Source organism: Sunxiuqinia rutila, from assembly GCF_050589705.1.
GTDB lineage: Bacteria > Bacteroidota > Bacteroidia > Bacteroidales > Prolixibacteraceae > Sunxiuqinia > Sunxiuqinia rutila.
Genome location: NZ_JBNGOT010000019.1, coordinates 1 through 95,924 on the forward strand (window position 1 = coordinate 1; position 95,924 = coordinate 95,924).

The 95,924-nt window shown below is 44.0% G+C and carries 82 protein-coding genes and 6 tRNA genes; 35 read left to right on the forward strand and 53 right to left on the reverse strand.

From position 1 onward, the window contains the following. Nucleotides 1-304: 304 nt before the first annotated feature. The 3 genes from ACRD6K_RS18015 (at nucleotide 305) to ACRD6K_RS18025 (ending at nucleotide 3,097) form a co-directional block, all read left to right on the forward strand. The gene (locus tag ACRD6K_RS18015) at nucleotides 305-1,774 is read left to right on the forward strand and encodes a sialate O-acetylesterase (protein ID WP_430974395.1); all 1,470 of its coding nucleotides are present in this window, start codon (nucleotides 305-307) and stop codon (nucleotides 1,772-1,774) included. A 193-nt stretch (nucleotides 1,775-1,967) separates the two neighbouring features. Next, nucleotides 1,968-2,579, forward strand: a complete 612-nt coding sequence (locus tag ACRD6K_RS18020) for a hypothetical protein (protein ID WP_430974396.1) — start codon at nucleotides 1,968-1,970, stop codon at nucleotides 2,577-2,579. A gap of 161 nt (nucleotides 2,580-2,740) precedes the next feature. Next, nucleotides 2,741-3,097: a hypothetical protein gene (locus ACRD6K_RS18025; RefSeq protein ID WP_430974397.1), complete on the forward strand. Its 357-nt coding sequence runs from the start codon at nucleotides 2,741-2,743 to the stop codon at nucleotides 3,095-3,097. A gap of 128 nt (nucleotides 3,098-3,225) precedes the next feature. Here ACRD6K_RS18025 and ACRD6K_RS18030 read toward each other — a convergent pair whose 3' ends face one another. The 10 genes from ACRD6K_RS18030 to ACRD6K_RS18075 form a co-directional block, all read right to left on the reverse strand. Beyond that, entirely contained in the window at nucleotides 3,226-3,801 is a 576-nt protein-coding gene (locus ACRD6K_RS18030) for a DUF3109 family protein (protein WP_430974398.1), read from the reverse strand. Nucleotides 3,802-3,865: 64 nt separating this feature from the next. Further along, nucleotides 3,866-5,398 carry a 2,3-bisphosphoglycerate-independent phosphoglycerate mutase gene (gene gpmI, locus ACRD6K_RS18035; RefSeq protein ID WP_299581145.1) on the reverse strand — a complete coding sequence of 511 codons (1,533 nt, stop codon included), beginning with the start codon at nucleotides 5,396-5,398 and terminating at the stop codon, nucleotides 3,866-3,868. Between the two features lie 348 nt (nucleotides 5,399-5,746). After that, entirely contained in the window at nucleotides 5,747-8,263 is a 2,517-nt protein-coding gene (locus ACRD6K_RS18040) for a prolyl oligopeptidase family serine peptidase (protein WP_430974399.1), read from the reverse strand. A 280-nt stretch (nucleotides 8,264-8,543) separates the two neighbouring features. Further along, a complete protein-coding gene (gene gdhA, locus ACRD6K_RS18045; protein ID WP_430974400.1) occupies nucleotides 8,544-9,896 on the reverse strand; it encodes an NADP-specific glutamate dehydrogenase in 1,353 nt (450 codons plus the stop codon). Nucleotides 9,897-10,091: 195 nt separating this feature from the next. Continuing rightward, on the reverse strand, nucleotides 10,092-10,742 hold the full coding sequence (locus ACRD6K_RS18050; RefSeq protein WP_430974401.1) for a response regulator transcription factor: 651 nt from the start codon (nucleotides 10,740-10,742) through the stop codon (nucleotides 10,092-10,094). Further along, nucleotides 10,739-15,358 (reverse strand): PEP/pyruvate-binding domain-containing protein, encoded by a 4,620-nt coding sequence (locus ACRD6K_RS18055; protein WP_430974402.1) that lies wholly within the window; start codon nucleotides 15,356-15,358, stop codon nucleotides 10,739-10,741. The genes ACRD6K_RS18050 and ACRD6K_RS18055 overlap by 4 nt, the downstream gene beginning before the upstream one ends. Nucleotides 15,359-15,674: 316 nt before the next feature. Then, complete coding sequence (locus ACRD6K_RS18060) at nucleotides 15,675-17,444, reverse strand: RagB/SusD family nutrient uptake outer membrane protein (protein WP_430974403.1); 1,770 nt, start codon at nucleotides 17,442-17,444, stop codon at nucleotides 15,675-15,677. A gap of 10 nt (nucleotides 17,445-17,454) precedes the next feature. Further along, nucleotides 17,455-20,901: a TonB-dependent receptor gene (locus ACRD6K_RS18065; RefSeq protein WP_430974404.1), complete on the reverse strand. Its 3,447-nt coding sequence runs from the start codon at nucleotides 20,899-20,901 to the stop codon at nucleotides 17,455-17,457. A gap of 191 nt (nucleotides 20,902-21,092) precedes the next feature. Further along, nucleotides 21,093-22,169, reverse strand: a complete 1,077-nt coding sequence (locus ACRD6K_RS18070) for a FecR family protein (protein ID WP_430974405.1) — start codon at nucleotides 22,167-22,169, stop codon at nucleotides 21,093-21,095. Between the two features lie 114 nt (nucleotides 22,170-22,283). Continuing rightward, a complete protein-coding gene (locus ACRD6K_RS18075) occupies nucleotides 22,284-22,901 on the reverse strand; it encodes an RNA polymerase sigma factor (protein ID WP_430974406.1) in 618 nt (205 codons plus the stop codon). Between the two features lie 420 nt (nucleotides 22,902-23,321). On the opposite strand from ACRD6K_RS18075, the gene ACRD6K_RS18080 reads away from it, so the two are divergent. Then, a complete protein-coding gene (locus ACRD6K_RS18080) occupies nucleotides 23,322-24,752 on the forward strand; it encodes a monomeric [FeFe] hydrogenase (RefSeq protein WP_430974407.1) in 1,431 nt (476 codons plus the stop codon). A 67-nt stretch (nucleotides 24,753-24,819) separates the two neighbouring features. Here ACRD6K_RS18080 and ACRD6K_RS18085 read toward each other — a convergent pair whose 3' ends face one another. Together ACRD6K_RS18085 and ACRD6K_RS18090 are read right to left on the reverse strand one after the other, a co-directional pair. Next, nucleotides 24,820-25,458 carry an O-methyltransferase gene (locus ACRD6K_RS18085; protein ID WP_430974408.1) on the reverse strand — a complete coding sequence of 213 codons (639 nt, stop codon included), beginning with the start codon at nucleotides 25,456-25,458 and terminating at the stop codon, nucleotides 24,820-24,822. After that, on the reverse strand, nucleotides 25,458-26,678 hold the full coding sequence (locus tag ACRD6K_RS18090; protein ID WP_430974409.1) for a M16 family metallopeptidase: 1,221 nt from the start codon (nucleotides 26,676-26,678) through the stop codon (nucleotides 25,458-25,460). Before ACRD6K_RS18090 ends, ACRD6K_RS18085 begins: the two co-directional genes overlap by 1 nt. Before the next feature lie 169 nt (nucleotides 26,679-26,847). Between ACRD6K_RS18090 and ACRD6K_RS18095 the strand changes: the two genes are divergently transcribed. Beyond that, nucleotides 26,848-26,923, forward strand: a tRNA-Phe gene (locus tag ACRD6K_RS18095). A gap of 262 nt (nucleotides 26,924-27,185) precedes the next feature. Continuing rightward, nucleotides 27,186-27,261, forward strand: a tRNA-Phe gene (locus ACRD6K_RS18100). 465 nt (nucleotides 27,262-27,726) lie between these two features. Here ACRD6K_RS18100 and ACRD6K_RS18105 read toward each other — a convergent pair. The 6 genes from ACRD6K_RS18105 to ACRD6K_RS18130 form a co-directional block, all read right to left on the reverse strand. Next, nucleotides 27,727-27,799, reverse strand: a tRNA-Gly gene (locus tag ACRD6K_RS18105). A gap of 25 nt (nucleotides 27,800-27,824) precedes the next feature. Next, nucleotides 27,825-27,909: transfer RNA gene (locus ACRD6K_RS18110), tRNA-Leu, on the reverse strand. A 47-nt stretch (nucleotides 27,910-27,956) separates the two neighbouring features. Beyond that, nucleotides 27,957-28,032, reverse strand: a tRNA-Gly gene (locus ACRD6K_RS18115). A 125-nt stretch (nucleotides 28,033-28,157) separates the two neighbouring features. Next, entirely contained in the window at nucleotides 28,158-30,740 is a 2,583-nt protein-coding gene (mutS, locus tag ACRD6K_RS18120; protein ID WP_430974410.1) for a DNA mismatch repair protein MutS, read from the reverse strand. 161 nt (nucleotides 30,741-30,901) lie between these two features. Continuing rightward, nucleotides 30,902-32,095 (reverse strand): Lnb N-terminal periplasmic domain-containing protein, encoded by a 1,194-nt coding sequence (locus ACRD6K_RS18125; protein WP_430974411.1) that lies wholly within the window; start codon nucleotides 32,093-32,095, stop codon nucleotides 30,902-30,904. Nucleotides 32,096-32,209: 114 nt separating this feature from the next. After that, nucleotides 32,210-32,629: a DUF1761 domain-containing protein gene (locus ACRD6K_RS18130; RefSeq protein ID WP_299581187.1), complete on the reverse strand. Its 420-nt coding sequence runs from the start codon at nucleotides 32,627-32,629 to the stop codon at nucleotides 32,210-32,212. A gap of 141 nt (nucleotides 32,630-32,770) precedes the next feature. Here ACRD6K_RS18130 and ACRD6K_RS18135 point away from each other — a divergent pair, with 141 nt between their 5' ends. Then, nucleotides 32,771-33,889 carry a PSP1 domain-containing protein gene (locus tag ACRD6K_RS18135; RefSeq protein ID WP_430974412.1) on the forward strand — a complete coding sequence of 373 codons (1,119 nt, stop codon included), beginning with the start codon at nucleotides 32,771-32,773 and terminating at the stop codon, nucleotides 33,887-33,889. Nucleotides 33,890-33,905: 16 nt separating this feature from the next. Here the strand turns inward: ACRD6K_RS18135 and ACRD6K_RS18140 are convergent, their stop codons facing one another. The 12 genes from ACRD6K_RS18140 to ACRD6K_RS18195 form a co-directional block, all read right to left on the reverse strand. Beyond that, nucleotides 33,906-34,817, reverse strand: coding sequence for a mevalonate kinase family protein (locus ACRD6K_RS18140; RefSeq protein ID WP_430974413.1), 912 nt, complete (start codon nucleotides 34,815-34,817; stop codon nucleotides 33,906-33,908). Beyond that, nucleotides 34,804-35,856: a diphosphomevalonate decarboxylase gene (mvaD, locus tag ACRD6K_RS18145; RefSeq protein WP_430974414.1), complete on the reverse strand. Its 1,053-nt coding sequence runs from the start codon at nucleotides 35,854-35,856 to the stop codon at nucleotides 34,804-34,806. Before mvaD ends, ACRD6K_RS18140 begins: the two co-directional genes overlap by 14 nt. A gap of 6 nt (nucleotides 35,857-35,862) precedes the next feature. Continuing rightward, nucleotides 35,863-36,786 (reverse strand): GYDIA family GHMP kinase, encoded by a 924-nt coding sequence (locus tag ACRD6K_RS18150; protein ID WP_430974416.1) that lies wholly within the window; start codon nucleotides 36,784-36,786, stop codon nucleotides 35,863-35,865. Continuing rightward, nucleotides 36,776-38,092 (reverse strand): hydroxymethylglutaryl-CoA reductase, encoded by a 1,317-nt coding sequence (locus tag ACRD6K_RS18155; protein WP_430974417.1) that lies wholly within the window; start codon nucleotides 38,090-38,092, stop codon nucleotides 36,776-36,778. Before ACRD6K_RS18155 ends, ACRD6K_RS18150 begins: the two co-directional genes overlap by 11 nt. Then, the gene (locus tag ACRD6K_RS18160; protein ID WP_299581205.1) at nucleotides 38,079-39,092 is read right to left on the reverse strand and encodes a beta/alpha barrel domain-containing protein; all 1,014 of its coding nucleotides are present in this window, start codon (nucleotides 39,090-39,092) and stop codon (nucleotides 38,079-38,081) included. The genes ACRD6K_RS18155 and ACRD6K_RS18160 overlap by 14 nt, the downstream gene beginning before the upstream one ends. Nucleotide 39,093: 1 nt before the next feature. Beyond that, the gene (locus tag ACRD6K_RS18165) at nucleotides 39,094-40,251 is read right to left on the reverse strand and encodes an acyl-CoA dehydrogenase family protein (protein WP_430974418.1); all 1,158 of its coding nucleotides are present in this window, start codon (nucleotides 40,249-40,251) and stop codon (nucleotides 39,094-39,096) included. A gap of 18 nt (nucleotides 40,252-40,269) precedes the next feature. Beyond that, nucleotides 40,270-42,243 (reverse strand): acetyl/propionyl/methylcrotonyl-CoA carboxylase subunit alpha, encoded by a 1,974-nt coding sequence (locus tag ACRD6K_RS18170; protein WP_430974419.1) that lies wholly within the window; start codon nucleotides 42,241-42,243, stop codon nucleotides 40,270-40,272. Next, complete coding sequence (locus ACRD6K_RS18175; protein ID WP_430974420.1) at nucleotides 42,243-43,049, reverse strand: enoyl-CoA hydratase-related protein; 807 nt, start codon at nucleotides 43,047-43,049, stop codon at nucleotides 42,243-42,245. Before ACRD6K_RS18175 ends, ACRD6K_RS18170 begins: the two co-directional genes overlap by 1 nt. A 12-nt stretch (nucleotides 43,050-43,061) precedes the next feature. Then, nucleotides 43,062-44,627, reverse strand: a complete 1,566-nt coding sequence (locus ACRD6K_RS18180; protein ID WP_430974421.1) for a carboxyl transferase domain-containing protein — start codon at nucleotides 44,625-44,627, stop codon at nucleotides 43,062-43,064. Nucleotides 44,628-44,869: 242 nt separating this feature from the next. Then, the gene (mtaB, locus tag ACRD6K_RS18185; RefSeq protein ID WP_299581220.1) at nucleotides 44,870-46,174 is read right to left on the reverse strand and encodes a tRNA (N(6)-L-threonylcarbamoyladenosine(37)-C(2))-methylthiotransferase MtaB; all 1,305 of its coding nucleotides are present in this window, start codon (nucleotides 46,172-46,174) and stop codon (nucleotides 44,870-44,872) included. Then, nucleotides 46,171-47,523, reverse strand: a complete 1,353-nt coding sequence (gene miaB, locus ACRD6K_RS18190) for a tRNA (N6-isopentenyl adenosine(37)-C2)-methylthiotransferase MiaB (protein ID WP_430974422.1) — start codon at nucleotides 47,521-47,523, stop codon at nucleotides 46,171-46,173. Before miaB ends, mtaB begins: the two co-directional genes overlap by 4 nt. A gap of 80 nt (nucleotides 47,524-47,603) precedes the next feature. Next, on the reverse strand, nucleotides 47,604-48,284 hold the full coding sequence (locus tag ACRD6K_RS18195) for a ferredoxin--NADP reductase (RefSeq protein ID WP_299581241.1): 681 nt from the start codon (nucleotides 48,282-48,284) through the stop codon (nucleotides 47,604-47,606). Nucleotides 48,285-48,439: 155 nt separating this feature from the next. Between ACRD6K_RS18195 and ACRD6K_RS18200 the strand changes: the two genes are divergently transcribed. Further along, nucleotides 48,440-48,943 carry a flavodoxin domain-containing protein gene (locus ACRD6K_RS18200; protein WP_299581243.1) on the forward strand — a complete coding sequence of 168 codons (504 nt, stop codon included), beginning with the start codon at nucleotides 48,440-48,442 and terminating at the stop codon, nucleotides 48,941-48,943. A 6-nt stretch (nucleotides 48,944-48,949) separates the two neighbouring features. Here ACRD6K_RS18200 and ACRD6K_RS18205 read toward each other — a convergent pair whose 3' ends face one another. Further along, a complete protein-coding gene (locus ACRD6K_RS18205) occupies nucleotides 48,950-49,660 on the reverse strand; it encodes a tRNA1(Val) (adenine(37)-N6)-methyltransferase (protein ID WP_430974424.1) in 711 nt (236 codons plus the stop codon). 189 nt (nucleotides 49,661-49,849) lie between these two features. Here ACRD6K_RS18205 and ACRD6K_RS18210 point away from each other — a divergent pair, with 189 nt between their 5' ends. From ACRD6K_RS18210 to ACRD6K_RS18230, 5 genes are all read left to right on the forward strand, one after another. Next, the gene (locus tag ACRD6K_RS18210; protein WP_430974425.1) at nucleotides 49,850-50,050 is read left to right on the forward strand and encodes a hypothetical protein; all 201 of its coding nucleotides are present in this window, start codon (nucleotides 49,850-49,852) and stop codon (nucleotides 50,048-50,050) included. 576 nt (nucleotides 50,051-50,626) lie between these two features. Beyond that, on the forward strand, nucleotides 50,627-52,963 hold the full coding sequence (locus tag ACRD6K_RS18215) for a PAS domain-containing hybrid sensor histidine kinase/response regulator (protein WP_430974426.1): 2,337 nt from the start codon (nucleotides 50,627-50,629) through the stop codon (nucleotides 52,961-52,963). Between the two features lie 65 nt (nucleotides 52,964-53,028). Continuing rightward, nucleotides 53,029-53,655, forward strand: a complete 627-nt coding sequence (gene recR, locus ACRD6K_RS18220) for a recombination mediator RecR (RefSeq protein ID WP_299581254.1) — start codon at nucleotides 53,029-53,031, stop codon at nucleotides 53,653-53,655. A 63-nt stretch (nucleotides 53,656-53,718) separates the two neighbouring features. Further along, complete coding sequence (locus tag ACRD6K_RS18225) at nucleotides 53,719-55,668, forward strand: glycosyltransferase family 2 protein (RefSeq protein ID WP_430974427.1); 1,950 nt, start codon at nucleotides 53,719-53,721, stop codon at nucleotides 55,666-55,668. After that, nucleotides 55,665-56,195, forward strand: a complete 531-nt coding sequence (locus ACRD6K_RS18230; protein WP_299581260.1) for a GNAT family N-acetyltransferase — start codon at nucleotides 55,665-55,667, stop codon at nucleotides 56,193-56,195. Before ACRD6K_RS18225 ends, ACRD6K_RS18230 begins: the two co-directional genes overlap by 4 nt. Nucleotides 56,196-56,203: 8 nt before the next feature. On the opposite strand, the gene ACRD6K_RS18235 is transcribed toward ACRD6K_RS18230, so the two are convergent. Next, nucleotides 56,204-56,656 (reverse strand): type I restriction enzyme HsdR N-terminal domain-containing protein, encoded by a 453-nt coding sequence (locus ACRD6K_RS18235; protein ID WP_430974428.1) that lies wholly within the window; start codon nucleotides 56,654-56,656, stop codon nucleotides 56,204-56,206. Nucleotides 56,657-56,756: 100 nt separating this feature from the next. On the opposite strand from ACRD6K_RS18235, the gene ACRD6K_RS18240 reads away from it, so the two are divergent. The 4 genes from ACRD6K_RS18240 (at nucleotide 56,757) to ACRD6K_RS18255 (ending at nucleotide 60,065) form a co-directional block, all read left to right on the forward strand. Further along, on the forward strand, nucleotides 56,757-57,527 hold the full coding sequence (locus ACRD6K_RS18240; protein ID WP_299581266.1) for an AMP nucleosidase: 771 nt from the start codon (nucleotides 56,757-56,759) through the stop codon (nucleotides 57,525-57,527). Between the two features lie 15 nt (nucleotides 57,528-57,542). Continuing rightward, nucleotides 57,543-58,541 (forward strand): DNA polymerase III subunit delta, encoded by a 999-nt coding sequence (gene holA / locus ACRD6K_RS18245; protein ID WP_299581302.1) that lies wholly within the window; start codon nucleotides 57,543-57,545, stop codon nucleotides 58,539-58,541. Between the two features lie 11 nt (nucleotides 58,542-58,552). After that, nucleotides 58,553-59,161: a rhomboid family intramembrane serine protease gene (locus ACRD6K_RS18250; RefSeq protein ID WP_430974429.1), complete on the forward strand. Its 609-nt coding sequence runs from the start codon at nucleotides 58,553-58,555 to the stop codon at nucleotides 59,159-59,161. Between the two features lie 79 nt (nucleotides 59,162-59,240). Continuing rightward, entirely contained in the window at nucleotides 59,241-60,065 is an 825-nt protein-coding gene (locus ACRD6K_RS18255; protein WP_430974430.1) for a hypothetical protein, read from the forward strand. Here the strand turns inward: ACRD6K_RS18255 and ACRD6K_RS18260 are convergent. From ACRD6K_RS18260 to pruA, 3 genes are all read right to left on the reverse strand, one after another. Next, complete coding sequence (locus tag ACRD6K_RS18260; RefSeq protein ID WP_299581332.1) at nucleotides 60,057-60,650, reverse strand: YqgE/AlgH family protein; 594 nt, start codon at nucleotides 60,648-60,650, stop codon at nucleotides 60,057-60,059. The genes ACRD6K_RS18255 and ACRD6K_RS18260 overlap by 9 nt on opposite strands. A gap of 152 nt (nucleotides 60,651-60,802) precedes the next feature. Continuing rightward, a complete protein-coding gene (locus ACRD6K_RS18265) occupies nucleotides 60,803-61,105 on the reverse strand; it encodes an FtsB family cell division protein (RefSeq protein WP_299581335.1) in 303 nt (100 codons plus the stop codon). Nucleotides 61,106-61,203: 98 nt separating this feature from the next. Further along, on the reverse strand, nucleotides 61,204-62,841 hold the full coding sequence (gene pruA, locus ACRD6K_RS18270) for an L-glutamate gamma-semialdehyde dehydrogenase (protein ID WP_430974431.1): 1,638 nt from the start codon (nucleotides 62,839-62,841) through the stop codon (nucleotides 61,204-61,206). 179 nt (nucleotides 62,842-63,020) lie between these two features. Here pruA and ACRD6K_RS18275 point away from each other — a divergent pair, with 179 nt between their 5' ends. Continuing rightward, a complete protein-coding gene (locus ACRD6K_RS18275; RefSeq protein WP_430974432.1) occupies nucleotides 63,021-65,111 on the forward strand; it encodes a PAS domain-containing sensor histidine kinase in 2,091 nt (696 codons plus the stop codon). On the opposite strand, the gene ACRD6K_RS18280 is transcribed toward ACRD6K_RS18275, so the two are convergent. Then, nucleotides 65,108-66,391, reverse strand: a complete 1,284-nt coding sequence (locus tag ACRD6K_RS18280) for a type IX secretion system plug protein (RefSeq protein WP_430974433.1) — start codon at nucleotides 66,389-66,391, stop codon at nucleotides 65,108-65,110. The genes ACRD6K_RS18275 and ACRD6K_RS18280 overlap by 4 nt on opposite strands. Nucleotides 66,392-66,587: 196 nt before the next feature. Between ACRD6K_RS18280 and ACRD6K_RS18285 the strand changes: the two genes are divergently transcribed. Genes ACRD6K_RS18285 through nqrF form a run of 6 tightly spaced genes read left to right on the forward strand, consistent with a single transcriptional unit; the run spans nucleotide 66,588 to nucleotide 72,425 of the window. Then, a complete protein-coding gene (locus ACRD6K_RS18285; protein ID WP_430974434.1) occupies nucleotides 66,588-67,940 on the forward strand; it encodes a Na(+)-translocating NADH-quinone reductase subunit A in 1,353 nt (450 codons plus the stop codon). Between the two features lie 35 nt (nucleotides 67,941-67,975). Beyond that, nucleotides 67,976-69,133: an NADH:ubiquinone reductase (Na(+)-transporting) subunit B gene (locus tag ACRD6K_RS18290; RefSeq protein ID WP_430974435.1), complete on the forward strand. Its 1,158-nt coding sequence runs from the start codon at nucleotides 67,976-67,978 to the stop codon at nucleotides 69,131-69,133. A gap of 19 nt (nucleotides 69,134-69,152) precedes the next feature. Next, nucleotides 69,153-69,845, forward strand: a complete 693-nt coding sequence (gene nqrC / locus ACRD6K_RS18295) for an NADH:ubiquinone reductase (Na(+)-transporting) subunit C (protein ID WP_299581353.1) — start codon at nucleotides 69,153-69,155, stop codon at nucleotides 69,843-69,845. A gap of 6 nt (nucleotides 69,846-69,851) precedes the next feature. Then, nucleotides 69,852-70,502, forward strand: a complete 651-nt coding sequence (locus ACRD6K_RS18300) for an NADH:ubiquinone reductase (Na(+)-transporting) subunit D (protein WP_430974436.1) — start codon at nucleotides 69,852-69,854, stop codon at nucleotides 70,500-70,502. 21 nt (nucleotides 70,503-70,523) lie between these two features. Further along, entirely contained in the window at nucleotides 70,524-71,141 is a 618-nt protein-coding gene (gene nqrE, locus ACRD6K_RS18305) for an NADH:ubiquinone reductase (Na(+)-transporting) subunit E (protein ID WP_299581371.1), read from the forward strand. A gap of 21 nt (nucleotides 71,142-71,162) precedes the next feature. After that, a complete protein-coding gene (gene nqrF, locus ACRD6K_RS18310; protein WP_299581378.1) occupies nucleotides 71,163-72,425 on the forward strand; it encodes an NADH:ubiquinone reductase (Na(+)-transporting) subunit F in 1,263 nt (420 codons plus the stop codon). A gap of 348 nt (nucleotides 72,426-72,773) precedes the next feature. Here the strand turns inward: nqrF and ACRD6K_RS18315 are convergent, their stop codons facing one another. Further along, nucleotides 72,774-73,241, reverse strand: a complete 468-nt coding sequence (locus ACRD6K_RS18315; protein ID WP_299581381.1) for a nucleoside deaminase — start codon at nucleotides 73,239-73,241, stop codon at nucleotides 72,774-72,776. Nucleotides 73,242-73,305: 64 nt separating this feature from the next. Here ACRD6K_RS18315 and aspS point away from each other — a divergent pair, with 64 nt between their 5' ends. After that, nucleotides 73,306-75,060 carry an aspartate--tRNA ligase gene (gene aspS / locus ACRD6K_RS18320; protein ID WP_430974437.1) on the forward strand — a complete coding sequence of 585 codons (1,755 nt, stop codon included), beginning with the start codon at nucleotides 73,306-73,308 and terminating at the stop codon, nucleotides 75,058-75,060. Between the two features lie 46 nt (nucleotides 75,061-75,106). Here the strand turns inward: aspS and ACRD6K_RS18325 are convergent, their stop codons facing one another. From ACRD6K_RS18325 to gdhA (ACRD6K_RS18365), 9 genes are all read right to left on the reverse strand, one after another. After that, the gene (locus ACRD6K_RS18325; protein WP_430974438.1) at nucleotides 75,107-75,445 is read right to left on the reverse strand and encodes a cupin domain-containing protein; all 339 of its coding nucleotides are present in this window, start codon (nucleotides 75,443-75,445) and stop codon (nucleotides 75,107-75,109) included. Nucleotides 75,446-75,644: 199 nt separating this feature from the next. Beyond that, nucleotides 75,645-76,112, reverse strand: coding sequence for an ExbD/TolR family protein (locus tag ACRD6K_RS18330; protein ID WP_299581390.1), 468 nt, complete (start codon nucleotides 76,110-76,112; stop codon nucleotides 75,645-75,647). A gap of 1 nt (nucleotide 76,113) precedes the next feature. Then, on the reverse strand, nucleotides 76,114-76,692 hold the full coding sequence (locus tag ACRD6K_RS18335; protein WP_299581393.1) for an ExbD/TolR family protein: 579 nt from the start codon (nucleotides 76,690-76,692) through the stop codon (nucleotides 76,114-76,116). Between the two features lie 40 nt (nucleotides 76,693-76,732). Next, nucleotides 76,733-77,188: a hypothetical protein gene (locus tag ACRD6K_RS18340; protein ID WP_299581396.1), complete on the reverse strand. Its 456-nt coding sequence runs from the start codon at nucleotides 77,186-77,188 to the stop codon at nucleotides 76,733-76,735. Nucleotides 77,189-77,196: 8 nt separating this feature from the next. Beyond that, nucleotides 77,197-78,015 (reverse strand): MotA/TolQ/ExbB proton channel family protein, encoded by an 819-nt coding sequence (locus ACRD6K_RS18345; RefSeq protein ID WP_299581399.1) that lies wholly within the window; start codon nucleotides 78,013-78,015, stop codon nucleotides 77,197-77,199. A gap of 151 nt (nucleotides 78,016-78,166) precedes the next feature. After that, nucleotides 78,167-78,254, reverse strand: a tRNA-Ser gene (locus ACRD6K_RS18350). Nucleotides 78,255-78,323: 69 nt separating this feature from the next. Then, nucleotides 78,324-79,352, reverse strand: a complete 1,029-nt coding sequence (locus ACRD6K_RS18355) for an asparaginase (RefSeq protein WP_299581401.1) — start codon at nucleotides 79,350-79,352, stop codon at nucleotides 78,324-78,326. Between the two features lie 39 nt (nucleotides 79,353-79,391). Continuing rightward, complete coding sequence (locus ACRD6K_RS18360) at nucleotides 79,392-80,156, reverse strand: TatD family hydrolase (protein ID WP_430974439.1); 765 nt, start codon at nucleotides 80,154-80,156, stop codon at nucleotides 79,392-79,394. A 133-nt stretch (nucleotides 80,157-80,289) separates the two neighbouring features. Beyond that, nucleotides 80,290-81,624, reverse strand: a complete 1,335-nt coding sequence (gdhA, locus tag ACRD6K_RS18365; RefSeq protein WP_299581407.1) for an NADP-specific glutamate dehydrogenase — start codon at nucleotides 81,622-81,624, stop codon at nucleotides 80,290-80,292. Nucleotides 81,625-82,262: 638 nt separating this feature from the next. On the opposite strand from gdhA (ACRD6K_RS18365), the gene ACRD6K_RS18370 reads away from it, so the two are divergent. Beyond that, the gene (locus ACRD6K_RS18370; RefSeq protein ID WP_430974440.1) at nucleotides 82,263-83,108 is read left to right on the forward strand and encodes a CPBP family intramembrane glutamic endopeptidase; all 846 of its coding nucleotides are present in this window, start codon (nucleotides 82,263-82,265) and stop codon (nucleotides 83,106-83,108) included. A 39-nt stretch (nucleotides 83,109-83,147) separates the two neighbouring features. Next, entirely contained in the window at nucleotides 83,148-83,585 is a 438-nt protein-coding gene (locus ACRD6K_RS18375; protein WP_299581426.1) for a peptidylprolyl isomerase, read from the forward strand. An 82-nt stretch (nucleotides 83,586-83,667) separates the two neighbouring features. Here ACRD6K_RS18375 and kdsB read toward each other — a convergent pair whose 3' ends face one another. Further along, nucleotides 83,668-84,423: a 3-deoxy-manno-octulosonate cytidylyltransferase gene (gene kdsB / locus ACRD6K_RS18380; RefSeq protein ID WP_430974441.1), complete on the reverse strand. Its 756-nt coding sequence runs from the start codon at nucleotides 84,421-84,423 to the stop codon at nucleotides 83,668-83,670. 173 nt (nucleotides 84,424-84,596) lie between these two features. On the opposite strand from kdsB, the gene ACRD6K_RS18385 reads away from it, so the two are divergent. From ACRD6K_RS18385 to groL, 6 genes are all read left to right on the forward strand, one after another. Continuing rightward, a complete protein-coding gene (locus ACRD6K_RS18385) occupies nucleotides 84,597-85,832 on the forward strand; it encodes a sigma-54 interaction domain-containing protein (RefSeq protein ID WP_430974446.1) in 1,236 nt (411 codons plus the stop codon). Continuing rightward, entirely contained in the window at nucleotides 85,819-86,349 is a 531-nt protein-coding gene (locus ACRD6K_RS18390; RefSeq protein ID WP_299581435.1) for an LptE family protein, read from the forward strand. The genes ACRD6K_RS18385 and ACRD6K_RS18390 overlap by 14 nt, the downstream gene beginning before the upstream one ends. Further along, complete coding sequence (locus ACRD6K_RS18395; protein ID WP_299581438.1) at nucleotides 86,349-86,954, forward strand: hypothetical protein; 606 nt, start codon at nucleotides 86,349-86,351, stop codon at nucleotides 86,952-86,954. The genes ACRD6K_RS18390 and ACRD6K_RS18395 overlap by 1 nt, the downstream gene beginning before the upstream one ends. 13 nt (nucleotides 86,955-86,967) lie before the next feature. Further along, nucleotides 86,968-87,321, forward strand: a complete 354-nt coding sequence (gene secG / locus ACRD6K_RS18400) for a preprotein translocase subunit SecG (RefSeq protein WP_299581441.1) — start codon at nucleotides 86,968-86,970, stop codon at nucleotides 87,319-87,321. 263 nt (nucleotides 87,322-87,584) lie between these two features. Then, nucleotides 87,585-87,863 carry a co-chaperone GroES gene (locus ACRD6K_RS18405; protein ID WP_299581444.1) on the forward strand — a complete coding sequence of 93 codons (279 nt, stop codon included), beginning with the start codon at nucleotides 87,585-87,587 and terminating at the stop codon, nucleotides 87,861-87,863. Between the two features lie 33 nt (nucleotides 87,864-87,896). Then, nucleotides 87,897-89,534, forward strand: a complete 1,638-nt coding sequence (groL, locus tag ACRD6K_RS18410; protein ID WP_299581447.1) for a chaperonin GroEL — start codon at nucleotides 87,897-87,899, stop codon at nucleotides 89,532-89,534. A 162-nt stretch (nucleotides 89,535-89,696) separates the two neighbouring features. Here groL and ACRD6K_RS18415 read toward each other — a convergent pair whose 3' ends face one another. From ACRD6K_RS18415 to ACRD6K_RS18425, 3 genes are all read right to left on the reverse strand, one after another. Further along, nucleotides 89,697-90,386 carry a DUF6048 family protein gene (locus ACRD6K_RS18415; RefSeq protein ID WP_299581450.1) on the reverse strand — a complete coding sequence of 230 codons (690 nt, stop codon included), beginning with the start codon at nucleotides 90,384-90,386 and terminating at the stop codon, nucleotides 89,697-89,699. Next, complete coding sequence (locus ACRD6K_RS18420) at nucleotides 90,337-90,795, reverse strand: DUF6452 family protein (RefSeq protein ID WP_430974442.1); 459 nt, start codon at nucleotides 90,793-90,795, stop codon at nucleotides 90,337-90,339. Before ACRD6K_RS18420 ends, ACRD6K_RS18415 begins: the two co-directional genes overlap by 50 nt. Nucleotides 90,796-90,901: 106 nt before the next feature. Continuing rightward, complete coding sequence (locus ACRD6K_RS18425; protein WP_299581456.1) at nucleotides 90,902-91,768, reverse strand: cation diffusion facilitator family transporter; 867 nt, start codon at nucleotides 91,766-91,768, stop codon at nucleotides 90,902-90,904. Nucleotides 91,769-92,233: 465 nt separating this feature from the next. Between ACRD6K_RS18425 and rfbC the strand changes: the two genes are divergently transcribed. Continuing rightward, nucleotides 92,234-92,797 (forward strand): dTDP-4-dehydrorhamnose 3,5-epimerase, encoded by a 564-nt coding sequence (gene rfbC / locus ACRD6K_RS18430; RefSeq protein ID WP_430974443.1) that lies wholly within the window; start codon nucleotides 92,234-92,236, stop codon nucleotides 92,795-92,797. Between the two features lie 476 nt (nucleotides 92,798-93,273). On the opposite strand, the gene ACRD6K_RS18435 is transcribed toward rfbC, so the two are convergent. Beyond that, a complete protein-coding gene (locus ACRD6K_RS18435; protein WP_299581477.1) occupies nucleotides 93,274-93,879 on the reverse strand; it encodes a MarC family protein in 606 nt (201 codons plus the stop codon). Nucleotides 93,880-94,082: 203 nt separating this feature from the next. Between ACRD6K_RS18435 and ACRD6K_RS18440 the strand changes: the two genes are divergently transcribed. Further along, nucleotides 94,083-94,343 carry a transporter suffix domain-containing protein gene (locus ACRD6K_RS18440; protein WP_430974444.1) on the forward strand — a complete coding sequence of 87 codons (261 nt, stop codon included), beginning with the start codon at nucleotides 94,083-94,085 and terminating at the stop codon, nucleotides 94,341-94,343. Nucleotides 94,344-94,371: 28 nt separating this feature from the next. On the opposite strand, the gene ACRD6K_RS18445 is transcribed toward ACRD6K_RS18440, so the two are convergent. Further along, the gene (locus ACRD6K_RS18445) at nucleotides 94,372-94,659 is read right to left on the reverse strand and encodes a hypothetical protein (protein WP_299581483.1); all 288 of its coding nucleotides are present in this window, start codon (nucleotides 94,657-94,659) and stop codon (nucleotides 94,372-94,374) included. Between the two features lie 118 nt (nucleotides 94,660-94,777). Continuing rightward, nucleotides 94,778-95,548, reverse strand: coding sequence for a hypothetical protein (locus ACRD6K_RS18450; protein ID WP_430974445.1), 771 nt, complete (start codon nucleotides 95,546-95,548; stop codon nucleotides 94,778-94,780). Between the last annotated feature and the right edge of the window lie 376 nt (nucleotides 95,549-95,924).

Here is a 95,924-nt window from a genome sequence, read left to right on the forward strand (position 1 = left end):
TATCAAATTTGGAGAACGATGCAAACTAAAACTCTAATAGCAAAAAATACAATTGACACAGTTTAATGAACATTACCTTCATTTATAAACTGCGTCAACGACCTAATAGGAGTCAGCAATAAACAGGAATCGGTCAGAATAGGAACAAAGGAATGAGCAAATCAACCAGACAAAGTTGGTCGGAATACGCAGTTCAAGAAGACTTGATCAAAAATAATCAATTTATTACCGTTAATATTTTGTCTCATTCCATTTTATATGTGAACTTAAGGCCTCAAATACAAACTCTAACAATCACTAAACAATGAAAAGAATAACCCAACTAACGCTAACAGTGCTGTTCGCTGTGCTGTTTTTTCATGGAGCAATGGCCAAGGTAAAACTTCCGGCTATTGTATCGTCGAACATGGTGTTGCAGCGCAATACAACCGTCGTTTTGTGGGGCTGGGCTGATGCCAGCCAACAGCTAAACATTGATGCAAGCTGGCTAGCTACGCCGCTGCAAGTAACAGCCGATAAGCAAGGCAACTGGCAGGTTGAAGTAAAAACGAACAACTCGACCGAGCCGCAAGTCATCCGAATAAGTAGTTCCGATACCAACATCACGCTCGACAATGTTGTTTTTGGCGAGGTTTGGCTCTGCTCAGGACAGTCGAACATGCAACAGTCTCTCAACGGTTATCCCGGTGAACCAACCTTTGAAGCAAACAAGGCCATTGCCCACGCAGCAAATCCCAACTTACGCATGTTTACAGCCACTCGTAAAGGCTCAAAAACGCCCCTCGCTGACCTTGAGGAATACACCGGATGGGAACAAGCCCATGCAGGCAATGTCCGCGAATTCAGCGCTATTGCTTATTTCTTCGGACAACAACTTCAGGAAATTTTGAATGTTCCGGTGGGCATGATCCATACCTCATGGGGAGGCAGCTCCGTTCAGGCCTGGATCAGCAAAGAAGCCATGAGCGACTACCAACAAGTTGACTTGGATGAGGTCGATATCAGCAAAACGACCAACCGTATTCCTACAGCTTTGTACAACGCGATGATTCATCCCTTGATTCCTTACACCATTAAAGGGGCTTTATGGTACCAAGGCGAATCCAACCGGGATGAACCAGATACTTACACCCAGCTATTCCCGGTTATGGTGAAAGACTGGCGTACCCGATGGGGAATTGGTGATTTCCCCTTCTACTACGTTCAAATTGCCCCGTATTGGTACAACGATCACGAGGTATTTAACACCCCTAAAAACACGGCCTTCTTGCGTGAATCTCAATTAAAATGTGCCGACTTGATTCCCAACTCGGGCATGGCTGTCACCCTTGATATTGGTATGGAGTACAGCATTCATCCTCCGAAAAAGAGAGAAGTGGCCGAGCGCTTGCTCTACTTCGCCTTAAACCAAACTTATGGGTTTGAAACGGTGGACTGTAACGGGCCGGTTTTCGACTCGAAGGAAGAAAAAGATGGTGGCCTGCTGCTTCACTTTAAGCATGCCGAAATGGGGCTGTTTACGCCCAACCACTTGCAGGGCTTTGAAATTGCCGGGCCTGATAAAGTGTTCTACCCAGCCCAGGCTAAAATTGTAAGCCGAAAAAACGTGCTCGTATCGAGCAACCAGGTTCCAAACCCGGTTGAAGTCCGTTACGGCTGGAGCAACTGGCTTGTTGGAACCCTGTTCGACACCAATATGCTCCCGGCCTCTTCGTTCCGTACCGATAACTGGAACGATGCCACCAGAGCCAAGGTGCAAGAATCATCGAACTAATTCGAGCAATTGAAGACCATTGGATGCTTTGAAAATAAGCGGCATCCAGTGGTCTTTAATCGTTCTCTTACATTTTCCCTGCAAAGGAAATCGCTCCGGCTTTCCGGGACTAAAAAAAACTTGTATTTTAATTGCACCTAATCATCTTCACCCCAGGTAGGGTGAATTGTGTTACCCGATAACTGAAAGCAACATGTTTTGGATCAAGCTGGGAATCTTGCTCATTGGATTTTTATTTGCCGGTATTCTGCCTGGCGCGGTTCGGAAAGCCATTCAACACATCAAAATAGATTTGAACACGCAAACCCTGAGTTTCCTGAGTAACAAAAGCCTGTACGGCAAGCAATATGCGAAAGGCTATAAACGCCTCCTGTTTGCGTCTTCCATTCTTTTGTACACCTTCTTCTGGCTTCTCTCCGAGTTTTATGACCTTGGAGAGCACGAAAAGCTGATGCAATACATCGATATTTGTGTGGCCTCATTAACCCTGCTGGCCTTTGTACCGCACAACCTAAAGCCCTACAGCCTCGACAATTTTACGCCGGCTTTGCAACGCTTCTTTCACAACCTGCTCGCCGTTATCGTTTTTTTATCGATCCCCGCTCTCATTGTCACCTACCAGCTTGCCATTCTCGAATACAAGCAGTTCCTGGGCTTATCGGGGTTGATTGTCATTGGCTTTGTCGTTTTGGCTACGGCCCTGTCTTTTCTGAAAAGTGGCATCAACGGAGCAACAGAGCTGCTTTTTATCAATGGCATTAGTATTTGGACCATCTTTGTCACCATCATGACCATTTTGAGTTAATTGTTCTGCAGGCGAAAGTCCCCTGCTCAGCTGATTGACTCCCCCCCCTAAAACCAGTCAAGCCAAATAATTTTATATCTTTAGCTACTCTTGGAAATCAGCAAGGGCAACTTGCAGGTAACCGTTAACCACATAAATAAACCAACTAAATTGACACCGATATGATGAAAAGCAGAAACTGGGTAATTGTAATCTTTGTCATTGCAATCCTTGGATTCGGAACTGGGTATTATTTTAAATACAGCTATAATTATTTAGGCCAGAATGTAGAGGTAGAAACCCCTGACAAAACAAAAAGTCAAGCGAGCTTATCCGAAGCTATTGCCTTTCTTGAAGAGATGAAGGAGCTTACGGAAAAGCACAATATCAATGACTCTTCTGTCTTCCAAAATGAACTTGCATTAAACCGACTTAAGGCTATTAACCTTATTTCAATAACAGGAATGATTTTAACATTGATTTTGGGGATCTGGTCAATTAGAAGATTATTGACATTCAAGTCTGCGAATGCCAATTGATAGCACTAAAACCAGGCTGGATTACAAATCCTATCCAGCTGGGAATTCTTCAGTCACCCAATAATAAAAAATGGGTTTTCTGACTAGCAGAAAACCCATGAAAGAATATCTTGTAAAAACGGGGAAGTTTATTTTTCCCACGGTTTTTGTTCGGCTGCAAAAGCCAATTGTTCATACCAGTCCTTGCCGTATTTTCGGATTAGTGGCTCTTTCAAAAATTGATAGAGTGGCAGCTTTTGGCCTGCGCCACACTCCCGGGCCGGCTTACAAATACGAAGTTCCTGGTAGTTTACAGCATCAAAGCGCTCGTATTCGGTAATGCGAACAGGAAACAGATGACAGGATACCGGTTTGCGGAAATCGACTTTTCCCTCCAGGAAGGCTTTTTCAATGGCGCATTTCACAATGCCATGCTCATCTTTAAACGTAAAAGCACATTCGCAGTTATTCACCAAAGGGGTAACCACATCGTCATCCGAGTCAACCACACTGGTTCCCTGACTCTCCACAACAGCCTTACCTTCCTCTGTCATATAAGGCTCCACAATTGGATAAATTTCATCCAGCTTAACGGCTTCCTCCTGGGTTAAGGGTGCGCCCGAATCGCCTTCGACACAACAAGCCCCTTTACATTTAAACAAATCGCAGAGGAAATGCTCCTCTACAACATCCAAACTCACAATGGTTTTACCAATTTCCAACATACCTAGAATAAATAAAAAGCCCTCCCAACAACAGCTTAGGAGGGCTCAAAGATATCTAAAAAAACTATCGCTTAATCAAAACTTTACCGGTCATTTCCTTTGGAATTTCCAAGCCCATTTCTGAAAGCAAGGTAGGCGCTACGTCGGCCAAAATACCATCGCTGATGGTCAGGTTTTTGTCATCGCTTACATAAATACAAGGCACTGGATTCAACGAGTGAGCCGTATTGGCTGATCCATCAGCATTCACCGCATTGTCCGCATTTCCGTGGTCGGCAATAATCAGCACATTGTACCCCTTTGAACGGGCAGCTTCAACCACTTCTTTCGCGCAGGCATCAACGGCAGTTACCGCTTTTGAAATGGCTTCGTAGTCGCCGGTATGTCCCACCATGTCGCCATTGGCAAAGTTCAAACATACAAAGTCCACTTCGCCTTTCAGCAATTCAGGAACAATCGCGTCTTTCACTTTAGGTGCCGACATTTCAGGCTGGTGGTCATAAGTAGGAACTTTAGGAGAAGGAATCAGAATCCGGCTTTCTCCTTCAAACTCATCTTCGCGGCCACCACTGAAAAAGAACGTTACGTGCGCGTACTTCTCCGTTTCAGCAATACGAATTTGCTTCAGTCCTGCATTCGAAACAATCTCGCCCATCGTGTTGGTTGGGTTTTCTTTTTCGAAGATCACATTGACGTCTTTGAAGTCTGCCTTGTAAGAAGTCATGGTATACCACTCTAAATTCATGGTGTGCATGCCAAACTCCGGAAGATCTTCCTGTGTGAACGCAATGGTTGTTTGACGCAGACGGTCAGTACGGAAGTTGTAGCAGATAACCACATCACCTTCTTCAATCACTCCAACCGGGCTGCCATCTTCTTTCACCATACAGATTGGCTTGATGAATTCATCGGTTACTCCGGCATCGTAAGAAGCTTTAATGGAAGCTAAAAGATCGGTTGATTTTTCACCTTTACCTTGCGTGTACAGGTCGTAAGCCAACTTCAAACGATCGTAGTTTTTATCACGGTCCATTCCGTAGTAACGGCCAATGATAGAAGCAAATTTACCGTTTGTTCCTTTCAAGGCTTCCAAATCAGTTTCTAAGAAACCATAGCCAGAACGAGGATCGGTATCACGACCATCAGTCAATCCGTGTACAAATACATCTTCCAGACCCATGTCGGTTGCCATTTGGCACAGGGCAACCATGTGTGAACTTAATGCGTGTACACCTCCAGGTCCAACCAAACCAATCAGGTGTACTTTTTTATTATTGTCTTTGGCGTAATTATAGGCTTTAACCAGCTGTGGGTTTTCCCACATCGATTTATCTTTAATTGCTTTGGTGATTTTCACCATGTCCTGGTACAAGACCCGTCCGGCACCAATATTCAAGTGACCAACTTCAGAGTTTCCCATTTGTCCATCGGGCAATCCTACATTTTCTCCGGAAGTCAGCAATTGTGAGTTTGGATACTCCTTCAACAAAGAATCCATGAAAGGAGTTGGAGCAGTTGCGATAATATCACTTTTAGAACCATCGCCGATTCCCCAGCCATCCAAAATCATTAACAAGGTTTTTTGTACGTCAGCCATAATTTATAATCGTTTTAAATAATTAACTATTTGCGGCACAAAAGTATTCTTTTTTAAGCGGGTTTGAAAATCAGTCAAGCTTCTATAAATCAAATTTAATGATTCCTTGATCTGGCGAATCAATTTACAATCAAGCCTCTAAAGAGCGGCTTGCGTTGCCCCGAATTTTCTCGTTTTATCACCTAACGCTTATCAAACTGGGAGCAGACTAGGCTTGTGCCCTCGTTAGTCGCTCTTAATCCTTTCTGAAAATAGAGCAACACCAGACTCTCAAAAACAGAAGGCGGTGAAAAACAATTGCTTTCAACTGTCTTTCACCGCCTTCAACGATTATTTTCAAGTCCTTGCTTACAAATTCTTTTCAGGGTACAGGTCGTTCCATTGCTGTGGCTGCTCTTTCAGTTTCATGTCGAACCAGGACATGATGGTCTGGTGCCACTTCAAGCGTTTTTGATAATCAATGATCCAGTGATCTTCGCCATCAACCAAAACCATTTCCACATCTTTTCCCAGTAGTTTAAGGGCCGCATAATACTGCAAGCTCTCGCCCACCGGCACATTGGTGTCGGCCGTTCCGTGAAGCAACAAAATGGAATTGTTGAACTTGTCGGCGTTGTAAAGCGGGCTATTTTCCACAAAAATATCTTTCCGACTCCATGGATAGCTGTTTTTGGCAGCTCCGGCATTGTAGGAATAGCCCCAATAACCTTCGCCCCAGTAGCTGGTGATGGAGCTGATTCCGGCATGCGAAATAGCCGTTTTAAACAACGAAGTGCGTGTTTGCAGCAACATCGTGGTAAACCCGCCATAGGAAGCACCAATACAGCCCACATTTTCGCTGTCAGCATCTGGGTGATCCGCCAGAAATTTTTCAGTTCCTTCAATAATGTCATCAATGGCATCGAAGCCCCAGCCATTCACATGCAAGGCTGAAAAGTCCTGCCCAAATCCGGTGGCACCACTAGGCTGCATCACATAAACCAGGTAGCCGGCTGCCGCCCAAATATTTTTCGGATAGCGTCCGCCAAAGGTTCGGCTGGTTGGCGAAGTTCCTCCGTAGAAGTTAACAATAACCGGATACTTTTTCCCCGCCTCGTAGTTAGGCGGATAGTAAACACGTCCGTAAATGGTTGTTCCATTTTTGTTGGTGAAGTTCCAATCGGTTGTTTTTCCAAACTGAACATTTGCCAACTGCTTTTCTTTAGGAAAACGAAGCAACTCGCTGGATGCCTTTTTCAAATTCAGTGCGTACAGCTGCTCAGGAGTAGTCTGGCTGCTTCCGGTAAACACCGCCACCGGCTTTTGATGCGCATAATCAATTGTTCCCAGCACATCTACCGGCAAGTCAATCTTCCGATAGGCTTTCTCCGACACGTCATAAGCGTACAAAAACTTGTAGCTTTTTTCCACGGCCGAGATATAAATCCGATCATTGCCCGCCCAATGGGCTCCGGCAACAGCCGGGTCAAACTCCCGGGTAATTGGATCGACCTCGCCGGACTGTAGGTTGTACAAAAACAGCTGCGAATCGTAACTGTTTGGAATCCGGCCAGCGCTTACATTTACGCCCAAATCGCCAAAGCATTCCGGACCACCCTGCACCAGCAGGTACTTGCCATCAGGCGAATACTGACACGAGCCACCGTACAATTTATCTTTCCAGATGGTATCCAGGGCCAGGCTTTCCAAATCCATTTCATACAAGTTTTGCTTGGAAAAGGGCACTTCAGAATAATCCATTTTTCGGGTTGAAAACAGGATTTTTGTTCCGTCCGGGTGAATATCCTGCAAGCTGGAAGTGAGGTTTCCGGCTGTCAGCGGAGCGATTATTCCGGTAGCAACATCAATCTTGTTCAGGCTTGAGCGGCTTCGGAAATAAGGCAAGCGATCGTCGTTTCCAAAAATTCGTTTGAGGTCGCCAGGCTTATCCGCTTTATGCGAGCGGCTAAAAATGACAAGCTCTTCCGTTTTAGCCCAACTGTACCCGGAAAAGTCTTCTATCTCGCGGGCAATGGATTGTTCTGTTCCATCAAGCAAATCGTAAACAAACAGCTCCGCCTTATCGTCAAAACGAAGAATATAACTGAGTCGATCAGACACGGGCAACCACTTAAGCTGGGAGATGCCAGCGTTGCGCATAACCAACACATTCTTCTGTTGATCCAGGTCGTACACCTCACTCCACGATTTCGATTTTCCACTGCCTTTAACTACTTCCGAGAAGTTGATTAAAACATATTTTCCAGAGGGAGAAACCGATGCCGATGAAACATCTTTTCCATCCAGCACATCGTGAATCGTCAGAAAGCGGTCAGCACTTAAACTCCAGTCCGATTGAGCCTCTGCAAATTCCTCATCTGCTGCAAACTCCGCGTTCAACTTCAGTGATTCTTCCGGAACAATTACTTTCAGCATCACCGGGTGCTTACCTGCTTCAAGCTTGAGGTCCATTTTATTGTCAGACAGTTTGGCTTCTTGCTGTGTTTTCTGAAGTTCACCATCCACATATATTTCAGCCACCGCATTCAGACTAATCGTTAATGCCCCTTTTGTCCAGCGATCAACCGACAAATAGCCCGAAAGCAACAGCAACTCACCAGCTGTAGCCGGCTGAATTAAGCTATCCTCGCTAACGGCAACTGTTTCCCATTGGTAATCGGTATGATCAAAAGATAGTTGAAGCTGCTTGAGCAAATTACTTTTTTCAAACTTATTGCCATCCACATTGGGGACATCGGCAAAAGCAGGCAAATGCGCTTGTTCAACACGTGTCAGTTCCCAGTTTTTCAATGCAAGCTTGTTCTGTCCGTACACCGAATGGACAAGCATCATTACAATCACTAAAAATCCAAATTGTTTCATCATTTGTTGGTTATTGGTATTGACCGGTTATTCCGGCAGTTGTTAACTCTGCTGCCAAAAATAGCGACTCCCATGCAGAAAAAGGCTGATTTTTATGCAAATTATGTTTTTCGCCCCGCCAATCCGCCTTTCCTGCTCACTTCCGATTTCTGCAAAAAAAGATAACCGCACAATCCAAGCCCTTGGTCTTAAACCAGTCAAGCTGAACTGCACGGTTATCTGAATTATTTTTCCGGCTCATAAAGCGCTGCTTCAGGCAAAGCTTTCCGGAAAAAGTAAGTTCTTAAACTACGCCTTGGGCAATCATCGCATCGGCTACTTTGATAAAGCCACCAATGTTTGCTCCCTTCGGATAGTTGATGTAGTTTTCATCTTCGCGACCATACTTCACACAAGTTGCGTGAATATCGATCATAATTTGCTGCAAACGCTCATCTACTTCTTCTCTTGACCATGGCAAACGCATGGAGTTCTGAGTCATTTCCAAACCAGATACGGCAACACCTCCGGCATTCGCTGCTTTTCCGGGAGCGTAAAGAATTTTAGCTTCCAGGAATACATCAATCGCTTCATTGGTTGAAGGCATGTTGGCTCCTTCAGCAACCAAAGTACAACCGTTTTTCACCAAAGTTTTGGCGTCATCTTCGTTCAATTCATTCTGAGTCGCACATGGCAAGGCCACATCACAAGTGATTCCCCAAGGTGTTTTACCTTCAAAGTATTCAGCATCAAATTTTTCAGCATATTCTTTAATCCGTCCGCGGCGGATGTTTTTCAGGTGCATCACGTAATCCAGTTTTTCGCGGTCAATTCCGTTTTTGTCGTAAATGAAACCGGATGAATCGGATAAAGTAACCACTTTAGCGCCTAATTCAATAGCTTTTTCTGTGGCAAACTGGGCCACGTTACCCGAACCAGAGATCACCACTGTTTTTCCGGCCAGGCTATCATTTTTGGTTTTAAGCATTTCCTGTGAGAAGTAAACCGTTCCGTAACCTGTAGCTTCCGGACGAATCAAACTTCCTGAATACTCAATTCCTTTTCCGGTTAAAACACCGGTAAATTCATTCCGAATACGCTTGTACTGACCAAACATGTAACCAATTTCTCTTCCGCCAACACCAATGTCACCGGCAGGAACGTCGGTATTTGGTCCGATATGACGTTGCAATTCAGTCATGAAGCTCTGACAAAAACGCATCACTTCGTTGTCTGATTTTCCTTTGGGGTCGAAGTCTGAACCACCTTTTCCACCACCCATCGGCAATGTTGTCAAGCTGTTTTTGAAAACTTGTTCGAAAGCCAAAAACTTCAGGATACCCAAATTAACGGTTGGGTGGAACCGAATTCCGCCTTTGTAAGGTCCAATCACACTGCTCATTTCAATGCGATATGCACGATTCACCTGAACATCACCTTTATCGTCAATCCAAGGTACTCTGAAAATGATTACACGCTCAGGCTCAACCATGCGCTCCAGCACTTTGTTTTTCAAGTACTTTGGGTTTTCGTTAATGAAAGGCATCAACGAAACAGCCACTTCCTGCACTGCCTGGTGAAACTCAGATTCATTGGGATTTTTGGCAATTACTTTTGCCATCAAGTCATCAACTTTTACGTTTAACAAATCAGCCATAATATTCTTTTTTTAAGTTTTCTTGCAATATCTCGAAGGCATTGCGCTTAGATTATTTGTAGCAGTTTGACAGCGTACAGCGAAATGCCTGCTACAAAAGTAACACAGGAAGGATTATTCAAAGAATTTTGAATTCAGATTAGGTATTTTACCTAAAGCCCTGTTCAAGCTCCTGTTTTTCAGCAAGAGTTTGGCTTAAATTTCGATGATGTTGTTCTTGATGGAGAATTTGACCAGCTCAACGGTGCTTTTAAGCTGTAGCTTTTGCATGATGTGGTTTTTGTGCGCATCAACCGTCCGCACGCTAATGCATAGTTCATCGGCAATCTCCTGGTTGGAGTAACTTCGCCCCCAAAGTTTCAGGACTTCAATTTGACGTTCACTCAGGCTGTTTAGGCCTTCGGTCTTCTCCTCGGGTGCCTCCAACTTGTCGATGTACTGATTGAGCACCATTTGATTGATGGAGCGGTTGAAATAATCAAAGCCATTGCGTAAAGTGCGAATGGCTTCAATAAGTTCCTTTTGCGAAGCATCACGTCCCAAAATGCCTTTGGCTTTCGATTTGACAATTTTCACAATCATATCCTCACTGTTGTCAAAAGCCAAAATCAGCAGCCTGGCTTTTGGGTTCAACAAGGACAGACGGACAATCAGGTTCATGGTACGAACGCTGGTATCGTGAATGGTTAACACCAAAATATTCAAACTTTTATTTTGCACCAGGTTCATCAATTGTTCCTTACCGTCGGCACAAAACAAAACATCAAAATCATCCACCTGATCCAATAGCAGCTTCAACCCCTGCCCCATCAGATGATGCTCATCGTAAATTCCTATGTTAATCATGTTTTAATAATCGCTGCTGTTTTTGTTTTTCCATTCATAATAACCCGCAACGGGCTGCTAAAACGTACATGTTTAAAATAAGTTGATTCTGCAATCAACTGTTGCTTTTGAAGCTCATCCCACCGAATAATGTCGGTAGATGAATTGTGAATGACCGAGAAGTACCCGATGTTCATCGAGGTGACATTGTGGAAGAAATGCGAGCCGAGCGAAGAGTCAAGCGGGAAGTTCTCAAGACTGGTTTCCACAATCACTTTGGCATTGGAAATTTGTGCCCAGTTAACCGGAATTCCCAGAAACTGATCGCGCGTGCCCCACCTTCCGGGACCAATCAGAATATACTTCCGTTTCTCCTTCACCATTTGGTTATTCAGAGCTTCAATTTCAGCAGCCATTTCCACTGTTTTCAGCTTGCTGAATTTTTCAGGCGACACAAAAATCACATCTGTAATTTTATTGATTTCGCCATTTCCTAGGCTCATGCCCGAACGCAAAAGCATTTTCTCCGGTTCAACAGCGTTGAAATCGAAGTTATGCGATTCGATACTGGCCAGCAACGGTTTAATTTGCAAGAGGTAAAAGGTTGGCCGTCCATGTTTTCCGGGAGTCAGATCAACGGCATATTCAATCTCAACCGGCGAACCAAAGGCTTCTTCCACCGCATGCAAAATAGCATCAATTGTTTTGGCCAGCGGAATGTACTCGTACTGCAGAATATTGGCAAAGTTGACCACACGCGGGCCATAAGTATCCAGCCCCGGCTCAACCGTATCGTTATCCGGATTGTAAACCGACACACAATGTTTCAAGGTGCCGTGTTTTTCAGCTTCTTCAATGTCAAGCAGGTCCAGCGCAGCCAATTCGCCTCTATTCAGCAAATCAAGATCCAGGTTCGAACAATTCAATGCATAAAACTTCACCTGCGTGCTATTCAGCAAATCTTTAATGCTGTAGACCGACACCTTGGGGTAAACCGGTGAAAAGCGGTACGATTTCCAGCCATTAACCACGTAAGTCCCCAGACCAATAGCCGCTACGGCAAAGCCTTCTTCAGGCTTCATGTCGGCCACCGGGTAATAGTTGAAAGACTGGGCTACACCACTGATATGAGGATAGTAGTGATCACCATGGAAATCGCCAACAACTTCCTGCAGCACAATAGCCATCTGCTCGTCTTCCACCCGGTGCTGAATGGCCTCAAAGTAAGTTCGGGCTCCATCCGAATAAATCGACGCATAAACCATTTTGATGGCGTTGGCCAAATGCTCGGCCACCTTGCGCTTATTTTGCTTGCTATTCGGAATAATATAAGTGTCGAATACTCCGGAGAAAGGATGAGTAATCGAATCTTCAGAGGTACTGCTGGAACGAACAGCTACCGGCTTATCAATTTGGTTGACATAGATTTTCAACTTACGCATCAGCGAGCTCGACAGGTTTGCCTCATAAAAGTGCTTTCGCAACTCTTCGTAGCTGATATCAGGGTCTGAAATGACTGACCTCAGGTTGTTCCGACTAATAAAATTCTGAAACTCGGTCGTTCCGATAATTACGGTAATGGGTGTTGAAATATTGATTTGCGAAGCCAAAGCAGAGAAATCGTAATTGTAAATCAACACATTGATGAAAGCCAGACCACGTCCTTTCCCTCCAAGTGACCCACTGCAAAACGAAACAATATTGCGTTCATCAAGCGTGGCCGTCTCATCAAATCCCATGATGCGGCCTTTCTTTTTCTCTTCCTTGTAGCGGGTAATGGTTTCCAGGAAAAACTTACGCGATTCATCGATGTGTTCCATGGAATTCACCGGAACCGGGTTCAGGGTTTTCGCTAGCTGAATTTCACCACGAGCCATCAGCCACAGCGAAAAGTTATTCTCCAGGGCATGTAAGTAGAAGGACTCATCCGGGATTTTCTGAAGCATGGTTTCAAACTCGCGCAGTGAGCGGGCAACAGCAATCTTTTCGTCTTTTGCATTGAGAAAAACAAAATTGCCAAACCCCAGGTAATTTTTCAAAAAGTGCTTCAAGTCCTGCAATAAGGTTTCGGAGTTTTTATCCAGGAAACTCACATCCAACTTTTTCGCATACCTTCGGTTACTCACTTCCGACGATTGTAAAATAACCGGAAGCTTGTGAATGTTGGACTTGGCATATTGAATGAAGTCAACTCCGGCTTTTTTATCAATTTTTCCGCCGCGTTCAAACTCCATGTCACTAATCACACACAGAATAAAGTCTTTGTACTTATTGAAAATCGCGGTGGCTTCTTCGTAATTCTTAGCCAACAAAACTTTTGGTCGCGAACGCATACGTCCGATTTTGTCCAGCTCATTTTTCTCCACTTCAGGCAGAATTTGCTGTACCTGATCAAAAATAATAGAGTATAAAAATTGTAAGTATTTCGAATAGTAAAGTGGTGAGTCTTCAATGACCAGGATCACGCGAACCAAGCCCACGCGGGTATCATTTTCCACATTCACCCGGTCCTCAATCGATTTAACAATGGCAAACAAGATGAGCGAATCGCCATTCCACACAAACAGCTGATCGACCGACCCAATAGTGGGAAGCAGCTTTTCAAAATAATTCAGATCACTTTTTTTATTCACCAACAGGTAAATCGGTATTGTTTTATGCTGTTCGCGAATCTGTTCGCTCAGTTCAATGGGTGCTTTCCGGTCAAGACCGGCCATCAGAATCACCAAATCGAAATTGGTGGTTTCCAGCAATTCAAGCGCTTCTTCGGCCGAAGAAACCCCAGTAATGCGGGGAAGCGAAAAAAGGCTGTACTGATAAATTTCGCCCAGGAACTTCTCAAAAAAGGAGTCCTCACTTTCCAGCATAAAGGCATCATACAAGGTAGACACAAACAGAATGTGCTTCACCTTGTACTTCATCATATCCAGATACACATACTTCTCGAGCGACTGTTGGTTGAAGTACAGCTGAAGCGGTTTCTTATTGCGCACCAACGATTTCCGGAATTCCTCGGACCGGTGCGGATTGGTAATCACCACGCCCTTACTGCTGATTATCTCAAATCCTTTGTAACTATTCAGGTAGCCATTTACCATCTGGCAAATGTTTCGAATCAGGTTTCGTTCTTCACGTAAAAAAGGGCCTTCATCAGCCTCAGGAAAGGCTTTCAGATAAAAAATTTCAATACTTCCCTTTTTGTTATCAACGGTTTGCAGTTGATCCATCTGTACCCAAGGAGTTTCTTCAAAGTTTGGGCTGATGTATTCGTCGCGCTCAAACCGGATCCGGCAAGCCGCGTATTTGGGATACTGCCACGACTGGGGTAAAATATTGCAAATGCGCTGCAGCGTTTCATAAACACTGTTGCTTTCTTCAAAAATCTTCGAGGTCTGGTTAATGGCATGAAGCTCTTTTAACCGTTCGGTATTTGTTTGCTGTAACCGGTTGAGCATATTTTTCACGGCTCTTCCCGCAATCAACTCTGCCAGGTTGTTCAGCAATTCGCGTTCTTCCTTTAAAAACGGGCCTTCATCCAAATCCGGAAACTTTTGGGTGTAAAAAACCTCAATGCTTCCCTTTTTACTCGTGTCGGTCTGAAAAAACTGCTTGATTTTCCAGGGAGTTTCCTTGAACCCCAGACTTTCATAGCTTTTCCCTCTGTATTCAATTCGAACTACAGTCGATTCAGGATACTGAAACGAAGCCGGCAGCAAGGCACAAATTTGAGACAAACTATCCTCCAGCTTGCGGTTTCGCTTCAAAATTTCAGCCGTTTTGTTGATGCCCTTCAATTCCTTCAACCGTTCCCGGTTTTCAACCAGCAGCGCAGCTAAGGCATATTTGCTAATCGCTCCCGACACCAGGGAACTTAAGCTTTTCAAGAAGCGTTCTTCTTCGGGAAGAAAGGGATTCCCTTCCGCCCCAGCCAGTTTTCGAACATAGAACAACTCAATGGTGCCTTGTTTGTTGTCAGCCGTTTCAAACGTCTGGCTGATGCGCCACTGGCTTGCTTTAAACCGGGGGCTCGTATACACCTGATCCGCATAAACAATTCGGGCCCGCGCATATTGGGGGTGCTGACACGCGCTGGGGAGATATTCGCAAAGCGCCAACAGCGCGGTGCCCAGCGAATTGCTATTGGCTAAAATCTCCGTAGCCTTATCAATCCCGCTCAGTTCCTTTTGTCGTTCGTTGTGAAGGCGATTCAGCTCCTCAAGCCGAATATTGGCAATGGCCCCTCCAATGATTGTGCGCCAGTAGGGCAATTGTTCCTTTACAGCCAGGTACGCATCAAAATTCTCCGATTGAATTAAGTCCGTATTGAAAAAAATCTCAATGATCCCCTCCGGCAGTTCCGAGGTTTCAATCAAACTGCGCAGCACCATGGTGGAATGCTTAAACCCCCGACTGAGGTATTCCTGATTGTCATAGGTGATGGAAACCGAAATTACCTCCGGCGACGCTCCTTTGACAATCTCATTGGCCATGCTTTTCAATAAGGAAGACAGCTTTGACTTTTGCTCAATCTGCTTCACAATAGCCTGACCAATTGCACTCAAACGCAACTTCTGTTCAAGACTTAATCGGGCATGCTGCTCATTCGTTTGCTTCTCGCCTTTGGATTCTCTATTCATAACTGGCCGGTATCTGGGTCAACTTTAAAGTTAAAATTAAACGCTTGACAATCGCTTTTTAATGCTTTTGCAAGAATACAAATATAAGTAACCATCGGCGATTGTCTACCCGAAACCGATTCTGTTTATGTTTTCTTGCCCGGTTTGAGCATAAAAAAAGAAATTGCACGACATAAGTAAAATCATCTTTCAGTTAAACCCAATAAAAAAAACCGATTGAAGAAAATTCTTCAATCGGTTTTAAACAATTTATGCCTTAATCAAATGAACCTGTAGCGGTTATTTTAGATCATTTGCTTTTCTGCATTCAAAATACTTAAAGCGTAGGATCAAATGTTCCACCCCAATCAACATTCTGTTCAATGTTGCTGTTTAAATCAATAACCTCCTGTTGAATTGGGAAAAAATAATACTTCTCAGGCAAAGAATTCACTTTTACTCCTGTAAAAGGAATCTGCAAGGTGCTGTATTTGAAGTTTTCCTCTGTAAGCTCATTGTTGGCTGCCTTTTCTTTTGCCGTTGCAATTGGCATTTCAGATCCGTCCGCATTAATTGCAATTGCTTCAACACCATGCTTAGTGGTTCCATCCAATACATCAAGCATTCTTAAGCGACGCAAGTTCCAGAAACGCATATCTTCAAAACAAAACTCAATGTTTCGTTCGGCAACTATTGCCTCCCGAATCTGTTCCCTTGTTGTTGCTGTAATACCGTAATTGCCATCATCACCAGCCTCAATGCCAGCTCTTTCACGGATTTCTTTCAAAATAGCAAGAGCAACATCCTGCTTGCCTGTCTCATTCGCTGTCTCTGCATAGTTCAGCATCACTTCTGCAAAACGCATAACGATAAAGTCAATGTCATACTGTTGAACCTCTGACTGCAGCAGCGACAAATCACTAGCTTTGCGCACAAAGAATCCGCTATAACGATCCAGATTGGTTGAATTGATATTTGCAACTGGGTTTACTCCGAAGTCATCCAAAACATCAGCAATTCCAAGTGCTGTATACTGACGGTTTCCTGATTTGTTTGAAACTTCATAAGCGGAACCATTCCAAACAATCGATTTATTAAATCGAGGATCACGATTCTCCCAGTAGCTTTGCAAAAATTCTTCATCAGTTTTATAATACTTTCCTGTTGGATCTTCATACAGTTTTCCATCTTTCATTGGAAACTCCTTGATAAACTCCCACGTTGGACAAGCCGAAGCCGGACCACGGCTTTCAGACCCCGGACGAACACCATAGTCCCAGTTGGCCGTTTTGTTTGGGTAAGTATTTATAACTGAAAAAACAACCTCAGGTCCTTTTTCTACCAAGAAGATATCTTCATATTGAGGAGTTAAAGCATAGCCTAAGCTTTTCAGTTTCGTATAAGCTGTTTCGTTTGCCGTGTGGGCCTCTTTCCAGTAGTTGTTATCCCATGGATTGGAGGGATTAAATTGAGGAGAAGCTTTGTAAAGCAATACTTTTGCTTTAAAAGCAATGGCAAAGCAACCATCTATTTTCCCGAATTCTGTTGACGATTTGGAAATTTGTTCCGGCAACAAACTAATTGCCTCATCCAGATCTTTGATAATAAAATCAAAGCATTCTGCGGTTGAATTTCTTTTAACATAGAGATCATCGGTATCTTTATCCTGGGGAACCGTAATATAAGGAACACCTCCGTGATACCTTACCATATTAAAATAAACGTATGCACGTAAAAACTTTGCCTGTCCAATTATGTAATCTTTTACTTCCTGATCCAAAGTTCCTGCATCTACATTTACGATAGCCTCGTTGATTAAACGAATGGTTTCATAATTCCATTCTTTATATTGGGTATTGGTGATCGTAACCCTGTCGAGGTAAAAATGGATACCTGACAGCTGTTGTGTTTTTTGATCCAATGTAGCTGACCAATTTCCCATGACCTCAGCATATACGTTTGCCATATATGCTTCCACCAACGATTCATCATCCCATACCAAGTCGGCATTGTAGTCGTATATGTTTTCAATATCCAGCGTGTCACAACTATAGAACATAAAAAACGCCAGGATGCTAAATAGTAAATATTTATTCTTTTTCATCATTGTGTCTGTTTTAAAACTTAATATCAATACCGAAAGTAAATGATTTCATCAATGGATAAGAGTCATAACAATCCTGTTCCGGATCGTGGAACTCTGTCATTGGAGAAAGAACAAACAAATTGGTACCATTAAAGAACACTTGTGCTGAGCTAATTCGCAAGCCAGTCAACCATTCCTGAGGAATTGCATAACCAACATTCAAGTTTTTCAATCGTAAATAAGCTCCGTTTCTGATCCAGAAAGACTGGTTGCCAGTTCCTGATTCGTACCAGTTTTTACCAACTACACGCGGATAATCTGTATCGGGGTTATCCGGAGTCCAAACATCATCAGCCCAAATTGGGTAATATGGTCTTACTGTACCTCCGTACTGACGAATACCACCATAGTTGGTTCCAAGGTTGCTGATCATCCGGTCGTACATTCCTACTCCCTGAAAGTGCATGTCCACAGTAAAACCTTTCCAGGTAACGCTGCCTCCAAATCCATAATTAATTCGCGGAGCCCCATTCTCTGAAAGTAGCTGAATGTCGTTACCATCAATTTTACCGTCAGGACCAGAGGTATAACCATCTCCTCTTACATCTTCAAAATACAATCCTCCCAGGTAAGGATCACGTCCCCACTGGGTAAAACCTTTAGCTAAAAGCTCATCCAATTGTTCTTGTGTGCGAATAATTCCAATTGTCTTATAACCAGTCAAACGATTAAGCGGACTGCCAATAGCAGAAAATTCTTCAAGATTGCCTCCTGGCGAATACAATGCCGTTTGATCCAAAACATCCCATTGGTCTTTTGAAAAACCAACATTTCCATAAACCGAATAATCTAATTTATCATCAAATGCTTTGTCTCTCCACATAGCATTGAACTCCAAGCCACGCCATGATCTTGCGGCATAGTTTTCAGGAGCCAGCTCTTGTCCATAAGTATCAGGAATTGTTACAATACGTGAGCCCAGAATATCTTCCTCTTCTTTGTAAAATCCTTCGATAGATCCTGACAATCTGTTATCAAACACCGTAATATCAACTCCCACATTATAAGTGGTAGAAGTTGCCCAAGTCAGAAATGGATTGGGAGTCGCCCCCGGTTCAATTCCCAGGTTTAGATTATCACCCCATACATAAGAGTTTCCTGACTGAAAAACAGGCATGTACGAAAACGGCAAAATTTCATTATTCGCTACATTCAAGTCATTACCTGTAGTTCCATAAGATGCCCGAATCTTCAGATTGTCTAACCATCCTGAATAATCTTGCATAAAGCCTTCCTCACTAATTCGCCATGCTGCTGATACTGAGGGAAAGAATCCCCACCTTTTCCCTTTTGGAAAGAGCGTATTACCATCATACCGGAATGAGAACTCACCAATATATTTCTGAGCATAAGTATAATTAAATCTTCCGATCCAAGAGAGACGACCACCTGTTACCTCACTCGCCGATCCCCATCTCCTTTCGGCATCGGTTGAATACACAAACATCTGGTCGTAATTCGTTAGCGGATCTTCTCCTTTTGCATACACATATTCGCCTCCGTTTGCGGCTTGCTCCCATACTACAGTAGCAGCAATGTCATGCTTTCCAAATGAATTATCGTAGTTCAAAAACCAGTTCAATTGCTCACTCCATAACGTACGAACATTGTAGCTCAAGAATTCCTGATTTTGAGAAAAAGTAAAGGTATTCATCTTGTTTGGATCTGGAACAGCAGGAACGAATCGGTTGTCGTCGGGATTGGCCGCAGCCCAAACATAGTTATGCTGATAAGTTAGGTACTTTTTCCGCATATAATCATTACTGATGTAGTTTCCAACAAACTTAGTGCTAAGTCCGGGAATAAAATTGCCTAAATCAATATCGAAAGACAAAATGGCATTTACCTCTCGTTTCCGGGTCTTGATGTATCGATCTCCGATTACCTGATCGATTACGTTCCAGGCCTGCCAGCTTCCCATAGGAGTTTGAACAGGGAAATTCGTTACTTCGTTTGCAGGTGTTCCATCCTCGTATAGGTAGAACGGATAGGTTTTGGGCCAGTTAAAAGTACAGCGATAAAGGTCACCGATGGTTTGTTCATCATCTCCGGAGAAAGGCCAATAAAACCGGTTTTGTTTTTGTAGGTTGGCAGACAAGTTTAGGTTCATTTTAATTCTATTCGTGATATGTGCAGTCACGTTTGAACGTAAATTGAACTTGTCATTCTCCAGGTTTTTATACGATCCTGTTTCTCCAATATAACTTCCCAATGCATAGTAAGTCACCTTTTCGCTTCCGCCTGACACACTCATAGAATGTTTTTGATTCCAGGGAGTTTGCCAGATATAATCATTTACATTGTAGTTCTTATCTTTAAAATATTCGAACTCTTTTTCTCCATTAGGAAGATCCAATCCCTGAAATTCTGCAACACGGTTTTGATAAATCAATTCATCAATCGCTGTTGTTTTATCTGCAAAGAGTTCTTGAGTCGGAGTCATAAAAGTATATGAACCTTGATAGTTGAACTCAGGTTCTTGCTTTGTTCCAGTTTTAGTCACCACCAGCACAACTCCATTACCAGCCTGAGAACCGTAAATAGAAGCAGTTGCTGCATCTTTCAAAAAGCTCAGTTGATCTATTTCATTCACTTCAAGGGCATCAAAAGCTTCTTTATCCCGAACAATTCCATCAATCACAAAAAGAGGCTCTCCAAACCCCCCACGAATCCGGATATCTGATGTAGCCCCCATTAAGCCTGAGTTTCCGGTAATATTTACTCCAGGAGCACGTCCGGCCAAGGTATTCGAAACATTGGTTGTAGAAATGTTACTTAGCTCATCCATTTTTACAGCTGTAATAGCTCCGGTTAAATTCACCTTCTTTTGCACGCCATACCCAACCGCTACAACTTCGTCAATTCCAATGGTTTCTTCTTCTAAAACAACATCGATTTGACTTTTCTGATTCACGGCCACTTCCTGGGCCCTCATCCCTACAAATGAAAAGACCAACGTTGCATTAGCAGGAACATCAGTCAAGGAGTATGCACCATCTATATCAGTTACTGTGCCCTGTGAGGTTCCTTTTACAATAATTGCCACCCCAGGGAGAAATTCACCATCAGGAGAAGTAACTTTTCCCTTTACCGTAATCGTTGGAGCCTGACCTTCGTACCCTGGACTTAACGCAATTTGATTGTCGATAATGCGATAGTCAACGCCAGTACCTTCAAAAATGGATTCTAATACTTCTTTAACATCTGCTTTTACAAAGCGGACATCCACTTTACGCCTTACATCAATCATGTCTTTATTGTACAAAAACACAAAACGACTCTGCTCCTCGATGCTTAGCAGGACATTCTCAATGGTTTCATTCTTTAGCTCAACCGTTAGACTAGTGGTTTGTGAATATCCTTTTTCGGCAAATACCTGAATAACACAAATCAAGGTTAAAAAAATGGTTAATTTCATAATTCTAAGGATCTTATGCATACCGGGTCCGAATGCCGGCTGTAGCATGTTCTTTTTTTTCATAAATTTGTACTGATTAGTAATTTATACAAGCTAATTAAACACTAAGAATCAGATGCGGAAGTGTTCGCAGCACTTTCGCATCCTTGTTTTTTTCATAGGCATTTTATTTTTTCGGTGACATCATTTGGCTATTTATTTTTCCAGAGTATAACTTCTGCTTTCGAAAAGCTACCATCTTCAAGTATCTTGGCTCTCTTGTATTTATAATCCAATGGAGCCGTAAATGTCAATAGTTCCAGAATTTGCTCCAAGGGTTCTCCACTTATCGTTGCATTGTATTTCGTGTGACTCAGTTCCTCTCCATCCCGAAGTTCAATCGACACATTATACCGTCGTTCCAAGGTTCGTAAAACGGAGCCTAGAGATGCATTTCGAAAAATGTATCTTCCTTCACGCCAACAGGTATAGGGGTAAATGTCGTCCTTTTGCTTATCCAGCTGTTCACTGGCGCGGTTAAATGTGACCACCTCTCCCGGAATCACTTCCAGCTGCTGACCGTTGCTGTTTAACGAGATTTTTCCTTCAGCCAAAGCAACGGTTACATTTTCTTCATTTTCGTAAGCATGGACATTGAATTCGGTTCCATGAACCTGAATGGTAGGTCCTAGGTTTTTCACAAAAAATGGTTCTTCCCCTTTAGCAACCTGAAAGTAAATCTCACCAGACATTTCCACTTCCCGTTTTTCCCGGGAAAAAACTGCCGGATAATTCAAGGTAGAACCCGAATTCAACCAGGCTTTGGAACCGTCCGGCAATTCGGCAACCAACTGGCCTCCAAGTGGCGCTTCAACCTGAACCTGGTGTTCCTGGTGATAATTCGCCACGCGCTTGAAATCAGCTTCTAATTGCAGTTGGTTGTAGAAAAACCAAAGGGCAGCGATGGTTATAGGCAAAATCAAAATGGCAGCAACTCGCTGATACCATCCCAAAACAACTGGAGTTATTAGCCTTTTTGTTTCAGTCTGCATTCTTTGTTCAGCCTGCTCCCATTGCCGATCAATTTCGACTGGAGAAGGATTTACCTTTGCAAAACGAAACATCCGCACGGTTTCACAAGCTTCTTTAAATACAGGCAAGTATTCCGGATGCTCTTCCTCCCATTGTTCCCAATAGCTGTTGTCCTCCTCACCCGTTTTCAATACCCAAGCAACAAATCGCTGATCAGCAATTAATTTCTCGTAAATATTTTGTTTATTTTGCTTCATCCTTTTTGAGCTTCTATTTAAAGGATGGCAAAATCAAAACTTTATACTCACCTAATTTTATTTTATTTCAAAAAAAGTTCACGAAAGGAAAAATCGAAAAGAAAGAAAGCACGTTCAAAAAACAGAGCAAGAAGAATGTCCAAATAAACTTAATAGAATCAATTCGATATTTCCAGGCTGATGAATATCCGATTCTCCCACCTCTTTTCGTATTTTCTCCAGAGTTCTAAACAGTAAATTCCGGACAGACTGAATATTCATCTCCATGATTTCAGCAATATTGGGAAAATCGAAATTGTGATAGAAACGCAAGTAAATAACCTCACGCTGGCGTGAAGTGAGTTGTTCCAAACAAGATACAACCTTTTGAGATAGTTCTGCTTCCTGTTCTCTTTCAACCATGAAATCCTCAACTGAAATTTCAAACCATCCAGCATCCATTATCTCTTCCAGCTTCTTCTTCGGTTGCTCCGCCTTCAAACTTTGCAATAGATCATGCTTCAAACTAATCAGCAAATACACCTTTACATTTCCTACCGGCCGGAGTTGAGTGCGCTTCTCCCAAAGTCGCACAAATAAATTCTGAATGTGGTCTTTTACCGAATCATCCGATGGAATAAACTTCATACCATAAGCAAGCAAATCCGAAAAATACAACCGGAAAAGTCTTCCTAAAGCATCTCGGTCTCCCTCAAGAAACGTCAACCAATTCTTCGAGCTATCAATGTCCATTTTATTTAGATGACAAACCATTAGCCAACAAGGAATAAGATATCAAAGAGAAAAAATCATCCTCCAACAAAATACAATTCTCAGAATTGCAGAAAAAATTGTTTTCTATCAATGACTTCTGATCGCATAAAAGTAGGTAAAAATAAAAAAAGTCAGGCCCCTGCTTACTGATCAATTTTTTCAGTCCCAAAAGCAGAGAAGAACTGTTTTGAATAGCCTCAAGAATATAAAACGCCAGCAAGTACAAGCGTCTAAAATTCTCAGGCAAACTCAGGGTCAAAACCTACCCGTGACAAACCAAAATCAAGCACTATATTGACACTGTGTTAATTTCGTTTTAAATGAGGATATATAATTGCTTTTCATGTTATTCAGCATAAAAAATACGTACATTTGCCGCCAGAAAAAACAAGGCAACAAATGGCATATCTAAACAATGTGATGATCATTCGGCACGAGCTGATAGCCAGACTGGTCAGACTATTTCAGGAAGGTAACCTAAGCACCCAAATTGACAGCTTGCCCGTTGAGCTGTATCCCAAAAACCGAGAAGCCCGTGGCCGTTGCTGCATTTACAAGGAACGAGCCATTACCCGTTACAAAATGCTTCCGCTACTGGGGTTTGAAGTTCCTGAGGCCGATATCGAACTGGTGCCCTTGCACAGCTATGCGGAAAAGGCCCTTCAACGCGACAGTTTATCCAACGCTATTTTAACCGTTGTTGACGAAGCCTGTACCTCTTGCGTGCAAGCCAACTATGTGGTGACCAACCTGTGTCGTGGCTGTGTTGCCAGCCCGTGCGTGATGAACTGCCCGAAAAATGCCATCCGCTTTACCCCTTCAGGGCAAACTGAGATTAAGGCGGAAGACTGCATTAACTGTGGATTATGCCAAAAGGCCTGTCCCTACCACGCCATTGTTTACATTCCCATTCCATGCGAGGAAGCCTGCCCCGTGGGCGCCATCAGCAAGAACGAGCAAGGAATTGAAAAGATCGATGAAGATAAATGCATCTACTGTGGGAAATGCATCACGGCCTGTCCTTTTGGAGCCATTTTCGAATTGTCGGCCATGGTAGATGTTCTCAAAAATATTGAACAAAAAAAGCAAGTCATTGCCATGATTGCCCCGGCCATTTTAGCCCAATACCAGGAAGCTCCCGGGAAAGTGCTGGCCGCCATCAAGGAAATTGGTTTTGCCGAAGTGGTTGAAGTCGCTCGTGGAGCTGAAAAAACAGCCCGCCACGAAGCCGAAGAACTGAAGGAAAAACTGGAGCAGAATGCACCGTTTATGACCACTTCCTGCTGCCCTTCGTATGTTGAAGCTGTACGCAAGCATGCCCCCGGGCTACAGCCCAATGTATCGCACACCCCATCGCCAATGGCCTACACCGCCGAAGAACTGCGCGAAAAATATCCCGATGCAGAACTTGTCTTTGTTGGGCCCTGTGTGGCCAAACGAAAAGAAGCTCGTGATTTGGGCTCAGTCGATTTTGTTTTGAGCTTTGAGGAACTGGATGCCATCATGGAAGGAATGGGCATTGAGCCTGAAAAAATGGAGGCTGTCCCTCTGGAGAAATATACCGTTGAGTCGCGCGGGTTTGCCCGAAGTGGAGGTGTGCTGAATGCTGTATTGGCGGAGAAAAAAGCAGAAAATTTCACATTTGAGCAAATTGATGGCATTGACAAGGCTGCTATGCGTCAAATCAAAATGCTGGAAAAAGGAAAAAACTCGGCCCAGTTTTACGAAGTGATGGCTTGCGAAGGAGGCTGTATCAGCGGCCCCGGAGCCAATGTTAAATCGGCCAAAGCCAAAAAGAATTTCATTCAGGGAATCCGGGCCTTATCGTAGGCGCGGAGCCTCTTCGGATACAAAACACCCACAAAAAATAGAGCAAGGAGCTAACAGTCCGCTTGCTCTATTTTTTGCGAATCAGCATCAGCCCATCGCGAAAAGGCAGGATGGTTTGACTTACCCGAGGATCATCTTTAATTTTTTGGTTGAAGGCTAAAATTCCCAGCGTTTGCTCATCCTTTTCATCTACCGCTTCAACCACTTTGCCGCTCCACAAAATGTTATCAGCAATCAAAATTCCGCCTGAGGGCACCCGGTCAATCACCAGGTCAAAATAACTGCCATATTCCCGCTTATCACCGTCAATAAAGACCAGCTCAAACTGCTCGTCCAGCTGTGGAATTATTGCACAGGCATCGCCAATATGCTGACAAACCTGATCCTGAATACCCGCTTTTTCAAAATAGGTCCGAGCCATTGTTTCAAGCTCATCATTTATCTCAATGGTGTGCAACAGGCCACCTTCGGCCAAGCCCTTTGCCAGACAAATAGCCGAATACCCGGTATAGGTGCCAATTTCAAGAATCCGATTGGGCAGAACCATCTGACTGATCATCGTTAAAATGGTTCCTTGGGCATGCCCCGAAAGCATACGCGGGCGAAGCACCTTCAAAAAAGTTTCGCGTTCCAACTCCTGTAGTACCGCATCTTCCTCATCAATATGCTCCAGGATATATTTCTCCAGTTCGTTTGTTTGTTCCATTATTCGTACGTTAAAATGCTCAATTGCCGCTCATCAAAAATCTCATTGGCAATTTCCATCAGCTGGCTGCTGGTAATTGCTTCAATTTTTTGGTAAATCCGGGGCAAACTATCGACCTTATTGTAAAGCAAAAAACTTTTGCCCAACGTAAGCATCAGGTCGTCACGATTTTCACTCGACAAAGCAATCTGACCAATCAACTGTTTTTTGGCCTTGCTTAGTTGCAAAATGCCCAGCGGCTTGTTTTTAAGCAGACGAAACTCTTTATTCACCAAGTTCAGGGCCCGATCCAGGTTGTCGTGTTCAGTTCCGAAATAAACATTAAACTGACCGGTGTCGGAATAAGCAGTATAGCCCGACTCCACATTATAAGCCATCCCGTTGCGTTCTCGCAAAGCCAGGTTCAAGCGGGAGTTCATGGACTGTCCTCCCAAAATATTGTTGAGCAGCACCATGCCCATGCGCTTTTTGTCCTGCGCACTGTAAGCAAGATTTCCAATTACACAGTGTGTTTGAAAAGTATCGCGCTTAACATGTCGTGTACCTGGCGTATAATGCTTAAAAGGCAGGCGATTGGTTGTTCGCAGCCGCGTTGGAATTGGGGCAAAATACTTTTCGGCCAGGCTTAATATTTTGGCAAACGAAATGTTTCCCACTGAGCTAAGCACCATCTGGTCTGTATGGTAGTTATTCTGCAAAAACCGAAAAATATCATCCCGTGTAAAGGATCGAACATGTTCCGGAGTACCTAGAATGTTGCGTGCGATGGGATGCCCATCAAACATCAGCTCATCAAAATCATCAAAGATCAATTCCGAAGGGCTGTCTTTATACGAATTGATCTCTTCCAGAACCACTTCCTTTTCCCGCTCCAACTCTTTTACCGGGAAAGTACTGTTAATCAATATATCACTAATCAACTCCATGTTCCGGTCATAATAGGCATTCAGAAAAGAGGCATAAACAGCCGTTTCTTCTTTGGAAGTGTAAGCATTAATCTCGCCACCTACATCTTCAATTCGGCTGATAATATGATAGGCCTTGCGTTTTTTGGTTCCTTTGAAGATAACATGCTCAATAAAGTGAGCAATTCCTTGTTCTTCTGGAGATTCATCTCTTGATCCGGTGTTTATAATAATTCCGAAATGGGCTGCCGGCGACTCCACTTGCTGGTGAATTAACCGGATACCATTGCTTAATATATGTGTATTGATTTTCACGTTCTCTTAAATTGGACTGCAAAAGTAGAAAACGTTAATGATATTTCAACTTATAAATCCATGGAAAAGAAAAGGTTCTGCAAAAAGCCGGAATTTTTTATTCACAGACCCCTAAAAAATGTTTTGAAGTTAAATATTTCAGCGTATATTTGCCATCGCTAAAGACAACGGTGCCATAGCTCAGTTGGTAGAGCAACGGACTGAAAATCCGTGTGTCCCTGGTTCGATTCCAGGTGGCACCACCAAAATAGCAACAAAAACCTTTGAGTTCTGACTCAAAGGTTTTTTGTTTTTAAGCCCACTGCCAAGATCGCCCGAAAAGCGGAGCTCCAAATAAGAAATCTCCATTTTAAAATTGATCCGGAAAAAGCTGTCAAGCAGTAACCATCAGGGCTGCCGGCAATTAACCATTGCCTCCAACTAATCTTCGCAGACTATTTACAGGAAGTCGTAAAAAATGTTTTGTAGTTAAATATTTTGCACTATATTTGCCACCGCAAAATCAACGGTGCCATAGCTCAGTTGGTAGAGCAACGGACTGAAAATCCGTGTGTCCCTGGTTCGATTCCAGGTGGCACCACCAAGATTGCAGCAAAGCCTTTGAGTTCCGACTCAAAGGCTTTTTGTTTTTAAGCCCACCTCTTCTTAAAATTCAGAATATTTCCTGAAGATTTTGGATTTTACCAACAACTCCTTCATCCCAACCAACACCTTTGCATTTCAATTCCGCGAAAAAGACAACGGCTTGTCGTCGACAAACAGCCCAATGCTTAAACAAAGGATTTGCAAGCCTTTTCCAGGCCTTCAGCAACCAATCCGACACCCATGTCCTGATTTCAAATCAAAGCCCGAGGAGTAGCCCTTTTGCCCCCAGCAAGCCATCGCCATTGCCTCAGCAGGGAAACAACAAACAGAAGTCATCCACGCCAAATTGAATTCAGCGCAAAAGACCATACATTAAAAAAAGCAGGATTGAATTTTTACTGATCCGAACGAATCATTCTGAAAATAAAAAAGCACCTCATTTTCATGAAGTGCTTTTCTGATGAGCGAGAAACGAGACTCGAACTCGCGACCCCGACCTTGGCAAGGTCGTGCTCTACCAACTGAGCTATTCTCGCAACAATACTTACAAAGTACTAAGTGTACCCGAAGCGGGACTTGAACCCGCACGACCGCAATGGTCATTGGATTTTAAGTCCAACGTGTCTACCAATTCCACCATCCGGGCATCCTTTAAAAGTCAATTTAAGATTTCTCCAAACTTACTTTTAAGAATGGAGCGGGAGACGGGATTCGAACCCGCGACCCCGACCTTGGCAAGGTCGTGCTCTACCAACTGAGCTACTCTCGCATCTATTTTTAAAGAACGTCTGCTCTCGTGCTCTTGAAAACAGCGATGCAAATATATTGCTAATTTTTCTTTCTCCAAAAATAATATTTAAAAAATCAGAGAAATTCTACATCTCTTGCACGCTCCTACTTCAATCCGGAGATCTTTTTAATCCCATTCAATTTATTAAGTGCCTCAATAGGAGTAAGATTGTTAATATCCAGATTTTTTATCTCATCCCGAATTTGTTTTAACACCGGATCATCAAGCTGAAAAAAGCTCATTTGGAAGCCTTCGCGGTGTTCTGCCATGCCATTCAGAGGTTTAGCCAATCCATCCTTACGATTGGCCGCTTCCAGCTGCCCCAGGATCTCATTGGCCCGATTGACAACTGAAGGTGGCATACCAGCCATTTTGGCCACATGAATACCAAAACTGTGGTTACTTCCACCGCGCACCAGCTTCCGCAAAAAGATCACTTTATTGCCTACTTCCTTTATGGTTACATTGTAGTTTTTCACCCGACCAAACGACTTTTCCATCTCGTTCAATTCATGATAGTGCGTCGCAAAAAGGGTTTTGGCCTTGGTTTTCGAATGCTCATGAATGTATTCAACAATCGACCAGGCGATGGATATTCCGTCGTAAGTCGATGTCCCCCGTCCCAGTTCATCCAGCAAAATCAGGCTTCGATCGGATAAATTATTCAAGATGCTGGCGGCTTCATTCATCTCAACCATAAAAGTAGATTCGCCTAAGGAGATATTATCCGAAGCACCTACCCTGGTAAAGATTTTATCCACATAGCCAATTTTAGCTGCCTTGGCAGGCACAAACGAACCAATCTGAGCCATCAACACAATTAGTGCGGTTTGGCGCAACAAAGCCGATTTACCAGCCATATTGGGTCCGGTAATGATAATGACCTGCTGTTCTTCCTGATCCAGCATCACATCGTTGCTAATGTAGGATTCACCAATTGGAAGTTGTTGTTCGATGACCGGATGCCGCCCCTCCTTAATCTCAATTTTTACCGAGTCATTCACTTCCGGCCGATTGTAGTCCGACTCCTTCGCCGAACTTGCAAAAGACAACAGGCAATCCAGACGAGCGATTACCCCGGCATTCAGCTGAATCGCCTGAATGTATTCAGCCAGAGCCACAACCAACTCATTGTACAAGCGGGCTTCAAGTGCCAGTATTTTTTCTTCGGCTCCCAGAATTTTACTTTCGTATTCCTTCAGCTCCTCAGTAATGTACCGCTCGGCACTCACCAAAGTTTGCTTGCGAATCCACTCTTCCGGTACTTTATCTTTATGCGTATTGCGTACTTCAATGTAATAGCCAAACACATTGTTGAACGCTATTTTAAGTGAAGGGATGCCTGTGCGTTTCGATTCACGTTCCTGCATTTGAGCCAGGTAATCTTTCCCCGAAAAGGCCAGCTTACGCAATTCATCCAACTCTTCCGAAACCCCTTCCTGAATCACGCTTCCACGATGCAGCTGCACCGGCGGATCAGCGGTTATTTCTCGTTCCATCCGCTCCCGAATCGTTTGACACGGATTCAACTGCTCAGCCATTCGTTTCAACACATTCTGATCGGCTTGTCCCAACATGTCCTTGATTGGATCGATGGCGCGCAAGGCAGCTCGCAACTGCACCACTTCTCGCGGATTGATGCGTCCAACAGCTACCTTGGATATGATCCGTTCCAAGTCACCAATCTGACGAATTTGCTCGGAAATCGCTTCCTGCTGTGGTTCATGCTTTAGGAAGTATTCCACCACCGACAACCGGTCATTGATGGCGGAAATCTCTTTCAATGGCAGGGCGATCCACCGCTTCAGCATGCGCGACCCCATGGGCGAAATTGTTTTATCAAGCACCTGGGCCAAGGTTTTGGCTCCTTCATTAATCACCCCAAAAAGTTCCAGGTTACGAATGGTAAAGCGATCCAGCCAAACATATTTATCTTCCTCAATACGCGAAAGCGAACTGATATGCTGCAACTGGGTGTGTTGTGTTAAATCCAGGTAGTGTAAAATGGCCCCGGAAGCCATCACCCCATAATGCAGGTCCTGCACTCCAAAGCCTTTCAATGATTTGGTTTCGAAATGTCTTAACAGTCGATCGGTGGCAGCATCTTCCGTGTACACCCAATCATCCAAGGTGTAGGTGTAGAATTTTCCACCAAACAAAGCAATGAAATCATTGCCTTTCCCCCGCTGAAACAACACTTCTTTGGGTTTGAATGAATTCAGCAACTTATCGATGTATTCAAAGCTTCCTTCAGCCGTCAGGAATTCTCCGGTTGAAATATCCAGGAAAGCCACCCCTGCCATCTTCTTGTCAAAATGAACCGAAGCCAGAAAGTTATTCTCCCGATGTTCCAGAATGTTATCATTGATAGAAACTCCGGGCGTTACCAGCTCGGTAATTCCGCGTTTCACAATTTTCTTGGTCATCTTCGGATCTTCCAACTGCTCGCAAATTGCCACGCGCTGTCCGGCACGCACCAGTTTGGGCAGGTAAGTATCCAAGGCATGATGCGGGAACCCGGCCAGCTCAACAAAATTGGCAGCACCGTTGGCTCGTTTGGTCAGGGTAATCCCTAAAATTTCAGCAGCCTTAATGGCATCCTCTCCAAAGGTTTCATAAAAATCCCCCACACGGAACAACAAAATGGCATCCGGGTGTTTGTCTTTGATGCTGTAATACTGCTTCATCAAAGGGGTCTCAACGTATCTTTTTGATTTTGTCAAAGCGAATTCGGGTTTTAAAATTGAATGAATAGCAAAGATAAAAGATGCATGTACAACAAGGAAGGTCTGCGCTGATTTGTTCAGCGAAACTTTTCAACAACCATCAACAGTCCTCCCAAAGTTGATCAGCAAACCTCCCGGCTGGCTTTCAGGGCAAGAAAACTGTGCAACAAAGCCCGGCAAAGCATCATTGCCGTTAGCAGGTAAAAGCTGAACGGGAAAGCCTGGGGGGTCAAAAGGTTAAACAGAAAAAACACCAACAACCAAACCGATAAGGCTTTCCAGTACCAGGCTAAAGCCGGACGCCATTTACGGACCATCCACAGAAAAGGAAACACCAGGTTGGTTGGAACTGCCCACCACAAATTGTAGTTGGGGTGCATTGCCGGATGCTCCGAGTAAGTCACAAACCAAAGCAAAACCAGTCCAATCAATCCGGTCACAAACAACAAAACATAGTCAATCCAAAGGCTGGCCTTTCGCTGCTTATACTGCTTATAACTAACCAGCACCAGCACAACCAACAAAATGCCCAACACCAGCGAAGGATCCAACAATTGAAACCCAGATTTTTGCGTTTTCTCCGGCTCATAGATCATTCGGGTTTCTTTCACCAAGGAACGACTCTCCCCTTCTGCCTGAATTTGCGCTTCTGCAAAATGGCTCATCAAAAAATCAGGCAAAAACATTTCCTGATAGGCTGTTGCGATCTCGTCCGATGGACTCCCCAAGGTCAGATGAATGCCAAAATTTATCCATGGCAAAACACGCTGATAAGCATCAACATGCTCTCTAAAAGTCATGCCCAAACCTGTTTCTTCTGAAAAAGTCAATTTCCCGTCAACATGTTTCTCAACCACATCACGCACGCGCGTAGCACAGTTGTCCATGAAGAAATTGTATCGGTATTCCCGGTTTTCGGGTTTGGCGTTCCAAATTAAATAGCCGAGCAGCTGTTGTTTTTCCGATTGAGTCAGGTTCAATATCTGTTCGTCAATCCGGCGCTGGCTACGTCGGTAGCTCTCCAGAAAATTCTCATACTTTTCAGCCGCCAGTAAATAATCCGTCTGCCCCTTGGCAAAACGGTAAACAAAATTTGGCTCACTAAAACTAAATACCCCGTAGTTAAACACAACATCCACCCTACGTGCCGGATCGTGCACCCGGATAGCGCTGTGTCCGTAAAGGGCATGAACCTGCTTGCTGGGTCCACAGGTAAGCAGGCTCACTTCTGCTTTATCACTTAAATTAAAAGCCTGGCTGCCCCAGGAAAAGCAAAGCAAAAAGCTAATGGTAAAAGCAAGAAATATCTTATTCACAACTTTTTTTATTCAAAAAAAACAAAAAAGCAGGTCTAAACCTGCTTAATCCTGAAAATCTTTTCCAAAAGTTATTGCTGCCCTCTTTAACTGCACTTATCCGATGCGCCGAAATCAATGCCACCCACCAATAATTGCTCCCATAATCAGATAAGAAACAAGGTCATATCCGGCATGAATCAAAAACAAACCCGGCTTTCCCTGCTCAAAAAGGATGTTGTTCAGCCGCGACGTGCTGATCCAAAAAACAGCAATGACAAAACCGGCAAAAAGCCCCATTCCCAGATCAGCCGACGATCCTAAAAACAAAGCCAGGGCAAATGCCGCCAGCAAGGAAGCAATAAATGAACTCCCAAATATAACCGGCATAGGGAGTCCTTCCTTGAGTTTTTCTTCAGTAAAGCCATTAAGTTCCATCCACTTGTTGCCGAACAAAACAGGCGAATACCATAAACTTCCAACCACAAAGGTGCTTAGCGAAGCCACTAAAACAGCCCAATAATTCAAATTTGAAATCACATGTGCCAAGTCCATAATTTTCAGTTTAGTTTCACAATTTGTAAGCTTAATACAAATTACAAAATCAGTAGGACAAGTCCTTATTTAGATTGAATTAAAATAGTATTTGCGCATAATTTTAGATATTTTTGTCTGAAATTATTAAATACGAAGCATATGGGATGTAGTGGATGTAATATGAATACTCAAGGTGACCGCCCCGAAATGCTAGGCACCTACAATTGGCTGAACGATTTACCAGATACAACACATTTATCAAATATTGTTGAAGTGCGCTTCAAAGGAACCCGCAAAGAGTTCTTTAAAAACGAAGATGCACTTTCATTAAAAGTAGGTGACTTAGTGGTCGTAGCCACCAATCCGGGACACGATGTCGGAACCGTTTCGCTAACAGGAACTCTTGCCGACAAACAGTTTAAACGAAAAATAAGAAAACCGGAACGTTACCAATGGAATAAAATTTACCGCAAAGCCACCACCACTGATAAGGAAAAGGCTGAAGCGGCCCGCAACCGTGAATATGCCGTTATGGTGCGTTCGCGCCAGCTAGCTAATGAGTTAGAGCTGGACATGAAAATCGGAGATGTTGAATTCCGTGGAGACAATGCCAAGGCGATATTTTATTACATTGCTGAAGGTCGAGTCGATTTTCGGGAACTCATTCGCCGTTATGCGCGCGAATTTCGGGTCAAGGTTGAAATGAAGCAAATAGGTGCACGGCAGGAAGCCGGACGTATAGGCGGCATTGGCTCTTGCGGTCGCGAGCTTTGTTGCTCAACCTGGCGAACTGATTTTGACAGCGTTACCTCCGATGCGGCCCATCAGCAAGGTTTGTCGCCCAACGCTGAGAAAATGGCCGGCAAATGTGGGAAGCTGAAGTGCTGCCTGATGTACGAGCTGGATACCTACCTGGAAGCGCAGGATGATTTCCCCAATGAACTGCTGGCATTGGAAACATCCAAAGGATTGGCCCGTCATTTTAAAACAGAGATTCTGAATAAGAAAATCTGGTATACGTTGGAAGAAGCCTACGGCAACAAACCCCTGGTTTTGGACTTGGATGATGTCAAGAAAATCATTCAGCTTAACAAACGCGGCCGAAAACCACCCATTGAGCAATACCTTAGCCCGGAGGCCAAATTAGAAAATGAAATGAGCGTAGGCTCTGTGAATACCGATTTACTGGAGAAACCCAAAAAGAAGAAAAATCGTAAGCGAAAGTTTTCAAAACGGCCCAACACGAACCGACAGAAAAAAGTAAATACCAATTCATAAACACAAAGCCTTGAGGTTAAAACACCTTGAGGCTTTTTAGTTTTGCAGGTAAAGTCACGCCATCGGGAACAAAAGCAAGCAGGTAGCCACCGCCCCCGGAACCCAATAACTTTATCGGAATATCCCGGCTTGTCAATTCCTGAAAAACCGACTTAAACGCTTCCGGAATCATTGGCTGAAGATTTTCACGTTGAAAAGCCGAAATTGATTTCAACGCTTGAAAAAGCCTGGTGGTATCGCCATTCAAAAAAGCATGAATAGCCTGCGAATTCGACGGCAGAAAAAGCTCATCAAACTTGGCCTTGAACTCCTGTGCTTCCATGTTTTTCACAAACCAGCTTACCAAAGGGGCCGTTGGGCTTTTCTCCTGGGTATTCAGCAGCACTACCGAGTACCCCGGCGTTTGAATTTCAGGTGAAGGCAGGCGAATCTCGTCACCCACCAATAAAACCGGCCGGTTAACATACGATACCAAGGGATCAAAACCCGAACTTTTACCATGAAAGAAAGACTCCATCACTGAAAAATCGTGCTTTAGGCTGCTCAACAACCAGGACTTTTCTTTGAGCTCTTTCAAATCCAACTGATTACTTCCATAGTGTTGATAGAGTGCCGCACACAGTGCTCCGGAGCTGCCTACGCCGTACTGCAAAGGAATATCAGAATCAAAGTGAAGTCCTCGCTTTAAATCCCGGCGAATTTCATCGAGTCCGATGGGAAAGTTCATTTGTTCGTTTAATCCTTCTTGCTCAAAGAACGTGACAAAATGCTCCAAATCCCGCTGACTCTGCTTTACCTCGGCCACTTTCTTTTGACTCGCAAAGGCAAGCTCTCCGGTAAAATGGGGAAACGGAACAGCCAGCGCTTCAGCTCCAAACATCAACCCATATTCCCCAAACAACAATAATTTGGCATTAAATTTCTTCATCTGCTAATTTCATAGGGCCGCCGCCGATATTATCATCCAGCCATTGACCATTCTCTATTAAAGCCAACAACTCTGACTTGATAAACGCATGCACCTGCTGCTTGTCTTTTTCAAAATAAATCAAATGAATATTTGGCCCCGCATCAATTGTAAAACCAAGAGCCAAACCGCTTTTTTGGCGGTATTCGCGTATTTTCTGAATGAGCAACAGGCTGTTGGGCTGCAATAGAATAAAAGAAGGGTCGGAAGTCATCATCATAGCGTGCAGACTCAGTGCTTCCTTTTCAACCAACTCAAAAAAACGCTCATGGTTGCCCACTTTCATCACCTGCACCAACTCGGTTAAGTGACTATTGGCCTGCACAATGCGCACGTCCTTAAACTCATGCTGATTCATCAACTGATGTCCAGCCGAACTGGAAACTTTCTTCTGCGCAGAATCAACCAGCAAAACCGCATCCCGCAAGGACTGATAGTCCGGGTGAAATTTCTCGGTTACCGGAATGGCATTGCAGTCGGTTGAATTCAGAAAGCCGTTCATCCGGCCCCACAAGGCAAAAGAGGGAAACACGGACCGGCAGGCACTACCACTTCCCAGACGTGCCCAGCGTGATGCCTTTTGAAAAAATTGCTGTTCGGTAAACTGCTTGTTTGTCACCTGTTCTTTCAAATCGACCAAACAAAGCGCCAGCGCTCCAAAAGCCGATGCCGAAGAGGCAATTCCGGCAGAATGCGGAAACGTATTACTGCTTTCTATGTAGAAGGAGTAGTCGTTCAGCCAATCATGCTCCAGCGACATGCTGGCCAGGTATTTTTCAATGCGGTCGGCAAAAACCGATGGTTGGCCTTCAAACAAAAACTCAACCTTTCGCCGCGAAGAAGGCTCGATGCGCACCCGTGTTTGGGTCCGGGCTTTCTTCAAGCTGAAACTCAAGGACGGATTCATCGGTAACTGTCCCTCCTTTTTGCCCCAGTACTTTACCAATGCTATATTTGACGGACATTCCCATGCTGCCCGGTAAATTTCTTTTTTCACCATAATAAATCAACGATTATTCAAAACCAATTCATTCCAAGGGAAGACCACACTTAGGCCTTTTTCTTTGAAGTATTGCAATACACAACGGTCGTCCATTGGGGTAGCCACCAGGTAAAAATCACCACCCCATGCTCCCAGCGATTTTATATCACCCTGAAAATCGCTAAAATAACTTGACTTAACCGTTGGAATCTTCAGCACACCGGAAACCAACTGTTCATGACGTCGGATCAATTCCTGAAACTCCTTCAGGCTTTGTACACTGGCAAGTTGTTCCGAAAGGAGATTAACCTCTTCAAGTTGTTTGTGAGAAATACTCCCTTCACTCAGGAACCGCCGCACCTCATTTCGTGTACTTTTCTTCAATCCGGAGTAAACAAAATAGAGCTTATCTAAAAACGGATAATCCAAAGTAACCGGCTCAGGCTTTTCATTCTTCACATAAAAGATCGGGCCTGCAGCCGAAGCACAAGCAATATCAAAACCCGAACCGTTAAATATTTTTTCGTTGAGCTGGTAAGGATCAACACCGGCCCAGGAAGCCAGGTTGGCAATCAAGGTGCTGCTGCTGCCCAAGCCCCATTGGTTGTGAAAATCAATTTTAGTCTGAATATCCAATCCACCATTCAGCTGAAACCGGGGATTCATTTCCAAAATCGCTTTTAACGCATCCTTTAAAATTAACGCTTTCCCCGCATCCGAACTATGAATGATTTTCAGGTCGGGCAAGCTAAAATCGCAGGAAAACCACAAGCCCTCCTGCATAAAGGCTTTCCAGCTTACCACTCCTTGCTTTTTGCCCTCGGTTACCTCCATGTGCTGCCCGTACTTTAAAGGCAAGGCAATGGCTTTTGCTCCCTGCAACACAAAGTATTCGGCCGTTAGCAGCAGTTTCCCGTGAGCATGATATGTTTTTTGACTATTTGGCATGTTCTTTTAAATAATTCTGCACTTCGGAAAATGAAACTTCCCGGTGTTGAAAGTAAAGCATCGCAGCCTGCTTTTGTTCATCCGAAACCTGCAAACTATTCAAAATATTACTCAAGTGCATTTTCATATGCCCTTTCTGAATGCCGGTAGTTACCAAGGCACGCACGGCCGACCAGTTGGACGCCAGCCCGGCAACAGCCAGATAGCCCATCAATTGACGCGCAGAGGGCTGCCCTATAATTTGCATGGCCAGCTTTGCCAAAGGATGCAAGCTGGTTACACCACCTACGACGCCAACAGCAAGCGGCATCTCCAGGCTAAACCAAAAATTTCCATTGGTTATTCCGGCATTGCTCAGCCCCCGGTATTGTCCGGAACTGGCGGCAAAAGCATGACCTCCAGCCTCAATGGCACGAAAATCATTCCCGGTTGCGATGGCTAAGGCATCAATCCCGTTAAATATTCCTTTGTTGTGAGTTACGGCACGCGAAACATCATGCCGCGAAATGTGAACGGCCTGCACAAATTTCATCGCCAAAGCGTGCGCCTGATCGGCATCGCTGTCCAAGTCCTCAACCGGACATTCAACCCAAACTTTAACCCGGTTGTTGGGCACATAGTTTGACAAAATGGCCATGATCACCTCCACTTCCTTTTCGTCATCCCGGAAATCACCATTGGCCTTGGCCCAGTTTTTCAGTGTTTTGCCCATTTGCTCCAAACACGAATTGATGAAATTGGCTCCCATGGCATTACAGGTTTCAAAAGCAACATCCAGCTGGTAGTAATTGGGCCTAACTTCAGGCAAGTGCTTCAACCGGATGTTTGTTATTCCGCCACCCCGCTTTTCCATGTTTTGCGTCAGTGGAGCCACATCCCGTTCCAGCTCCTCTTTCAATTCCGAAAAGGATTCGCTTAGCTTTTCAGGCTTCCCGTTCCAACTAAAATGCACCTGCCCCTTTTTTTCCGTTCCAATAATTTCGGTATGGAAACCACCCCGCTTGGCCCAGTAGCCGGCCGCTTTTGCCAAGGCAGCCACAACCGAGCTTTCCTCGGTAACCAACGGGAAAGTCAATACCTTGTTATCAACCCTGAAATTGGGAGCAACTGAAAAAGGCAAATGAAAGTTGGATAACTGATTTTCACTTAAATCGGCAATCAGCTGTTGAATGGCTTGCTCCGAAAGCTGGAAACGATTAAGCTGCTCAAGCGTTTCCTTGTCCAGTTTCAATTGTTCAATCAGCCATTCAATTTTCTGTAAACGATCCAGTTTTGAAAATCCACTTATGATTTTAGGTTCCGTCATATTCCGGATTTAACTTCAAGTATTGCTGAGCCAAACGAAAGGCCTTGAGCTGGTTTTTCAGGTACGTTTGAAGCTCCCTATAATCACCGGTAGCATGTTTCAGCACAGCAGAAGCCATCCCGTATACGGCAGGCAACTGACTCAATGAAGTCAGATGATAGCCATCCAGGTAGCTCTTCACCCCACCCGAAATGATTAGCTGCCGGCAACGGGGCTCACCCATTTGCTGCAACAAACGATTAACCGTTTTCACCATCTGATAAGCAGTTTGCCCCACAAAGGCAAAAGGCTGGTACATTTCCTGAGTCGCTGGATCTTCCCGCATCAACTCGAGGTTCGAAAAATTAGTACCGCCATAGGCTGCAAACTCAATGGCCGCCAAGGGCAGTTCCAACAAACGCTTCAAACTATCTTCGCCCATCCCCTGCCCTACTTCTTTCACAATTAAGGGGATATGAATCCGCTCCATCAAATGGGTAATGGTTTCCAATGGCGGACGCTCAATATGGTCACCTTCAGGCTGAAACCATTCCTGCAACGGATTGACATGAACAATCAATCCATCGGCACGAAGCCCGCCAACCAAGTCAATAATGGCTTTTTCGTTTTTCTCTTGTAGTAATTTTTCAATTTGAGCAATTCCCAAGTTAGCCCACAAAGGCTGATCCGGGCCAATGGTATCACGCATGTCAAAATCGGCCCAATGGGTTTTGTCAAACAATATTTTCCGACACGATCCCAACCCCATTCCAAATCCAAACTCACGGCAAGCCTGCGCAATATTTTTATTGATTTTTTCAGCCACACCGGTCCCTCCGGTCATGCTTGAAACCCAGAATGGCGCCCGAATCATTTTCCCCAGAAACAGGAACGAGTTCTCCTCATCGTTAGGATGAGCAGCCAGCATGGGTTCATAAATAAAGCGTTGATCCTGCTCGGCAAAACCGGTTTGCGAATCAAACGCGAGTTGAATGTGGTCTAGTTTACGATCTTTAGTCATGTTATTCCTTTAAAACCGAACGCGAGATAACCATCCGCAAAACTTCAGATGTGCCTTCTCCAATGGAAAGCAATCGCTGATCGCGGAAAAAACGTTCGATTGGGTATTCATCATTTCGAAACAAGCCGGCACCTCCAAAAATTTGCAAGGCATCACTGGCGACATCGCTGGCAACCTCTGAACAGTACAATTTAGCCATGGCCGCCTGTGTACCAAAAGGCTGTCCGTTATCTTTTAACCAGCAGGCATTGTATAAAGTGTTCCGGGCATTTTCAATTTTCATGGCCATGTCGGCCAATTTAAAAGAAATTACCTGAAAATTTGCCAAGGCCTGACCAAATTGTTTCCGTTTTTTTGCAAAACTCACCGCCATTTCAAAAGCTCCCTGGGCCAGTCCAAGTCCCATCGCCGCTATCGAAAGCCGGCCCGAGTCAATTGTTTTCAGCATAATTTTAATCCCCTCTCCGCGCTCACCCAACTGATCTTCAGCAGGGATAAAACAATCCTTCAGGTAAACCATTCCATTATCTGCAGCGCGCCACAATAGCTTATTTTTCATGAATTCGCGGGTATAGCCGGCCGTTCCTTTCGAAACCATAAAAGCTGTAAATTCTTTCCGCCCATCGGGGCGCAAGCCGGTTTGAGCCACAAAGCTGATCCCTGCCGACATGTCGGAAGCACCATTGGTAATGTACTTTTTGTGTCCGTTTACCAACCATCCGCCATCTTGTTTTTCGGCAATGGTTTCAACCCCTTGGGCATCTGATCCGGCATTTTCTTCGGTCAACCCAAAGGCCCACAGATTTTCAGCCGTACACAAAGCAGGCAGGTATTTGGCTTTCTGTTCTTCGGTACCAAATTCCATAATCGGCCCCACGCCTAATGAATTGTGTGCAGCTAAAGTAGCTGCCACCGAACTATCCACGCGGGCTAATTCCTCAACAGCAATTATGTAAGACAAATAATCACTGTTTTGTCCCCCATATTCTTTCGGGGCATGCATTCCAAAAATCTTCAGACTCTTCAGAGAACGAATCAGCTCCATTGGAAACTGTTCGTTGGCTTCAAACTCACCAATCACAGGCTTCACGTATTTTTCTGCAAAGTCTCTGACTTTGGCCCTGATTGCATGATGAGTTTCATTTAAAAATGCGCTCATATCTATGTTTTAATTTCTTTACGACTCCAGATCTACCAATAATTCTTTGTCCTGAACCAAATGTCCCTTGGTTACATGGATATGTTTCACCACGGCATCAGCCGGGCTTTGTATTGTAAATTCCGACTTCATGGATTCGATGATCAACAAATTCTGTCCTTTCCGAAGCACATCTCCCGGCTTCACCAAAACATCGATCACCTTTCCAAATAAACCAGCTACGACTTGATTTGTCTTTACCTGTGTGGTTTTTCCAGCATCCTTATTTAAGCGAACGTGGTTCAAAACCTGATTACTCCACAATCTAAGCTGTCTGCCCTCCCACTGAAGGCAAGTTTGCTCTTTTTCTTCGGAAATAAAGATAACAATATCTTTTTCATTTAACTGAAATTCAAGCTTTGCTCCGGTAAATTGGCCAATTTTTAATGCATAGCTTGCCCCTTTCCAGTCCACCAAAATCATATCACCCTTTGGGTGAACCTGAACTTCATGCCACTCTCCTTCCAATGCGATGTTAAAAACAGAATGCATTCGCCAGTATCCCTGCGCATTCCAAGGATTGGATGCATGCGATGAGCGATAAAAGTGATGCAACAGGTAGCCTGCCAATACCTCAAGAGCCGATTCTCCCAACTGCTTGTTCTGAATGCGCTGAATGCTTTCCGGCAAGCGCTCCTCAGCCCAGCGGGTACAAATTTTATTCTGCCTGAAGTCATCCTGACACAAGAGCTCCAACAAAAACTCCTGGTTGGTTTTTATTCCCTGGATGAACAGGTTCTTCACAGCTTGCTGCATATCCGATAAGGCCTGCTCACGCGTTTCGGCTCCTACGATCAATTTGCCAATAAGGGAGTCGTAGCTGGACGACAAAGGCATTCCGGATTGAAGAAAGCTATCCCAACGGCATAATTCAGGCACAACCAGTTCACCAACAGTCCCGGAAGCAGGCCTGAAGTCACAAAGTGGATCTTCAGCACAAATTCGTAATTCAACTGCATGTCCTTTGGCTGTCAGGTTTTGCTGCGATAAGCTGAACTCCTGCCCCGAAGCAATTTTGAATTGCCATTCCACCAGGTCAACTCCAGTGATATACTCGGTTACCGGATGCTCCACTTGCAGGCGGGTATTCATTTCCAAAAAATAAAAATTCTCCTGCTCATCCACCAAAAACTCAATGGTTCCTGCTCCTCTGTATTTTGTAGCCCGCGCAATACGAAGCGCCGACTGGTATAGTTTCTCTTTGGTTGTTTGCGAAAGTGCTTGTGCCGGCGCCTCTTCTATCAGTTTTTGATACCGACGCTGAATGCTGCATTCACGTTCAAAAAGGTGCACGGCATGGCCCTGACCGTCGCCAAGGATCTGCACTTCAATATGACGGGCCTTGGGAAGAAACTTTTCTACAAACAAGCCATCATTGCCGAAATACTGCAAGGCCTGACGTTGAGCTTGTTCCAGTGCCAAAGGCAACTGTTCCGGTTGGTAAACGATCTCCATGCCTTTTCCGCCGCCACCACCTGACGCCTTTACCAGCAAGGGAAATTCCAACTCACTTGAGCAACCAAGAATATCACTGACACTGCCAGTCTTTCCCGGAATAACCGGAATCCTCAGTTCTTTCACAAAAGCAATGGCCTGCGTCTTCTCGCCCATTAATCCAATTTGCTCAGGCGTGGCTCCTATAAAAATCAGCTCTGCCTGTTCAACCTTCGCTGCAAACTCAGCATTCTCTGACAGGAAACCATAGCCCGGGTGGATGGCCTGAGCTCCGGCATTTTGGGCCGCTTCAATAATTTTTTCCTTATTCAGGTAAGTCTCCCTCAACTGCACTCCTTCCAGCAAAACAGCTTCGTCTGCCAAACTAACATGTAATGAAGCCGCATCATCCGCGGCATAAACTGCAACAGTCCGGATTCCCAAGTTCTTTGCCGTTTGAATAATCCGCACAGCTATTTCGCCCCGGTTCGCAATTAATATTTTCTGAAAGAGCTTCATTAATTTTCAACCACATTTAGTTTTTTCCAGTCCGGTTTTCGTTTTTCCAAAAAAGCCCTTAGGCCTTCCTGCCCCTCGTCCGAGTGAATCAGCTCTGCGAGGACCGCCGCCGTATATTCACTGTTTTCAATGGTTAACTCGCCTGAACCTTCCTTCAGCAGCAATTGCTTGCATGCGCGCAAAGCATTGGGCGATGAGTTTTTCAAACCATCAATCAATTCATTAACCACCTGCTCCAGCTGACCATCTTCGGCCAGGAAGTCAACCAGTCCAACCCCATGCGCATGAGGTGCTCCAAACCGATCGCCGGAATACATGAGCTTTTTCAAATTCTGGGTTGACATCCGCTTCGATAAGAACGGTGTAATGATAGCCGGAACAATCCCCAGTTTAATCTCTCCAAAAGCAAAAGCTGTAGAATGCTCAGCCACTGCAAAGTCGCAGGCAGCAACAATACCATTGGCACCGCCCAGCACATGCCGGTGAACTGCCGTAATGGTAATCTTCGGGAACTGATAAATCACCTTCATCAGTTCAGCCATCCGCAGGTACTCCTGCCAGTTGTCGGACTTGGCCTTGTTGACCGCCTCGGCAAACCAATTGATATCAGCTCCGGCGCAAAAAGATTTTCCAGCTCCGGAAATCACCAAAAATTGCACCTTGTCATCTGCAGCTACTTTGGCCAGCGCTTCATGCATTTCCTCAATCATTCTCGGATTCAATGCATTGTGAACCTTCTTCCTGTTTAATAGCAAGTTTGCGCGGCGGCCTGTTATTTCTAGTTGTATATTTTTCCAATTCTTCATAACCTTCTCTTTTTACATTCTGAAAACACCATAACGGGCTTCCTGAACTGGTTGATTAAGCGTTACCGTAAAAGCCAAAGCTAAAATATCGCGGGTTTCCACCGGATCAATAATGCCATCATCCCACAAACGGGAAGAACTATAATAAGCTGTACTTTCTTCTTCAAACTGAGTAACCAAATTCGCATTGCGTCCATTCTGTCCAATGGTTTGCAAAACCCCTGAAGCCTGCTCCCCGCCCATCACGGCAATGCGTGCATGAGGCCACATAAACAAAAAGTCAGGTTCGTAAGCCCGACCGGCCATCGCATAATTCCCCGCCCCAAAGGATCCGCCAATTACTAAGGTAATTTTCGGTACAACCGAATTGGCCACGGCATGGATCAACTTGGCGCCATCACGCGCAATCCCCTCATGCTCATACTTTTTACCAACCACAAAACCGGTGATATTTTGCAGAAACAACATGGGAATCTGACGTTGATTGCATAACTGGATGAAGTGAGCTCCTTTTCGGGCACTCTCTGCCGTCAGAAAACTCCGGTTTCCGATAATTCCAATCGGAATTCCCTTCAACCGGGCAAAGCCAGTCACCAAAGTCTTTCCGTAATTCTCCTTAAACTCCTGAAAATCGCTGGAATCAACCAAACGGTCAATAATTGCCCGCACATCGATGGGCTTTTTCAAGTCAGTTGAGAGGTATGAATAAAGCTCTTCAGCTTCGTGATTGGGCTTTTCTGTCGGACAAAGCTGAACTGCGCGTTTCTGAACGTTTGGAAAAGTCGCCACAATTTTTCGGCAAATTTCAATGGCTTCCACATCATCTTTAGCCAAGTGGTCGGCCACTCCGGATACTGACGTATGCACTTCGCCACCTCCCAATTCTTCGGCAGTGACCACCTCTCCGGTAGCCGCTTTTACCAAAGGTGGCCCACCAATAAAAATGGTTCCCTGCCCTTCTACAATAATGGTTTCATCGCACATGGCCGGCACGTACGCGCCACCCGCGGTACAAGATCCCATCACTACGGCAACCTGAGGAATTCCGGCTGCTGACAGTTTCGACTGGTTGAAAAAAACCCGTCCAAAATCGAAGCGATCCGGAAATACCTGGGCTTGTTCCGGCAGGTAAATTCCGCCCGAATCAACTAAATAAATACAAGGCAGGTGATTTTTCAAAGCGATCTCCTGAGCCCGAATATGTTTCTTAATAGTCTCCCGAATGTAAGTTCCACCCTTCACGGTAGCATCGTTAGCCACCAAAAGACACTCACGCCCTTGCACCAGTCCTATGCCGGTCACAATTCCTGCGGAGGGGAAAGCGTTATCGTATTGATCAAAAGCTGCAAAACTTGAAAGTTCCAGGAACGGGATTTGCGGATCGATCAAAAGATCAATTCGTTCACGGGCCAGCAACTTTCCTCTTCCGCGATGTTTTTCAACGGCTTTCGGGCTTCCGTGCGAAGAAACGAACTTCAATCGCTCTCGAAAATCAGCCATCACCTTCTGAAAATCAACAACATCGCCATCACCTTGCGCTGATCTGTACTGAATGCTATTTTGTTGAGCTTTATCCATGTGGTCGTTAAACAAATTACAAATGGAAAATCTCTTACTATGACAAAAAACGCGGCTATAAGTTCACAGAACAGGCCTGATTTTTCTTATCGGCTATTATTTCATTTCAAGCAGAGGATCAAATGCACCATTGATTTTGCTGCACCTGACCCCGGAATTAGATGAAACATGCCACTTTGAATCAATAAGAATAAGGGAATTCCAATTCTCTGAAAAAGATTAATAAAACGAAGTATTTTCTCCTAATCCTCAACCAACTGGCCCAAAAGCTCAAGATTATCGCCTTCACCTTCCAAGCGTTCTATCCGTACTTTTTGAAAGGTATTTTTCTGACAGTTTTTGGCTTTAAACCGAACAGGGACATAATGTTCGCCATAGCCGGAAGCAAAGCCCTTTGAGTCAATTTTCTCAACCAAAACAGTTTGCACACGACCAATAAACCGCTTTAAGTAAGCTTCACGCATCTGTTCCGAAGCTTCACGAAGTTCAGCAGAGCGAGCCGTTTTGACGGGTTCCGACACCTGATCTTCCATCCGCTCGGCCCGTGTTCCTTTCCGAACTGAATACTTAAACGCGTGCACATGGCTAAATTGAAATCGCCGGATGGCTTCGATACTTTCCTGAAAATCCACTTCCGTTTCCCCCGGAAATCCAACAATCAGATCGGTGGTGAAATTAAAGTCGGGCCATTGTGAGCGGAAACGGTCGACAATTTCAGCAAAACGGCTGTAAGCATACATCCGGCGCATACGAAGCAGCACTTTATCCGAGCCACTTTGCAAACACAAATGCAGATGCGGAGCCAACTTCGGATGTTTAAACAAATCATAAAATCGGTTGCCAAAACCATCGGGTTCCAAGGATGAAATACGAACCCGAAAATCGCCGGGTACATCCAGAATCGCTTCCAGCACATCTTCAAAGCGCTTGTCTTCCCACTCATACCTACCAATATTTACGCCGGTTATCACCAGCTCCTTAAACCCATTGGCCAGGGTATTTTTTACATTCTCAACAATCTCCGGCAACGGACGGCTCACCGCGCGTCCACGCACTTTGGGAATGATGCAAAAAGTACAAAAATTATCGCATCCGTCCTGAATTTTGATGGAACTGCGGGTATGCAAACTTTTATCAACCGTGCTGAATTGAAAGACATCACCTTCAAGATTGGAAGGGTGCAAAATTTCGCCCTGAAAATGCGCATCCACTAACTGCCGGATGCTGGCTTTGCGCTCGTTGTCGACCACATAGGTGATTTTATCCTGCCCTTCCAGCTTCTCTTTGTAGTTATTGGCCATACACCCCGTAACCACCACCAAAGAGCCTTGATTGTTACGAGCAGCCTGGCTAATAATATTTCGTGACTTTTGATCACTTTGATTGGTAACCGTGCAGGTGTTGACCACCACCACATCGGCCGCATCTTTAAAATCAACAACTTCGTAACCTGCCTGATCAAAATCGGAAACCAAGGCATCGGTTTCGTATTGATTTAAGCGACAGCCCAATGTTTTAAAGGCCACCTTTTTTTTAATTGTACTCATGACTCCAGCTTTTCTTCCTGTAACACCAACTCCCCACTCAGCGAAAAATCTGCTGCAGACGTAATACGAACGTCCACAATTTGCCCCTTCAGTTCGGGCACTTTCCGATCGAGTCGTACATTTAACTTTCCTTCAGTCAGCCCTGTGCTGAAGCCAGTTTTCCGGTCAGTTCCATTCACCAGCAAGCGGATCGTTTTTCCAACCAGCTGCTCATTGTAGTGACGGGTATGAATTTTCATGACTTCGGACAAACGATGAAAGCGATCTTTTTTCACGTCCTGCGACACCTCATCTTCCCAACGATAGCTGGCTGCCCCCGGGCGTGGCGAGTACATCGCAATATAAGCCATGTTGAACTGAAATTCATTCATGGCCGAAACGGTATTTTGAAATTCGGCTTCCCCTTCACCCGTAAAACCCACAATAATATCAGTAAACAAGGTAGCCTGCGGAATAAGCTCCCGAATATCGGTTACAATCCTACGGTACTTATCCATCGAGTGACGCCGATTCATTTTAATCAGCACTTTCTCATCGCCACTTTGCATGGGCAGGTGAATTTGCTTGGCTAAACAAGAATATTGAGCAATCACTTCAATTACATCGCGTCCCATATCCTGCGGATGAGGTGACGTAAAATAAACCCAGAACTCTTCGCCCGAGGTGTTTCCATATTCGCCAATCTGCTTGAGCAACTCCGCAAATGTGATTTCTTCGCCATTTTTGTCCAGCCCATAAGAGTTCACATTTTGCCCCAGCAAGGTGATGGATTTATACCCTTGGCTCACCAAATGTTGAACTTCGTGCAAAATATCTTCGGAAGGACGGGACACTTCGCGACCACGCGTGTAAGGTACCGCACAGAAGGTGCAAAATTTATCGCAACCATTCTGAATTGGCACGAAAGCTTCGTAAGTCGATTCGTACTTGGGCTTAATGTGCCATAAATCCACGATATGCTCGTTTTTAGGCATCACCGGCTTGGGCACCTGTAAAGAGGCGGCATTCACCACCCCATAGTTCCGAATCATATCGGGCAACTGGCCCAGCTCACTCATTGGAAAAATGAGATCGAAAAGTTTCAGAAACTTTTCCTTATCAGCCGGCAAAATACACCCCGAAATGAAGGTTATCAGGTTGCGTTTGTTTTTCGCCCGGTTCCACTGGGCTATTTTATTGTACACCTTATCAATTGGCTTTTGCCGCACTGAACAAGCCAGCATTCCAAGCAAAGTTGCCTCTTCCTCCTTCTCCGTCCGCTCGTACCCCATCTGTTCCAACACAGCGCTTACACGCTCACTGTCCGACAGGTTCATTTGGCAGCCCAATGTAATTAAGTGGTATTTCATCAATTCAATTTCAAGTTCCGAATCTGTAAAAGCCGTGCGCTACTTGACACTTCTGGCTTTTCGGTTTCGCTTTTTTCTGACTAAAAATAAACTTCGCAGTGAATCTGATCGCGATCAAACCCTTTGTTCTTCAACAACTCCAGCGCATCAAAAATCATGTTACTGTTTCCACACAAGTAGAACTGGGTGTTCTTGTCGAAGGTGGCTTTTTTCAGGTATTTGGTCAACCGACCATTTACCTGACCGGTTTTATCGCCGGTGGTACATAAAACGTGACGCTCCGGCGCATACTCTTCCTTATCGTAGGCTTCATGTCCGTAACGCACACCATGTATAAGCTGGTAATCCAGTTCGGGGTACGTGCGCACCATGCTGCGGAAAGGAGCAATTCCGGTTCCGCTGGCAATAAACACAAATTTATGATCTTTGATTTTCTTCTCGTCAATCCGGAATTTTCCGAACGGACCATTTACCTCAACCCAATCTCCGGGCTTAAGGTGACTCAGCTTGGGTGAAAAATAACCTTCTTTCACTTCTTTCACCAAAACCTCTAAATGTTCATCATTTTCTCCACTGTAAATGGAGTACTCGCGACTCTGGTAATCCCCTTGAATCCCGAGCGAAATATGCTGGCCTGCATGAAACCGAAAGCGGCTTTTAGGCAGACGCAGGGAGAAAGTTTCATCCGTTAGTCTTCTGACTTCTTTCACCTTGTAAAAACTTTCATCTACTTTAATAGCTTGCATAACTTCTATTGACATAGCATCTTATTTTGGGCTGCAAAGATAATCATTTTGCACAAAAAGACCTTTTAGTCTGCGATTATCTTTCCCCGCCGATTATAATTTTAACTTAACCGATAAAATCATAGTTTGTTTTGACCAATTGTCATATTTTAGGGAAAAATCAACCAACCATGAAAACACTAATCATTTACATGTCAACTCATGGATGCACCAAACATGTTGTAGAAGAACTGGCGCAAGCACTCCATGGCGATGCTACTATCCATAACCTCAAAGCAAAAAAGCAACCCGACTTGCAAAGCTATGAGCGGGTGATTATTGGCGGCTCCATCCATGCCGGGCAGATTCAGCGGAAAATTCGCGAGTATTGTGAGCAAAACCAGGAACAACTGGAAGACAAACAACTGGGCCTGTTTATTTGCTGTATGCACGAAGGCGAACAGGCATTTCAGCAACTGGAAAATGCGTTTCCCGAAAAACTACACCAGTATGCCAAAACGGAGGCCATCCTTGGGGGCGAGTTCAATTTTGAAAAAATGCACTTCCTTGAAAAACTTGTAGTGCGGAAGATTGCCAAAGTGGATCAGACAGTCCGCAAAATCAACCATGAAGCAATTCAGAATTTTGCCAACAAAATGGACAAAACCTTTTCGCCTTTCCTGATGCTGATTTAAACCAAGTTATAAATTCAGGTAGAAGTCGCGCGTTAATTCACGGTACGACTCGGAAAAAAGTCCAGTTCCCTTGTCCCGAATAAAAAGAACGGCTTCCTGCAAAGGGCAAGCCTCTTTAGCCAGTTCTGCCAGCAAGCGGTGTGCCTTTTTCGACTCATCCGGCGCCACACGAACCAGTCTTGCAACATGCAGACTGAGTGCTTTTGCCAGCTCCAGCAAGCGAAGCTCTTGTTCGGCCGGAATAATCAGGCTGATTTTCCCCTTATTGGCAAGTAATACTGAAGCCCTTTCCAACAACTCCCTCAAGTTCAGCTTCCCTGCGTGACGTGCCTGTGCCCGCAAGGGATTTGATGACGGCTGCCCATTTTCAAAAAAAGGAGGGTTTGAAATGATATGGTCATAACATACTCCCGGCTGAAAATCCTGAAAAGCGCCAGCCACAACCCGAAAACGAGAAGCCCAATTTGAATTCTGAAAATTAGACCGTGCTTCTTCGGCTGCATCCAAGTCCAGCTCAACAGCATCAATCAAAGCTGCTGAACGCTGAGCAGCCATTAGCGCCAACAAGCCCGTTCCGGTGCCGACATCCAGCACCCGACAAGCAGCCTGAAGATCGGCCCAGGCTCCGAGCAATACGCCATCAATCCCCACTTTCATGGCCGTTCGGGCTTGTTCTACCCGAAACTCCTTAAACTGAAAAAAATTATTGCGCCCCATAGCTAAATCCGCTTCAATCGTTCACCACAAAAATAGAAGAATTAATAGTCTCCGACATATATTACCCAAGTGTTAATAAATCCGGCTTTCCATCCGATTTAATTTTTTACAACATGCCCGGTCAAGGTATTTTCTACTTTTGCACGCGCTTGAAGAAAGCGGCATTACGCAAAACACAAGTAAATAGGCATGAAGAAGAGAGATTACTACATTTTAGGATTGTTGACCTGTCTGGTTATTTACTCGGCTTTGAACCGAAAAGCAATTGTTAGTGACAGTGAAATCAGCTCGATGGATACCCAAGAAAACCACAACGAAAGACTGATTCAACCGATGCAAAGCGACTCCGTATTCCACACCGCCAAGCAGGAAATAGAAGCTGAGGTATAGGCACTGCAATCGTTCTGTGATCCTTGGGACTATTTTCACTTGACAAAACATTTAGGCAGCGGTTCTGATTAGAAGCCAGCTGCATCATCCCCTTCGCAAAATCATTTGTTTTATGATGACACTAGCAGAGAGTCATTATAAAGAAGTCATTCAGATGCAAAAACTCCATTTACTTTCAAGCTATACTTTCCGTTCAATACAGACAAAATGAGGTAAAACAATCAGCCGAACGAAAGACCCCATACTGGAAATGTCCATCTTTTAAAAAAATTAGTTTTATAAAGCTTAACATTTTTCAAATCAACTACCACCCTCTAGGTCTAATGCCCGCCAATGCGGACAAACCGTCCGTTTCAACCAGGCTCTTTTCACTTTTTTTGCTCTATGGGCAAACTGTATGGGCTTACTTTCGTTAAAATGAGGTGAACAATTCCTTTTGTTAACAGGTTGAAAACTATAAACATTAATTACGTTCATCATGATATCGGTACGCTCTCAATTTATTCGGCAACAATTACTAGCCACACCAGCTATCGCTAGTAACATGCTAATTTAAACCAGCTTAAACTCAAACTCATGAAATATACGGACAAAAAACAAACGCCATCCTCCCCAACAGGCCAACCCGAAAAACAAGCAGCTCAAGGACAAGACCTGCCCGCTGGTTTTGACCGGGGAGACACGCCCGAAGCAATTATCCGCTTGGACAAAGATCGGCTCCACCGTTTTTATTCCGATAATCTACCCGCCCTCCTTCAGATTAAACCAACCAAAATCATTGGAAGAACCATTGGAGAAGCCAACTACCTGGGGGAGCTCTCTGCTGAAATTGATCATGTTGTTGAATTGGTACTGAAAAGCAAAAAAGCGTTCTACAAAGAATTCTCCCTCACGCTGCAAAACCGCCCATTCTGGATCAGCATAGGCTTTACTCCTGAAAAGGATGAACATGGGGAGATTACCGGGATTACCGGGGTATTTCGTGACATCAACAGCCAAAAGAACATTGAACAAAGACATCATCACCGTAAGCTACGCGACAACCTGGCTGCAGAAGCCTCTGATTATGGGCTGTGGGACTGGGCTGTGGGAGATGAAACCATGCACCTGTCACGAAAATGGAAATCCCAGCTCGGCTATTACCCGGATGAGTTGGAAAATAAATTTTCTACCTGGACAGATCTCCTTCACCCCGATGATTATAACCGGGTAAAACGCACCTTTGAAAACTTTCTGAAAAGCAGTGCACTAATCTATGAATCCGAATACCGGTTAAAACACAAAGACGGCATCTACCGCTGGTTTAAAACCCGGGCCGCCATGCTCCGCGATTCGAATGGAAAGCCACTTCGTGTGCTGGGAACCAATCGGGATATTACCATTGAGAAGAAGCACCAGAAAGACTTGCGCATGCTGCACCAGGCCATCATGCAAAGCCCTGTGCCCATCGTAATTACGGACCTGGATGGGTACATTGAGTTTTTCAATCCGGCCTATTCAAAAATTACCGGATACCGTAAAGATGAACTGGTTGGTAAAAAAACCAACATTCAAAAGTCGGGTTATCATCCTACCACCTTCTATGAAAAACTTTGGAAAACCATATCGACTGGTAAGGAATGGGTTGGCGAATTTAAAAACAGAAACAAGAACGGTAAAACCTACTGGGAACTCGCCTCTATCTCAAGCCTGAAAGACGAGCAAGGCACCATTACCAACTACCTCAAAATATCCGAAGAAATCACTTCGTTCAAACGCCTGGAAGAAGACCTGAAGCGCTCACAAAAGCGTACACGAATCGAAAACCAGTCCCGAACCAATTTTATGGCCAACATGAGCCATGAAATCCGAACTCCAATCAACGGCATTATTGGTTTTTCTGAATTGTTAAAAACCGGCGACTTAACCCCTGACCAGCAAGTGCGCTACGCAGACATTATTGAAGAAAGTAGTCGCTACTTACTCTTGCTGATTGACGACATCATTGATATTTCAAAAATTGAAGCCAATGAACTGAAGGTCAAGAAAGATGCCTGTTCGCTCAAAAATACATTCAGCGAACTTTCGCAGCAGTTTTTACAAATGAGGGGCCGGAAGCAAAAAGAGCACATTGAAATTCTTTTTCGCAAACCCAAGCTCAAGCATCACGACTACATCTTTACCGACACCCGGCGCTTGAAGCAAATTCTGTTTAACCTGTTCGACAACGCCCTGAAATTTACTGATAATGGACACATTGAAATAGGCTACCAACTTCTGAGCAAGAACAAACTACAGTTCTATGTGGAAGATACCGGACATGGCATTCCGCAAGATCAGCTTAAAACAATTTTCAACCGCACCTTGCAACATGCCCACAGCCTGAAAGAACGCGAAGGAGGAGCCGGACTGGGCTTAGCCATTTCCAATGGGTTGGTGAAATTACTGGGCGGAAACATGAATGTCAAATCCACGGTCAACAAAGGATCAATCTTCTATTTCACGATTCCCTACGACAAGATTACAGCCCCAACCAAAGCAAAACCCAAGAAGACCACCAGCGATTACAACTTCGAAAATTGTACGGTTTTAATTGCCGAAGATGTCGACTACAACTACGAATACCTGTACGAGATACTCAGGGAAACCAAGGCCACTGTGTTGTGGGCTAAAGACGGCATTGATGCCCTCAACCTGTTTTCGAAAAACAAAATTGACCTAATCCTGATGGACATTCAAATGCCGGAAATCGATGGCTACGAAGCCACGCGAACCATACGCCAGTCCGATACGGAGATTCCAATCATTGCACAAACAGCCTACGCCATGAGCGACGAGCAACAAAAATGCCTGGACGCCGGCTGCAATGAAGTATTGAGCAAACCCATAAAGATGAAAGAATTACTGGATACGTTGGCCTCCTATCTGAAATAACCCTACGCTTTTTGCGTGATTTGATTTGCTCTTATTAAATTTGAGGCTTACTTAATAAATTAAGCATGATCACCGAAAAGTTCCCTTCCCGCTTGCTGGAGAATGCAGTTAACGAATTCGCCAAACTGCCCGGCATCGGTCGCAAAACTGCACTTAGGCTGGTACTTCACCTTTTAAAACAGGAAAAATCAGAAGTTGACCTGTTTGGCAACAGCCTCATTCAATTGCGCAATGAAATCAAACACTGCAAGGTTTGTCACAACATATCGGATGTAGATACGTGTAACATCTGCAGCAACCCCAACAGAAGACCAGAGGAGGTTTGCGTGGTTGAAAATATAAAAGATGTGATGGCCATCGAAAACACCCAGCAATTCTCAGGGCTTTACCATGTTTTGGGAGGCATCATTTCACCCATGGATGGCATTGGTCCCTCTGACCTGGAAATTAACTCCCTCATAGAACGGGTTCAAAGCGGCGATGTAAAAGAAGTCGTGCTGGCCCTGAGTCCAACAATGGAAGGCGACACTACCAATTTCTTTATTTATAAAAAACTGAAAGACCTGAATGTAAAAATTTCAACCCTGGCCCGCGGTGTGTCCATTGGCGATGAATTGCAGTACGCCGATGAAATAACCTTGGGAAGATCCATCAAAAACAGGCTTGATTTTGAAAGCACCTTATCCCAATAAAACATCCATTCACCTGTAATAACGCCTAAACACAAGTAAAAAGCCAGTTAATCGGTTACCTCCATGAAACTCTCCATTGTTATTGTCAACTACAATGTCAGGTACTTTTTAGAGCAATGCTTGCATGCTGTTCAGAAGGCCTGCACCTCAATCGAGACGGAGATTTTTGTGGTTGACAACAACTCGGTTGATGGTTCAGCACACATGGTTCGTGAGAAATTCCCGACTGTTCATTTAATTGAAAATCACGGCAACAAGGGTTTTTCAAAAGCGAACAATCAAGCCATCAGGCAGGCGAAAGGCGACTATATTTTATTGCTTAACCCCGACACCTTGGTCGAGGAAGACTGCTTTGTCAAATGCCTGGATTTCATGGACAATCACCCGGAAGCAGGGGGATTAGGTGTCCCCATGATTGATGGCAAAGGACGCTTCCTGCCCGAATCCAAGCGAGGATTGCCTACTCCGGAAGTGGCCTTTTACAAAATTTTTGGCCTTGCCCGACTATTCAGCCATTCGCCTCGTTTTGCCCGCTACCACATGGGGCACCTTGACAAAAATCAAACCCATGAAGTTGATGTTTTAGCCGGCGCTTTTATGCTGCTTCGCCACGCTGTCCTGGAAAAAACCGGCTTGCTGGACGAAGACTATTTCATGTATGGCGAAGATATTGACCTTTCCTACCGGATCACCCAAGCAGGTTTTAAAAACTACTATTTTGCCGGCACAACCATTATTCATTACAAAGGCGAAAGCACCAAAAAAGGCAGCATAAACTATGTGAAGATCTTTTACCAGGCCATGAGCATCTTTGCTGGCAAGCATTTTTCCAAAGGGCGTGCGGGCATGTTCTCATTCCTCATCAATCTGGCCATCTATTTCCGGGCATTGCTGGCACTTACCAGCAGGTTTGCGAAGGCCATAGCCTTTCCAGCAATCGATGCCTTGATTCTTTTCAGTGGTTTTCTGTGGCTGCTCCCCTACTGGGAACAACACAAATACACACCCGATTATTATCCACCCGCTTTCCTCAGAATAGTGGTTCCCATCTATATTTTGATCTGGCTTTCGGCCATCGGACTTAGCAAGGCTTATGCAAAGCCCATTCAAATGAAGAAACTGGCTAAAGGCATTCTATGGGGAAGTATCGGCATTTTAATTTTTCATTCTCTGGCAGATGAAAGTCTACGCTTTTCGCGCGCGCTTATTCTGCTTGGAACCGTCTGGGCTTTTCTCAGCTTGCTCAGTTATCGCTACCTGCTCCGACAAAGTCAGTCATTCAAGGATTTATTTGACCGCAAACACAAAAAGCGAGTCATGCTTGTAGCCAGCGAAGAAGAGGCCCAGCGCATCAGCCAGCTGCTAAAACAATCACTCAGCAAAATCAAGGTTGCCGGAAGGATTCAGCCCAACAGACAGCCCGCCACAGCCATGGCATTGGGGAATCTGGATCAAATTCGTGAAGCCATCCGCATTCACAACATTGAAGAGCTTATATTCAGCGCCATTGACCTGCCCTCACAACAAATCATCAACCTCATGCTTGAGTTGAGTGCAACAAAAGTGGACTTTAAAATAGCTCCTCCACAAAGCCACTCCATCATTGGAAGTAGCTCCATCGACACAGCTGGTGACTTATATGTCGTTCACCTGAATGCCATTACCAAAGAGCACAACCAACAAAACAAACGCCTGCTTGACTTTCTGCTCAGCCTCTTCTTTTTGTGCAGTTACCCCATTCTATGCTGGACCATAAAACAGAAAAAAGGCTTTTTCAACAATATCTGGCAGGTTATCGGCTCATCCAAAAGCTGGGTTGGTTATTCCTGCTATTCGGACATACAGCAGAAATTACCCAAAATAAAACCTGGCATTCTTTCGCCCGTAGACATGCTTGACGAGGACCTTTCCGAAGAAAAAAAACAAGAGATAAATATGGTTTATGCCAAAAATTACAGCATCTTGCAGGATGTTGAAATTATTGTACACGCTTGGAAAAACTTAGGACGATGACTTTAAACAAATTAGCACATGGACAAGTCCGGTTTCGGCCAGTAGAACCGGAGGATCTGGAACTCATCTACCAATGGGAAAATGATCCGGAAATATGGCAGGTAAGCAATACGCTGGTGCCTTTTTCGCGCTACATCTTAAAACAATACATTGCCGAGTCGCACCGCGATATTTTTGAAGCCAAGCAACTACGGCTCATCATTGAGAACATTGATGGGAAGGCCGTTGGAGCCATTGACTTGTTTGATTTTGAACCCTACCATCAGCGTGCCGGAATCGGTATTTTAATTTACAACAAAGATGAGCAAGGCAAGGGCCTGGCTACTGATGCCCTGCGCTTAATGGCTTTGTATGCTACCGATATTTTGGGGCTGCACCAGTTGTATGCTAACATAACTGTGGACAATGAAGCCAGCATTCATCTTTTCAAGAAAGTAGGTTTTCAGCTTGCCGGCAACAAAAAAGACTGGATCAAAACAGCTACCGGCTGGCTGGATGAAGAGCTTTACCAGCTCATTCTGAAGTAAGCCAACAATTAAAGCTGGGAAAAAAGCGGAATCTCCTTTAAAAAGGCATAAGTCTGCTTTTCAGGATTAACCATGCAGCAATAATGATTTAGCCCATTGGAAACAATCAGGTAAGGCACTTGAAAAGTCATGTTATAACGGGCAATCTGATCGAAAGCTTGCTGGGTAACTTTTACCGACGGAGCCTTGAACTCCACTAAAACCAAAGGACTGCCAGAGCGGTTGTATACCAACAAGTCGGCCCGGAATTGATTTTGATTGATTTTCAAACCCGTTTCAATCGCCATCAACGAAGCTGGAAACTTTTTACAGTCAATCAAATATTTGATAAAGTTCTGACGCACCCATTCCTCGGGCGTTAGCACCACGGTTTTCTTACGAATTTCATCAAAAATGAATCTTTTGCCATGCTGCTGTTCAATACGAAACGAATATGTTGGTAAATTTAGTTCGGTAAACATAGTTAGCCGCTACAAAGTTGTATTTTTGTATAATGTCGCACCAGAATGAAATTCAGCCCGACTGATTTTCGTCCAAAAGTGCGAAAAAATTCTTCAACTAATGAAAACGAAAAAAGAAATTGTTGACAATTGGCTTCCGCGCTACACCGGCCGCAGTTTAGAAGACTTCGCAGATTATATTTTACTTACCAACTTTCAACTTTATGTTGAGATGTTTGCCAAACAATTTGATGTTCCCATACTGGGCATCAATCAAAACATGCCTAACGCTTCGAATGGCGACATCACGATTATCAACTTTGGCATGGGCAGCCCCAATGCTGCAACAATCATGGATTTGCTGAGTGCCATCAAACCTGAAGGCGTATTGTTTCTAGGCAAATGCGGGGGCTTAAAACGCAAAAATAAACTGGGCGATTTAATCCTTCCCATTGCAGCCATCCGAAGCGATGGAACTTCGAATGATTACTTACCACCAGAAATTCCGGCCCTTCCGGCCTTTAGCCTGCAGCGCGCTGTGTCAACTGCCGTTCGTGAAAACCGCATGGACTATTGGACTGGTGTGATTTACACCACCAACAAACGTGTTTGGGAATACGATGCCCGTTTTAAAAAGTACTTGTACAAAACACGGGCAATGGCTATTGATATGGAAACAGCCACTATTTTCACCGTTGGATTTGCCAACCAGATTCCAACAGGGGCACTACTTTTAGTGTCTGATCAACCAATGATTTCAACCGGAATAAAAACAGACGCCAGCGATAAAAGAGTAACCACTAATTTTGTCGAAAAACATGTCAAAATAGGCATTGATGCCCTTCTGGAAATAAAAAATAATGGGCGATCGGTGAAACACTTGCGCTTCTAAACGTTGCTTATAATTATGGATTACGAAGATATTTTAGCCAATCTGAAAAAGAAAATCTACCACCCCATTTATTTTTTGATGGGTGAAGAGAGTTATTTTATTGATCAGATTACCGATTACATCAGTAAAAATGTGCTAACCGATGCTGAAAAAAGCTTCAACCAGCATGTGCTGTATGGGAAAGACACCGATATTGAAACCATCATCACCCATGCGCGTCGGTTTCCGATGATGGCCAACCACCAGGTAATCGTCGTCAAGGAAGCCCAAAACATCAAGAAGATTGAAGATCTGGAGGCTTATGTCAAAGCGCCGCTGAAATCAACGATCCTGGTGATCAACTACAAGTATAAAAGTATTGACAAGCGGAAGAGCTTTGCCAAACTGCTGGCTAAAAACTGTGTGCTATTTGAATCCAAAAAGATCTATGACAACAAATTACCCGCATGGATCAACGGGTATTTGGCTGCCCACAAATACAGCATCACCCCCCAGGCTTCGGCCATGATGGCCGAATACCTGGGAACCGACCTGAGCAAGGTGTCCAATGAGCTTAACAAATTGATCATCACCCTGCCTGAAGGAACAAAGATCACTCCCGAGCACATCGAAAAAAATATCGGCATCAGCAAGGATTACAATATTTTTGAGCTTCAGAATGCCTTGTCGCAGCGGAATGTTTTAAAGAGCAACCAAATCATCAACTACTTTGCCGCCAATCCGTCGAGCAACCCGATTACACGCACTATTTCCAGTCTGTATTATTATTTCATGAAAATACTGACTTATCATTTCCTGCCCGATAAGTCACCTAATTCCGTGGCATCGGCACTTCAGGTTGCTCCATATTTTGTGCGTTCATACATCGATGCAGCCAAGGTTTACAACCCGAAAAAATTGGTTGCCATCATGGGAATTTTGCGCGAATATGACATGAAGTCCAAAGGCATGGGCAATGTGTCTTCTTCGGCAGGCGACCTCCAGAAAGAAATGATTTATAAAATTTTACACTAGCAATAGTTACTATGACCCTAATTATTATCGCCATTACCGCATTCGTATCCATTCTTGCTTTCAGCCGAGAGGACCTGATGGATAAACTTCAATTCAATGCCAGCAAGGTCGTTCATAAGCGTGAGTATTACCGGCTGGTTTCGCATGGCTTTGTGCATGCCAACTGGGAACACCTGATCGTAAACATGATTGTGTTGTTTTCTTTTGGACGCGTGATTGAAGCTTATTTTGAATATGGATTTGGACGAATGGCCACTGCCTATTACCTGATCCTCTATTTTGGCGGAATGATTGTTTCTAACCTTTACGCCATTTACAAATACCGGAATAATTTCTATTACAATGCAGTTGGCGCTTCCGGAGCGGTATCGGCGGTGTTGTTTGCCGCAATCTTTTTCGAACCCTGGAACAAGATTTATTTCTTTGGCGTTTTACCCATCCCAGGCATTGTGTTTGCACTGCTATACCTGGCTTATTCCTATTATATGGGCCGAAAACAAAATGACAACGTAGCACACGATGCGCATTTCCTAGGGGCGGTCTTTGGATTCATTTTCCCGATCCTGCTCAACAGCAGCCTTTTTCAACGCTTCATGGATAAGCTCTTTATGGTGATCTGATTCCGGGGCAGAAACAACAGAGCTAAAGACTCGCCGGAAATAGCCCGGAGCAAATGTTTACCTTTTTAAAACTCAAGCCATGTCCAGCCAATTTGTATTAATTGACAACCAGTTTTCCCTGGCTTCAGACCAGCAGCTCACGCTCAGCCTGCTTGAGAATTTGCTTTTTAAAGAACATTTTCGCGCTATTCGCAGTCACCTGCCCTTTTGGAACAAACAGTTGGAGTTGATTCATCTGAAATTCAAACTGCTAAACGAACCTCTTCCCGATATGTTAAAGGAGGATGGCAAAGAGCTCAAAAGACAAATCGAACGCACCTTGATCAAGAACAAACTATTTCGAGGCGCCCACATTCAGGTTTATTTTTTTCGCAAGAACCAACACATTTCCCTCCTTATTAAAACAGAGACGACCAACAAACCTGATGAAAGCCTGAACTCGAATGGATTAACCATTGACATCTTCGACAAAATCAGAAAATCCTGTTCAACGCTCTCGGCCCTGGACTTCGGCTCGGCGCCATTCTGGGAAATTGTAAAGTCAGCTCAAACACCTCCTGCAACTGATGAGCTGCTCCTATTGAATGCGGAAGACTGCATTCTGGAAGCTCCCGGAAAAAATATTTATGCTTTAATTGGAAATACCTTATTAACCCCAGCCCCTAAGTCCGGAGCTTACATTGACCCCAGCCAGCACCTTCTGCCAATTATTTGCGAAAAAATGGGATTAGAAATGCTGGCTGTTGAACGCCTGAAAAAAGAAATTCTCTTCCAGGCCGAGGAGCTTTTTCTGGTCAGCGCTTTTCATGGCATTGAATGGGTGAAAGCGTTCCGGCACAAACGCTACTTCAATAAAACGACCAAACAAATTCATCAGGAGTTTAACAAACTACAACTAGTTTAAGGAAGGATTTTCAGGAAAATGCTCCCACAGCATATACTTTCCACCTATTTCGCGCACCGCCCGCACCCACATATCGTTGGTTTTCCGGTCGGCCATGACCAGTTCTTCTTCAACTTCAGTCACCAACCAGGAATTCTCGGCAAGCTCTTCCTCCAACTGGCCACTATCCCAACCCGAATATCCTAAAAAGAAACGGATCTGTTCGGGCAGAACCAAGCCATCGCGAATTAACCGCTTAAGCTCTTCAAAGTCTCCGCCCCAATACATGTTATCTTTCACATGGATACTGCCCGGAATAAGCTCACCCAAACAGTGAACAAAATACACGGTATCCGTACTAACCGGGCCACCAATATAGACTTCCGCATCGAAATCAGGCAGGTCTCCAAAGATTTCGCTAATGGGAAAGTCGATCTTTTTATTCAGGATAAAACCAATAGCTCCTTTGTCACTATGTGCCACCAATAAAACGATGGCGCGATTAAAATAACTGCCAGGCAAAAAGGGTTCTGCAATCAGAATGCGTCCTTTTTCAGGAGCCACATGATTGGTTTCAATTCGGAATATATTGGTATCCAGATTCATAATTGCCTTATTTCTTAATCAATTTAAAAAAAAACAAGCACTTATCAAACACGTTCAGGGGATTGATTCTAAATTAGGGTAATTTTAGTGAGTTATGCTCAACAGCCTGCCAACTAAGCAACACATGCTGTGCATACTTAAATGGGAAGGGCTTAATCTTCTTCTACAATCAGGAAAACATCTTCATTTTCCTTTTTCATTAAAAACTCTTCGCGGGCAAACTTTTCAAGGTTAGTCAAATTGGTCTGCAGCTCTTTAATTTTTCGCCGATCCGAGATGATCTTCCGCTTCAAATAAGCCTCTTGTTCAATAAGCTGAACCAGCTTGCGCTTATTCTGCAAGTGTTGCAACAAGCTATTCTCGGTAAAAAAACCAACCCATAAAACAAACACTACCAGGGCAATCCAATACTGTGTTGGTAACTTAGACCAGATAACTGACAACATGTTTTTCATTCATCGCTTTTTTCTACTAACAAAAGTAAGGCATATTCACCCTAAAAAAAAGGAGATGAAAAAAAATCATCTCCTTTGTACGGTTAAAATCCTTGCCTTTATTTTTCGTCTGGCAAAAAGTTCGGATACATGTAATCATGTGGCGGCACAAAATTTTCCTTAATGGTACGAATAGATGTCCAGCGTAGGAAATTGAAAACCGACCCGGCTTTATCGTCCGTACCCGACCCCCTGGCCCCGCCGAAGGGTTGCTGCCCAACAACGGCTCCCGTTGGTTTATCATTGATGTAGAAATTACCGGCTGCATTCTCCAACCGCCTGGTGATCTTCTCAATATTGTATCGATCCTGCGAAATCACCGCTCCGGTCAATGCATAAATAGAGGTGTTATCCAAGATGGTTAAGGTTTCATCCATCTTGGCATCTTCGTAAACATAAACCGTTAACACCGGCCCAAATAACTCTTCAACCATGGTCGTATAATCCGGAGTTTTGGCCTGAATAATGGTCGGCTCAATAAAGTAGCCCTTCGACTTATCGTAGTTTCCACCAAAGATGACTTCCGCATCCGCATCTTCCTTTGCACGGTCAATAAAACCGGCCAGCTTATCAAATGAAGCTTCGTCAATAACGGCATTAACGAAGTTGGTAAAATCCTCGGGTGGTCCCATTTTAATGGTAGCCAACGCCTTTCCAACGCGCTTTTTAACATCAGCCCAAATACTCTTTGGAATATAACAGCGTGAAGCCGCCGAGCATTTCTGCCCCTGATATTCAAAAGCTCCCCGAACCATGGCAATAGCCAAGGCCTGACGATCCGCGGTATTGTCTGCGAAAATGAAATCCTTACCTCCTGTTTCTCCTACAATGCGCGGATAGGACTTGTATTTATAAATGTTTTCGCCAATGGTCTTCCAAATACTTTGAAAAACACCCGTAGAGCCTGTGAAGTGAATCCCGGCAAATTCAGGATGCTCAAACACGACCTTGGCAGCAACCGGCCCGGATACATACACCAGGTTGATAACTCCGTCCGGCAGACCTGCCTCTTTAAAAACTTCCATGATCACTGCAGCCGAATACACGGCAGTTTTGGAAGGTTTCCATACGGCAACGTTTCCCATCATGGCCGGAGCCGCAGGCAAATTACCTGCGATAGCCGTAAAGTTAAACGGGGTCAAGGCGAAGACAAAGCCTTCCAAGGGGCGAAATTCATTGTAGTTCCAGATTCCCGGCGCAGACTCGGGTTGCATCTTATAAATATCAGTCATGCATTTTACACCAAAACGTAAAAAATCAGACAACTCACAAGCGGCATCAATTTCAGCCTGAAAGGCATTTTTTGACTGTCCCAACATGGTCGCTGCATTCAATTTGTCACGGTAAGGACCAGCAATCAAATCAGCCGCTTTCAGAAAAATGGAAGCCCGGTGCTGCCATCCCAACGAAGCCCAATTAGCTTTGGCGTCCAAGGCAGTATCAATAGCCATTTGCACATGCGACTCATCGCCCTGATAATAATATCCCAAGGTATGTTTTATGTCATGTGGCGGTGCAATCCGAATCCGGCGGTCAGTGGTAACTTCTTTCCCTCCAATTACCATTGGAAGTTCGACTTCTACATTTCGCAGCTCCGCAATTTTTGCTTTTAGCGAAGCCCTTTCCGGAGAACCCGGAGCGTAACTTTTAACCGGTTCGTTTTTGGCTACCGGCACATTAAAAAAACCTTTTGGCATAACTTTTTCGCTTTAATTTCCGTTTGTATTTGCTTCTCAAACAAATCTATAGAATCAGAAAGAGCTTTTTACTAATAAAAATCAGTTTTAAAAAAAGAGCCAAGTATATCCGCTGTAAACCTTGTTAACACTTAAAAATTACTATATTTAGTCCGATTTAAAAACGGTAGCTATTTTTCATGCTTAAAGCAATTTATCACTTCATCACAAAACCCTACCTCCTTGATTCAGGAGAAGATAAGCGCAAAGTAATTGGCCTTCACATTCTGCTAACACTTGGGCTAATTTACGGATTAATTGATTTGACTTTTTCCTTAACCGGCTACCAGATTAACGAATGTATTCCGGGAGATGCCGCGCTGATCATCCTCAATATCATTGGACTTTATTGTTTACGCAATGCCCGTCCGCGATGTGCCGTGAACACTATTTTTCTGTTTCCTGTTGTCATTTACTTTTTTTTCATCTCGGTACAGTATGCCATTCTCCCCATAAAAAACACCATCCCTTACACGGTATGGGCATTAATCCCAGGCTTTCTTTTTCTGCTTCTTTTTAGTCACAAAAGCGAGCAAAAACTGCTCACCTACCTGGGCGTCAGCTTAGTCACCGTGATTTTTCATTTATATCAGGCCGACAGGCTGTTAGATGCCACCGGGGTGTACTGGTCTACCCAGGAGTTAATTTTAAATCCGCTGATCATTATTCTCTTGGTTTTCACCGCCACCTTCCTGGTTGCCATCAGCTACGAACTAAACCTGAAAGAATTGCGCACGAAGGTTTTGGAGACCGATCAACAGATTAATAAAACGGTCAAATCATTTCAACAAGGCGTGTTGCTCATGCAGTTGCGGGAAGACGAAATGAAGAATCCCACCGGATTAAAAATATTGAAGACAAACCCGGCTTTTCAAAAGATGTTCAACGTCAGCTCGCGCGAGCTTCACCGGGTTGACGCAGAGGTGGTTTTTCCCAAAGTCTTTCGCGACTCCTTCGATTGGAACAACTACTACCTGCACACCAAAAGCAGGCAGCGCACCGAAATTTACATTGAACACCTTGACAAATGGTTTGAAATTTACTCGCTGCAACCAGCCGCCAACCAAATTGCCACCATTTTTTACGACATCACAAACCAGCGTCAGCTAATTGGTTCGCTACAGGAAAGCCGAAAACGCTACAAAGTGTTACTGGAAGCCATTCCCGACATCTTTTTCATCATAGACAAAGACGGGCTATATGTCGACTTTGTCATCAAGGAGTCGGAGCTCATTCAAATCAATCCCGATGATATTGTAGGCAATTCCATTTTTGAAGTAGGTTTTTCAGAAAAAATGTCGCGCAAAATCTTTCAATGCATTCAGGATGCCATCAACCGCGACAGCATTGAAACCATCGAATATGCGCTGGAGGTTGAAAAAGGAACTGCCATGTTTGAAATGCGCATTGCCCGACTGGACGACAATTCAGTTATCTCCATTGCCCGCGATATTACCAAACGTAAAATTGCCGAAATCAGGCTCGAAGAAGCCAAGCTAAAAGCAGAAGAAGCCGATCAGCTAAAATCAGCTTTCCTGGCCAACATCTCCCACGAAATTCGCACCCCGATGAATGCCATCATCGGTTTTTCAAAAATGATTGGATCTCCGGACTTTGATCAGGAAGAAAAAAATCGCTTCATCGACATCATTACCAGCAATGGCAAACTGTTGATGGAAATGATAAACGACATGATCAGTTTGTCGAAAATAGAAAGCCACCAGGTAACCGTCAAGGAAAGCTTTTGCAAAATCAACGATCTGATGGTTGAGCTCTACCGCGAATACAGCTTTGATCTGGCCTCGAAACCCATTCGCCTAAAACTGAGCAACCAAAATGCCAACCCGAGGTTCGGGGTAACTACCGACCGGTACCTTCTTAACGAAATCATTCAGAAGCTACTGGACAATGCGGTCAAGTTCACCAACGAGGGGGAAATTGAATTTGGCTACAAACTAATCGGGAAAGACCAGCTTCAGTTTTTTGTAAAAGACACCGGCATTGGAATCGATGAGGAGCAAGTTCAACGCATTTTTGAGCGTTTCCACCAAATTGATAATAAGACAACCCGCAAGTACGAAGGTTCCGGACTAGGCCTGGCCATTGCTCAACACTACACGGTTTTGCTAGGAGGTAAAATTGAAGTAAAATCAAACATCAACCAGGGCTCAGTTTTCTATTTCAGCATTCCCTTCAAAAACGGAGATGGCACCTTGCAAGTGGTTCGCTAAAAATCGACATTCAAAACCTGATAACCAACCAGTTCATCGTACCGCCCGGACATGCCCCTGTAATAAACAAAAATCTGGTATTCGTTTTCCGTTTCGTAATGCGAACCTTCAATCACCGAAGCATCGGCCTTTTGTGCTCCCTGGGGTACATACACATATTGGTAATTGTAATAGCCTTGCTTTAGCAACAAGCTTAATTCGTAGGCCGATTGTTCGTAATTCCAACTCATTTCATTGCTTTTATTAGCTGTCCAGCCAGTTAAAGCCCCCATCACATTAACGGTTCCACCAACCAGCTGCGACTCCAGTGGCAAGGTGAAATGCACAAAATAATAATCACACTCGGTATCATAATCATCCACCCGGTCCTGGCTTTCAACCACAAAGTTGCCATTCATCTCCTTGTAGCCAAAATACTTTTGATTCGATCGTACTTCATCGGTCATCAGGGTTACGTGATAATACGGTCGGAAGAAATCAATTGCTGCCACGTTTTCGCCATTGTACCTTCGGGAGCGAATATCGAAATAGCGAAATTCGTTTCCACCCGGAAAAACATTTTCCCGATCGTAATCATAAACCAATTCTTTTTCCCGAATAAACAAAGGTTTTAAGTCGCGGACGGCGGAATCCCAACGCCGGTTTTGCATGACCACAACCTTAATTTCCTCCCGAGGATCAATCAGGTTCAGATTTTCATGATAAATGGTAAAGTCAACTTCCTGATTGTCGCCTTTAAACGGGTCAAAAGTCGCTCGTTTCACCACACCACTTACCCGGACCCTGGGTTGTATCACCTGAAAGCGATGGGTTAAAACCAGCTTTTCCCGATCCTGATCTTCATAAATCACCAAGGCGTAATTTCCCGACTTGGTAATCCGAACCTCCTCATTAGGAACCTGAATCAGGTAATTGATATATGTCATCGTTGTATTAAAACTAAAAGCATAGTCTTCCACCGGATTTTCATAAAACCCTTCCAAATAATCGCTCTGTAAAAGGAACGATTCCTGCCAATTGGCATCACAGTGAACGATGGTGTAATAATAGCTTTGCACCTCCCCCTGAAGATCGTCAAATTTGAAGACAAGACTACCTTCAGTACCAAGCTCGTAGATCGGATGACTCAACTCGAAACCCGCACGAAAAGCTTGCACCGTCTTGATTTTATCACTGAACACGGCATCCTGATAATGGTATTCACTTCCATTTTGTGCGGAAGAATTTAATGTAAAAATAACGCATGCTTTTAGGAGTAAAAACCAAAGAAAAGGGCTCATTTGTTTTATCTTTATCAGGCTAGATTGAACATTACAGGCGAAAAACAACTTACGATCATTCCAATCGCATAAAACAGCAACGAACGGACGTATTTAAATATTTCAATTCGTATAAGTTTATATAGCAAAGATTGTGAAAAGTTTTTTAAATACGTACTTTTGCCTGCCTAAATAATAACTACAACAAGGGATTACAATGTCAAAGCATTTTAAAATGAAACGCGGATTCAACATCCGGTTGAAAGGAGCTGCCCAAGCGGTTCTGGAGGATGCTCCCGCACCAAAATCAGTTGCCGTAAAGCCGACTGATTTTCCAGGCTTAACTCCGAAATTAAGTGTGAAAGCTGATGCCCAGGTTAAAGCTGGTGATGCCCTCTTCTTCGACAAATACAATCCTGAGATTTTATTTACTTCTCCTGTCAGTGGAACCGTTCAGGCGGTGGTGCGCGGAGAACGCCGTAAAGTTTTAGAGATTGTTGTTGAACCTGATGGAAAAAATGAGCACTGTGAATTCACCAAGGCTGATCCATCCAAGCTATCTCGTGAAGAGGTTCGTGACCAACTTCTAAAAAGTGGTTTGTGGCCATTCATCAAGCAACGGCCCTACGGCGTGCTGGCCAAACCAGCAGATGTTCCGGGTAACATTGTTATTTCGGCTTTCGACTCAGCACCACTCGCTCCTGATTATGAGTTCTTGTTTTCGAAAGAAAAATCGGCACTCCAAACAGGAATTGATGCGATCAGCAAGCTAACAGAAGGCAAAGTTTACCTAGGACTCGCTCCGGAGCAAGCCTCGGGTGTTTTTGCGTCATTGAAAAATGTGGAGACAAACACATTCAGTGGTCCGCACCCGGCAGGTAATGTTGGTGTTCAAATCAGCAAAGTTTGTCCGATCGGAAAAACAGATCTTGTGTGGACACTTACCCCACAGGCACTTGTTTTTATTGGGCGATTATTCGAAACCGGCAAAGTTGATTTCAGCAAAACCATTGCCTTAACAGGTTCTGAAGTCAAAGCCCCTAAATACCTCAAAACAATCCACGGAGCGCGGATTGGAGACTTGGTTAAAGAACAAACCCAAGGCGATGTAAAAGAACGCATCATCAGCGGGAACGTACTTACCGGAACTAAAGTAGAGCAAGATGGTTACCTGGGTTATTTCGACCAGCAACTTACGGTTATCCCCGAAGGCGATGACTACGAGTTTATGGGTTGGGCCGCACCGGGTGTTGATAAATTCTCGGCCAGCAAAACCTTCTTTTCAAAACTTCTTCCGAAAAAGGAATATGTACTGAATGCCAATCTTCACGGAGGAGAGCGCGCTTTTGTTGTTTCCGGACAATATGAGAAGTTCCTTCCGATGGATATTCTGCCGGTACACCTGTTAAAAGCCATTCTGGTTAATGACATTGACAAGATGGAACAACTCGGAATCTACGAGGTGGTAGAAGAAGACCTGGCCTTGTGTGAATATGCATGTACCTCCAAAATTAAAGTACAGGACATTTTGCGCGAAGGAATTAATTCGATGATTAAAGAATTAGGATAACCATTCTGGTTGCTTGAAACAAAACAGATAATTCAATGAAAGCGTTAAGAAACTTTTTTGAAAAGACGAAACCACATGTGCAGAAAGGCGCCAAATTCCATTGGTTGCATTCAACGCATGACTCTTTCTTCACATTGGCCTTCGTTCAGAAAAATACATCCAAATCAGGAACTCATATTCATGATTACATTGATTTGAAAAGAACCATGGGGATCGTGGTTCTGGCTCTTGTCCCAGCTTTGTTGATGGGAATGTTCAATGTTGGTTACCAGCATTTCGGTGCCTTGGGTCAACTGGAAACAACTGGCTTTTTTGACATCTTCCTTTTCGGACTGTTAAAAGTATTGCCTGTTATCATCGTTTCCTATGTAGTTGGACTGGGAATCGAGTTTATTTTTGCCCAAATCCGCGGACACGAAGTGAACGAAGGCTTCCTGGTTTCCGGGATGTTAATTCCGCTGGTAATGCCAATCAACACCCCATTGTGGATGATTGGAGTAGCCACTGCCTTTGCCGTAATTATTGGGAAAGAGGTTTTTGGAGGAACTGGAATGAACATCTGGAATCCGGCACTGGTTGCACGGGCATTCCTGTTTTTTGCCTATCCGGCCCAAATGTCGGGTGATTCGGTTTGGATTTCAGCCAGTGGCATCGAAAAAATGGCTGACGGATTTACCGGAGCGACACCGATGGCCGAAGCAGCCTTGGGAAACACGGATCTGAATGCCTGGAATGCCTTTATCGGACTAATTCCAGGATCAATTGGTGAAACATCAACATTGGCCATTCTGATTGGAGCTGCCATCCTGATACTAACCGGAATTGGAAACTGGAAAATTATGCTTTCCACCGTGTTGGGTGGCGTATTTATGGGGGTTTTACTCAATATTTTTGCTGTAAACGCCTACATGGCCATGCCTTTCTGGGAACACCTGATTATCGGAGGTTTTGCCTTTGGTGCCGTGTTTATGGCTACAGACCCCGTTTCGGCGGCACAAACTGAAAAAGGAAAATGGATTTACGGATTCTTAATTGGAGTGCTGGCCATTCTGATCCGTGTGGTTAACCCCGCATACCCGGAAGGAATGATGCTTGCCATTCTGCTGATGAATACTTTTGCACCGCTGATTGACCACTACATCATTCAGGGCAATATCAAACGTCGTTTAAAACGTGTTCAACAGAGCGCTTAATCCTTTAAAGTAAAAAGAAATGGATAGAAACAGTAATGTTTATACATTTATATATGCCTCAGGAATGGTGATCGTGGTTGCTGCAATTCTTTCAATTGCGGCCATCAACTTAAAACCATTTCAGGACAGGAATATTGAAGTAGAGAAAAAGCAAAATATTCTGGCTTCTGTTAACATTCAGGCCGACGCTACGAATGCAGAAGAGATTTATGCTGAGAAAATTGTTAACAGCTACATTGTCAACTCCAAGGGCGAGCAAGTAGAGGGTGATGCATTTACCGTTGATTTGAAAAAAGAGCGTGCAAAACCCGTTGCCGAGCAGCAACTGCCGGTTTTTGAATGCCAGATTGACGGAGGCGTGAAATACATTGTTCCGCTGCGTGGCGCCGGACTTTGGGGACCTATCTGGGGTTACTTGTCGTTGGAAGATGACATGTCAACTATTTACGGAGCATCGTTCGACCACCAGGGAGAAACGCCGGGACTGGGTGCTGAGATTTCGACCGACCCGTTTGAAACACAATTCAAACACAAACAAATTTACGAGGGCGGAAAACTGGTTTCCATTATCGTTGCAAAGTCCAACGAGTCAGCTCCGGAGCAGCACAAAGTAGATGCAATTTCAGGAGGTACCATCACATCCAAAGGATTAGAGAAGATGTTATTGGATGATTTGAGCTCCTATAATGCTTTTTTCAACCAGAAAAAATAAGAGAAAATGAGTGATAAAGAACCTTTATTTTCAAAGAAAAACCTGCAACTGCTCAGCGATCCGCTAAACAGCAGTAACCCAATTACCGTTCAGGTGCTGGGGATCTGTTCGGCCCTGGCTGTAACAGCTCAATTGAAACCATCGGTGGTAATGTCTTTATCAGTAGTGGCGGTATTGGCTTTTGCCAACGTAATTATCTCCTTACTGAGAAATACCATTCCTAACCGGATCCGGATTATCGTCCAGCTGGTGGTGATTGCCGCATTGGTTATCCTGGTTGACCAGGTTTTGAAAGCATTTGTTTACGATGTCAGTAAGCAGTTGTCTGTGTTTGTAGGATTGATCATTACCAACTGTATCATCATGGGACGTTTGGAAGCTTTTGCCTTGGGGAATAAGCCCTGGCCTTCGTTCCTGGACGGACTTGGAAATGCCGCCGGTTATGGTGCCATTCTGATTATTGTTGGTTTTGTACGCGAATTATTTGGTTCCGGAAGCATCTGGGGCTACAAAGTTATTCCGGCCAGTTGGTACATCGAAAACGGTGGTTTTTATGCCAACAACGGGATGATGATTCTGCCTCCAATGGCGTTGATTACCGTAGGTATTATTATCTGGGTTCAGCGTAGTCGTAACCGTAAACTGATTGAAGATTAATCCGCAAAAAGAGAAGAAATTATGGAAAACCTGATTAATTTATTTATCAAATCCATCTTTATTGAGAACATGGTATTTGCCTATTTCCTGGGCATGTGTTCTTACCTGGCGGTATCCAAATCAGTAAAAACAGCTACCGGACTTGGGCTGGCTGTCATCTTTGTTTTGGGAATTACCGTTCCTGTTGATTATTTATTGGAAAACTATGTGCTGAAAGAAGGTGCGCTGACTTGGTTGAGCCCGACTTTCGCTGCTGTCGACCTTAGCTTCCTTAGCTTTATCATGTTTATTGCCGTAATTGCATCCATGGTTCAGCTGGTGGAAATGGTGGTTGAAAAGTTTGCTCCCGTACTGTACACGCAGCTGGGTATTTTCTTACCCCTGATTGCTGTGAACTGTGCAATTTTAGGAGGCTCTCTGTTCATGCAGCAAAAAGCTTTCCTCAATATTGGCGAAGCCTCTGTTTATGGTTTAGGCTCTGGCGTGGGCTGGTTCCTGGCTATTGTTGGTATTGCAGCCATTCGTGAAAAAATTGAATACTCTCATGTTCCGGCTCCCTTGAAAGGTCTTGGAATTACATTCATTGTAACCGGATTAATGGGATTGGCATTCATGGGATTCATGGGAATAAAACTATAATCAGATAAAAAATTCAGAACAATGATATTTTTAGCAACTCAAACGACAATCGTTATTACCAGTATCGCTGTCTTCCTGTTGATGGTGATTCTTTTAGTATCGATTTTGCTGTATGCCAAGAAAAAGCTGACTCCTTCCGGAGTTGTCAAGGTAAACATTAACGAAGGCGACACCGTACTGGAAACCAACCCGGGAGACACCTTGCTGACCACTCTGGGAAACAACAAGATTTTCCTTCCATCGGCTTGTGGTGGTGGTGGTACTTGTGCCATGTGTCGCTGCCAGGTTGTTGATGGTGGCGGTTCTATTCTGCCTACCGAAACCGGTTACTTTACCCGCAAAGAGCAAAACGACAACTGGCGTTTGGCCTGCCAGGTAAAGGTAAAAGAAGATATGCAGCTGAAGATTCCTCAGGAAATCATGGGAATCAAGAAATGGGAATGCGAAGTTATTTCGAATAAGAACGTAGCGACTTACATTAAAGAGTTTGTCGTACGCTTGCCAGAAGGCGAAACGCTGGATTTCAAATCAGGAGGTTACATTCAGATTGATGTTCCTAAGATTGATGTCGATTTCAAAGACATAGAAGTGGAAGAGCAATTCCGTCCCGAATGGGAACAGTTCAACCTGTTCGACCTGAAAATGAAAAACCCGGAACCAACATTCCGTGCCTACTCCATGGCTAACCACCCGGCTGAAGGCAACATCGTGATGTTGAACATCCGGATTGCCACACCTCCGTTTGACCGCGTGAATGGTGGCTTCCAGAAAGTTAACCCGGGAATTTGTTCTTCTTACATTTTCTCACGCAAACCAGGCGACAAAGTAACCATCTCAGGTCCTTACGGAGAGTTCTTCCTGAAAGACAACGACAATGAGATGATGTTTATTGGTGGTGGTGCCGGTATGGCTCCTATGCGTTCGCACTTGTTCCACTTGTTCCACACCCTGGAAGAATCGAACAAAAAAGTGACGTTCTGGTATGGTGCTCGTTCCTGGAGAGAGGTGTTCTACTACGATCAGTTTAAAGCCATTGAAGAGAAGTTCCCGAATTTCAGCTTCCACCTGGCTTTATCCGATCCGCAGCCCGAAGACAACTGGGAAGGACCAACCGGATTTATTCACCAGGTGATTCATGACCAATACCTTGGAAAACATGAAGAACCCGAAGAAATCGATTACTACTTGTGTGGTCCACCGATGATGAACGATGCCGTTCAGAAAATGCTTTATGACCTGGGAGTACCTGATGAAAACATCATGTTTGACGATTTCGGAAGTTAATTCCAGTCCAGAATATAAAAAGAGCTTTCAATTTCGGTTGAAAGCTCTTTTTCTTTGCCCTTGTTCAGTCGCTTCACGCTTTCGGAGTAAGTTGTCCGGAATGCGCGGGCAAGCCACTCCAGAAGCTTGGGTACGCTAGCCAAGGAATCTGGCCGCCCTACCCAAGGAGTGCGACTAAGCTACCCACGAGGCTTGGCTGCCTTACTCAAGACCTCGGACTACGCTGCCCAGGAAGCTTGGGCGCCTTGCTCAAGAAGCCTGACCACACCACTCCGGCTGGAAAGAAGCGATAGGAAATAAGCCGTTCAGGCTAAAATCAATAACGTTTAAAGGAAATACTGCGGCGGTCTAACGCCGTTCCTGAAAGAAGGCCGTCATCAGGTCGCCACATTCGTCGGCCAACACGCCCCCCACCACTTCGGTTTTCGGATGCAAGGCTTTAGGCGCAAAGTTGGAAAAACCACGTTTGGCATCGTAAGCGCCAAAAACAACGCGTCCCACCTGCGACCATCCTAAGGCACCGGCGCACATCACACAAGGCTCTAAAGTGACGTAAAGCGTACATTTATCCAGGTATTTGCCTCCAAGCAGGTTGGCGGCAGCTGTAATCGCCTGCATCTCGGCATGAGCCGTCACGTCGGTTAAGGTTTCCGTCAGGTTATGTGCGCGTGCAATCACTAATTCCTGAGCAACGACAACGGCTCCTACCGGAACCTCACCCTTTTCATAAGCGCGTTGTGCTTCCTGAAAAGCTTTCTTCATAAAATAAGTATCATCAAAAGGCTTCATCTCAAAAATCCGTTCAGAATTAATCACAAACCTACAATTTAAATTGCTAAAAACTGCTTATTTTTGCAGGCAAACAAAAACGAACAAAGTTATGTACAGAACACATACATGTGGAGAATTACGCCTGGAAAATCAGGGTACTGAAACAACACTGGCAGGCTGGGTGCAACGCAAACGCGAACTGGGTGGAATGACTTTTGTCGATCTGCGTGACCGCTACGGCATTACCCAATTGGTTTTTGATGAAAACACCTCAAGCGAGCTGACCGAGAAGCTTAAGAAAATTGGAAGGGAATATGTGATTCAAGCTACAGGACTTGTTCGTGAACGGAGCAGTAAAAACAAAAACATCGCTACCGGTGACATCGAAATTGATGTGAAAGCGCTGAATGTTTTGAGCGCTTCGGCGACGCCTCCCTTCACCATTGAAGATGAAAGTGACGGCGGCGATGATATTCGGATGAAGTACCGCTACCTGGATTTGCGACGCAACCCCGTACGCGAAAACCTGGTACTGCGCTCAAACATGGCCCATGCCATTCGTTCTTACTTGAACGATCAGGAATTTATTGAAACGGAAACGCCGGTGCTGATTAAATCAACGCCGGAAGGGGCACGCGATTTCGTGGTTCCTTCACGCATGAACGAGGGCGAGTTTTACGCCTTGCCACAATCGCCACAAACCTTTAAGCAATTGCTGATGGTAGCCGGATTCGACCGCTACTACCAGATTGTAAAGTGTTTCCGTGACGAAGACCTGCGGGCCGACCGTCAGCCGGAATTCACGCAGATTGACTGCGAAATGGCATTTGTGGAGCAGGAAGATGTGTTGAACACCTTTGAAGGCTTAACCAAACACCTGTTTAAAACCATCAAAAATGTTGAAGTCACCGACTTCCCACGCATGCCTTATTCTGAAGCCATTGCCAACTACGGATCGGACAAACCCGATACCCGCTTTGAAATGTTGATCAACGACCTGACAGAAGTGGTAAAAGGAAAAGATTTTAAAGTATTTGATGAAGCCGAGTTTATTGGCGGAATTTGCGCTACCGGATGCGCCGAATACACCCGCAAACAATTAGATGCCTTAACCAATTGGGTGAAACGCCCGCAAATTGGCGCCAAAGGGTTGGTGTATGTCAAATGCAACGAAGATGGTACTTTCAAATCATCAGTAGATAAGTTTTATGCACAAGAAGATTTACAGCAATGGGCAGCTGGCTGCAATGCCCAGCCGGGAGACCTCATTTTAGTGCTTTCCGGAGACAAAGCACACACGCTGGATGCCTTAGGCGCTCTTCGCCTTGAAATGGGTAAGCAACTTGGCCTGATGGATAAAAACACCTTTAAACCCTTGTGGGTTGTGGATTTTCCGCTTCTGGAATGGGACGAAGAAACACAGCGTCACTACGCCATGCACCACCCATTTACAGCGCCAAAACCGGAAGATATTGCGCTATTGGATACGGAGCCCGGAAAAGTGCGTGCCAACGCCTACGACCTGGTCATTAATGGTGTGGAAATCGGTGGTGGTTCTGTGCGTATTTTTGATTCAGAACTGCAGGCCAAAATGTTTAGCCTGCTAGGCTTTACCAAAGAAGAAGCTGAAGCTCAATTCGGATTCTTAATGAATGCCTTCAAATTTGGCGCTCCGCCACATGCCGGAATCGCTTTTGGCTTTGACCGTTTGGTATCGTTATTTGCTGGCTTAGACACAATCCGCGATGTGATTGCCTTCCCAAAAAACAATGCCGGTCGCGATGTCATGATCGACTCCCCATCGACTATTTCTGAAGCTCAATTGGACGAGTTAAACCTCAGAGTTGAGTTGAAAAACAAATAAGAATAGATCCAAGCATACAGAAAGAGGGAGCAATTGCTCCCTCTTTTTATTTCAGAAAATCTTCGCGAATCGGATTAAAACTGTCCACCAAACGGGCGGTTGGACTGAGTAATTGAATGGTATGTGGCACGCCGGAAGGCACGGCAAACATATCCCCCGCTTCTAGTTCACAGGGCTCTTCCCCATCACAAAAAAACAGGATACGTCCGGAAGCAATGTAAGAGGTTTGCTCGTGCGGATGACTGTGTTTTGGCTCAGGTTCTTCCCACGGACCATCCGTAAAGTCAATCAGTACAGTCATTAACTCCTTCGTATGAATCAACTTCCGTTGCAAGCCCGACCGGACAATTTCATAAGGTATTTCGTCAAATTTTAGTGTTGCCATAATTCAATAGGTTCTATCGTTAGTGGTTATTAAGTACCAAAACTATTAAAAAATCAGCCATTATGGGGCTAAAAGTATTCCCATTTTTCTTCACAAGGTCTCTATGATTACTTGCAATAAAGTAGTAATCCTAAAGGGTCATAAACCAAAAAAGGAGAACCAATGGTCCTCCTTTTTTATATTGATGATCAAAAAACTATCAATCTGCTCTTTTACGAGACGAATAGTTGATGTGCAAGGCCGATGCTTTACGCAACTCCTGCTTGATATCGGTAACGATACCCATCTTCGTGTACTCGTCCACTTTAAGCGAAGTAATCATGAAAGGTACTTCAGCCTCGTCACGTGCTTCACGTTCACTTGTAATGTAATCTTGAATGTCTTCTACTTTCGCAAACTGATCATTCAATTGAATGCGTGGTTCAGAACCAAACACTCGTTGGTATTGAGTGTGCGGTGTACCTACATAAATGTAGCTTACCAAAGATTTCTTTTCCAGTTTCGATAATTCAGTTGCTTCTGGAACCGTTACTTTTACCATCAAAGTAACTTCCCGCATGGTTGTACTAACCATGAAGAAGAAAAGCAACATGAATACGATATCGGGCAATGATGCCGTTGAAATCGGTGGTAATTCCTTAGAGTCATTTTTTCTAAACTTTGACATACTAATTTCCTCCCACTTTTTTAGGTTCTGCTTCGGATATTTTAGAAGGATAGATGTCTCTAATCGCTCCTTGTTGCTCCCTATCCAAGCTTTCATATGACTTTCCAAACTTACGTTTAGAAAGTTCTTCTCTTAAATCGTTGATGGCACCGACCAACTCATTCTGAACAGCGATATACGTTCCATATTGAGTACCTACGTCATTTCGTAAAGAAATAACCCCCTTGGTGACTTCCACTTCCCCAAAGAAATCAACATTCTTGAGTTCTTTTTCAGGTAAGTGCTCTTCATTATAAGGGTTGTCCATAAATTCTTTGGCTTTCTCACGAAGGTCTTCAATACGGCTTATTTCACCTTCTACCAATAATTGGTTTTTGGCGTTGACCAAAACCACGAACACGTTACGTTCTTTAATTGGCGGAGTATCGTCATCCTGCTGATCCTCTGGAGGCATTGGAGGTAAACGACGCTCTAGTCCGCTGTCAACATCCATTGTGGTGGTTACCAGGAAAAAAATAAGCAACATGAAAGCAATATCTGCTAATGATGACCCCGGTATTTCTGGTACTCTTCTTGCCATATTATTTTATTTTTCCTGTGTTAATTCCTACAATTATGTATCATTTAAAAACTTTATTCAGCGAAGAAGCCGCAACGGCAATCATCACCAAAATAAACAGTACGTATGTTGCATACAAACCTGTTCCTACCATTTTTGATACTGAGGCAGTCAATGTTCCGTCAGCAACAAACTTTTCGACACCATAAAATTGTGGAATTGCATCCGATGCAAGCGCATAAGAAACAACAAGAACGGCAGCTGTAAAGACAAGCGCAATGCCTCCTTTTTTAGCAGCAGTTTTATCAGTAAAGGTATTAAATAGGGCAAAAACAACAGCAATCGCTGCACCAAGTCCCAACAAAATGTAAGACCAGCTTAGGTTTGTGTTAATCCAGGTACCCATTGTAGGATCAGCTTCATTCTCACTGATATTCGTCATCATTGACACAATCAGTACAGCTGACACTGCTAATAGTACCCACAAAACGATGGATAATATTTTATCTAACTTCATAAGTTAAATTATTTTTTAAGATTGTGTTTTACTAGAATATCGATCAAAGAGATGGAAGCATCTTCCATGTCGTTAATGATACTATCAATTTTAGACAAACAGTAGTTGTAGAATACTTGAAGAATCATCGCAACTACAAGACCTGATACTGTTGTAATCAAAGCCACTTTAATACCACCAGCAACCAACGCGGGGCTAATGTCACCAGCAACTTCAATCGCATCAAAGGCAGCGATCATACCGATTACTGTACCCATGAAACCAAGCATCGGAGCCAAAGCGATAAACAATGAAATCCAGCTCAAGCCTTTTTCCAACAAACCAGCTTGTACACCACCATAAGAAACAACCGTTTTTTCAACCACTTCTAACCCTTCTTCAGAACGGTCCAAACCTTGGAAGAAAATACTTGCAACAGGTCCGCGAGTGTTACGGCAAACTTCTTTGGCAGCTTCAATTCCACCATTGTCCAAACTTTCTTCAACTTTAACCAACAATTTCTTTGTATTGGTTGTTGATAAGTTCAGATAGATTACTCTTTCAAGAGACATTGCCAGACCTAAAATCAAACAGATCAAAACGAAAGACATAAAGGTAGGTCCACCTTCGATGAATTTTTGCTTCAACTGACTGTGCAATGATTTACCTTCTTCGGCTGCAGCAGCTGCTTCTTCTTCAGCATCAGCGGCTAAATCAACTGCAGGAGCTGCTTGTTCAGCTACTTCAGTAGTTGCTTCCTCTGTTGTTTCCTGAGCAACGGCATTGTTCGATGCTCCAAAGTAAAGCATCCCAAGAACTGCTATAAACGCAAATAGTTTTTTCATCATTGGTTTTAATTTTAATTAGTAAATCTTCTGAATTTAATTTTTATAATACTATTTGTTTTTTTAATAAACAAAACCAAAAGCGATGATGACTTCCGGCTGTTTTATCCTTATTCTGATGGGCTTACCCGAATAAATAGGGTTCACCCGTCAGCGGAGAGAGAGGGATTCGAACCCTCGGTACCCTTTTGGAGTACACACGCTTTCCAGGCGTGCCAGTTCAGCCACTCCTGCACCTCTCCATTATCCTCTGCTGTCACCAGCATTTTTCAGGGCTGCAAAATACAAAAAAAATATGAAAATGAAATAAGCTATTCACTTATTTCCCCACTCAAATTTTTCCGCAAATGTAACTTAATATCTTCATGGCTCAAACCCTGTCCCAGCAAAAACATCAGCTTGGTCACGGCAGCCTCCGTTGTCATGTCTTTTCCGCTTACCACGCCAATCTTTTTCAACTCCCGACTGGTTTGGTACTGCCCCATTTTAACGGTTCCTCCCTGACATTGTGTGACATTCACACAGATGACATTTCGCCGGATGGCTTTCCGGATAACCCGGGTCAACCAAGCCAAGGTGGGCACATTGCCCGAGCCGAAAGTTTCCAAAACCACTCCTTTTATGGTGGGAATATTAATGATCTGTTCGAAAATTTCCCGGTTCATACCCGGAAAAAACTTCAAAACAACCACCCGATCGTCAAAATTTGAGCTTACTTTCAGTATGCCTTTCTTCTCCGGATGGAAAATATTCTCATGAAAAAACTTAATATCCACTCCTGCTTTGGCCAAAATCGGGTAGTTAACCGAGTCGAAGGCACTAAAATGATCGGCATGTCGTTTCACGACCCGATTGCCCCGGTATAGTTTATTGTCGAAATAAATACAGACTTCCGGCACTACGGCAGAACCATTTTCCTTAGCTGAAGCAATTTCAATGGCCGTAATCAGATTTTCTTTCCCATCCGTTCTCAGCACTCCGATAGGCAGCTGCGAGCCGGTCATAACCACAGGCTTGTCCAGGTTTTCGAGCATGTAACTCAGAGCCGATGCCGTGTAAGCCATCGTATCCGTGCCGTGCAGAATAACAAAACCATCGAATTTCCGATAGTTCTGTAAGATAATTTTAGCTAACCGCCCCCAGGTCTTGGGAGACATATCTGAAGAGTCCAATGGCGGATGGAAGGTTTGTGACTCCAGATGACAGCCCAGACGTCTTAGCTCCGGAACTTCATCAGCAATTTGATCAAAACGCACAGGAGCCAATGCTCCTTTTCCATCCTTTTGTACCATCCCAATGGTACCACCGGTATAAATTATAAGAATTGATTGATCATTCACTTCTTCGCGATTTTGCCTCAAAGGTAAAGAAACATCTTACTAAATGCCGAATAAATTAACTGCATTTGCAGAAGTAATCTTTGCCACTTCATTAACCGACATATCATGGAGCTCTGCAATTTTACGAGCTACATGAATTAGGTAAGCACTTTCATTACGTTTTCCCCGAAAGGGAGTGGGGGTTAAATAAGGGGCATCGGTTTCCAGAATAAGGTGCTGTGGGTGAACCTGAGCAATGACCTGATCCAAACCACTGTTTTTGAAGGTGACAATTCCGCCTATGCCAATCTTAAATCCGAGAGCGACAATTTTGTTGGCTTGCTCCACTGTTCCGGTAAAACTGTGAAACACGCCGGTTAAATCAGCTTGATTTTCTTCTTCCAAAACCGCAACAACTTCGTCAAAAGACTCCCGTACGTGTAGCACCACCGGCAGCTTGTATTCTTTTGCCAACCGTAACTGGTGGCGAAAGGCCTTGATTTGCTCCTCCAGGTATTTTTGTTCCCAGTATAAATCGATGCCAATCTCGCCAATTCCGTAAAACTTGCGTTTTTTTAGCCAAAACTCAATAAGTTCCAACTCTTCCTCATAATCTTCGCCTACCGAAGTAGGGTGCAGTCCCATCAACGGGTAGCAAATTTGAGGATACTGATCAGCCAGATCCAGCATTTTCTTAACCGAAGAGCTATCAATGTTCGGTAAAACGATTTTACGCACATCATTGTCGTAAGCCCGCGTAATTACCTCATCAATATCTTCCAGAAACTCTTCCGAATAAATATGAGCGTGTGTATCAATTAACATTTCAAAAATTTGGCTCAAAGAAAATCAATTTCATTTAGCTAACCTTAAAAGAAATATTATCTAATTGATAATTCCACACCGATGCTTAAAATTTTGAGAGGGAAACAAATGCCTCCCTCTCAACCCCTTAATTTTAAACAACCCCTTGAGCCATCATTACATCGGCCACCTTGACAAAGCCACCGACATTGGCTCCTTTTATGTAGTTGATTTTGTCGCCTTCGCGACCATACTTAACACAAGTATCGTGAATTTCGCGCATAATAATATGCAAGCGTGCATCTACTTCTTCGCGAGTCCAATTCAAGCGCTGGCTGTTCTGAGTCATTTCCAGACCCGACACCGCTACTCCACCGGCATTCACTGCCTTTCCGGGAGCATAACTGATTTTCTCAGTTAAGAATTCAGCAGCTTCAGCAGTGCAGCCCATATTCGAAGCTTCGGCCAAAAGGAAGCATCCGTTTAAAACCAGCAAGCTGGCATCGCTAACATCCAGTTCGTTTTCTGTAGCACATGGGATAGCAATATCGACTGGTTGTTCCCAAGGTTTTTTCCCGGGGAAAAACTTAGCGTCAAACTCATCGGCATAAGGCTCCACAACATCGTTGTTACTCGCGCGAAGTTCCAACAAGTATTCGATTTTCTCACCACTAATGCCTTCCGCATCATAAATGTAGCCATCGGGACCGGAAATGGTAACGACTTTCCCTCCCAATTCATTAATTTTAGTTATGGCTCCCCAGGCCACATTTCCGAAGCCCGATACCGCAAACGTATGTCCGGCAACTGTTTTGCCAAGCTGTTCAAGCATGTGCTGCACAAAGTACACGGCACCAAAACCAGTAGCCTCCGGACGGATTAAACTGCCTCCCCAGGCCAGTCCTTTTCCGGTTAACACCCCGGTAAATTCATTTCGAATACGTTTATACTGACCAAACAAATAACCAATTTCACGGCCACCAACGCCAATATCGCCAGCAGGGACATCGGTATTCGGGCCAATGTGTCGTTGCAATTCAGTCATAAAGCTCTGGCAAAAACGCATAATTTCATTGTCCGATTTGCCCTTAGGGCTAAAATCCGAACCTCCTTTTCCTCCGCCCATAGGCAGGGTAGTCAGGCTATTTTTAAAGGTCTGCTCAAACCCTAGAAACTTTAAAATGGAGAGTGTTACTGTCGGGTGAAAACGCAACCCACCTTTATAAGGTCCCAAAGCTGAATTAAACTCAACCCGGTATCCCCTGTTGATTTGAACTTCTCCTTGATCATCAATCCAGGGAACCCGGAACATGATTACCCGCTCTGGCTCAACCATGCGCTCCAGAATTTTGGCTTTTTTATAACGTGGATTTTTCTGATAAACATCCCAGATGGATTCAACCACCTCCTGAACGGCCTGATGAAATTCATTTTCTCCAGGTGTTTTGGCTTTTAGGCCCAACATGAAATCATTGATATCTTCTCTCATCTTGTTTATTTTTTCAAAATGAATAACCAATTACTTTAGACAAAGGAATGGACGAAAAATGCCTAAAACACTGATTTAATTCAAGTATTAATTAAGATAATGATGTTTAAAAACAGTAACAAATGTCAATTTAATATTCATGAAATAAAAGCAAGTTTCCATTTATTTAAAACGTTCTGTCATTTGTTCGCAAACTCTTTTATCCATCTGACCTTTAGACAATAAAAACACACCATCAACAGCATTAAGTTTGAAATTCACCCACCCATCAAACCCTTACTGAATACTTCTTCAAATCATTCCGATTTCATCCCTCGTTTTTATCCTATTGAGCACTTTCCTTTAATAATAACCAAACAGTACTTTGAGAGAAAGTGCCCACTGTAGATTCATTCTTCGCTTCAGACACTTAACACCTCTTCACCGGAATGAAAAAATTGCCTTAGAAGCTTGTTTTGGGAGCCAAAAGTCGATCAAAAACCGATCAAAACAGCCGTTCAAAAAGAGACAAAAATGATCGTTCATGTACTCAGCAGGCTCATTTTGGCTCCAAAACAGTCCATTTATCAAAAAAATCAAAAAAGCATTTGATGAATCATCCTTCTCCCTTAACTTTATGTTTTCAGAACATAACCACAATGACCACAAACTATCCGACATTAAAAAATGCAGTCACACTCCTTTTTAGGCTTCTTGCACTAATTTTCGGTCTCTGCATTCCCGTTTTCATTTTCGCACACCTCAGTACCACAAACGCTGAAAACAAAACAGCCACAACGGTTTATATCTCTACCATGCTGGTTCTGGCTCAAATCATGATCATCGCTTATGGTATCCATCGCAAAAAAAAGCAGGAAGAATTCAAGCTTGGCAAAGAGTTAAGCTACGTGCCCTTTTCCTTTCTTCCGCTGGCCATACTGGGCACCTTCGCCCTTTTCTTTCTGATTGACCCGCTGGAACAACTCTTGCCACTCCCCCATTCCTTTCAGGAGTTTTTCGTCAATTTACTTAATCTAAAAGGGTATTCTTTTCTGATTATTGTAATACTCGCACCACTTGTCGAAGAAATTCTATTTCGGGGAATCATCCTGAAAAGCTTCCTGAATAAGTACTCGCCCTTACAATCGATCCTGCTTACGGCCTTTCTTTTTGGTGCCATTCATTTCAACATCAATCAGCTCGTTTCCGGCTTACTGGCAGGGGTATTCCTTGGATACCTTTACTGGCAAACGCAATCGCTTTCGCTTTGTATCCTGTCGCATATGATTTACAACGGAATTGCCTACGCAGCTTATTTCCTGTTAAACAATGGCTTTAACATCGAGTCAACCATTGCGAACACCAAGCTGTACCTGTTGCTCTATTTTATTGCAGCTCTAACCCTGGCGGGCTGCCTGCTCATCATTCATAAGCGAAGCTTGCAACAAGACTCTTCGCCCCGGGAAACCAGTTTTACGATAAGCCCAAGCCAAAAACCAAGCTGAAAATTGTATTTTTGTCCCGAACATTAAAAATCAGAAAAAATGAAACAAGCAGAAATTCATACCAACAAGGGAGTCATGAAAGTAAACTTTTACGAAGAAGATGCTCCGGGAACAGTTGAAAACTTCGTAAAACTATCGAAAGAAGGTTTTTACGACGGCCTGACTTTTCACCGAGTGATTCCCAATTTTGTTATTCAGGGCGGTTGTCCTGATGGAACCGGTGCCGGTGGCCCGGGATATTCTATTAAATGCGAATTGGATGGCGACAACCAGTACCACGACCGCGGCGTATTGTCTATGGCTCATGCTGGACGCAACACGGGTGGCTCTCAGTTTTTCATCTGCCACAGCCGGGAAAACACAGCCCACCTTGACCGTAACCACACCTGTTTTGGGAAAGTTTACGAAGGGCTGGAAGTTATTGATGCCATCCGTCAAGGAGACACCATCGAAAAAATTGTGATTATCGAATCATAAAAAGAAACAGGGATTGGATGAGCTTATTTATCCAATCCTTTTCTTTTACAATACATCGTATCGAAGCCAGATTCAGCCTGCCTTAACATTTACGCTGATTCTCCAGAAACTGACGGGCTGCCTCCAAGTCTTCAGGCGTATCAATTCCAATACTTTCAAACTGGGTTTGCCCTACCTTAATCCGTAAGCCATTTTCGAGCCAGCGCAACTGCTCCAGCGACTCAGCCAATTCCAGCCGCGATGGCTCCAACTGAGTCAATTGCTGCAACACTTCTTTGCGGTAAGCATACATTCCCAGGTGGCTGTAAAATTGGTGGTGAGCCAGCCAATCTTCTTTCTGAACACCCCGAATATGAGGAATCGCCTCACGACTAAAAAACAAAGCATTCTGCTTGCAATCCACAACCACTTTCGGACGGTTCGGGTTAAACAAAACCGTCGAATCTTCAATGACCTTAACTAAGGTTGCAATATCGGTTGACGAATCGTCAAAACAAGCTTTCAAAGCTTCAATTTGCTCCAACCGCACAAAAGGCTCATCGCCCTGCACATTAATAACCACATCAAAATCATGTGCTGCCGCTAAGGCTTGTGCCGCCTCAGCACACCGGTCGGTTCCACTCTGATGGTCTGCCCGGGTCATGACAACCTGTCCGTTAAAACCAGCCACACATTGCGCAATTCGCTCATCATCGGTGGCTACCCAGACTTGATCCAATGCCTTTCCGGCATTCTCGCAAACATGCTGAATGATCGGCTTGCCATCCAACAAAGCCAAAGGTTTCCCCGGGAAACGGGTGGAAGCATAACGAGCCGGAATAACGCCAATAAACTTCATACAATAATAATTTAGGATTCACAAAGGTAGCACGAACAGCCGGAGGAGACACAAAAAAACTAAAAATTGTTAAATTCTCCATCCTTGCGGGCGCTTCAGTATTCTTAACCAATAAAAGCAAAGGCTTTAAAAGTTAAAATTGTAACTTTGTCAGTTGAAAATTCAGTTGCACAATTATGGATGTTCAGGAAATTAAACAACGCTTTGGAATTATTGGAAATGCACTAGGACTCAACCGGGCCATTGAAGTGGCCGTACAGGTTGCCCCTACTGACTTGTCGGTTTTAATTACCGGTGAGAGTGGAACCGGTAAAGAAGCATTTCCTCAAATCATACATCAATATTCTTCCCGAAAACATGGTAAATACATTGCTGTAAACTGCGGAGCCATTCCGGAAGGAACCATTGACTCGGAACTATTTGGACACGAAAAAGGAGCCTTTACCGGCGCTTTGTCTGACCGGAAAGGTTATTTTGAAGAAGCTGATGGCGGAACCATTTTTTTGGATGAAATCGGCGAACTGCCCCTGTCTACCCAAGTCAGGCTTTTGCGTGTTTTGGAGGCCGGAGAGTTCATGAAAGTGGGTTCTTCAAAGGTGCTAAAAACCAACGTTCGCGTGGTAGCAGCCACCAATGTGGATATTCCCGTAGCTATTGGAGAAGGAAAATTCAGGGAAGACCTGTACTACCGACTCAACACCGTACCTATTCGGGTTTTGCCACTTCGCGATCGCAAGGATGACATCTACCTGCTTTTCCGCAAATTTGCCCTTGACTTTGCCGAACGGTATCGCATGCCTCCCATTCGCCTGGACGAAGAGGCTCAACACGTATTAACCAGTTACGACTGGCCCGGTAACGTTCGTCAGCTTAAGAACATTACCGAGCAGATATCCATCATCGAACAAAACCGAATTATTAACGGCGACGCCATGCGCAGTTACATTCCCAGTGCAAAAAACCATTTGCCCGCGCTCTACAAGGGTATCGATGAAAAAACGTTCACCAATGAACGCGAAATTCTGTACCAAGTTTTGTTCGACATGAAAAAAGACATGAACGACTTAAAAAAGCTGGTTCATGACCTGATGGTTGATGGCGCTGATCGCCCAGGCTTTCATTCTGAAAATGCTCAAATTATCCGAAAAATTTACCAAAAAGAAGATGAGCCCCTGATGCCGGAGTCTCAAAGTCAGGCCCCAATACACTACAACACGACCATTCACCGGGATGACATTCAGGATACGGAGGAGTTTGTGGAAGAATCGCTCTCCTTGGAAGACAAAGAAATCGAACTGATCAAAAAAGCCCTCGAAAAACACAAAGGAAAACGCAAATATGCTGCACAGGAGTTGGGAATTTCAGAACGAACCCTGTACCGAAAAATTAAAGAATATGACATTAACTAATAGTATTAAAAGCTTCCTGTTGATTATTTTTCTGGTTCTGGGAACAAATACCCTGCTGCCAAGCTGCCAGGTTTCTTATTCCTTTACCGGAGCTTCTATCTCGCCGGAAGTAAAAACATTCTCGGTTTATTATTTCCCCAACCGGGCCCGCTTAATCAATCCCAACTTAAGCCAGCAGATGACCGAAGCCTTGCAGGACAAACTGCTTCGACAAACCTCGCTGGACCAGCAAGAAGAAAGTGGCGACCTGGAATTTGAAGGACAGATTACCAATTACGAAACCCGCCCGATGAATATTTCGCAAGGCGACCTGGCGGCTCAAACCCGACTGACGGTTTCGGTGAAAGTAAAATACACCAACAACACCAACCACGATGAAGACTGGGAAAAAACCTTTTCAGCCTATGAAGATTTTGACAGCAATCAAATTCTAAGCAGTGTTGAAGATGAACTGGTCACTACCATTCTGGAAAAATTAACCGAAGATATTTTTAACGCATCGATTGCAAACTGGTAATGCAAAAAGAAGCTTTTTATAACTACCTGAAGCACCCGGAACAACTCAACCAGGAAAGCCTGGATGAACTCATGGAAGTTGTCAGAAGCTATCCGGCCTTTCAAACAGCCTGGATTTTACTGCTGAAAAACCTGAAATGCCTTGATCATCCTGACTTTGATCACTATTTGGAACAGGGCGCTCTTCGGATTACCGACCGCAGCAAGCTGTACCACTTTTTGCACCAGGAGGTTGTTCAGCCAGAACCTGCCACAGCGCAGCAACTCGATGCAGAAGACCCGCTGGCCAGAGAATACATGGCTCCCGGAGCCTACCAACTGAGTAGCCGAAAAGAGGAGCAGGAAGAGACACTGGTTGACCTGATTCGGTCGATTCGGAAGAAAGAAGTTAAAAAAGCCCTGGATGAGGTGGATCTTCCACAGGAGGCACCCGCCGCTGAACCGGCCGATAACTCGCTTGTGACAGAAACGCTTGCCAAAATATATGCCCAGCAAAAGCATTACAAAAAAGCGATTGAAGTCTATGAAAATTTAAGTTTGAAATTTCCGGAAAAAAATACTTACTTTGCCGGGCAGATTGAGATTTTAAAAAAATTAACGAATTAAATAAAAGCTAACCATGTATACGCTAATTACTGTTTTAATTTTCATCACTTGTGCACTTTTGATTCTAATTGTATTGGTTCAAAACTCAAAAGGTGGTGGCTTAGCAAGCAACTTCCAGTCTTCCAATCAGATTATGGGCGTTCGCAAAACAACTGATTTTCTGGAAAAAGCAACTTGGTATTTAGCCGGAGCTTTACTCGTTTTGTCTATTATGGGCAGCGCATTCATTCCAAGAGGGACTGTAGAAGCTAATCAATCAGCGATTCAGGAGCAAATTGAAAATGCGGTTGATCCCAATGCCATTCCTGACTTCCCAACAACAGTACCGGCAGAAGAAGGCAACACGGATGAAACACCAGCAGAATAAATTATTCCAACCTTATAATTTCGAAACCACTCCTTACCGGGGTGGTTTTTTTATGTCCATATGTCAGGTCGGCAATCATTCTGCCAAAACAGATAAAAACCTAAAAAACAACACTATAAGACAATAGATAGAAAATCACACAATCGTATACGTGAAAAAATGTCTCAAAACAGACTGCCATAATCCATCTACAGTCTTTGGCATAAAATTCGATAGATAAGGGTGTCAATTTAAAAATATGTCTAACTAAAATAATTTGAAAGATGGCAGAGTTAAAAGGTAAAATCCTTGCAGGTAAAATCCTGGTTCAACCACAGGAAGCAGAAACAAAAACAGCAAGTGGAATTATTATTCCTGATTCCGCAAAAGAAAAGCCACAAGTTGGCCAGGTTGTATTGGTTGGCGCCGCTAAAAAAGACGAGCCAATGGAACTAAAAGCTGGTGACACTGTATTCTACGGAAAGTATTCTGGTACTGAGTTGAACATCGACGGGACTGATTACTTGTTGATGTCACAAACAGATGTTTTATACATTGTTTAATCAAAATTCAAAACTTCTTAAAAAAGAATAACAATGGCAAAAGAAATTAAATTCGATATCGAAGCAAGAAACTTGCTGAAAGAAGGTGTAGACCAATTGGCGAATGCCGTAAAAGTAACTTTAGGACCAAAAGGACGCAACGTAGTAATTGAGAAAAAATTCGGTGCTCCTCAAATCACTAAAGATGGTGTAACTGTAGCTAAAGAAATCGAGCTTTCAGACGCATATGCCAACATTGGTGCTCAAATGGTAAAAGAAGTAGCAAGCAAAACTGGCGATGACGCTGGTGATGGTACAACTACTGCTACTGTTTTGGCTCAATCAATTGTTAATGTTGGTTTGAAAAACGTTACTGCAGGTGCCAACCCAATGGACCTGAAACGTGGTATCGACAAAGCTGTTGCGAAAGTTGTTGAGACCATCAAATCTCAAGCTCAAAATATTGGCGACGACTACAGCAAAATCAAACAAGTTGCTAAAGTATCGGCAAACGGTGATGAAGAAATTGGTTCTTTGATCGCTCAAGCCATGGAAAAAGTACACAAAGAAGGTGTTATTACTGTTGAAGAAGCCAAAGGAACTGAAACTTACGTTGACGTTGTTGAAGGTATGCAATTCGACCGTGGTTACATTTCTCCTTACTTTGTAACTGACACCGAAAAAATGGAAGCTAGCTTAGAAGCTCCTTTCATCCTGATCCACGACAAAAAGATCAGCACCATGAAGGACCTGCTTCCTGTATTGGAACAAACAGCTCAAAGCGGACGTCCATTGATGATCATCGCTGAAGATGTTGACGGTGAAGCATTGGCTACATTGGTGGTTAACCGCCTGCGTGGATCATTGAAAGTATGTGCTGTTAAAGCTCCTGGATTTGGTGACCGTCGTAAAGAAATGTTGGAAGACTTGGCTATTTTGACTGGTGGTACTGTTATCACTGAAGAAAAAGGAATGAAGTTGGAAGACGCAACAATTGATATGCTTGGCCAAGCTGAGAAAATCACGGTTGACAAAGAAAACACAACGGTGGTTTCAGGTGCTGGCGAAGAAGAAGCGATCAAAGCCAGAGTGAGCATGATCAAACGTCAAATTGAAGCAACAACTTCTGACTACGACCGCGAAAAACTGCAAGAGCGTTTGGCTAAATTAGCTGGTGGTGTTGCTGTTCTTTACGTAGGTGCTGCTTCTGAAGTAGAAATGAAAGAGAAGAAAGACCGTGTTGACGATGCCTTGAGTGCAACTCGCGCTGCTGTTGAAGAAGGAATCGTTCCTGGTGGTGGTGTCATGCTGATCCGCGCTATTGCTTCTCTTGAAGGCTTGACTGGCGAAAACGAAGACGAAACAACTGGTATGGAAATCGTAAAACGTGCGATTGAAGAGCCATTGCGTCAGATTGTAGCCAACGCTGGTAAAGAAGGTGCCGTAGTTGTACAAAAAGTACGTGAAGGAGAAGGTGATTTCGGATACAATGCACGCATTGACGAATACCAAAACCTTTACGAAACTGGTGTAATCGACCCAGCTAAAGTAACTCGTGTAGCCCTTGAAAATGCCGCATCAATTGCTGGTATGTTCCTGACTACAGAGTGCGTGTTGGTTGACGAAAAAGAAGATGCACCTGCAGCTCCTGCTATGCCTCCTATGGGTGGCGGTATGGGCGGCATGATGTAATCAGTCCATTCGACATTAGTAAATCTGAAATAAAAAAAACAGCGTATCATTCAATTGATGCGCTGTTTTTTTATGCCCTGATTTCGGATAAATTCTTTAGAATGCGATGCATTAAGAGCCAAAGAGCCAGGAATTCAGAATCAAGCATCCGGAACCCCGGATTTATTTGCGAAAATTGAAAGGCAGATTGTAAAAGACAGAATAGGAAAAGTCGAAGTTGAATTTCTTTTCAGCCGGGCCATAGCCAGGATTAAAATACACATGAGGCATCTCAAAGTCCTTCTGGCTCATTTTCAATTTACCACGAATACTCCAGCCCATAAACAGGTTTTTGAAAACCTCTCCTTTGATACCCAATACAAATTCAGCCCACTGGGCAGTGTAGTTTTGTTTCCCCATCCGACCGGTCAAATCGCCCCAGTAGTTGGTTATCCGGTATTCTTTGACTTGCTGATTGGCAAAGCTGAACCCATAGCGCAAACCGACATAAACAATGTCCATGTCTTTGGCGTGTTCGGCAACCAGTAAGTTGTAATCAAATCCGAAGCGGGTGTACGAACCGGCCGAGCTGTAGTCCAGGTAATCGTGATCAATTTTCAGTTTCTCCCAACCGGTTTCAATCACCGGATACAAATTCGGAATCAACTCCATATCGAAACTCAACTCCGTTCCATACCGATCGCCCTTGTTCCACAAATGCTGCATCGGTCGTGAAATATCAAGTCCCACACGCAATCCATCCATGTGGATAAAATTATCTGTCCGTTTGGGTTTTAGTTTGAGCTCGCGCTCCTGCCCCTGACTAATTAGCGTCAGCAGGCAAAGAATGAATGTAAAGCTGAATATTTTCATGCCAGTTTTTTGTGACCGCGCTGTCCGTAACTTCATAATCGTCAATCCGATTAAAACTGTGTTCGATGTCTAGTATTTTTGATTCCTGATAAAAGCCCGTCTCTGCTGATTCAAAAATCAGTTCATTGGAATGAATGATGCTTAGCGTATCTGCAATGGAGTCGAGCAGCACCACGTAGCTGGTGGTATCGCCGCTGCACAAAGGCAAGCGGAACACATCGGTTTCTACCTGATAAATCCAGATACTGTCCCTCCCCACACCATACACCGAAACTTTAGGTTTACGGGTATTCAAGGTGTCTACATTTTTAACCTTCACTTCAAGCAAAGCCTGAGGCGGTGATTCAAAAACATCCTGGCAGGCCACCAACAAGGCAAGCGAAATCAAGCTGTATAGAATTTTTCTCATCGTTTGGAAAATCAAAAACGCTAATTTAAGGATATTACGCTTGAATGGAAGTGAAACCAAAAGAACTTTTTAAAAATTAAACGCAGGTAATGTGGTCTGGCTCTGCCTAGCCTTCCAAGGGCTCCGGGTGAATGGTCGTTACCAGCCCAAATTTTTCCAGAATCCGGGTTTCAATCCGGGTGCAAATTGCGTGTGCTTCATTCAGGGGCATGTTCGCCGGAAGCTTAATGTGGCAGCTCAATTCATTGTGGTTGCCATACTGGTGTAAATGAAAATGATGAATAAACACTTCCCGTTCCAAAAGCCCGTCAACTTCAATCTTAATCGATCGAATCAACTCCGGATCAATTCGTTCACCCAATAAGCTTTTGATTTCGCGTGACAAAATTTCATAGCTGGCATAGCCAATCATTACAGCCACAATCAGCGCCAACACCGAGTCAATCCACCAATAATACTTTCCAATTAAAATCCCCACCAGGATAATAATCGACGACAACGAGTCGGTCCGGTGGTGCCAGGCATCGGCTTTTAAAATGGACGAACCGGTTTTGCGATAGCCCCAAAAGGCATACTGGGCCAGCGCCTCCTTGCCTAAAATTGACAGGATGGTCACCACGATGGCAATGGTTCCAAAATGGCCTCCTTCGCCACTGTTAAACTTTTCCACAGCACTCAGTACAAAGTCAAAAGCCACCAGCGCCAGAAGCACGCCAATAATAATAGCTGCAATGTGTTCGGCCCGCCCGTGTCCAAACGGATGTTCTTCATCGGCCGGTTTGTTGGACAGCTTTCCGCCAATCAATACAATTACCGATGACACCGAGTCGGTCAAGGTGTGCCAGGCATCAGCAATTAAGGCAATGGAGCCGGAAACAACCCCTGCCCAATACTTAACACCAAACAAAAGAAGGTTGGTCCCAATGGAAACCCACCCTTCACGAACAATGTATTTATGCTTATCTTCTTTCATGATGCGATGCCAACAAAACTAGCCAATTATGCTTGAAAAGCCCGAATAAAATCCTTGATTTTAATCGTTCTAAACAGACAAGACGCTGACCGAACCGTCTGCCAACGAATTTTCCGGGGCAAACACACCAGCAATTTTCAGCTCCCCTGGCTAAAAAGAACCAGCCGAAAACAAACACTTCATTAAACAATAATCTAGTCATTCTTGTTGCTCATTGGGAACAAAACAGACAGGAAAGTAAATGCGGAACTTTCACAATTACACCGATTGTTGTAACTTTTTAGCACGGTTTCTCCAAGCGTTCCTGATTTCCTGTTCACGATAAAACAGATCAACTAAAATAAAAACAGACGATGATCCAAACGCCATTAACAAGCCTGGCAGGCTACCAGCAATGAAACAGCACTGCTTCAACAGCCGGGTACAACCAATAAGAAATTCTTAAAATACATAAACCATCACCATATGAAAATAACAGAACGAAAACTCAAAGGAGTTTATGAAATTCAGTTGCAACCCCACCTCGACCCGCGCGGCTTTTTTATGCGCATCTTCGATGAGAAGATTTTGGAAGAAGCCGGTCTTGGGCGCCACTGGGTGCAGGAAAACCACTCGCGATCGGAAAGAGCCGGCATCATCCGCGGACTGCACATCCAGATGCCCCCCTACTCCGAAACCAAAATGCTGCGCTGCATCCACGGCTCCATTATCGACTATTTTGTCGATCTGCGCAAAGGATCGCCCACGTATGGGCAGTGGGATTCAATTGAGCTCAGCGCCGAAAATAAAAAGATGATCTTTATCCCACGCGGCTTTGCACACGCCTTTTGCACCCTCTCCGAAATCAGCGAGGTAACTTATAAGGTAGACAATCCTTATGTGCCTGAGTCGGAGCGCGCCATCATCTGGAACGACCCCACACTCAACATCGAGTGGCCAACTGACAATCCGCAACTGTCGGACAAAGATCTGCGCAACATGACCTTTAAAGAGTTTGATGAACTAACCGGCGGTGGCGTTGTAATCTAAGGGAACTCGCACCAACCGACAAAAAGCATTTAAGGTTCATGAGAGTTATCTGCAAGAGTCAAGGTGACCTAAAAGAAAAGAATGCTAATTTGAGTTGAGATTTTTTGAGACGCGGATAGGCCTATTTTTATCAAGGTCGGAATCGAACTGAAAGCTTAGTGCAAACGAGAAGTTCCGACGAAGAAGGAAATCACTCGTTGAACTTAGCTTTTAGAAAGATGGAGGATGAAGATAAAAATTAGCCTTGAAAAGCACGTTTAAGTGAAGGCAGCATCCAAGCTTGCTTGATTCTGCTGAACGTAGTGCTTTCTGAAATTTTCTGTTTACTCTTTGTTTCAAGACTGCAGCGTAAAATCCGTCTGATAAGACTTCATGGATAACTCAAACAATTATCGAAAAACGCTATAGACCTAAAGTAAAAAAAGGGATGAATCGCATCGATTCATCCCTTTTTTACGGCGTCAGTTCCTGCCCAACTACCCAATGCCAAACAGGTTTTTAATGCCTACCAGCACCATGTTGATGCCAATGGCACCAATAAAGAAACCATTCAGACGGAGCAGCACCTCCATGTTTTTATCAAAGGCTTTCTTGAACTTTTTCTTCTCAATGGAATCCCGCAAGGTCTTCAGTAAAAAAATGGCCAAAAAGTTAACCAGAAAAATACCGGCCAGCGACACGCCTCCAATCAGGTACGAATGGTCATGCCCCAATAAAATACTCAGCGAGATGGATCCGGCCCCCACCATAAAAGGCAGCGCAATTTCCGAAGCCAGATCATCCAGATTTTCCTTGATAATAATCAGGGCCCTTTGTCCTTTTACGATGTAGAAATAGGCGTAGGAGAAAATGATGATTCCACCAAAAATCCGGAACGACTCAAAGTCAATCTGGAAAATTTTGCGGAAGAACAGATCGCCCGACAAAAAGAAAATAAGACAGACTGAAAATGAAATGAGGGTGGCCTTAAAAATGACCATCATAAAATCGCGATGCGACAAGTCCTTCCGAATCGGTTCGAGGTAAAGGAACAAGGCGAACGGATTTAACATGACCAGGAATTCGACAATGGATGACAACATGACTTCGTGTTACTTTTTTGGGGTTTTAAACTTAAAGCCGATCAATCAACCGGCAAGATTTTCTGCTACGAATAACTGAACAATTTTTCAAACGATCAAATAAAATGAGGTCTTGTTGAGCAAGTCAAAAACTCCGGGGCACGACAACTAACCCCCGAGGAGGAAGCAAACAATCAGCCACCGCCAACCGTTTTACTGTCAGCATGAAAAAGAAGAACAAGGCCATACGATGGGGCATCTTTCTGATGATTTTTAGTGGGGTGTTTTTTGCCCTCACCCTGCTCATTCCCTTTCTGGAGCTCGAAACCAGGCAAAAAGTGGTGTGGTCGTCGGCCAGTTTTATTGCCATGGAGGTGGTGTTTTGGCTGGGCGGCCTACTGGTGGGCAAAGAACTTTTCACCAAATACAAAGCCCGGCTCAACCCGGGCAACTGGTTTCGCAAAAAAAGCGCCGAAGAAGAGTAAACCACCTCTTCTTCGGAAAAGCCTGAGCCTATTCTTCCACCACTTCAACTTCCACTTCAATGCCGCCTACCCAGCCCGAAATGAGGTTGTACAGGGCACAGCCCAGCGCAGTCATCAAAAAAATGATTACGCCATACACAAAGGGCAGGAAAATAAGCATAATACCACCAAACGGAAAGGCACTGTCAAACAGGCCACCGGCAATACTGCCAATCAGGCCCAGCGGAATCATAAAAATGGCAATAATCAGAAAATACATCAAGGCAACCACCTTCGCAGTTTGCCATACATTAAATCGTTTAATCCGTTTCATCATTGAGTTTAAAATTTAGTTAGACAATTGGTTTATGTATCTGAAACCGGGCTTAATCCCCGTTCATTTTCCTTGTAATCTTCACTAGCCGAAGCACCCTTAGCAGACCAGGACACCGATATCACTGTAGTTCCTCCAGAATCCTATTTATTTCTAATCCTGTTTTCTCAATCTCGAAATCATATTGGCCAGTTTCTTCAATAATCGCTTTTATAATTAGTTCATTATGCTGGATTCTCAAATCACAATATTTTAACAGCTTCGCATTCTGTTCGAGTAATTCTGCTGGCAAATTCTCTATCGCATTTAATTTCTCAACGACTCTCTTATTTTCCTTCCATAACACGACTCCCTTCGAGAGCTCTTTTAGCAGATAGTCTGTCGTTGAAGTTTCAAACCTGCCAAATACGGCAATAGCATTGCTTTCATTAGCTACAAACTTCGCAACTTCCTTGTCATAGGTTTCAAAATCAAAATTTTGATTTCGCTGAGCGATATAAACCGTTCCAAAGATTGTAGCTAAGAGTATTACTGTAACCAATAATCCAACGCCGGCTGCACTCCAGTTGGAGTAAAATTCACCGTTGTTCTCTTCGTGCCTTTTTAAATCCGCCCCCTGGAGCTTCTCAACGATGTAATAAGTTACACTGGTATAAATAAAGGGTAAGACAAATTGTGATATCCGATCAAAATTGCCTTCAGGAATTTGAAATAAGACAAAAAGCAAAACTGCTGTAATCAGAATACCAGCAATGATTGTTTTGAGCGCCTTGTCCTCCTGATTTAGATTTAAATAATTCCGGCGAATCACAATGGCTGCAGCCAAGGGACCTCCCAAAAAAGTAGCCAACGAAATAGTTTTTTGAGAGTATAATTTTTTAGTTTCTTCCATGTCTGATTAGGTCGTATTGTCGTTAATTCTAGCGGTTAATGCGATGTATCGTTTCTAATTTCAGAGAGCGCCAGTATCCGGCAGGTAGACTTCTTTACTGATCGGTTGACTTCGAGTCACCCGATCAGTAACAATTTGATTTTATACCTATCATCTTTGGCTTTCGGCCAATTGAGTAATAAAGAAGAGCTGTCATAAGTCGTTTAAGTTAGATGATTAATAAACCGCACGATCCAACCGAGCGGCGGCGGGGATTAGTTAAATCTATTTTTCTAAGTTTCATCGATTTCTAATTTTCGCGTAGAGTAGAGCCTGACAGCCAACTCAATAATTATTGCACATAAATGTACAATTTTAAGTTGGGTGTCAGTACCCC

What these genes read in the sequence shown, in the direction of transcription:
- ACRD6K_RS18015 (WP_430974395.1), top strand. Translation starts at nt 305, where the DNA reads ATGAAAAGAATAACCCAACTAACGCTAACAGTGCTGTTCGCTGTGCTG.
- ACRD6K_RS18020 (WP_430974396.1), top strand. Translation starts at nt 1,968, where the DNA reads ATGTTTTGGATCAAGCTGGGAATCTTGCTCATTGGATTTTTATTTGCC.
- ACRD6K_RS18025 (WP_430974397.1), top strand. Translation starts at nt 2,741, where the DNA reads ATGATGAAAAGCAGAAACTGGGTAATTGTAATCTTTGTCATTGCAATC.
- ACRD6K_RS18030 (WP_430974398.1), bottom strand. Translation starts at nt 3,801, where the DNA reads ATGTTGGAAATTGGTAAAACCATTGTGAGTTTGGATGTTGTAGAGGAG.
- gpmI (WP_299581145.1), bottom strand. Translation starts at nt 5,398, where the DNA reads ATGGCTGACGTACAAAAAACCTTGTTAATGATTTTGGATGGCTGGGGA.
- ACRD6K_RS18040 (WP_430974399.1), bottom strand. Translation starts at nt 8,263, where the DNA reads ATGATGAAACAATTTGGATTTTTAGTGATTGTAATGATGCTTGTCCAT.
- gdhA (WP_430974400.1), bottom strand. Translation starts at nt 9,896, where the DNA reads ATGGCTGATTTGTTAAACGTAAAAGTTGATGACTTGATGGCAAAAGTA.
- ACRD6K_RS18050 (WP_430974401.1), bottom strand. Translation starts at nt 10,742, where the DNA reads ATGATTAACATAGGAATTTACGATGAGCATCATCTGATGGGGCAGGGG.
- ACRD6K_RS18055 (WP_430974402.1), bottom strand. Translation starts at nt 15,358, where the DNA reads ATGAATAGAGAATCCAAAGGCGAGAAGCAAACGAATGAGCAGCATGCC.
- ACRD6K_RS18060 (WP_430974403.1), bottom strand. Translation starts at nt 17,444, where the DNA reads ATGATGAAAAAGAATAAATATTTACTATTTAGCATCCTGGCGTTTTTT.
- ACRD6K_RS18065 (WP_430974404.1), bottom strand. Translation starts at nt 20,901, where the DNA reads ATGAAATTAACCATTTTTTTAACCTTGATTTGTGTTATTCAGGTATTT.
- ACRD6K_RS18070 (WP_430974405.1), bottom strand. Translation starts at nt 22,169, where the DNA reads ATGAAGCAAAATAAACAAAATATTTACGAGAAATTAATTGCTGATCAG.
- ACRD6K_RS18075 (WP_430974406.1), bottom strand. Translation starts at nt 22,901, where the DNA reads ATGGACATTGATAGCTCGAAGAATTGGTTGACGTTTCTTGAGGGAGAC.
- ACRD6K_RS18080 (WP_430974407.1), top strand. Translation starts at nt 23,322, where the DNA reads ATGGCATATCTAAACAATGTGATGATCATTCGGCACGAGCTGATAGCC.
- ACRD6K_RS18085 (WP_430974408.1), bottom strand. Translation starts at nt 25,458, where the DNA reads ATGGAACAAACAAACGAACTGGAGAAATATATCCTGGAGCATATTGAT.
- mutS (WP_430974410.1), bottom strand. Translation starts at nt 30,740, where the DNA reads ATGAAGCAGTATTACAGCATCAAAGACAAACACCCGGATGCCATTTTG.
- ACRD6K_RS18130 (WP_299581187.1), bottom strand. Translation starts at nt 32,629, where the DNA reads ATGGACTTGGCACATGTGATTTCAAATTTGAATTATTGGGCTGTTTTA.
- ACRD6K_RS18135 (WP_430974412.1), top strand. Translation starts at nt 32,771, where the DNA reads ATGGGATGTAGTGGATGTAATATGAATACTCAAGGTGACCGCCCCGAA.
- ACRD6K_RS18140 (WP_430974413.1), bottom strand. Translation starts at nt 34,817, where the DNA reads ATGAAGAAATTTAATGCCAAATTATTGTTGTTTGGGGAATATGGGTTG.
- mvaD (WP_430974414.1), bottom strand. Translation starts at nt 35,856, where the DNA reads ATGGTGAAAAAAGAAATTTACCGGGCAGCATGGGAATGTCCGTCAAAT.
- ACRD6K_RS18150 (WP_430974416.1), bottom strand. Translation starts at nt 36,786, where the DNA reads ATGCCAAATAGTCAAAAAACATATCATGCTCACGGGAAACTGCTGCTA.
- ACRD6K_RS18155 (WP_430974417.1), bottom strand. Translation starts at nt 38,092, where the DNA reads ATGACGGAACCTAAAATCATAAGTGGATTTTCAAAACTGGATCGTTTA.
- ACRD6K_RS18160 (WP_299581205.1), bottom strand. Translation starts at nt 39,092, where the DNA reads ATGACTAAAGATCGTAAACTAGACCACATTCAACTCGCGTTTGATTCG.
- ACRD6K_RS18165 (WP_430974418.1), bottom strand. Translation starts at nt 40,251, where the DNA reads ATGAGCGCATTTTTAAATGAAACTCATCATGCAATCAGGGCCAAAGTC.
- ACRD6K_RS18170 (WP_430974419.1), bottom strand. Translation starts at nt 42,243, where the DNA reads ATGAAGCTCTTTCAGAAAATATTAATTGCGAACCGGGGCGAAATAGCT.
- ACRD6K_RS18175 (WP_430974420.1), bottom strand. Translation starts at nt 43,049, where the DNA reads ATGAAGAATTGGAAAAATATACAACTAGAAATAACAGGCCGCCGCGCA.
- ACRD6K_RS18180 (WP_430974421.1), bottom strand. Translation starts at nt 44,627, where the DNA reads ATGGATAAAGCTCAACAAAATAGCATTCAGTACAGATCAGCGCAAGGT.
- mtaB (WP_299581220.1), bottom strand. Translation starts at nt 46,174, where the DNA reads ATGAGTACAATTAAAAAAAAGGTGGCCTTTAAAACATTGGGCTGTCGC.
- miaB (WP_430974422.1), bottom strand. Translation starts at nt 47,523, where the DNA reads ATGAAATACCACTTAATTACATTGGGCTGCCAAATGAACCTGTCGGAC.
- ACRD6K_RS18195 (WP_299581241.1), bottom strand. Translation starts at nt 48,284, where the DNA reads ATGTCAATAGAAGTTATGCAAGCTATTAAAGTAGATGAAAGTTTTTAC.
- ACRD6K_RS18200 (WP_299581243.1), top strand. Translation starts at nt 48,440, where the DNA reads ATGAAAACACTAATCATTTACATGTCAACTCATGGATGCACCAAACAT.
- ACRD6K_RS18205 (WP_430974424.1), bottom strand. Translation starts at nt 49,660, where the DNA reads ATGGGGCGCAATAATTTTTTTCAGTTTAAGGAGTTTCGGGTAGAACAA.
- ACRD6K_RS18210 (WP_430974425.1), top strand. Translation starts at nt 49,850, where the DNA reads ATGAAGAAGAGAGATTACTACATTTTAGGATTGTTGACCTGTCTGGTT.
- ACRD6K_RS18215 (WP_430974426.1), top strand. Translation starts at nt 50,627, where the DNA reads ATGAAATATACGGACAAAAAACAAACGCCATCCTCCCCAACAGGCCAA.
- recR (WP_299581254.1), top strand. Translation starts at nt 53,029, where the DNA reads ATGATCACCGAAAAGTTCCCTTCCCGCTTGCTGGAGAATGCAGTTAAC.
- ACRD6K_RS18225 (WP_430974427.1), top strand. Translation starts at nt 53,719, where the DNA reads ATGAAACTCTCCATTGTTATTGTCAACTACAATGTCAGGTACTTTTTA.
- ACRD6K_RS18230 (WP_299581260.1), top strand. Translation starts at nt 55,665, where the DNA reads ATGACTTTAAACAAATTAGCACATGGACAAGTCCGGTTTCGGCCAGTA.
- ACRD6K_RS18235 (WP_430974428.1), bottom strand. Translation starts at nt 56,656, where the DNA reads ATGTTTACCGAACTAAATTTACCAACATATTCGTTTCGTATTGAACAG.
- ACRD6K_RS18240 (WP_299581266.1), top strand. Translation starts at nt 56,757, where the DNA reads ATGAAAACGAAAAAAGAAATTGTTGACAATTGGCTTCCGCGCTACACC.
- holA (WP_299581302.1), top strand. Translation starts at nt 57,543, where the DNA reads ATGGATTACGAAGATATTTTAGCCAATCTGAAAAAGAAAATCTACCAC.
- ACRD6K_RS18250 (WP_430974429.1), top strand. Translation starts at nt 58,553, where the DNA reads ATGACCCTAATTATTATCGCCATTACCGCATTCGTATCCATTCTTGCT.
- ACRD6K_RS18255 (WP_430974430.1), top strand. Translation starts at nt 59,241, where the DNA reads ATGTCCAGCCAATTTGTATTAATTGACAACCAGTTTTCCCTGGCTTCA.
- ACRD6K_RS18260 (WP_299581332.1), bottom strand. Translation starts at nt 60,650, where the DNA reads ATGAATCTGGATACCAATATATTCCGAATTGAAACCAATCATGTGGCT.
- ACRD6K_RS18265 (WP_299581335.1), bottom strand. Translation starts at nt 61,105, where the DNA reads ATGAAAAACATGTTGTCAGTTATCTGGTCTAAGTTACCAACACAGTAT.
- pruA (WP_430974431.1), bottom strand. Translation starts at nt 62,841, where the DNA reads ATGCCAAAAGGTTTTTTTAATGTGCCGGTAGCCAAAAACGAACCGGTT.
- ACRD6K_RS18275 (WP_430974432.1), top strand. Translation starts at nt 63,021, where the DNA reads ATGCTTAAAGCAATTTATCACTTCATCACAAAACCCTACCTCCTTGAT.
- ACRD6K_RS18280 (WP_430974433.1), bottom strand. Translation starts at nt 66,391, where the DNA reads ATGAGCCCTTTTCTTTGGTTTTTACTCCTAAAAGCATGCGTTATTTTT.
- ACRD6K_RS18285 (WP_430974434.1), top strand. Translation starts at nt 66,588, where the DNA reads ATGTCAAAGCATTTTAAAATGAAACGCGGATTCAACATCCGGTTGAAA.
- ACRD6K_RS18290 (WP_430974435.1), top strand. Translation starts at nt 67,976, where the DNA reads ATGAAAGCGTTAAGAAACTTTTTTGAAAAGACGAAACCACATGTGCAG.
- nqrC (WP_299581353.1), top strand. Translation starts at nt 69,153, where the DNA reads ATGGATAGAAACAGTAATGTTTATACATTTATATATGCCTCAGGAATG.
- ACRD6K_RS18300 (WP_430974436.1), top strand. Translation starts at nt 69,852, where the DNA reads ATGAGTGATAAAGAACCTTTATTTTCAAAGAAAAACCTGCAACTGCTC.
- nqrE (WP_299581371.1), top strand. Translation starts at nt 70,524, where the DNA reads ATGGAAAACCTGATTAATTTATTTATCAAATCCATCTTTATTGAGAAC.
- nqrF (WP_299581378.1), top strand. Translation starts at nt 71,163, where the DNA reads ATGATATTTTTAGCAACTCAAACGACAATCGTTATTACCAGTATCGCT.
- aspS (WP_430974437.1), top strand. Translation starts at nt 73,306, where the DNA reads ATGTACAGAACACATACATGTGGAGAATTACGCCTGGAAAATCAGGGT.
- ACRD6K_RS18325 (WP_430974438.1), bottom strand. Translation starts at nt 75,445, where the DNA reads ATGGCAACACTAAAATTTGACGAAATACCTTATGAAATTGTCCGGTCG.
- ACRD6K_RS18330 (WP_299581390.1), bottom strand. Translation starts at nt 76,112, where the DNA reads ATGTCAAAGTTTAGAAAAAATGACTCTAAGGAATTACCACCGATTTCA.
- ACRD6K_RS18335 (WP_299581393.1), bottom strand. Translation starts at nt 76,692, where the DNA reads ATGGCAAGAAGAGTACCAGAAATACCGGGGTCATCATTAGCAGATATT.
- ACRD6K_RS18340 (WP_299581396.1), bottom strand. Translation starts at nt 77,188, where the DNA reads ATGAAGTTAGATAAAATATTATCCATCGTTTTGTGGGTACTATTAGCA.
- ACRD6K_RS18345 (WP_299581399.1), bottom strand. Translation starts at nt 78,015, where the DNA reads ATGATGAAAAAACTATTTGCGTTTATAGCAGTTCTTGGGATGCTTTAC.
- ACRD6K_RS18360 (WP_430974439.1), bottom strand. Translation starts at nt 80,156, where the DNA reads ATGTTAATTGATACACACGCTCATATTTATTCGGAAGAGTTTCTGGAA.
- gdhA (WP_299581407.1), bottom strand. Translation starts at nt 81,624, where the DNA reads ATGAGAGAAGATATCAATGATTTCATGTTGGGCCTAAAAGCCAAAACA.
- ACRD6K_RS18370 (WP_430974440.1), top strand. Translation starts at nt 82,263, where the DNA reads ATGACCACAAACTATCCGACATTAAAAAATGCAGTCACACTCCTTTTT.
- ACRD6K_RS18375 (WP_299581426.1), top strand. Translation starts at nt 83,148, where the DNA reads ATGAAACAAGCAGAAATTCATACCAACAAGGGAGTCATGAAAGTAAAC.
- kdsB (WP_430974441.1), bottom strand. Translation starts at nt 84,423, where the DNA reads ATGAAGTTTATTGGCGTTATTCCGGCTCGTTATGCTTCCACCCGTTTC.
- ACRD6K_RS18390 (WP_299581435.1), top strand. Translation starts at nt 85,819, where the DNA reads ATGACATTAACTAATAGTATTAAAAGCTTCCTGTTGATTATTTTTCTG.
- ACRD6K_RS18395 (WP_299581438.1), top strand. Translation starts at nt 86,349, where the DNA reads ATGCAAAAAGAAGCTTTTTATAACTACCTGAAGCACCCGGAACAACTC.
- secG (WP_299581441.1), top strand. Translation starts at nt 86,968, where the DNA reads ATGTATACGCTAATTACTGTTTTAATTTTCATCACTTGTGCACTTTTG.
- ACRD6K_RS18405 (WP_299581444.1), top strand. Translation starts at nt 87,585, where the DNA reads ATGGCAGAGTTAAAAGGTAAAATCCTTGCAGGTAAAATCCTGGTTCAA.
- groL (WP_299581447.1), top strand. Translation starts at nt 87,897, where the DNA reads ATGGCAAAAGAAATTAAATTCGATATCGAAGCAAGAAACTTGCTGAAA.
- ACRD6K_RS18415 (WP_299581450.1), bottom strand. Translation starts at nt 90,386, where the DNA reads ATGAAAATATTCAGCTTTACATTCATTCTTTGCCTGCTGACGCTAATT.
- ACRD6K_RS18420 (WP_430974442.1), bottom strand. Translation starts at nt 90,795, where the DNA reads ATGAGAAAAATTCTATACAGCTTGATTTCGCTTGCCTTGTTGGTGGCC.
- ACRD6K_RS18425 (WP_299581456.1), bottom strand. Translation starts at nt 91,768, where the DNA reads ATGAAAGAAGATAAGCATAAATACATTGTTCGTGAAGGGTGGGTTTCC.
- rfbC (WP_430974443.1), top strand. Translation starts at nt 92,234, where the DNA reads ATGAAAATAACAGAACGAAAACTCAAAGGAGTTTATGAAATTCAGTTG.
- ACRD6K_RS18435 (WP_299581477.1), bottom strand. Translation starts at nt 93,879, where the DNA reads ATGTTGTCATCCATTGTCGAATTCCTGGTCATGTTAAATCCGTTCGCC.
- ACRD6K_RS18440 (WP_430974444.1), top strand. Translation starts at nt 94,083, where the DNA reads ATGAAAAAGAAGAACAAGGCCATACGATGGGGCATCTTTCTGATGATT.
- ACRD6K_RS18445 (WP_299581483.1), bottom strand. Translation starts at nt 94,659, where the DNA reads ATGATGAAACGGATTAAACGATTTAATGTATGGCAAACTGCGAAGGTG.
- ACRD6K_RS18450 (WP_430974445.1), bottom strand. Translation starts at nt 95,548, where the DNA reads ATGGAAGAAACTAAAAAATTATACTCTCAAAAAACTATTTCGTTGGCT.